Annotated in this window: 106 protein-coding genes (2 of these 106 cut by a window edge); 49 read left to right on the top strand and 57 right to left on the bottom strand. The window is 64.2% G+C overall.

All coding sequences use genetic code 11. The features are described 5' to 3' along the window. On the top strand, positions 1–482 hold the 3' end of the coding sequence (locus tag DZC73_RS26115; RefSeq protein WP_124543315.1) for an AraC family transcriptional regulator. It extends 1,048 nt beyond the left edge of the window; the window shows 482 of its 1,530 coding nt (coding positions 1,049–1,530); the start codon falls outside the window, past its left edge; it ends in the stop codon at positions 480–482. 264 nt (positions 483–746) lie between these two features. Here the strand turns inward: DZC73_RS26115 and DZC73_RS26110 are convergent, their stop codons facing one another. From DZC73_RS26110 to DZC73_RS26040, 15 genes are all read right to left on the bottom strand, one after another. Next, positions 747–2,183 (bottom strand): hypothetical protein, encoded by a 1,437-nt coding sequence (locus tag DZC73_RS26110; RefSeq protein WP_124543314.1) that lies wholly within the window; start codon positions 2,181–2,183, stop codon positions 747–749. A 13-nt stretch (positions 2,184–2,196) separates the two neighbouring features. Then, on the bottom strand, positions 2,197–3,078 hold the full coding sequence (locus DZC73_RS26105; protein WP_124543313.1) for a hypothetical protein: 882 nt from the start codon (positions 3,076–3,078) through the stop codon (positions 2,197–2,199). A 22-nt stretch (positions 3,079–3,100) separates the two neighbouring features. Next, positions 3,101–5,221 carry an alkaline phosphatase family protein gene (locus DZC73_RS26100; RefSeq protein ID WP_124543312.1) on the bottom strand — a complete coding sequence of 707 codons (2,121 nt, stop codon included), beginning with the start codon at positions 5,219–5,221 and terminating at the stop codon, positions 3,101–3,103. A gap of 13 nt (positions 5,222–5,234) precedes the next feature. Further along, positions 5,235–5,957 carry a glycoside hydrolase domain-containing protein gene (locus tag DZC73_RS26095; protein ID WP_124543311.1) on the bottom strand — a complete coding sequence of 241 codons (723 nt, stop codon included), beginning with the start codon at positions 5,955–5,957 and terminating at the stop codon, positions 5,235–5,237. 27 nt (positions 5,958–5,984) lie between these two features. Beyond that, the gene (locus DZC73_RS26090) at positions 5,985–6,308 is read right to left on the bottom strand and encodes a hypothetical protein (protein WP_235835285.1); all 324 of its coding nucleotides are present in this window, start codon (positions 6,306–6,308) and stop codon (positions 5,985–5,987) included. Then, complete coding sequence (locus tag DZC73_RS26085; protein ID WP_124543310.1) at positions 6,305–7,375, bottom strand: hypothetical protein; 1,071 nt, start codon at positions 7,373–7,375, stop codon at positions 6,305–6,307. Before DZC73_RS26085 ends, DZC73_RS26090 begins: the two co-directional genes overlap by 4 nt. A 30-nt stretch (positions 7,376–7,405) precedes the next feature. Beyond that, complete coding sequence (locus tag DZC73_RS26080; protein WP_124543309.1) at positions 7,406–7,753, bottom strand: hypothetical protein; 348 nt, start codon at positions 7,751–7,753, stop codon at positions 7,406–7,408. 43 nt (positions 7,754–7,796) lie between these two features. Beyond that, on the bottom strand, positions 7,797–8,375 hold the full coding sequence (locus DZC73_RS26075; protein ID WP_124543308.1) for a RebB family R body protein: 579 nt from the start codon (positions 8,373–8,375) through the stop codon (positions 7,797–7,799). Continuing rightward, on the bottom strand, positions 8,372–8,608 hold the full coding sequence (locus DZC73_RS30375) for a RebB family R body protein (protein ID WP_124543307.1): 237 nt from the start codon (positions 8,606–8,608) through the stop codon (positions 8,372–8,374). Before DZC73_RS30375 ends, DZC73_RS26075 begins: the two co-directional genes overlap by 4 nt. 60 nt (positions 8,609–8,668) lie before the next feature. Further along, positions 8,669–8,941 carry a RebB family R body protein gene (locus DZC73_RS26065; protein WP_124543306.1) on the bottom strand — a complete coding sequence of 91 codons (273 nt, stop codon included), beginning with the start codon at positions 8,939–8,941 and terminating at the stop codon, positions 8,669–8,671. A 70-nt stretch (positions 8,942–9,011) separates the two neighbouring features. Next, positions 9,012–9,278, bottom strand: a complete 267-nt coding sequence (locus tag DZC73_RS26060) for a RebB family R body protein (protein ID WP_124543305.1) — start codon at positions 9,276–9,278, stop codon at positions 9,012–9,014. A gap of 31 nt (positions 9,279–9,309) precedes the next feature. Next, the gene (locus DZC73_RS26055) at positions 9,310–9,579 is read right to left on the bottom strand and encodes a RebB family R body protein (protein WP_124543304.1); all 270 of its coding nucleotides are present in this window, start codon (positions 9,577–9,579) and stop codon (positions 9,310–9,312) included. A gap of 38 nt (positions 9,580–9,617) precedes the next feature. Continuing rightward, positions 9,618–9,908 (bottom strand): RebB family R body protein, encoded by a 291-nt coding sequence (locus tag DZC73_RS26050; protein WP_124543303.1) that lies wholly within the window; start codon positions 9,906–9,908, stop codon positions 9,618–9,620. Between the two features lie 198 nt (positions 9,909–10,106). Further along, the gene (locus tag DZC73_RS26045) at positions 10,107–12,002 is read right to left on the bottom strand and encodes an AAA family ATPase (protein WP_124543302.1); all 1,896 of its coding nucleotides are present in this window, start codon (positions 12,000–12,002) and stop codon (positions 10,107–10,109) included. Continuing rightward, positions 11,995–12,237 carry a hypothetical protein gene (locus DZC73_RS26040; RefSeq protein WP_124543301.1) on the bottom strand — a complete coding sequence of 81 codons (243 nt, stop codon included), beginning with the start codon at positions 12,235–12,237 and terminating at the stop codon, positions 11,995–11,997. The genes DZC73_RS26045 and DZC73_RS26040 overlap by 8 nt, the downstream gene beginning before the upstream one ends. A gap of 340 nt (positions 12,238–12,577) precedes the next feature. On the opposite strand from DZC73_RS26040, the gene DZC73_RS26035 reads away from it, so the two are divergent. Further along, positions 12,578–13,840, top strand: a complete 1,263-nt coding sequence (locus DZC73_RS26035) for an amidohydrolase family protein (protein ID WP_124543300.1) — start codon at positions 12,578–12,580, stop codon at positions 13,838–13,840. 12 nt (positions 13,841–13,852) lie between these two features. Here the strand turns inward: DZC73_RS26035 and DZC73_RS26030 are convergent, their stop codons facing one another. Beyond that, on the bottom strand, positions 13,853–14,152 hold the full coding sequence (locus tag DZC73_RS26030; RefSeq protein ID WP_124543299.1) for a Dabb family protein: 300 nt from the start codon (positions 14,150–14,152) through the stop codon (positions 13,853–13,855). Between the two features lie 88 nt (positions 14,153–14,240). Then, positions 14,241–14,879, bottom strand: a complete 639-nt coding sequence (locus DZC73_RS26025) for a PEP-CTERM sorting domain-containing protein (RefSeq protein ID WP_124543298.1) — start codon at positions 14,877–14,879, stop codon at positions 14,241–14,243. A gap of 77 nt (positions 14,880–14,956) precedes the next feature. Here DZC73_RS26025 and DZC73_RS26020 point away from each other — a divergent pair, with 77 nt between their 5' ends. The 7 genes from DZC73_RS26020 (at position 14,957) to DZC73_RS25990 (ending at position 22,776) form a co-directional block, all read left to right on the top strand. Continuing rightward, positions 14,957–15,652 carry a TetR/AcrR family transcriptional regulator gene (locus tag DZC73_RS26020; RefSeq protein ID WP_328589538.1) on the top strand — a complete coding sequence of 232 codons (696 nt, stop codon included), beginning with the start codon at positions 14,957–14,959 and terminating at the stop codon, positions 15,650–15,652. Positions 15,653–15,746: 94 nt separating this feature from the next. Then, entirely contained in the window at positions 15,747–16,451 is a 705-nt protein-coding gene (locus DZC73_RS26015; protein WP_124543297.1) for an SDR family oxidoreductase, read from the top strand. 35 nt (positions 16,452–16,486) lie between these two features. Continuing rightward, the gene (locus DZC73_RS26010) at positions 16,487–17,899 is read left to right on the top strand and encodes a DHA2 family efflux MFS transporter permease subunit (RefSeq protein WP_124543296.1); all 1,413 of its coding nucleotides are present in this window, start codon (positions 16,487–16,489) and stop codon (positions 17,897–17,899) included. 406 nt (positions 17,900–18,305) lie between these two features. Then, positions 18,306–19,496 carry an elongation factor Tu gene (tuf, locus tag DZC73_RS26005; RefSeq protein ID WP_124543295.1) on the top strand — a complete coding sequence of 397 codons (1,191 nt, stop codon included), beginning with the start codon at positions 18,306–18,308 and terminating at the stop codon, positions 19,494–19,496. A gap of 96 nt (positions 19,497–19,592) precedes the next feature. Beyond that, positions 19,593–20,840 carry an MFS transporter gene (locus tag DZC73_RS26000; RefSeq protein ID WP_124543294.1) on the top strand — a complete coding sequence of 416 codons (1,248 nt, stop codon included), beginning with the start codon at positions 19,593–19,595 and terminating at the stop codon, positions 20,838–20,840. Positions 20,841–20,939: 99 nt separating this feature from the next. Further along, on the top strand, positions 20,940–22,109 hold the full coding sequence (locus tag DZC73_RS25995) for an epoxide hydrolase family protein (RefSeq protein ID WP_124543293.1): 1,170 nt from the start codon (positions 20,940–20,942) through the stop codon (positions 22,107–22,109). Positions 22,110–22,137: 28 nt separating this feature from the next. Continuing rightward, the gene (locus DZC73_RS25990; RefSeq protein ID WP_161974746.1) at positions 22,138–22,776 is read left to right on the top strand and encodes a helix-turn-helix domain-containing protein; all 639 of its coding nucleotides are present in this window, start codon (positions 22,138–22,140) and stop codon (positions 22,774–22,776) included. Between the two features lie 33 nt (positions 22,777–22,809). Here DZC73_RS25990 and DZC73_RS25985 read toward each other — a convergent pair whose 3' ends face one another. Next, entirely contained in the window at positions 22,810–23,214 is a 405-nt protein-coding gene (locus DZC73_RS25985) for a DUF3224 domain-containing protein (protein WP_235835284.1), read from the bottom strand. A gap of 60 nt (positions 23,215–23,274) precedes the next feature. On the opposite strand from DZC73_RS25985, the gene DZC73_RS25980 reads away from it, so the two are divergent. Then, positions 23,275–24,156 carry a helix-turn-helix transcriptional regulator gene (locus DZC73_RS25980; protein ID WP_124543291.1) on the top strand — a complete coding sequence of 294 codons (882 nt, stop codon included), beginning with the start codon at positions 23,275–23,277 and terminating at the stop codon, positions 24,154–24,156. Here DZC73_RS25980 and DZC73_RS25975 read toward each other — a convergent pair. The 5 genes from DZC73_RS25975 to DZC73_RS25955 form a co-directional block, all read right to left on the bottom strand. After that, positions 24,041–25,492, bottom strand: coding sequence for a sensor histidine kinase (locus DZC73_RS25975; RefSeq protein WP_124543290.1), 1,452 nt, complete (start codon positions 25,490–25,492; stop codon positions 24,041–24,043). The two genes, DZC73_RS25980 and DZC73_RS25975, sit on opposite strands and share 116 nt — an antisense overlap. Further along, positions 25,489–26,187, bottom strand: a complete 699-nt coding sequence (locus tag DZC73_RS25970; RefSeq protein WP_124543289.1) for a response regulator — start codon at positions 26,185–26,187, stop codon at positions 25,489–25,491. The genes DZC73_RS25975 and DZC73_RS25970 overlap by 4 nt, the downstream gene beginning before the upstream one ends. A gap of 2 nt (positions 26,188–26,189) precedes the next feature. Next, on the bottom strand, positions 26,190–27,194 hold the full coding sequence (locus DZC73_RS25965) for an ABC transporter substrate-binding protein (RefSeq protein ID WP_124543288.1): 1,005 nt from the start codon (positions 27,192–27,194) through the stop codon (positions 26,190–26,192). Between the two features lie 61 nt (positions 27,195–27,255). After that, positions 27,256–28,422, bottom strand: coding sequence for a porin (locus DZC73_RS25960; RefSeq protein ID WP_124543287.1), 1,167 nt, complete (start codon positions 28,420–28,422; stop codon positions 27,256–27,258). A 396-nt stretch (positions 28,423–28,818) separates the two neighbouring features. Continuing rightward, complete coding sequence (locus DZC73_RS25955) at positions 28,819–29,148, bottom strand: helix-turn-helix domain-containing protein (protein WP_216629192.1); 330 nt, start codon at positions 29,146–29,148, stop codon at positions 28,819–28,821. A 169-nt stretch (positions 29,149–29,317) separates the two neighbouring features. On the opposite strand from DZC73_RS25955, the gene DZC73_RS25950 reads away from it, so the two are divergent. From DZC73_RS25950 to DZC73_RS25935, 4 genes are all read left to right on the top strand, one after another. After that, positions 29,318–32,440 (top strand): hypothetical protein, encoded by a 3,123-nt coding sequence (locus DZC73_RS25950; protein WP_124543285.1) that lies wholly within the window; start codon positions 29,318–29,320, stop codon positions 32,438–32,440. Next, positions 32,437–36,345 (top strand): helicase, encoded by a 3,909-nt coding sequence (locus DZC73_RS25945; RefSeq protein WP_124543284.1) that lies wholly within the window; start codon positions 32,437–32,439, stop codon positions 36,343–36,345. Before DZC73_RS25950 ends, DZC73_RS25945 begins: the two co-directional genes overlap by 4 nt. 53 nt (positions 36,346–36,398) lie before the next feature. After that, positions 36,399–36,704, top strand: a complete 306-nt coding sequence (locus tag DZC73_RS25940) for a phosphatidylserine/phosphatidylglycerophosphate/cardiolipin synthase (RefSeq protein WP_124543283.1) — start codon at positions 36,399–36,401, stop codon at positions 36,702–36,704. A gap of 62 nt (positions 36,705–36,766) precedes the next feature. Beyond that, complete coding sequence (locus DZC73_RS25935) at positions 36,767–37,183, top strand: hypothetical protein (protein WP_124543282.1); 417 nt, start codon at positions 36,767–36,769, stop codon at positions 37,181–37,183. 308 nt (positions 37,184–37,491) lie between these two features. On the opposite strand, the gene DZC73_RS25930 is transcribed toward DZC73_RS25935, so the two are convergent. The 4 genes from DZC73_RS25930 to DZC73_RS25915 all read right to left on the bottom strand — a co-directional run bounded on the left by DZC73_RS25930 (position 37,492) and on the right by DZC73_RS25915 (position 41,369). Next, the gene (locus tag DZC73_RS25930) at positions 37,492–38,175 is read right to left on the bottom strand and encodes an AlbA family DNA-binding domain-containing protein (RefSeq protein ID WP_124543281.1); all 684 of its coding nucleotides are present in this window, start codon (positions 38,173–38,175) and stop codon (positions 37,492–37,494) included. Between the two features lie 26 nt (positions 38,176–38,201). After that, positions 38,202–39,659: a hypothetical protein gene (locus tag DZC73_RS25925; protein WP_124543280.1), complete on the bottom strand. Its 1,458-nt coding sequence runs from the start codon at positions 39,657–39,659 to the stop codon at positions 38,202–38,204. 8 nt (positions 39,660–39,667) lie between these two features. Then, positions 39,668–40,450: a hypothetical protein gene (locus DZC73_RS25920; protein ID WP_124543279.1), complete on the bottom strand. Its 783-nt coding sequence runs from the start codon at positions 40,448–40,450 to the stop codon at positions 39,668–39,670. Between the two features lie 79 nt (positions 40,451–40,529). Continuing rightward, positions 40,530–41,369: a hypothetical protein gene (locus tag DZC73_RS25915; protein WP_124543278.1), complete on the bottom strand. Its 840-nt coding sequence runs from the start codon at positions 41,367–41,369 to the stop codon at positions 40,530–40,532. Positions 41,370–41,607: 238 nt separating this feature from the next. Between DZC73_RS25915 and DZC73_RS25910 the strand changes: the two genes are divergently transcribed. After that, the gene (locus DZC73_RS25910; protein WP_124543277.1) at positions 41,608–42,561 is read left to right on the top strand and encodes an IS1595 family transposase; all 954 of its coding nucleotides are present in this window, start codon (positions 41,608–41,610) and stop codon (positions 42,559–42,561) included. Between the two features lie 12 nt (positions 42,562–42,573). Next, positions 42,574–43,629: a hypothetical protein gene (locus DZC73_RS25905; RefSeq protein ID WP_124543276.1), complete on the top strand. Its 1,056-nt coding sequence runs from the start codon at positions 42,574–42,576 to the stop codon at positions 43,627–43,629. Positions 43,630–44,159: 530 nt separating this feature from the next. On the opposite strand, the gene DZC73_RS25900 is transcribed toward DZC73_RS25905, so the two are convergent. Beyond that, positions 44,160–45,182, bottom strand: a complete 1,023-nt coding sequence (locus DZC73_RS25900; RefSeq protein ID WP_124543275.1) for a DNA-binding protein — start codon at positions 45,180–45,182, stop codon at positions 44,160–44,162. Positions 45,183–45,295: 113 nt separating this feature from the next. Here DZC73_RS25900 and DZC73_RS25895 point away from each other — a divergent pair, with 113 nt between their 5' ends. Next, positions 45,296–46,465: a tyrosine-type recombinase/integrase gene (locus DZC73_RS25895; protein ID WP_124543274.1), complete on the top strand. Its 1,170-nt coding sequence runs from the start codon at positions 45,296–45,298 to the stop codon at positions 46,463–46,465. Between the two features lie 108 nt (positions 46,466–46,573). Here DZC73_RS25895 and DZC73_RS25890 read toward each other — a convergent pair whose 3' ends face one another. The 6 genes from DZC73_RS25890 to DZC73_RS25865 all read right to left on the bottom strand — a co-directional run bounded on the left by DZC73_RS25890 (position 46,574) and on the right by DZC73_RS25865 (position 54,047). Continuing rightward, positions 46,574–47,329: a hypothetical protein gene (locus tag DZC73_RS25890; protein ID WP_124543273.1), complete on the bottom strand. Its 756-nt coding sequence runs from the start codon at positions 47,327–47,329 to the stop codon at positions 46,574–46,576. A 68-nt stretch (positions 47,330–47,397) separates the two neighbouring features. Further along, the gene (locus DZC73_RS25885; RefSeq protein WP_124543272.1) at positions 47,398–48,405 is read right to left on the bottom strand and encodes a BTB/POZ domain-containing protein; all 1,008 of its coding nucleotides are present in this window, start codon (positions 48,403–48,405) and stop codon (positions 47,398–47,400) included. A 92-nt stretch (positions 48,406–48,497) separates the two neighbouring features. Next, the gene (locus DZC73_RS25880; RefSeq protein ID WP_124543271.1) at positions 48,498–49,214 is read right to left on the bottom strand and encodes a hypothetical protein; all 717 of its coding nucleotides are present in this window, start codon (positions 49,212–49,214) and stop codon (positions 48,498–48,500) included. Further along, a complete protein-coding gene (locus tag DZC73_RS25875) occupies positions 49,211–49,555 on the bottom strand; it encodes a hypothetical protein (protein ID WP_124543270.1) in 345 nt (114 codons plus the stop codon). The genes DZC73_RS25880 and DZC73_RS25875 overlap by 4 nt, the downstream gene beginning before the upstream one ends. A gap of 10 nt (positions 49,556–49,565) precedes the next feature. Continuing rightward, the gene (locus DZC73_RS25870; protein WP_124543269.1) at positions 49,566–52,112 is read right to left on the bottom strand and encodes a heavy metal translocating P-type ATPase; all 2,547 of its coding nucleotides are present in this window, start codon (positions 52,110–52,112) and stop codon (positions 49,566–49,568) included. Positions 52,113–52,127: 15 nt separating this feature from the next. Further along, entirely contained in the window at positions 52,128–54,047 is a 1,920-nt protein-coding gene (locus tag DZC73_RS25865; protein WP_124543268.1) for a cytochrome c/FTR1 family iron permease, read from the bottom strand. A 240-nt stretch (positions 54,048–54,287) separates the two neighbouring features. Here DZC73_RS25865 and DZC73_RS25860 point away from each other — a divergent pair, with 240 nt between their 5' ends. The 12 genes from DZC73_RS25860 to DZC73_RS25805 all read left to right on the top strand — a co-directional run bounded on the left by DZC73_RS25860 (position 54,288) and on the right by DZC73_RS25805 (position 71,013). Next, positions 54,288–55,571 (top strand): TolC family protein, encoded by a 1,284-nt coding sequence (locus DZC73_RS25860; protein ID WP_198414980.1) that lies wholly within the window; start codon positions 54,288–54,290, stop codon positions 55,569–55,571. Further along, positions 55,568–56,857: an efflux RND transporter periplasmic adaptor subunit gene (locus DZC73_RS25855; protein WP_124543266.1), complete on the top strand. Its 1,290-nt coding sequence runs from the start codon at positions 55,568–55,570 to the stop codon at positions 56,855–56,857. Before DZC73_RS25860 ends, DZC73_RS25855 begins: the two co-directional genes overlap by 4 nt. Before the next feature lie 10 nt (positions 56,858–56,867). Beyond that, the gene (locus DZC73_RS25850; RefSeq protein ID WP_124543265.1) at positions 56,868–60,011 is read left to right on the top strand and encodes an efflux RND transporter permease subunit; all 3,144 of its coding nucleotides are present in this window, start codon (positions 56,868–56,870) and stop codon (positions 60,009–60,011) included. Positions 60,012–60,025: 14 nt separating this feature from the next. Continuing rightward, a complete protein-coding gene (locus DZC73_RS25845) occupies positions 60,026–60,406 on the top strand; it encodes a hypothetical protein (protein WP_124543264.1) in 381 nt (126 codons plus the stop codon). A gap of 74 nt (positions 60,407–60,480) precedes the next feature. Further along, positions 60,481–60,945 (top strand): Cd(II)/Pb(II)-responsive transcriptional regulator, encoded by a 465-nt coding sequence (gene cadR, locus DZC73_RS25840; RefSeq protein ID WP_124543395.1) that lies wholly within the window; start codon positions 60,481–60,483, stop codon positions 60,943–60,945. Between the two features lie 47 nt (positions 60,946–60,992). After that, positions 60,993–61,346 carry a cation efflux protein, CzcI family gene (czcI, locus tag DZC73_RS25835; RefSeq protein WP_124543263.1) on the top strand — a complete coding sequence of 118 codons (354 nt, stop codon included), beginning with the start codon at positions 60,993–60,995 and terminating at the stop codon, positions 61,344–61,346. 99 nt (positions 61,347–61,445) lie between these two features. Further along, on the top strand, positions 61,446–62,762 hold the full coding sequence (locus DZC73_RS25830) for a TolC family protein (RefSeq protein WP_124543262.1): 1,317 nt from the start codon (positions 61,446–61,448) through the stop codon (positions 62,760–62,762). An 11-nt stretch (positions 62,763–62,773) separates the two neighbouring features. Further along, complete coding sequence (locus DZC73_RS25825; RefSeq protein ID WP_124543261.1) at positions 62,774–63,988, top strand: efflux RND transporter periplasmic adaptor subunit; 1,215 nt, start codon at positions 62,774–62,776, stop codon at positions 63,986–63,988. 12 nt (positions 63,989–64,000) lie between these two features. Continuing rightward, positions 64,001–67,132, top strand: coding sequence for an efflux RND transporter permease subunit (locus tag DZC73_RS25820; RefSeq protein WP_124543260.1), 3,132 nt, complete (start codon positions 64,001–64,003; stop codon positions 67,130–67,132). Continuing rightward, positions 67,129–67,476: a P-II family nitrogen regulator gene (locus DZC73_RS25815; RefSeq protein WP_124543259.1), complete on the top strand. Its 348-nt coding sequence runs from the start codon at positions 67,129–67,131 to the stop codon at positions 67,474–67,476. Before DZC73_RS25820 ends, DZC73_RS25815 begins: the two co-directional genes overlap by 4 nt. A 75-nt stretch (positions 67,477–67,551) precedes the next feature. Then, positions 67,552–70,206: a heavy metal translocating P-type ATPase gene (locus tag DZC73_RS25810; protein ID WP_124543258.1), complete on the top strand. Its 2,655-nt coding sequence runs from the start codon at positions 67,552–67,554 to the stop codon at positions 70,204–70,206. A gap of 90 nt (positions 70,207–70,296) precedes the next feature. After that, entirely contained in the window at positions 70,297–71,013 is a 717-nt protein-coding gene (locus DZC73_RS25805) for a ZIP family metal transporter (RefSeq protein WP_124543257.1), read from the top strand. 76 nt (positions 71,014–71,089) lie between these two features. On the opposite strand, the gene DZC73_RS25800 is transcribed toward DZC73_RS25805, so the two are convergent. After that, positions 71,090–72,220 (bottom strand): tyrosinase family protein, encoded by a 1,131-nt coding sequence (locus DZC73_RS25800; RefSeq protein ID WP_198414979.1) that lies wholly within the window; start codon positions 72,218–72,220, stop codon positions 71,090–71,092. 53 nt (positions 72,221–72,273) lie between these two features. Here DZC73_RS25800 and DZC73_RS25795 point away from each other — a divergent pair, with 53 nt between their 5' ends. Next, positions 72,274–72,963 carry a hypothetical protein gene (locus DZC73_RS25795; RefSeq protein WP_124543256.1) on the top strand — a complete coding sequence of 230 codons (690 nt, stop codon included), beginning with the start codon at positions 72,274–72,276 and terminating at the stop codon, positions 72,961–72,963. 24 nt (positions 72,964–72,987) lie between these two features. Here the strand turns inward: DZC73_RS25795 and DZC73_RS25790 are convergent, their stop codons facing one another. From DZC73_RS25790 to DZC73_RS25775, 4 genes are all read right to left on the bottom strand, one after another. Beyond that, the gene (locus DZC73_RS25790; RefSeq protein WP_124543255.1) at positions 72,988–74,055 is read right to left on the bottom strand and encodes a DUF3800 domain-containing protein; all 1,068 of its coding nucleotides are present in this window, start codon (positions 74,053–74,055) and stop codon (positions 72,988–72,990) included. 571 nt (positions 74,056–74,626) lie between these two features. Continuing rightward, the gene (locus DZC73_RS25785; RefSeq protein WP_124543254.1) at positions 74,627–75,271 is read right to left on the bottom strand and encodes a hypothetical protein; all 645 of its coding nucleotides are present in this window, start codon (positions 75,269–75,271) and stop codon (positions 74,627–74,629) included. Then, the gene (locus DZC73_RS25780; RefSeq protein ID WP_124543253.1) at positions 75,268–76,263 is read right to left on the bottom strand and encodes a hypothetical protein; all 996 of its coding nucleotides are present in this window, start codon (positions 76,261–76,263) and stop codon (positions 75,268–75,270) included. Before DZC73_RS25780 ends, DZC73_RS25785 begins: the two co-directional genes overlap by 4 nt. A gap of 16 nt (positions 76,264–76,279) precedes the next feature. Next, on the bottom strand, positions 76,280–76,639 hold the full coding sequence (locus DZC73_RS25775) for a hypothetical protein (RefSeq protein WP_124543252.1): 360 nt from the start codon (positions 76,637–76,639) through the stop codon (positions 76,280–76,282). Between the two features lie 90 nt (positions 76,640–76,729). Between DZC73_RS25775 and DZC73_RS25770 the strand changes: the two genes are divergently transcribed. Beyond that, positions 76,730–77,329: a sce7726 family protein gene (locus DZC73_RS25770; protein WP_124543251.1), complete on the top strand. Its 600-nt coding sequence runs from the start codon at positions 76,730–76,732 to the stop codon at positions 77,327–77,329. Here DZC73_RS25770 and DZC73_RS25765 read toward each other — a convergent pair. Continuing rightward, positions 77,271–78,374 carry a beta family protein gene (locus DZC73_RS25765; RefSeq protein WP_161974744.1) on the bottom strand — a complete coding sequence of 368 codons (1,104 nt, stop codon included), beginning with the start codon at positions 78,372–78,374 and terminating at the stop codon, positions 77,271–77,273. The two genes, DZC73_RS25770 and DZC73_RS25765, sit on opposite strands and share 59 nt — an antisense overlap. A gap of 269 nt (positions 78,375–78,643) precedes the next feature. On the opposite strand from DZC73_RS25765, the gene DZC73_RS25760 reads away from it, so the two are divergent. The 7 genes from DZC73_RS25760 (at position 78,644) to DZC73_RS25730 (ending at position 86,502) form a co-directional block, all read left to right on the top strand. Continuing rightward, positions 78,644–79,048: a hypothetical protein gene (locus tag DZC73_RS25760; RefSeq protein ID WP_124543249.1), complete on the top strand. Its 405-nt coding sequence runs from the start codon at positions 78,644–78,646 to the stop codon at positions 79,046–79,048. Positions 79,049–79,239: 191 nt separating this feature from the next. Next, positions 79,240–80,472: a TolC family protein gene (locus DZC73_RS25755; protein WP_235835283.1), complete on the top strand. Its 1,233-nt coding sequence runs from the start codon at positions 79,240–79,242 to the stop codon at positions 80,470–80,472. A 16-nt stretch (positions 80,473–80,488) separates the two neighbouring features. Next, positions 80,489–82,150 (top strand): efflux RND transporter periplasmic adaptor subunit, encoded by a 1,662-nt coding sequence (locus DZC73_RS25750; protein ID WP_124543247.1) that lies wholly within the window; start codon positions 80,489–80,491, stop codon positions 82,148–82,150. Next, entirely contained in the window at positions 82,147–85,317 is a 3,171-nt protein-coding gene (locus DZC73_RS25745) for an efflux RND transporter permease subunit (protein WP_124543246.1), read from the top strand. Before DZC73_RS25750 ends, DZC73_RS25745 begins: the two co-directional genes overlap by 4 nt. A gap of 118 nt (positions 85,318–85,435) precedes the next feature. Next, positions 85,436–85,687, top strand: coding sequence for a hypothetical protein (locus DZC73_RS25740; RefSeq protein WP_124543245.1), 252 nt, complete (start codon positions 85,436–85,438; stop codon positions 85,685–85,687). Between the two features lie 54 nt (positions 85,688–85,741). Beyond that, on the top strand, positions 85,742–86,047 hold the full coding sequence (locus DZC73_RS25735; protein WP_124543244.1) for a hypothetical protein: 306 nt from the start codon (positions 85,742–85,744) through the stop codon (positions 86,045–86,047). Continuing rightward, positions 86,026–86,502 (top strand): DUF411 domain-containing protein, encoded by a 477-nt coding sequence (locus DZC73_RS25730; protein WP_124543243.1) that lies wholly within the window; start codon positions 86,026–86,028, stop codon positions 86,500–86,502. Before DZC73_RS25735 ends, DZC73_RS25730 begins: the two co-directional genes overlap by 22 nt. A gap of 109 nt (positions 86,503–86,611) precedes the next feature. Here DZC73_RS25730 and DZC73_RS25725 read toward each other — a convergent pair whose 3' ends face one another. Genes DZC73_RS25725 through DZC73_RS25715 form a run of 3 tightly spaced genes read right to left on the bottom strand, consistent with a single transcriptional unit; the run spans position 86,612 to position 90,334 of the window. Then, the gene (locus DZC73_RS25725) at positions 86,612–87,298 is read right to left on the bottom strand and encodes a thiol:disulfide interchange protein DsbA/DsbL (protein ID WP_124543242.1); all 687 of its coding nucleotides are present in this window, start codon (positions 87,296–87,298) and stop codon (positions 86,612–86,614) included. Positions 87,299–87,345: 47 nt separating this feature from the next. After that, positions 87,346–87,834, bottom strand: coding sequence for a hypothetical protein (locus DZC73_RS25720; RefSeq protein WP_124543241.1), 489 nt, complete (start codon positions 87,832–87,834; stop codon positions 87,346–87,348). Between the two features lie 40 nt (positions 87,835–87,874). Further along, positions 87,875–90,334: a heavy metal translocating P-type ATPase gene (locus tag DZC73_RS25715; RefSeq protein ID WP_124543240.1), complete on the bottom strand. Its 2,460-nt coding sequence runs from the start codon at positions 90,332–90,334 to the stop codon at positions 87,875–87,877. A 915-nt stretch (positions 90,335–91,249) separates the two neighbouring features. Here DZC73_RS25715 and DZC73_RS25710 point away from each other — a divergent pair. Next, positions 91,250–91,684, top strand: coding sequence for a response regulator (locus DZC73_RS25710; protein ID WP_124543239.1), 435 nt, complete (start codon positions 91,250–91,252; stop codon positions 91,682–91,684). A 100-nt stretch (positions 91,685–91,784) separates the two neighbouring features. Here the strand turns inward: DZC73_RS25710 and DZC73_RS25705 are convergent, their stop codons facing one another. Continuing rightward, positions 91,785–92,321: a hypothetical protein gene (locus DZC73_RS25705; protein ID WP_124543238.1), complete on the bottom strand. Its 537-nt coding sequence runs from the start codon at positions 92,319–92,321 to the stop codon at positions 91,785–91,787. Between the two features lie 32 nt (positions 92,322–92,353). Then, complete coding sequence (locus tag DZC73_RS25700; RefSeq protein ID WP_124543237.1) at positions 92,354–93,040, bottom strand: hypothetical protein; 687 nt, start codon at positions 93,038–93,040, stop codon at positions 92,354–92,356. A gap of 715 nt (positions 93,041–93,755) precedes the next feature. Between DZC73_RS25700 and DZC73_RS25695 the strand changes: the two genes are divergently transcribed. Beyond that, positions 93,756–94,115 carry a hypothetical protein gene (locus tag DZC73_RS25695; protein ID WP_124543236.1) on the top strand — a complete coding sequence of 120 codons (360 nt, stop codon included), beginning with the start codon at positions 93,756–93,758 and terminating at the stop codon, positions 94,113–94,115. A 44-nt stretch (positions 94,116–94,159) separates the two neighbouring features. Here DZC73_RS25695 and DZC73_RS25690 read toward each other — a convergent pair whose 3' ends face one another. The 4 genes from DZC73_RS25690 to DZC73_RS25675 all read right to left on the bottom strand — a co-directional run bounded on the left by DZC73_RS25690 (position 94,160) and on the right by DZC73_RS25675 (position 96,475). Further along, positions 94,160–95,422 (bottom strand): type II restriction endonuclease, encoded by a 1,263-nt coding sequence (locus tag DZC73_RS25690; protein ID WP_124543235.1) that lies wholly within the window; start codon positions 95,420–95,422, stop codon positions 94,160–94,162. Positions 95,423–95,620: 198 nt separating this feature from the next. Continuing rightward, entirely contained in the window at positions 95,621–95,830 is a 210-nt protein-coding gene (locus DZC73_RS30630) for a GDCCVxC domain-containing (seleno)protein (protein WP_124543393.1), read from the bottom strand. 8 nt (positions 95,831–95,838) lie between these two features. After that, a complete protein-coding gene (gene merP / locus DZC73_RS25680) occupies positions 95,839–96,117 on the bottom strand; it encodes a mercury resistance system periplasmic binding protein MerP (RefSeq protein WP_124543234.1) in 279 nt (92 codons plus the stop codon). Positions 96,118–96,127: 10 nt separating this feature from the next. After that, positions 96,128–96,475, bottom strand: coding sequence for a mercuric transporter MerT family protein (locus tag DZC73_RS25675; RefSeq protein WP_124543233.1), 348 nt, complete (start codon positions 96,473–96,475; stop codon positions 96,128–96,130). A 71-nt stretch (positions 96,476–96,546) separates the two neighbouring features. On the opposite strand from DZC73_RS25675, the gene merR reads away from it, so the two are divergent. Then, complete coding sequence (gene merR / locus DZC73_RS25670) at positions 96,547–96,942, top strand: Hg(II)-responsive transcriptional regulator (RefSeq protein ID WP_124543232.1); 396 nt, start codon at positions 96,547–96,549, stop codon at positions 96,940–96,942. A 142-nt stretch (positions 96,943–97,084) separates the two neighbouring features. Here merR and DZC73_RS25665 read toward each other — a convergent pair whose 3' ends face one another. From DZC73_RS25665 to DZC73_RS25650, 4 genes are all read right to left on the bottom strand, one after another. Then, complete coding sequence (locus DZC73_RS25665; protein ID WP_124543231.1) at positions 97,085–97,372, bottom strand: DUF4148 domain-containing protein; 288 nt, start codon at positions 97,370–97,372, stop codon at positions 97,085–97,087. A 282-nt stretch (positions 97,373–97,654) separates the two neighbouring features. Beyond that, positions 97,655–97,993 (bottom strand): ISC system 2Fe-2S type ferredoxin, encoded by a 339-nt coding sequence (gene fdx, locus DZC73_RS25660; RefSeq protein WP_124543230.1) that lies wholly within the window; start codon positions 97,991–97,993, stop codon positions 97,655–97,657. A gap of 19 nt (positions 97,994–98,012) precedes the next feature. Further along, positions 98,013–98,423 (bottom strand): Cu(I)-responsive transcriptional regulator, encoded by a 411-nt coding sequence (cueR, locus tag DZC73_RS25655; RefSeq protein ID WP_124543229.1) that lies wholly within the window; start codon positions 98,421–98,423, stop codon positions 98,013–98,015. Next, entirely contained in the window at positions 98,420–100,852 is a 2,433-nt protein-coding gene (locus DZC73_RS25650; protein WP_124543228.1) for a heavy metal translocating P-type ATPase, read from the bottom strand. Before DZC73_RS25650 ends, cueR begins: the two co-directional genes overlap by 4 nt. A 182-nt stretch (positions 100,853–101,034) precedes the next feature. On the opposite strand from DZC73_RS25650, the gene DZC73_RS25645 reads away from it, so the two are divergent. From DZC73_RS25645 to DZC73_RS25635, 3 genes are all read left to right on the top strand, one after another. Then, positions 101,035–101,226, top strand: coding sequence for a heavy-metal-associated domain-containing protein (locus tag DZC73_RS25645; RefSeq protein ID WP_124543227.1), 192 nt, complete (start codon positions 101,035–101,037; stop codon positions 101,224–101,226). Positions 101,227–101,346: 120 nt separating this feature from the next. Then, entirely contained in the window at positions 101,347–101,844 is a 498-nt protein-coding gene (locus DZC73_RS25640) for a DUF2231 domain-containing protein (protein ID WP_124543226.1), read from the top strand. A 75-nt stretch (positions 101,845–101,919) separates the two neighbouring features. After that, positions 101,920–103,944, top strand: a complete 2,025-nt coding sequence (locus DZC73_RS25635) for a DUF4396 domain-containing protein (protein ID WP_124543225.1) — start codon at positions 101,920–101,922, stop codon at positions 103,942–103,944. Positions 103,945–103,994: 50 nt separating this feature from the next. Here DZC73_RS25635 and DZC73_RS25630 read toward each other — a convergent pair whose 3' ends face one another. Then, a complete protein-coding gene (locus tag DZC73_RS25630) occupies positions 103,995–104,561 on the bottom strand; it encodes a TetR/AcrR family transcriptional regulator (RefSeq protein WP_124543224.1) in 567 nt (188 codons plus the stop codon). A gap of 307 nt (positions 104,562–104,868) precedes the next feature. On the opposite strand from DZC73_RS25630, the gene DZC73_RS25625 reads away from it, so the two are divergent. Continuing rightward, complete coding sequence (locus DZC73_RS25625; protein ID WP_124543223.1) at positions 104,869–105,381, top strand: hypothetical protein; 513 nt, start codon at positions 104,869–104,871, stop codon at positions 105,379–105,381. Between the two features lie 71 nt (positions 105,382–105,452). Continuing rightward, complete coding sequence (locus DZC73_RS25620) at positions 105,453–105,857, top strand: DUF305 domain-containing protein (RefSeq protein ID WP_235835282.1); 405 nt, start codon at positions 105,453–105,455, stop codon at positions 105,855–105,857. Positions 105,858–106,101: 244 nt separating this feature from the next. Here DZC73_RS25620 and DZC73_RS25615 read toward each other — a convergent pair whose 3' ends face one another. Both DZC73_RS25615 and DZC73_RS25610 read right to left on the bottom strand, forming a co-directional pair. Further along, positions 106,102–106,629 (bottom strand): cupredoxin domain-containing protein, encoded by a 528-nt coding sequence (locus DZC73_RS25615; RefSeq protein WP_124543222.1) that lies wholly within the window; start codon positions 106,627–106,629, stop codon positions 106,102–106,104. 72 nt (positions 106,630–106,701) lie between these two features. Then, a complete protein-coding gene (locus DZC73_RS25610; protein ID WP_124543221.1) occupies positions 106,702–107,073 on the bottom strand; it encodes a copper-binding protein in 372 nt (123 codons plus the stop codon). Positions 107,074–107,211: 138 nt separating this feature from the next. On the opposite strand from DZC73_RS25610, the gene DZC73_RS25605 reads away from it, so the two are divergent. Genes DZC73_RS25605 through DZC73_RS25595 form a run of 3 tightly spaced genes read left to right on the top strand, consistent with a single transcriptional unit; the run spans position 107,212 to position 110,986 of the window. Continuing rightward, the gene (locus tag DZC73_RS25605; RefSeq protein ID WP_124543220.1) at positions 107,212–107,892 is read left to right on the top strand and encodes a heavy metal response regulator transcription factor; all 681 of its coding nucleotides are present in this window, start codon (positions 107,212–107,214) and stop codon (positions 107,890–107,892) included. Then, on the top strand, positions 107,889–109,304 hold the full coding sequence (locus tag DZC73_RS25600; RefSeq protein ID WP_124543219.1) for a heavy metal sensor histidine kinase: 1,416 nt from the start codon (positions 107,889–107,891) through the stop codon (positions 109,302–109,304). The genes DZC73_RS25605 and DZC73_RS25600 overlap by 4 nt, the downstream gene beginning before the upstream one ends. Then, a complete protein-coding gene (locus tag DZC73_RS25595) occupies positions 109,301–110,986 on the top strand; it encodes a hypothetical protein (RefSeq protein WP_124543218.1) in 1,686 nt (561 codons plus the stop codon). The genes DZC73_RS25600 and DZC73_RS25595 overlap by 4 nt, the downstream gene beginning before the upstream one ends. A gap of 45 nt (positions 110,987–111,031) precedes the next feature. On the opposite strand, the gene DZC73_RS25590 is transcribed toward DZC73_RS25595, so the two are convergent. Further along, positions 111,032–112,700, bottom strand: the 3' portion of a protein-coding gene (locus tag DZC73_RS25590; RefSeq protein ID WP_124543217.1) for a prenyltransferase/squalene oxidase repeat-containing protein. It continues 107 nt past the right edge of the window; only the last 1,669 of its 1,776 coding nucleotides appear in the window; its start codon lies off the right edge, out of view; its stop codon occupies positions 111,032–111,034.

Raw genomic sequence — 112,700 nt, 5'->3', positions numbered from 1 at the left:
GGCTGCTGTCAGCCGCAACCGCGGACATCGGTCTGCAGGCCGTTGAATCGCCGCCGCCACAGGCCTCCAACCGGGCGACACGCCTTCCTTCACCCATCCCGACCGGGCATTGGGTGCGCTGCGCCGTCACTCGCGACGCCGGCGAACTCGGCCGGTTGCACGCCGCGCTGCGCAAGGCACTGCTGTACCTGGGCGAGCACTATGCGGAGCCGATCTCCCTGGAGCAACTCGCCGGCCAGGCGCATGTGAGCCCCTCGCACCTGGGCTTCCTGTTCCGCAGTGTCCTGAGCACGACCTTCAAGCCGCTGCTGCAGCACATCCGCATCGAGAAAGCCAAGGAAATCCTCAGCAACGATGCCGGCCGCCGCATCACCGAGGTGGCACTGATCGTGGGCTTCGGCGACCTGAGCCATTTCGAGAAGAGCTTCCGGCGCATCGTCGGTCACAGCCCGCGGGAGTTCAGGCGCGTGGCCGGCGTCTAGGGCCTGTTAACACTAAATGCATGCCCGCGTGACTCATGAAAAGCCCGCTGCGAAGGCGCAAAGCACAGCCATAGCGGTGGCTATGGCGAGCATTTGCAACGCGCGCAGCGGGCTTTTCATGAGATCACCCGAAGGGCCGGTGTCTGGCAAGGCACAGGGCGTCGTTACGTCCTCGTTGTGTGCCAAAGGCACACCGCCTCGGCCGCGCCTAGCCCTGTGCCTTGCCAGACACCGGCGCGGGCATGCATTTAGTATTAACAGGCCCTAGCGCAGCAAGGTCCCGATCGTCAGCCGCAGTTCCGCGGTGGCGGCCGTGTGAGGCACGTCCCTGGGCACGACCGACACCCCCAGGCGCACGTCGCCGGCCGTGTCGCTGGCACGAAGCGTGACCACGTCGACCTGGCGCTCGGTGGTCGGACCCGTCAGGGCGGCCTTGTCCGGGACGACCTGCCAGGCGAACGTGCAGTCCCACAGGGCAGGTTCGGTGACCACGGAGAACCGCTGGCGGCCATGCACCGGCAGCACGGTCGGCGCCGGACCGCCGTCCGCAGCGCAGATGGTGCTGGAGTAGATGGTGAGCGGCATGAGCGCACGCGTGCTGGCCTCGCCGATCCTCACGTCGGCCAGCAGGCCGTCGGCCCCGGCCGCATCGCTCGCCTGCACGCCCCGGACCTGGACCCGGTGGCCTTCTTCCCTCAAGGTCATCCGGTCGCTGCCGGTCCACAGCACCTCCGCCTCGGGAGCCGGCGGGTCGATCACGACCTTGTAGGTGCCGGCGGCGCCGACGGCCAGCGCATCGGGCGCAGCGCGGTCATCTTCGGCGGTGATGGTGGCGCCATACACGGTGAGCGCCTGGGTGGAGGTGGTGGAACTGCGTCCGAATGAGAGCGTCACCTGCACCTGTGCTTGAGCCTGCGGCGCATTGGCCACGAAGCTGACCGTGCCTTCGTTGACGGCGCCCAGCGCCTGCAGCGTATCGCTGACGGACCACTGCCACGCGAGCAGCGACGCAGGCGCCAGGTCCGCCGGCAGCACCTCGGCCTGCGCGATCCGCGTCTGCCCGACGCCCATCAGGCTGCCGGTGGGGCTCAGGTCATCCAGTGCCTGCGCCATCAGGTGGATGCGCACCGCAAACACGCCGATGGGCAGCGTGGCCTTCGCTTCCTGCTCGCCCACCCGCGCCGACAGGCTCAGCCTGCCGTCGCGCCCCACGGCGCTGGCCGCCAGGCCGGCGACCTCGGCCACGCCGCCGGGTCCGACGCTCACGAGGCCGATGACGCCGTTGCTTCCCGGGTCCCAGCTGCCGTCGAATGCGCCGATGTCCGGCAGCACGACCGGCAGGTACCGAGCACGGCTGCCCACGCCCAGGTCCAGCAGGGGCGTGTCGGCCTGGCCCGCGTCATGGATCTCCGCGGAGAACACCGTCAACGCGATGCTGGCCGTGACTGGAGTACCGCCATCTGCAGGCGAGAAGGTGGCGGTCAGCGTGGTGCCGCCCAGTTGCTCCGAGCGGTGGCCGCTGGCCAGCGCCACCTGCTCCTGGTTGTCGGGGCCCGCGATGCGAAGCGGCGAGGTGTCTCCACCGAGCGACCAGCGCAACGAGCCGGACACCTGGGGCCGGTTGGCGACGCGGTAGTACGCCCGCGATACGACAGCAATCGCTTGGGCGGCGGCGAGGCCGGAGGGATCGACGATGTCCATGCCTGCTCCTGTGTCACCACTGCACTTCGGCCGTGATGATGCTGTGGGGTGGATAGGGCGTGACGTGGTGCCAGCCCTGCGCGATGGCGAGCGCCCCGCTCGGGCTGAAGGCCAGCACGTGGCTGAGATTGTTCGACGTCGCGACGAAGTTCGGGAATATCGCCGGGTGGCCGAGGTCCGCGCCGGTGATGTTGAGGTCTCCGGCAATGATGATCACGTCGTTCACGGTGAGGGCGGCCATGTCGGCCATGAACTGGTTGGAGTTCTGGAAGAACTGGAAGGCAGGGAACATGCCCGGTCCGTTGAAGGGGTTGGCCAGCAGCCCGACGGTGGCCCAGGTCGCGCCCAGCCAGTTGGCCTGCAGTTCGGCATGCCAGGTGTAGAAGAAGATGTTGCACGCCACGCCGCCTGCGGCCAGCGTGAAGGGCTTGCGCACTGGCGCGCGGATGTTCCTGGCGGCCAGGCGCAGCGCGTTCTTGCTGGGCACACCGATGGGCAGGCCATTGATGTACGTCTCCACGCCATTGGCCGGCGGCCCGGCATTGGGCACGAGCGAGATGCGCGCCGCCGCGGCGGCAGACACCGGCCCCGGACCGACCGGGTCCCAGCCGATGAGGTAAGACTTGTTCTTGCCGACGGCCAGCGGCTGCGTCGGCGGATTCAGTTCGCGCGGATGGTCCGGCGGAACGACGAAGTTGACGAAGGGGCCGGCCCCGCTGGTCAACTGCGCCCGGATGCTGCCGGCAGGGACCAGGCTGACCTTGGCCTCCTGGATCGCCACCAGCTTCACTGGTGGTGCCGTTCCGTTTGCAAAGTTGACGGCACCGAGCAACTGGGCGCCGCGACCACCGGCTTCTCCGCCGGAATTCCATGTGGCGATCCGTAGGCTGGGCATGAAAGCTCCCGTGGATGTGTTGTCAGGCGGCTGGAATGGCCCGCCAGAGGGCCCAATGGCCGGCCCTGGTTGTGAGCCGGTCCGGCCGGCCGGGCATGGGCAGCAGGCGATGGAAGCGGTCCGGAGTGAAGCGGCGGGACAGCTCCTGCACGAAGTTGGGCTCGAGGCGACTGACGAGCACGAAGTCGTCGTCCATGCAGACCGGCTCCTGCGGGTCCCTGCTGCCCAGCAGCCGGATCTGCCAGCGGGCGCCGGTGCTGGATTCATCGTTGGTCATGAACGCGTCGTCGCGCGTGTGGCTCACGCCGAGCCCATAGCCGCCGGGCAACGTCGAGGAAACGACGAACAGGACCGACATGTTCATGACAAGGCCGGCATCGGTACCGCCGGCGGCTTGCACGAACTTGAAGGCATGTGCCCTCTGGGCGTCGGAGGTCAAGGTCCACGGGTTGGCCGTCACGCTCAACGAACTGTCGGGCCGGCCGATGTAGAGGGGAGGGCCCGAGGTCGTGGGCCAGCGGCTGCCGATGTACTGCAGCAGGTAAGGCACCTGCGTCCACAGTCGCTTGCGGGCGTCGCGTGAGCGCGGCGACGGAGCGCTCAGGGCGCGGTTGGGTCTCTCCAGCGCTTCCGCGCGCACGGGGCGGTTCAGCCGGTCCAGGAAGGTCGGGGCTGCGGCCACGCGCTGGCCGAGGCCCCACTTCTGGCGCGGAATCTGCGCCATGTCCAGGATGGAGGCGATGATTGAGGTGTGGTCGAACGGCGTCTGGCTGCCCGAGCGGAAGATGGTCTGTGGGCCGACGCAGGGTGACACCAGCAAGGTGGGCACGCGCACGCCGAAGCGGCGGAAGTCGAACCCGAACTGCGTGCGAGTCTGCGGGTCCATGCCTGCGTCGATGTAGCGCTGGCCCGCGAGGTCGCAGGCGTCGTTGCCCGATGGCTGCGCGGGCGGCGGAGGCAGGTGGTCGTAGGTGCCGCCGTTCTCGTCGAACGTGATGATGAACAGCGTCTGCGCCCAGCTGTCGGGGTTGGACGACAGGGCGTTGTAGATGTTCATCACGAATTCCTCGGCCTGCGTCGTGTCCGACACCGGGTGCATGTCGTTGCCGACCTGCCGCTTGAACTCGTCCCATCGACCGCCACCGCCCCAGGCGGGTTCGATCCAGCTCACAGCAGGAAGGGTTCCGCTTCGCGCTGCCTTGAAGAAGGCGTTGTCCGGTTCGGAGGGATTGAACTTGACGAAATTGGCGTTGTAGCCGGGGTCGGCGAGCTTGGGGAACATGGTCCGTACGTACTGGCGCGTCACGCCGGTCTCAGACGGCGGCCACCAGTCCTGCCAATAGACCTTCCAGCTGTAGTTCTCGCCTTGCAGCACTTCGAACAAGGTGCGGGCCTGGGGCAGCTGATCGCAGTTCGAGATGCCTCCCGAGGCTTTCATGAATCCCCACAGGAGAGGCATTTTCTTGAAGTCGACGCCGTAGAACGGGTCGTAGAAGCTGTTGTTGACCATGCCGCACGAAGTGCCGGCCATCGAGAAGGCGCGGTTCGTGTTCGTCTGGCTCGGCACCGAGCAGAACCATTCGTCCGACACGGCATAGAAGCGGGCCAGTCCGCTGAGGACCGGTACCTGCTCGGGCGTGTAGGTGTCGAGGATCTCGCTCAGCGTGCTGTCGTCCAGCGGCTTGTCGTTGTTGTTGTGATGCTGAACTTCCCGGTTGTAGTCGAGGACGTAGCCGGTCATCGGCGGCGGCGTGTCTCCACCGGGGTCCAGGTCATGCAGCAGGTCCCGGGCCGCGTGCGGGCGCAGCCAGTCCGCGGCGGGCCTGTTCTGGGCCCACATCTGGTTCATGATGTGCCCGAAGCTCTCGCCAGGGTTGTACGAGGGCGTCATCGGCGAGCGTGCGCCCTTGTTCGGGCTGAGCTTCTTTCCGGAGGGCGACGGGTTCTCGAGCCGCTGCTTGTGGAGTTCGTCCACGGACGACAGGCCGAGGAATGTTTGCTTGGCGCTCTCTTGCGGAGTCGGAAGTATTTCGGGCGTCTCCGTGGGCGAATAGAGCCAGCCCATCAGGTGATCGAACCCACGGTTTTCCAGCATCAGCACCACGACGTGCTTGATGGTTGGATGCGGCAGCTGGTCGCTCATCTGCTGGCCCTGCCTACTGGCGCTGCTGCACCGCTGAATCGATCGCACTGGCCGGATCGGCCGCGGCGGACCAGCTCAAGTCGACTTCCATCCCGTCGCACGGCGACCCCGGCAGCGACAGCTCGCAGTCCTGTTCGAACTGCCAGAGCACGGCCGACGGGTAGCCCGACTCCGCCGGGTCGGCAGGCGCGAGCTGGCGAATGTCTCCAGCGTAGACATGGGGCGTGCTCGTGCTGACCCTCCACACCCAGATGCGCAGCTGCGGCGCGGGGTCGAGCGTGGCGGCGTAGGCGGCCATTTCCGCGGCGCGGGCGTGCGAGCAGTACAGGCCGGGCTGGAAGCCGCCCTCGATCACCGCCTGGACCCACGCGCCGATGTAGGCCAGCGAACCAGGTTGCGGGCTGCTGCCGTCCTCCCAGTCGAGGAAGATCGCCGACCGAGGCGGAAACTGCTCGGCCTGCGCGAGTGACGCGGCCTGGGCACCATCCGCCTGGCCGTGCGACGCGTCGACTTCGTGGGAGCCGGGTCCGGTCGTCTGCTGGCCGACGTACACCGGCACCAGGTTCCAGCCCTGGCCGCACAGTGCCGGGCGCCGGCCCATCCAGCTCGTGTCGGCATGGCTGGGTGCGGGTGCGAGGTAGTAGGCGCACCAGCTCAGGTTGGTGTTCGCCTTCAGCCAGTCCAGCCGCTCGTCGCCGGGAAAGATGTCGGTGTCGACGCCTGCGTAGTAGGTCATGGAATCCTCCGTGATGAAGCCCAGGCGTCAGGAGCCGTTGCCCTGGCCTTCGAGTCCCGGCGGCACGCCGGCGACGGCTGCGGCCATGGCCTGCTCGGCCTGCTGCTGGGCCGCGGCCACGGCCTCGTCCTGGGCTTTCGCGGCCTGCTGCATCGCGGACTCACCGTCGCTCAACTGCTGATCGGCCTGTGCCGTGGCATCGAGCGCCGAGCGCAGCGCATCGTTGGTGGCGGCAAGCGCCGCCTCGACCTGTTGCTGCGTCGTCTTCAGCACCTCTTGCTGGATGGCCGACACGATGTCCATGGGTGAACCGGCGGGCGAAGGTGCGGGCGGGACGGGGGGCATGCTCATGACGGGTCCTCCTCTGGTGTCGTCGTTGAAGATGGAGTGCGCGGGCCGAAGTCGCGCAGCGAGATCACGCCGCCCGGGCCGACGTGAAGCTCAGCACGCAGGCTGCCGGCTTCCAGCGCGAACAGGCAGGTGGCGCCGTCCTGTCCCAGCCGGCCCTGGACGGGCCGGTTGGCTGCGAGGAAGGCCTGGGCCGACTGCAAGTACAGGCGCACCGCCTTTTGTGCCGCGTCGCCGGACTGGCCCTGGAAGCTGGTGTGCCGCACGATCTGCTGCACCGCCTGCGACAGCCTGGCGAATCCGATCTGCCTGCCGCGCGCCAGCCAGTTGCTCACGGCCTGGTCCACCTCGGAAGGCGAGGGCAGGCCGTCGATCTGCGGGCAGTCGAGCACGCCGAACATGAGCGGCAACAGCGTCTGCAGCGCGCCGGTGGCGGCCTGCGAGCGCTGCGCCGGCGACGCATCGGCCAGTGGCGTGCCGAGGTCGAGGTACACGTTGCAGTAGTCGCAGAACTCCAGCGGCGTGCGGGCCTGCGCGGCGGCGAAGTCCGCCGCTTCCTGGCGCAGCGCGGGCGCCGTCTCTTCAGGCGGTGGCGCCATGCGGGCCAGCTGCCACAGCGCGAGATGGTCCTCGAAGTCCATCGCCTGGAAGAGCGGCGATGCGGCCAGGCCCAGCTCGGACAGCAGCGCCTGGCCGGCTGCGAGGTCGCCGCGGGTGGCGAGTTGATGGTCCGACAGCACACGCGTTACCTGCGCCGCGGCCACCGCGCTGTCGTCACCGCCTTCGGCCTTCGCGAGCATCCGCAGGTCCGCCAGGCCCAGCGTCATCAGCTTGATGGGGCTGACCATCAGCTCCAGGCGTGGCAGCAAGGCGAAGCGCGAGGCATGCAGTCCCGACTGCACCTGGCCCACGAGCGTCGTCTCGTCGGGAAACTCGTAGCGTGCGGTGAGGTCCGCGATGGCCCAGCTCAGCCATTCGGGTCCGCCGTCGATGAAGGCCAGCGCCAGCCGGCCCAGCGGCGACATCGCATTGGCATCCTGGATCGGCCTGCCGGCCACTGACACGGTCATGGTGATGGCTCCTGTGGCGGTGGAGGCGGATCAGCCCGCCGGAAAGCCCTTGAGCACCGTGGCGGCAGCCGAGCCGACCTTGGCGAAGTCGTCGGTCGCGCCTTGCATGAGCGCCTGTGCCTGGGCCATGACCTTGGCGTACTTCTCCTCGCCGGTGGCGAGGTACTGGGCCATCGCCACACCGGCCGCGGTGGTGGCGATGGTGGAGATGTTGCGCAGCGCATCGGTCGCGTCCTGCACCGCGATGGCGGTGGACTGCGCGACCGACTGGTAGGCCTTGCCCGCGCCGCTGGTCAGCACGACCTGCGGACTCATGGTCGCGAGCTGGACCTGGTTGATGACGTCGATGACCTGGGCGTTGACCTTGGTCGGGTCCATGGCGGCTCCTTGTGTTCAGACCGTCTCTTGAATCGATGGCTCGTCAGTCCTGCGCGGGCGAAGGTGCCGGTGCGGGCTCGGGTGCCGGCGTGGGAGCCGGTGAAGGAGCCGGTGAGGGCGATGGCGCTGGGGTGGGTGCAGGAGCGGGTGCGGGTGCCGGCGGCGCGGGCGGCGCCGTCATCGTGTGCAGCTCCTGCAGGTCGCTTTGCGCCGTGGCCGCGTCGGTGGACGTGCCCAGTGCCTGCGCCTTGAGCACGTCCACCGCGGTCTTGCCTTCGGCCATCGCGGCGGCGATCACCGCGGCGGATGGTGCCGGCTGCGGCGGCGGGCCGGGCAGTGGCCACACCACAGGCGGAGGACCCGGCGGCGGTGGCGGCGGCACGATGGGGAAGGGCGCGGCCAGCATCTTCGCGCAGGCCGCGGTGATGGCGGCCGAGCTGATCATGCCGGCGCTTTGCTGCCGGTTGACCGCGTTGTACATCGCCATGCCCAGGGTCTCGAGCAGCACGGCATCGAGCATGCCCAGCGCCTGCGAGGCGGCCTGGCCGGTGGACAGCGTCACGACGCTGCTCACCGAGTCGACGATCTGGCTGTTGACGGTGCCGTCGTCTGTGATTGTCATGGCTTGCTAGCTCCCTTGATGATGATCAGTGCAAGAATCTGGTTGACGGCCGCGCCGGCGATGACTTGCCCGCGCTGCTGGTTGGCCACCGCGTTCTCCATCGCGAGCCCGATGCTGTCGGCCATCGCGAGGTAGGTCATGCCCATCGCGAAGGCCGGCGCCTGCCCCAGCGCCAGTGCCGAATCCGTGCTCGCGCTGGCCGCGAAGCTGGCGACGGCACCGGGGCGGGGCAAGCGTCGGCTCCCGTGGGCTGCGGCGTGCGGTCAGCACACGGGAGCGGGCTCTGGCGGCCCTTACTTCAGCCCCAGGATTTCCTTGGTGGCGACGCCGTCGGAGGCCGTGTCGATCGAGTAGAGCGTGGACACGCCCTGCGTGGTCGAGGCCTGCATCGTCACGTAGGACTGCTGCTGGTTGTTGGTCGCGTTGTGGGCCGCGTTGGACAGCGCCTGGCTGGTGGCGACGAACAGGTTGCCCATCGCGATGGCCGGCGAATCGCCGAGCACCTTGGTGTTGACCTGCGACACCGAGTCGGTGATCTGGCTGTTGACGGCAGTGGGAAATGCCATGGTGTTTGCTCCTTGAACAATGTGATGACAGAGGTTTGGGGCCGGGGGCTAGGAAAACGCAGTGCTGCCGTCAGCCGAGAATCTTCTTGGTGGCGGCGCCGGTGGCCCCGGTGTCCAGCGAATACAGCAGCGAGACGCCCATCGTGGTCGCGGCCTGCGCCGTGACGTACATCTGCTGCTGCGCCAGCGTGGCGTTGTGCGCCGCGTTGGCCAGCGCCTGCGCGGTTGCCTGGTACAGGTTGCCCATGGCGATCGCCGGCGAGCTTCCTAGCACCTGAACGTTGGCCTGCGTGACCGAGTCGGTGATCTGGTTGTTGACGGCAGTGGGGAATGCCATGTGCTCAGCTCCTTGGCGTTAGTGATGCGGATCAGCTGCCCAGGATCGTCTTGGTGGCGACGCCTGTGGAAGCGGTATCCAGCGAGTACAGCGTCGCCACGCCCATCGTCGTGGCCGCTTGCGCGGTCACGAAGCTCTGCTGCTGGGCGTTGGTGGCGTTGTGGGCGGCGTTGGCCAGGGCCTGGGCAGTGGCCTGGAAGAGGTTGCCCATGGCAATCGCCGGCGCGTCGCCCAGGACCTTGGTGTTGGCCTGGGTGACGCTGTCGGTGATCTGGCTGTTGACGGCGGTAGGGAAAGCCATGTCGTGCTCCTTGACGGTGAGGGTCTAGGCGACAGCGATCAGCCGCCGAGGCCTCGGACACCGGAACTCAGGATTTCCTTGGTGGCCACGCCCGTCGTCGCGGTGTCGATGGAGTAGAGCGTCGCCACGCCCATCGTGGTGGCCGACTGCGCCGTCACGTAGCTCTGCTGCTGGGCGTTGGTCGCGTTGTGGGCCGCGTTGGCCAGGGCCTGCGCGGTCGCCTGGAACAGGTTGCCCATCGCGATGGCGGGGGCGTCGCCCAGCACCTTGGTGTTGGCCTGGGTGACCGAGTCCGTGATCTGGTCGTTGACGGAAGTGGGGAATGCCATGTTCTCTCCTTGAGTGGTGAAAGGGCCTGCCAGGCCGTTGTTGCCGGAGCTTGGACCGACGGTCTTTGCACCGTGAGGGAATGCTAGGCAGGCAGGGGTTCAGCCACTTGGGGCGGATCAGGAGAAACGCGGCGTGGTCGCGCAACGGAAATGCGGCGTGGATGACGGAATGCGGCGGATTTGCCGATTGCGGGCGAACTACGCCCGCAGCCGCTCCTGTCCCTGCACCCGAAACACCAGCAGCTTTTCCGCATACGGGTCCAGGGCGTCTTCTGGTCTTTCCAGCGGCAGACCTGACACTGCCGCAAACCGTGTTGGCGTGACCTGTCCCTGATCCATCAGTTCGTCCACCAGCGCCAGCAGCGCGCCGCGATGCGTTTCGAGCAGCCTGATGGCGCGTGCGTGCTCAGCCTGCAGCAGTGCCTCGATGGGCGCGTTGCTCGCTTCCACGTCAGTGCAGAAGTTGTCGTCGCTGTCCGTGGAGACGTCGGTGCGGCCGATGCGCGAGCCGTGGCCGAAGTGGCGCAGCATGCGGGCTGCCGATTCGGTGGCCTTGCGCAGATCGCTCTCGGCACCGCTGGAACTCATCTCGTGCCCGAAGACGAGCAACTCCGCGGCACGTCCGGCGAGGCTGGTGCAGATGGAGTCGAGCAGGTTGCGGCGCGACCAGACCTTTCGGGAGGTGTAGGCGTTGTAGCCGCCCTCGAAGCTCGCCACGTGGATCTTGATCTCTTGTGGTGCGCGGCCGAAGAGCAGCGCGTGGACCAGGCCGTGGCCGGCCTCGTGCACAGCCAGCAGGGCCCGGAAGTCTGGATTGTTGCGCTGGCGCAGGCGGTTGATCTCGAAAGGCGCGGCAATGGCATGCGACTGGCCGCGCCAGTGCGCGACCAGGCTGCGGCCATCAGCCGCAAGGCCCACGCTGTCGCCGGCGGATGCTCCGCGTTCGAGCGCCCACAGGGCGGCCTTGGCCAGACCCGCGCCGAGGATGGCGTGCAATGACGAGAACAGCGGCCGGGTGCCTTGGGCAGGGAAGACCGCGTTGGCGTAGATTTGCTCGCGCACGCTGGCATCCAGCTCGAAGAGCAGGCCGCAGCGCCCCGCAGTCTCACGGGCATAGCGGGCACAGCTCTGCTCGATCAATTGCTCGTACGCGCGGCGCGAGAGCGATGGGTAGATCACGTGCTCGTTGCCCAGGCGCGCCACCTGCTCGGGCTTGAAGCGCTTGTTGAGTGCCTGCTTCACGTCGATGACGCTCAGCTTGGCCGTCACCGCATGGAAGGTGTCGGCATCGCTGTCGCAGTCGTCCACGCTGGTGGCGAGGTCTTCGTACATCTCGTCGAGGTTGCCGCACACGAAAACGAGCAGGCGGCTGTAGTCGGTCTCCCATTGCTGCTGGCCGCTTTCTCGGAAGGCACGCAGGCGTTCCTGGATCTGCTCGGGCGTCCAGGCCATGATCTCCATCAGCGGCTCGTCGAGCTTGAGGTTGCGCTGCAGCTCCTGGGCCTCCCAGCTGCGCAGCTTGAATCGCAGCTTGGCATCGCTGGCCTCGGCGCGTTCTGCGTCGAAAGCCGCCTCGGCGATGGACGATTCGATGTCGCCCAGGAGTGAGAGGGCGGGCGGCAGGCGGCCGTCGGAGAGCAGGGCCCAGACGTCCTGGTAGCGCTCGACGCGCAGCTCGCTGCGCTTGTTGTCGATGGTGCGAAAGCGTTGGAACTCGTCGAGCGCCAGGATGCCCGGCTCGCCTTCGCGCACGCCGGACTGCGCGAGCATGCCCGAGATGCTCTGCGCGCCGCGCCAGCCTGCGCCGTTGGAGAAACCGTCCATCTGCACTTCGACGAATCGGTCGTAAAAGCCCAGCAACTGCGCCAGGCGGCGCACGAGCTGGGTCTTGCCGGTGCCGGTCAGGCCCCAGAGGCAGACGATGACGGGCCGCGAGACCAGCTCGGGCAGCACGTACCAGGCGCGCACCGAATCGATGACGCGGTCGATGATGGTGTCGATGCCGAACAGCTCGGTCTTGAGCTGGGCGGCGATCTCCTGCAGCTGCCGGTTTCTCTGCGCCAGTTGTTCGCGCAGATCCTTGGAATCATTCATCCCAATCCTTTCGTCGCAGCAGCGCCTGCAGCGCCACGCGGTCGGCGCGGCGCTGGGCGCCGCGACTTTGGATGTGTTGGCCTGCGCCACGCAAGCCGCGCTGGCCCAGGGCATGGGCCACAGGGTCGCGCGCGCTGGTGCTCGTCTCAAGCACCAGCGCCATCGGCTGTTTCAGGCGTTGCAGGGCCTTGACCCGCCCCTCCTGGAGGGCGCGGGAACGCAGTTGTGCACTCATTCGGTTCCGAAAAGCAAAAGCCCCGGCTCGGTGGCAGCGGGGCTTTGCATGCCGCGCGGTCTGAGGCCGTATCTGTGAACAGACACGGTTCAGCCGGGGCTCGGGAACCGTGTTCAGTCGAACGTCGAAATGAACAGGGAGGACATAAGAGGGATCTCCGTCATGCGGGCGCTGTCGTGGACGGCGCCTTCAGCAAGGGCGCGAATGATGCAGGCATTGGCGGGAGTGCGCAAGCGCAGTGGCTGGTCGCGTTGTGGCGCGCCAACGTGATGCTCGACCCTTGGGGTGCGTGTTCGTCCCAGCCTCCGATGTATAACTCACCCCCACCAGGAGTCGCTCGATGATTCATCAAACCGCATTGCGCTGGCTGGCATGTCTGTCGATGTGGACGCTGGCCATGTCGCCCGCCCATGCGGCGGGGCCAGCCGCCCAGGCCTTGCGCGGAACCACGATCTACCCGGCGCCGGACGCCACGCCGATCGAGAACGGCATGGTGCTCATCCGCGAGGGCAAGATCGCCTCCGTCGGCATGGCCGACAAGGACACTGAAGCGAACCCGCCTTTGGCCGCGGCATGCGACGGCGGCGTGATCCTCGCGGGCTTCCAGAACAGCCACGTCCACCTTCTCGGCAGTGCTTTCGCCAACGCCCGCACGCGGCCCGCGGCAGAGTTGGAGCAGGGCCTCACCGGATTGTTGACGCGCTGGGGCTTCACCACAGCCTTCGACATTGCCTCCGACCGCGACAACACGCTGGCACTTCGGGCACGTGTCGACAAGGGAGAGATCAAGGGCCCACGCATCCTCACGGTCGGCTGGGCGCTCTTTCCTCACGACGGCCTGCCCATCTACATCGAGCACCTCGATCCGGCGTTTCGCGACAAGCTGCCGCAGCCCGACTCGGTGGACGCGGCGCTGGCCACCGTGCGACAAAACCTCGATGCCGGCACCGATGCGACCAAGCTGTTCCTCGTCACGCCGCAAGGACCGCGCCCTGCCAAGCGCATGAAGCCCGACATCGCCGCCGCGGCCGCTGAAGAAACGCACCGGCGAGGCAAGCTGGTGTTCGCGCATCCCACCGACCTCGACGGCGTGCGGGCCGCATTGCAGGCACGCGTGGACATCCTCGCGCACCCGCCACTTGGCACGCCCGCGCCGTGGCCCAAGCCGCTGATGGACCAGCTACGTGCCGAGGGCGTGTCGATGGTTCCGACGCTCAAGCTGCTGCGCCACGAACTGGCCAAGGAGCAGGTGCCCAAGGAGATCGCCGCGCGCATCGTGAACGAGAGCGTGCAGGAGTTCGGCAAGTTTGCCGCCGCCGGCGGTAAGGTACTCTTCGGTACCGATGTTGACTACATGACCGACCTGGACCCCACCGAGGAATACGAGCTGATGGGGCAGGCGGGCATGAATCCCATGCAGATCCTGGCGTCGCTCACCACTGCGCCTGCCGCGCGGTGGAATGAATCTGGACGGCGTGGCCGCATCGCGCCGGGTATGGATGCTGACCTGGTGGTGCTGGAGGCTGACCCTCGCGAGGATGTGAAACGGTTCGCAGCGGTGAAGTGCGTGGTACGAGGCGGGAAAGTGATCTATGCGAAGTGAGGGCGGCGAGCCTCACGTCGCCGCATAGTCGAGCACCAGCACATCCAACAGCCACGGCTTCAGCTCGCTCACGAAGGCCTGATGCGCAGGGTGGGGCAGGTAGGCATCTCGGGCCGCTTCGTCGTCGAAGGTGACGAGGAAGCAATGGGTGAATCCCTTGTCCAGCCCCTCCGGGCTGGCGTTGAGGCCCCATTCCAGCGAGCGGATTTCCGGGATCTGGTCGGCCAAGCTGCCGAAAGCCGCGGACATCTGATCGCGCCGTTCGGCCGTGGCTTCTTTGGTGAACTTCAACAACACAAGGTGGCGGATCATGGTGACGCTGGTATCCCGGGGGCCTGGAGACCGCACAGGGTAGCAGTTGCGATGATCGCCCCGGTGGCGATCAGCTCACGCGCGATCTTCAGCGTGCCTTGGCGACTTTGCGGCGCGTCCCTGCACCCACTGCGGCCAGACCGCCCAACATCAACGCGACAGAGGACGGTTCTGGAACGGGCATGGCTTGGCCAACCGCCAGTGAGTCTCCATACGCCACCATGTAGCTGATGTTGTACGGGCGGGTTGTCACGCCATCGGAATACCCGTTGATTTTGAAGTCGAAGCTCACCCCGGTGAAGGAGATGTCACCGGAGCCGGTGCCATCCATGAAGTCGGCCGGGAAGAAGGCGTCCGTCAACCCCATGCCGCCGGTGTCGCCACTCTGGGCCCCCACATTGTGCGCAGGACCGTGAAGGTTGCGGAACCACATGCTCCTTGTAAAGGTGGCCAAGTGATCTTCCGAGTCACCTGTGAAAATCGCCCCCCACAAGCCGCCCGGATTGAACATCTCAAGCGTCTGTCCGGGAAGGAAATCGAAGTTCATGATCAGCTCATCGCCAATCGCGAGGTCCCTCGTCGGCGCCAACCAGTCAATCTCGCTGTAGCCATTGGCTGCCACAAAATTGGCGTCCACGAGTTGGTCGATCACTACCACGTTGGCATGCGCCGACGCGACACTCGCAAGTGCCGCGACCGCGATGACGGTCGCCCGACTGAAAGACATTGGAATCCCCCCTTTGGATGCAGGCCGGCGCGCGCCGGGCTGACGGTTGCAAAGCTTCGCAGGCTCCACGAAATGCCATGACGTGGCAACCACCTGTTCAGGTGGTGATTGCCACGATCAGTTTGACGATTCGCGATCCATGGAATATGATAATCGTAATATTCCACCGATCTGACACCATGAGCCGCACCCCCAACAGCCGCAAGGAAGAGACCCACGAGCGCATCGTCGGTGTCGCCGCTCGTGCCATCCGCAGGCATGGCTATGCGGGTGTCGGCGTGGCCGATGTGATGAAGGAGGCCGGCCTGACGCACGGCGGCTTCTACGCCCATTTCGATTCGCGCGATGCGCTGCTCGTCGAGGCCCTGGAGCGCGCCGGCCGCGACAGCTTTGAAGCCGTGTCACGCGCGGCCGAACAGCGGGCCGGCAAGGGCGTGAGCGCATTCCGTTCGCTGGTCGAAAGCTATCTTGCGGATGCTCACCTCGCATCGCTGGAAACGGGCTGTCCGGTGGCCGCGCTTGCCTGTGACATGCCGCGCCAATCGGAGGCCGTGCGCGAAGCGTCGGCCATGCGTGTGCACCGCCTCATCGCTGCCGTGCATGCCGCCTTGCCGGACGTGCCGCGCGCGGCGGCCAGCGTGGTGGCCGGAACGCTCGTCGGCTCGTTGCAACTCGCGCGGGCGCTGGGCGACACCGCCGAAGGACGTGCGGTGCTTACAGCCGCCCGCAAGGCGTTGATCCAGCAGTACGACTTTCCCGCGGCCAGCCGCTGACATCTCACCCTGGAAGGCATCGACTTCCGATTTGTTCACCCTGAAATATGACGTCAATCATATTTTGTATCGCCCTCACTCCAAGGAGCCCCTCATGAAGATCGAAAACGCCGTCGCCCTCGTCACTGGTGCCAACCGCGGCATCGGCCTGGCTTTCACGCAGGAACTGCTGGCCCGCGGTGCCCGCAAGGTCTACGCCGGTGCGCGAGATCCCTCGACCGTCAAGCAATCCGGCGTCCAGGCCATCCGTCTCGATGTCACCAAGCCCGAAGAGGTGGCCGCTGCCGCGGCGCGGGCCGGCGACGTGACGCTGGTCATCAACAACGCCGGCGTTGGCCATCAGGGTGGTTTCCTGGCGTCCGACAGCGAAGAGGTCGCACGGCGCCAGTTCGAAACCAACTTCTTCGGCATGCTGCGCATGAGCAAGGCCTTCGCGCCGGTGCTGGCGGTCAACGGCGGCGGCGCATTGATCAATGTGCTGTCGATCGTCTCGTGGATCAATGGGGGCCAGCTCGCGGCCTATGCGGCCAGCAAGTCGGCGGCGTGGTCGCTGACCAACTCGCTTCGGCATGAGCTCGCGGTGCAGAAGACGCATGTGCTGGCGCTGCACATGGCCTTTGTCGACACCGACCTCGTGCGTGCCATCGACGGACCGAAGACGAGTCCGCAGGAGATCGTCAAGCGCGCTCTCGACGGACTCGAATCCGGCCTCGACGAAGTGCTGGCCGACGAGCGCACGGTGCTCGTCAAGCAAGGACTCGCGGCACCGACGCCGAGCTACCTGCCGCAGCGCGCCTGAAGCCGTCAACGCCGCCCCTTCGCCGGAGAAAAATCATGACCCTTGCCACATTGCCAACCGCAGCGGCTGATGCACCGCCGCACCACACATCGCCCTGGCCGGTGTTCTGGGTCGCCAGCGTCGCAGCCTTCCTGGTCTCCCTCGACAGCACGATGCTGTACTCCGCCTTCGGTGCACTGCGTGCCGGCTTTCCCGAAGCCACAGCGGCCGACATGTCGTGGGTGCTCAACGCCTACACGGTGGTCTATGCGGCGATGCTGATCCCCGCAGGCGGATTGGCCGACGCGCACGGCCGCAAGCGCGTGTTCCTGTTCGGCGTGACGCTGTTCATCGCCGCGTCGGCCGCCTGCGGGCTGGCCGGCAGCGTGGGCTGGCTCATCGCCGCACGCGTGGCTCAGGCGGTGGGGGCGGCGCTGCTGACGCCAGCGTCGCTGGCGATCGTGCTGGCTGCTTTCCCGCAGAACAAGCGGGCGGTGACGGTGAGCTTGTGGGGAGCGGTTGCCGGTTTCGCGGCAGCCGTCGGGCCAAGCCTCGGCTCGTTCGTCGTGCAAAGCGTCGGCTGGCCGTGGGCCTTCTTCATCAACCTGCCGATTGGTGCTCTGTCACTGTGGCGCGGTGCATCCTTGCTGAGTGAATCGGCACGCGCCACGGCTCGCCGCAAGGTCGACGTTGTCGGCATGGCGCTGCTCATCGTCGCTGTCGGAGCCATCGCGCTGGCGATCGTCGAATCGGAATCGGCGGCATGGACGCGTGCCCAGTTGGCGGCTGCCGCAGGCACCGGCGTGATTGCATTCGTCGCGTTCATCGCCTGGGCAAAGGGCGTGCGCGATCCGCTTGTCGACCTGGGTCTCTTCAGCCATCGCACCTATAGCGCCGTGAACGCCGCCACGTTCACTTTCGGAATTGCGTTCGCGATGATGTTCTTCGCCTTCTTCTTCTACATGAGCAACGTGTGGCACTACAGCCAGGCACGTGCCGGCCTGGCCATTGCGCCTGGCCCGTTGATGGTCATTCCGGTGGCCATCGTCACCGGTCGCATGGCCGGGCGCTACGGGCATCGACCCTTTCTCGTGGGGGGCGCGCTGCTCTATGCGGCGGCCGGCTTGTGGTTCATGCTCGTGCCCGGCGGCGAACCTTCGTATGCGTTGCACTGGTTGCCGGGTCTCTTTCTCAGCGGGGCGAGCGTGGGGCTGGTGATGCCATCGCTTTCTGGCGCAGCGGTCAGCAAGCTGCCGGCGCAGCACTACGCGGTCGGCAGTGCCGTCAACCAGGCGACGCGTCAAATCGGCGCGGTGATAGGCGTTGCGATCACGGTAATGTTGCTCGGCCACGGCGTCGTGCAGCGAAGCGACTTCAATGCGGTCTATGGCCTGCACATCGGGCTGGCGCTGTTGACTGCGTTGTTGTGCACCGTTGTGAACACACGTCCGGCGTCCAGGTCGGCATGACGTTTCGCATCGACCCGGCAACTGGTTGCTGTGTGCCTGCAACGCCTCGGTTGCCGGATCGCGATGGCGGTGTTAGCCTTCGGCCTCCAAATTTTCGACCCTCGCACTGCGACCCAACGCAGGAGCATGTGATGAAGCAATTCCTGATCTCGCAAGACGCATCGATGACCCGCACTGCTGCGGCAGCTTCGCTGCGCCCTTATTGCGCCGAATTGCTTTTCTAGAGCCTTTCACATCCGGAGGCTCGGCCTCCTGAGTTTGACAAGACCCGGTAGGCCGCAAGCCACCGGGTTTTTTGTTTTTGCCCGCCTGGCGGGCATCCCAAGTCTGGCGCGCGCCGACAACCCGCCGACCGTTTCGCCTGGCCAGCGAGACGAATCGGCCTTTCACTCAAACTGGAGAAATCATGATCAACAAGATTCATGTGAACGTCGGAACCATCGGCCACGTCGATCACGGCAAGACGACGCTGACGGCCGCTCTCACTTTCGTGCAGGCTGCGCGCATCGGCGGCCGTGCGCTGTCCTATGGGCAGATCGACAACGCCAAGGAAGAGCGTGAGCGCGGCATCACGATCAACACCTCGCATGTCGAGTACGAGTCGGACCGCCGTCACTACGCCCACATTGACTGCCCGGGACACGCCGACTACATCAAGAACATGATCACCGGCGCCTCGCAGATGGACGGCGCGATCCTGCTGGTGGACGGCACCGAAGGTGCTGCCAGGCAGACCATCGAGCACGTGCTGCTGGCACGGCAGGTGAACGTCGGGCACATGGTGGTGTTCGTGAACAAGATGGACCTCGTTCGCGACGGTGACCGGGCCGAGATCGAGCAGCTCATCGAAATGGAAATCGGTGCGCTGCTGGCCACGCACGGCTACCACGATGTGCCGTTCGTTTTCGGCAGTGCGCTGAAGGCGCTGGCCGCTGCCGAGCGTGGTGACCTCGAAGGCGCCGAGGTGCAATGCGTGATCGAGCTCGTGAACGCATTGGACTCGCGCATTCCTGACCCGGTGCGCGACTACGACGGCCCATTCATGATGCCGGTCGAAGGCGTGCACACCATCGCGGGCCGCGGCACCGTGGTGAGCGGCCGCGTCGAGCGCGGCGTGATCCGCGTCGGCGACGGCCTGGAGATCGTCGGCCTCAACTCGGCCGACGGCCAGGTGGTCGTCACGGGCGTCCAGTCGTTCCACAAGGACGTGGCCGAGGCGAGGGCGGGCATGAACGTCGGCCTGCTGCTGCGCGGCGTCAAGCGTGACGACGTCGTGCGAGGGCAGGTCGTCGTGAAGCCGGGCGCGGTGAAGCCGTACCGGACTGGGCGGGCACAGATATTCATCCTCAGCAAGGACGAAGGCGGGCGCCACACCCCGTTCGGCTCCGGCTACCAGCCGCAGTTCTTCTTCGGCCCCACCGACGTCACGGGTGTCATTCACGTGGACACCGAGACCGGCATGGTCGAGCCGGGCGCGCAGGCGCAGATCCGTTTTGATCTGAACAAGCCTGTGGCCATCGAGAACGGCATGCGGTTCGCGATGCGCGAAGGCGGCAAGACCGTCGGCGCAGGCATCGTGACCGAAGTGCTCGGCTGAAAGGCTGATGCCGCACTGGCCCCTGGCGCTTGCTTGTCAAGCGGCAGGGGTTCTTTTTTGACCTTAGAGTTCCCGGTTCCTTCAAGGCTCGCCAGAATGTTTCTCGACACAGGCCCGCTGCGCCACAACACGTCCTTCCGCCGGCTGTTTGCCAGCCAGTTCATTTCAGGCCTGGGCACGATGGTCAGCTACGTCGCTGTTCCCTGGCAGCTCTACCAGTTGACGCATTCCAACGCCCAGGTCGGCCTGCTCGGCCTCGTGCAACTGCTGCCGGTGGTCATCTGCGGCTTGCTGGGTGGTGCGGTTGCCGACCGCGTGGACCGCAAGCGGCTGCTCATCGTATCGGAAGCGCTGATGGCGATGTGCCTGGCAGGCTTGCTGGCCAACGCCTGGGCCGCTGCGCCCAGCGTCCTCGCGATCTATGCGCTCGTGGCTGTGCTGCAGGGCGCCAGCGGCTTCCACCGCCCGGCGTTGGAAGCCTTGACGCAGAAGCTCGCGCGGCCCGAGGAGTTCGCCGCTGTCGCTGCGCTGTCTTCGGTGCGGGGTACCGTGGGCATGGTGGCTGGTCCGGCCTTGGCTGGCCTGCTGTTGGCACGCTGGGGTGCGGTAGGCGCCTACCTGTTCGACTTCTGCACCTTCCTTGCGGCGCTGTTCTTCATCTATCGCATCCCCGGCGAGGCCATGGAAACGGCCAACACGCCAAAGGAGCGTCCCCATCTCCTGGCGGACCTGGCCGAAGGCCTGCGCTTCGCTTGGGCACGCCCCGAGCTTATGGGAACCTACATCGTGGACATCGTCGCGATGGCCTTCGCCTTTCCGGTCGCGCTGTTCCCGGCCATGGCGGCGGCGGACGGGCGCACCGAGTCGGTGGGCTGGCTGCTGTCGGCCATGTCGGTCGGGGCATTGGCCATCGGCTTGTTCAGTGGCTGGACCGGCAAGGTCACGCGCCATGGCCGTGCGGTCATCATCGCGGCGGCCGTGTGGGCGCTGGGCATCGTGGCGTTGGGCTTCGCGCCCAGCCTGTCGCTCGGCCTCGCGTGCCTGGCCGTGGCCGGCGCGGCCGACATGGTCAGTGGCGTGTTCCGCGGCACGATCTGGAACCAGACCATCCCCAACAGCTTGCGCGGGCGCCTGGCCGGCATCGAGATGATCAGCTACCTGACCGGCCCGCTTGTGGGCAATGCGCGGGCGGGCTTCATGGCCGACGCATGGGGCGTCTCTGCTTCCGTGTGGATCGGCGGTGCGATCTGCCTGGTAGGCGTCGTCATGACGGGCTTTGTGCTGCCGCGGTTCTGGGCCTACCGCAGCACACCAGCCCAGGCGCGGGAGGCTGTCATGGCCTGACGATGGGCGTGCCCACCGCCGTGTCGGTTTTCTACAAGACCGGGAAGCTCCTTTGCCCGACAGTGCAGTCATCGCCACTGACCATTGCAAGGAGCCCTCATGAACCCCACGATTCGCCCCTTCCGCATCGAGATCTCACAAGCGCAGATCGACGACCTGCGCAGCCGCCTGGCCGCCACCCGTTGGCCGAAGCCGGTGGTCCAGGACTTCAGTCACGGCCAGGCCGTGTCGTTGGTGCGCGAACTGGCCGCCTACTGGGCGGATGGCTTCGACTGGCGCGCCCAGGAAGCACGGCTGAACCGCCATCCGCAGTTCGTGACCGAGATCGACGGCCAGACCATCCACTTCATCCACGTGAAGTCGAAGGAACGCAACGCCTTCCCCTTGATCCTCACGCACGGCTGGCCCAGCTCGCCGGCGGAGTACCTGGACATGATCGGCCCCCTGACCGACCCTCGCAGCCATGGCCTGGATGCTTCGCTGGCCTTCGACCTGGTAATTCCTTCCGTGCCGGGCATGGGGCTGTCGTCTCCACTCGCCGCTGCCGGCTGGGACGCAGCCCGCACTGCCGCGGCCTGGGACACGCTGATGAAGCGGTTGGGCTACATCCGCTACGGTGCTCAAGGCGGTGACGTGGGCGCGCTGATCGGACGCGAGCTGGGCATCCTTGCGCCCGAGGGCCTGGCGGGCGTCCACGTACAGCAGATCTTTGCCTTTCCCACCGGTGCCGCCGGCGAGATGGACGGACTGTCCCCCTTCGAGATGGAGGGTTTCAAGGGACTTGAGTACTTCCGAAAGTACGCGGGCTACGTCGACATCCAGTCCAAGCGTCCCGGCACGCTGGCCTATGGCCTGGTCGACTCGCCCGCTGCGCTGCTGTCGTGGAATGCCGAGCTGTTCTTCGGCTTCGAAGGGGAGCGCGCCGCGCAGGTCGACCGCGACCGCTTCCTGACGCACGTGTCACTGTACTGGTTCAGCGGCACCGGCGGGCAGGCCGCGGAGTTCTACCTGGCCAATGCCACCACTGGCGCGGGCTACCGCGACCTACCCAACCACACGCCGACGGCGGTGGCAGTGTTCCCGGAGGACTTCCGCTCGGTGCGCAAGTTCGCGGCCCGGTCACATACCCGGGTGGTACAGTGGTCCGAGATGCCGCGCGGCGGCCACTTCGCCAACGAAACGGAACCACAGCTCGTCGTCGATGACCTGCGCCGCTTCTTCGGCCGACTGCGGGAGCAAGATGCCTCCAACGGAAGGAACGATCACTGAGCAAGAGCGCACGGCGGACTCGCCCTTGGTGGCGAAGGTTCGCCAGGTCCGCTTCACGGCGGATGCGCGCGAGATGGCACTGCCCGATGGTTCCTGGGACTTGCTGTTCGTGCGCCGCAGAGGCAGTCCGCTGATGGTCATCCAAACGGGACAGATCGCAGCGCCCCTGGCCGTGGACAGCCAGGCCGGCGACGAGATGCTGACCATCGCCTTCAAGCCGGAGGTCTACATGCCCCGCCTGCCGGGGCGCTTGACGTTCAGCCAGGGCACGGTGTGTCCGGTGGAGGCCGACCGCAGTTTCTGGATCGGGCCGGAACGCTTCGAGGTGCCCCGCTTCGACAACGTCGAGCACCTCGTGGCTGCGCTGGCGCGCAGGGGCGTGCTGGAGCGGGATCCGGTGGTGTCGCGAGCATTGCAGGGAGCGCACCAACGGCTCGACGAGCGCAGCATCCAGCGTCACTTTGCCGAAGTCACGGGCCTCGGCTTGAAGGCTTTCCAGCAGATTGCACGAGCCCATGAAGCGGCGCGATTGCTCCGCGATGGGAAGACGGCGTCGCAGGTCGCGGCCGAGCTGGAGTTCTCGGACCAGGCGCACCTGACGCATTCGCTCAGGCGGTTCCTCGGGCAGACGCCGAGGCAGATCACCAGGCATGGCGGAGGTTCATAGGCTGGCCCTCAAGGCAACGATCGCACTGCTGAATCACGCCGGCGGCAATTCGTAGTCGAGGCGATAGAAATGATGTCCGTCACGGATATCGATGTTCATCGTGCCGATCAATCCGGCCAACCCATCGGTCCCTGAGTCGGGCACGACGCGAATGGTGAGCGACGATTGCCCGCGGTCCATCACCCCGAAGTGCATCAGCACGAAGCTTCCGCTGCGTCCGGCCAGGCTGCCTTCAACGCGCTCCATCGCCACGTAGCCCGCCGAGCCCGGCACTGTGCTTCCGGCGGCCAGCATCTCGCCCAGGCTGCTTCCTTGCAGGTCACCTCGAAATTCCTTGAGGATGGCACGGCGGCCGAGCTGGGCGGCCTCGGTGCCTTCCGCGGGCGGCTGGTTGGGAAGCTTGACGTCGAACTCGCCGAGGGCTTGTTGCATGGGCATGCGGATTCCTTGTTTCTGGGATGATCGTGAGCACCCCATTGCAGCGCGAAGCGCGGACCGATGATTGCAAAAACGCGACATGCCGCCAAGCTGCCCGACCCTTCTCCAGGGCCTGCGCGTGGCGTGCTCAAGCAGCGTCTGCCCGCGGGGGAGTTCGACCACCAGCGTGTGTTGCCTTCGGCGGAGTTGGCGCCCTGGGTGGCCCACTACTGGCACGTCGGCTGGAACCTCGAAGGGCATCCTGCGCAGCAGCAGGAAACGCTGCCGCATCCGAATGTCCATCTGGTGGTGGAGGGCGGGCAGGCCAGGCTGTGGGGCGTGCATCGCGGACGCTTCATCAAGACCCTGGCGGGCCGGGGATGGGCGTTCGGCGTCAAGTTCAAGCCGGCAGCGTTCCAGCCGTTCTGGCAAAGGCCGGTCAGTGATCTGGCCGACCGGTCCGTCGCAGCCACCGAAGTATTCGGGCCACAGGCTGATGCGCTGGCAGCGTTCGATGAGTGGCCAGGCATGGAGACGATGTGCCAACGCGCCGAAGCCTTGCTGATGACGCGCATGCCATCGACCCTTGATGGCACCGTGGCAGCGCTTGCCGAACTCGTGGCCCGCATCGAGCGCGAGCCCGGCATCGTGAGCGTCGATCAATTGCATGCGCAGACGGGCTGGAGCGTGCGCCAGTTGCAGAGGCTGTTCAGGCAGTACGTCGGCATCAGCCCCAAGTGGGTCATCGCCCGGTATCGGCTGCACGAGGCCGTGGCGCTGCTGCAAGGCGGCACGCTGCCCGATGCACAGCTTGCACTGCGCCTGGGCTACTTCGACCAGGCGCATTTCATTCGCGACTTCCGCCGGATTGTGGGGCAGCCACCGTCGGCGTATGCGAAGGCACAGGCCAGCACACCCGGACCACCAAGCCTGGCCCACCGTCGGGTCGATCCTCCAGGGTGATCGACGCGTCGCAGGCAATGGCGATCTCGCGCACGATGGCCAGGCCCAGGCCGCTGCCGTCGTGCGAGCCGGCATCGGGCAGCCGGTAGAAGCGCTCGAACACGTGCTGCCGCTCGGCCGGCGGTATGCCGGGGCCGTTGTCTTCAACGGTGAGCACGACCCCAGCACTTGTGGCCCGAACCGAGACCGACACCGTGCCCCCTTCGGGCGCATAGCGGATGGCGTTGTCCACCAGGTTGGCCACCATCTCGCGCAGCAGCAGCGGCACGCCGCGCACCGACACCTGCGAGGCCGGCCAGTCGCCGGCGCCCAGGTCGATGTTCTTGCCGTGCGCGGGCTCGGCCAGGTCTTCCAGCACTTCGCGCACCACGTCGCGCAAGTCCACCTCCGATGCCTGCGGCGGAGACTGCATGCGGTGGTCGGAGGCCGACAAGGTCAGCAACTGGTGGATCAGCCGGATGCAGCGCTGCGCCGTGTCGTAGATGGCCGACAAGGCCTGTTGCTTGGCGCCCGGCTCATCGGCGCGAAGGCCCACGGTGACCTGCGTGTTGAGCACGGTGAGCGGCGTCTTCAACTGGTGCGCCGCGTTGGCGATGAATCGGCCGCGCTCCGCGACGAAGGCGGCGATGCGATCGGTCAGGCCATCGATGGCCCGCACCAAAGGCCGCAACTCACCCGGTACGTCGCCGCCATCGAAGCGGCCGGTCGACTCGACCGCGTGCGCCTGCAACTGCTCGCTGATGCGCGTGACGGGCGCAAGCGCCACCTTGACCCAGACCCAGCCGAGCACGGCCACGGCCACCAGCAGCAAGCCCGGCGGCCACAGCGAGCGCAGCCACAGCTGCGACACCAGCGCCCGCTCCGCGCGCTGCGTGGTGGCCACCTGCACGATCACTGCGCTGCCACGCTCGAAGGGGTACACCGGCTGCGCGAAGGCGACCACGTGCACAGGCTCGCCCTGCAGGCTGGTCTCGAACCCGTGCCATTGCTCGGCGGGGAGGGCGGCGTTGTAGCGAGGAAAGTCCGCGAAGCCCAGCAGCAGCCCGCGCTGCGGATGATCGGCGCGGTAGTAGACGCGATCGCCCACGGCGGTTTCCAGGTTCTCCAGCGCCGCGGGCGGGAGTTCGGCACGCAGGTCTTCCTCGGCCGCGATGGCTTCACCGATCATGCGGGCCGAGCCCAGCAGCGTGCGCTCCGCGGCGGCGCGGGCCATGTCGCGTGCACTGGCGTGCGACAGCCAGGCCCCTGCCAGCGTGAGCAGGAGCATCGGTCCGAGCAGCCAGAGGTACAGCTGCGTGCGCAAGCGCATGGGGCCGCGTGGCCGCCACGCCTTCATGGGCCGTCGTCCTTCAGGTCCGCAGCCGCGCTGGACTGCTTCAGGAGGTAGCCCAGGCCGCGCAGCGTGAAGATGCGCGCATCGGAGGAAGTCAGCTTCTTGCGCAGCCGGGACATGTAGACCTCCACGGTGGTGGGGCCACTTTCGTCTCCCAGCGAAAACACGCCGTCCGCCAGCGACGTCTTGCTCACGGTCTTGCCGATGTTGTGGATGAGTATTTCGAGCACCGCATGCTCGCGCGGCGTGAGCTTCAGCTCTTGCGCGCCGATGCAGAACAACCGCGTGTTGCTGTTGTAGCTCAGCGTGCCGCAGGCGATCTCCGGGTTCTTCTGGTCCGACTTGCGGCGGATGATGGCGCGCAGCCGCGCCTCCAGCTCGCCCACGTCGAAGGGCTTGGGCAGGTAGTCGTCGGCGCCCGCGTCCAGGCCCGCGATGCGCGCCTGCAGCCCGCCCTCGGCCGTGAGCACGAGGATGGGCACGTTGATGCCGCGGGCGCGCACGCGGCGCAGCACCTCGGGGCCTGGCATGCGCGGCAGCCCCATGTCGAGGATGGCCGCATCGAATTGCTGGCCCAGCAGCAGGTGAGTGGCGGTCTCGCCATCGCTGGCGCAGTCCACGGTGTAGCCGCCGCGGCGCAGGGCTTGCGACAGCCAGCTGGACAGTGGCAGGTTGTCCTCGATCAGCAGGATGCGCATGGCTAGGGAGGAGGGCGTGTGAAGTCCTCGGTGTAGGTGCGGCCGAGGTCGATCTTGCGCTGGCCGACATGCCGGTCGGCCACCCGCATCACCTGCAGGACGGTCTCCGGGCCGCCGGGCGGCATCCGGCCGTCCGTGGTGAACATCTCCTTGCCGCGATCAAGCGCCGCCACGTACATCGCCCGGTTGCCCGCGAAGAAACTCTCCGGTACCAGCGACGCGATCTCCTGCGCATCATGGGTCTGGAGGTATTGCAGGGCCCGCACCAGGGCCGCCGCCAAGGCGCGCACCTGGCTGCGGTGCGTCGAGATCCAGTCCTCGCGCATGTAGAGGCAGGCGGCCGGGTACAGACCGCCCAGCGCCTGGCGCGTGCCTTCGACGATGCGAAGGTCCACCAGCACCTGAGCTTCGCCGGTCGTGAGCAGCCGCGAGGCCGTGGGCTCGGTGGTCATGCCGGCGTGGATGCGGCCGGCGCGCATGGCATCGATGAAGCTGTCGCCCGCGCCGACGGCCAGCGGGTGCACGTCGCTCGTCTTCAGGCCGCCGGTGGTGGCCAGGTACTTGACGAGGAAGCCGGTCGACGACCCCAGACCCGTCACGCCCACCGGCCGTTCCTTCAGGTCGGCCGGCGTGCGGATGACACTGCCGTGGCGCGCAGCCACCAGCACCACCTCGCCGGGGATGCGGCTGAACTGCACCACCGAGCGAACCAGCTTGCCCTTGGCCTGCAGGTCGATGGTGTGGTCGTAGAAGCCGATCACGCCCTGGACAGCACCGGCGAGAAGCTGGTCTTCCGCGTTCACGCCCGAGGGCTCGGTGAGCACCTCCACGTCCACGCCCTGGGCTTCGAAATAGCCCAGGCGGCTCGCCAGGATCACTGGCAGGTAGATCTGCTTCTCGATGCCGCCCACCATGAGGCTGATGCGCCCAGGGCGGCCTTGCGCCTGCGCGCAAGTGACGGCGCACACGAGAAGCAGGGCGACGAAAGGCCAACGCCAGGCAGTCATCGGTCGGATTGTCCCCAAGTCACTGCGCCGCGCAGAGCGCACGGCGCAGTGACGATACACCTCAGAAGCGCAGGCGGATGCCCAGGCCAAGCTCGGTCTGGTTGGCAAAGCCGTTGGTCGAAGCCTGGTGATAGCCGCCTGACAGCTTGAGGTGGTCGGCTGCGACGTACACCTCGGTGCTCGTGTCGAGGTGGTAGAAGACCGAGCCGTAGAAGGTGCTTCGGTTGCCCGTGGCCGTGGCAGTGGCAGCGCTGCCGTCTGCGAAGGCGTTGATCACATTGCCGCCGCCGTTGACAGCCGCGTTGTTCGCCTTCATCAACTGGTAGCCCAACTCGTAGTCGAGCTTGCCGGGGGGCGCGAACTTGGCCGACAGCGTGTAGGCCTTGTCGCTGCGGTCACCCAGCGCGCCCTGGTCGGCCTTGTAGTGGAAGTAGCCGCCGTTCAAGCGAACGATACCGAACTTCACGTTGCCGCCGAGCGAGTACGAGTCATGGTTGTGGCTGTTCACGTTGGCGTGGTTCACGAAACCCGACACGTTGAACGTGTCGGTGCCATAGGCCAGCGCCACCGTCTGCGTGCTGCCCTTGGACAGCGACCCGGCCTGTTCGCCGAACTGGTAGCCCAGGCCCGCGGTGAGGCCGCCATTGAAAGCCTTCTTCCACACCACGCCGTTGTTGTAGCGCGTGCCGCTGGCGCTGCCTGCGTAGAAGATGAGCTGCTTGAAGTTGTTGCTGTTGGTCCAGCCGCCTTCTTCCAGCGTGACGTTGGCCGAACCATAGGGGTCGCCGTAGTTCTGCGCAAAATCGCGCGCCACCGTGTTCTGGCGCCCGAAGGTGAGCTTGCCGATGGTGTCGTTCTGCACGCCGATCCATGCATCGCGGCCAAACGCGGCCTCCGGGTCATCGGCCGAGCCGTCCTTCAGCAGGTATTCGTTCTCCAGCTTGAAGATGATGTTCAGGCCTTCGTCGCTGAAGGTGCGGCGGCCGGTGATGCCCCAGCGCGCGCCGCTGAACCACGGCGCGCTGCTGGGCGTGGCATCGAAGCCGGTCTTGCGGTCTCCGGCAGCGTTGGCGTGGTCGATGGTGCCGATCGTGGCATCGATCAGGCCGTACAGGCGGATGCCGAAGTTGGGGGATTCATAGGCGATGCCGCTGGGCTGCGCCTGGGCGCTGCAGGCAGCGAAGAGAACGGCGATGGCAAGGGCAATGCGAGTCGATTGACGCGACATGGTTTGTCTCCTCTGTGGCCGGGTGATCCGGCCTGGGCTGTGGGTGCCGTGCACGACATGTGTTCGGCATCCACAGGCTAAGAAGACGAGCCTTGCGATCGGCTTGCAGTCGCAGCGGATGGCAGGTGGAAGCTTTCAGGTGGCTTTCGTCTGCACAGTGAAAGCACGACAATCTATATTATGTTAACTATACGGCGCAGCGAAAGCGACTCACTGGCAGGTTGTGCTCGACAAGACCAAGGTACAGCAACCTTCCAACATTCCGCTCCCGATACTCCAACATCCTCTTAATTGTTCGGCGCACAGGAATTGTTGGAAGTTTGGCTAGCCACACCGCTTCAGTATTGGTCCTGCGCATATCACATGCAAGCGAGGCCACGTAGAGCCGCCCCTAGATCACCGCGGGGACATCGAGCGGAGTCTGAGCCGCTTCAATTTTTCATCGAGTGATGCGCTCACGGTGGTCGTCGGCGCCGACGGAAACAGCATAAAGAGATATTGCGTTCGACCGAGTGCTCGCAGCACCTGCACGAACGTCGCCAACGTGGCCTGCCCGTTCGCCTCGAATCGTTTGTAGGTTCGAAGCGGGACACAGGCGCGCGCGGCGAATCCGGCCTGCGTCTCGCCGGCCTCTTGCCTGGCGCGCCGCACCTTGGCACAGAGGTAGCGGCAGACCTGCGGCTCCGGCCAGTCGCGCAGCAGTTCCACTTCTTGGTCGGTGTTCATCCACAGATCGTAGGCCATTTTAGGCACCAAATCTGTTGATAACTTTATTCACCATTGCACGCCATTCGATACGTTCATAGACTTGGCGCGCCGATAGCCGAAATCCATCGCTCGGGCTTTGGTCAGCCTGGTCGATGAAGTGGCCCACCTGCCATCGAAAGGACCGACCATGCCTACCCTGCCTACGCGCGTCGGGTCGATCGTCGACGCCCGGACCGTCACTCCTTCGCTGGATCTGGCCGAACTGGCTGGCCAGCTTGCCAAGGCGATTCCGCCAAACGGCGAGGCGCAGGCCGCGCTGCCACTTGTGTCGACCGCAGCGCGGCGCGTGCACATCAACGTTCGTGGCGTCATGCATCGCCTGTTCCACAACGGTGACCACGCGTTCGAGAAAGCGTTCACGCCCGGTGAGGACGCAGGCTTCCTGCGGGACTTGTCCGCGCCACCGCGTGCGACCACGGCCCGGGTGGGTGGCCGGCTCCTGAGCGGCACCGAGAGTGTCACCTCCAAGAGCATCGGTCGTCTGCACGAGGCCATCAATGAGGTGCTGGACGGCGCGCTCGCCGATGTCGAGTTGAAGGACCTCACCCTGCCCTCGCTGGACGCGGCCATGGCTGCGTTTGCCACCTCCATCACTGAGCGCAAACCAGAACTCGCTGCGCACGCGAGCATGGTGCCCATCGTCTTCGCGTCAACCGAACGGCGCGCCGAAGAGCGCGGCAAGGACATTGGCCGTGTCCTCACTGCGATTGAAACTGTCGACGGGAACGATTGGCTGGAATCGCTGCTGGCGGGCATTGCGAATGTGATGCGCAAGGAAGGCCTGGATGACGAGATCGACGGCGCGCTCACGGAAATTCGGAACCAGCGCAGTCGGCCCGACAGCCTGATCAGGGCCTTTCTGGACTTTTTGGACGATCAGGCCCTTGCTCGTGTGCGCTTGCGCGTCACCATGCGGCTTATGGACGCGCTCGCGCTGCAAAGCAACCGAGCCGGCTTCAAGGCCTATGTCTCCAGAGTGCGCGAGTGCCACGAACAGATTGCAGGCATCGACGGTGAAGCCGTGGTGCTGGACGCGAGCACGGTCTACGGCGGCAACAACACTTCCGACCTCGCCGAGCACCTGCGCAAGGCGCTGTTCTATACCTGTCTGCCGGCGTGGGCGCAAGGATCGAGCCAGCTCTTCGAAACCCGCGCCGAGCAATCGCGAGGCTTTGCGACGGTTCGTGAAGTCTCCTACCGCTTCAGGGTGAACGGCGACAACCCGCAGACTCAGAAATCGGCGTTCGACTCCCGCATGGACCGCCTGCACGATCACCTCTTCACGGCGCCGGACCCAAACGCGTTCGTGCGTCGGGACATTGCGGAGTTGGTGTTCCTGCACCTCGCGGTGCCCGATTCGATCGAAGACCCCACCCCGCTGAATGTGCTCGAGGAGGCTCGGCGCGTGGCCGCTGAACTCAAGGCCGATCCTTTGCGCACGCTCAAAGCGCTCCATTCGTCCTTGATGTCACGCTCGCGCACGATGCAAGCGGTGGCCGACGAACTGATCGAGTTGCTCAAAAGCAAGGTCAACCGGGTGGTTCCCATCGCCAACGGCAGCGTCGACCGCTTTACGGTGACGGTCCACCGGGACATCCTCAACCGTGAAAATCTCGACTCGATCGGGCCCAACTCCGACGTGCTCAAGCGCGCGGAAAGCGGCGACGACGATGTCGAATGGTTCAAGCACCTGACGGTTTCCGAGGAACCCGTCGTGCTGGGCGGGATCGCGTCCTATGTTGTCAAGACAGAGTTGAAGGAGCGATCTCTGGCCGCTGCCGGTCCGGCGCGCTCGATGACGATGGAGCGCGACGTGGATCACCCGGTCCTGCCCATCCGCTTCGTGCCGCACCGCTGGTTGAAGGACGAACAGCGGGCGATCGTGGATGTGGCGCAGCCCGGGCTCTTCGATGCCGGCGCCGGCATCGATGTCGCCTACCCGCTCGACATGCTGACCATGCGTCGCAAGAAGGACGAAAAGGAAAAGGCGCAGTCCGAGCAGTTTCGGGCAGCCTCCTGTGTGGCAGTCACGCTGCTCGTGTACGTGACGCTGTGGGAACTGCAGCGCCGAGTGCGCTCCGAACTGCCCGACACTGCCTTGACGATGATCCGCCTGGCTCACACCCCCGCCCAGGCCGGCAAGGAAGAAGACGCCAACGATCCCAATACCGCCGTGTATGCGATCAGCCAGGCGCTGGAGAAGGCGCTGGCTCGCGAAGGCGCTGTCAAGCTGCAAGGCGTCACGACCAAGGCAGTCGGCAATCGCGACAACATGCAATACAAGCGCAAGGGAGCACTGAACGCGATGCTCGGTGGTCAGCCGCTGCGTTTCGAGTTCGAGGGTAGCCTCGACAAGGTCGCGCTCGTCACCTATGTCACCCGGCCGTGTGACGAACATGCCGCGCATGCCGACGCGGACGGCTACTTGTTCATGAGCCGCACCTACGTGGCGCAACGCGGAGAAAAGGGGGCAGTCCTGCGCACCTTGAACATGCGCACCCGCGTGGTCGACAGCCAAAAGGACTTCAAGAACCCGCAGCCGATCCTGGAGGAACTCGCGCGACTTCGCGAGGACGGTTTCGCGCACGTCATGCTCTTGTCCCACCATTTCGGAAATCGCCACATCGGACGCGCTGCTGAACGACATGCCCCCCACGGTACGGTCGAATTCTTGGATGAGGCGGTCAAGCGCTATCCCGAGATGAGCCTGTACCCCTTGCGACGGGACGTTTTTCCGGCGACTCGGCTGCGAAAGCGCGATACCGCGGAGAGTGGTTTTGAGGTGATGACGTTCAAGGACCACCAGGAGATGTACGAGGCCCTGTCAACGGACGCGCTGCGCAGTATCCTGCCCGTGTACACCTTCGCCACGCTCGCGGTGGTCGGCGAAGAGAAGCATCGGCCGCAATCGGGCTTTTGCACCTACTTCTTCGACGCCGAACAGCGCATCACTGACATCGAGGCCGCCAAACTCGCGGAGCAGAACATGCTCGGCCTGGGTGGCCAGGACGGCATTCGCCGCTCGCTGGTCAGTGTGCTGCGTGCGGTGCACTTCATGGAAAGCGAGAAGCCCGCGTCGCGCTCGGTCTTGCTGCCGGTGCTCGATCCGTTCGGCTGGGTGGACCCACAAAAGCGTGCGGCGGCGGGCGAGGTGCAGGTGATGAGCCGGCGTCGCGCGGGCACGGTGCTGCTGTCCTTGCCGGCCGTTCTCGCCCACGTGACGAAGGTGCTGCACAAGGAAGCGCCATGAGTGCCCTCTTAGGCGATCCGGCGGACGCACTGAGTTTCCATGCTCAATCGGTGCTGTGGGGCCAGGCCTACGAGTTGCTCGTCAAACGTGGAGTGATGGCCTGCCTGTTGGAGCAAGGTCTTCTTCAGAGGGACCGTCCGGGCCTTGAAGGCTGGCGCGAGACCCGCCTCATGGTCGTGGCCACTCGCTTGTCGGACCAGCTGGATTTGGTTGACGAAGCGGCGCGAGACGTGGTCAAGGCCGCCGTCGAGCACATGGCGCTCACCGCCTACGGCGTCGGCTACACGGCCACGCGCGCCTATCTCGACAGCATCCGGACCAAGTTGCGTGGCCGCGGGGAATTGACCGTTCGCGCGCTGTGGTGCCCGCTGATGTTGCCAGGTAACGTGCCCGAGGATCGAGCAGCCTCCCAACTTGCTTTGCGTGAGGTCTTCCAGACCGAGTTCGGTCTCACCGGTGCAATCGATCCGCAGTGGTCACTCAAGGGCTATCCCGCCAACGCCGATTTCTTGCTCTGGTTGTCTGCCAGCAGTGCTGAAGACTTCCTGCTCGTGCAGGAGTACTCCTTCGACATGCCGGCCTCTCTGGGCGACTTTCGCGAACAAGGGACACACCTCGATGAACTGATGCGCCATCGACGGATCGTGGACTCGCGAAGTGTCTTTGCCCGAGTGGCCAGCGAGGTCGACCGCGAACGTTTCGAACTCTCCGAGGACATCAAGAACCACCTGGGCGCCCTGACCGGCGAGAACAAGCCGCTCTACAAGCTGTGCCAGGCGGCCTCCTACGTCGAACGCATGGTCGAATTGATGCGTGCACGCGGCGTGCTGACCACGACGTGCTCGGCACGTGCACTGGCCATCACCCCCAATGGACTGGAGAGCCTTGCTGCCACGTACTCGATCGACGGGCCCGTCGACGCCCGTGTCGAGTTGATGGCGCAAATGGGGGCCGCATATCGCCAGGCGCAGAAGACTTCCGATGGCGACGACGCGGCGCTGACCGAGCGTATCGCGAGCCTCTTTCGCAGCATGCTCAACAAGCTGCCCAAGCCGCTGCGCGATGGCATGGCCGGCCTTCGCGCCGTGCCCAAGCCGGGCGAGGACTACTTGTTCGAGTTCGATGAGGAGTTGAAGGACTTCGCCAACCCCGTGGACACGTTCCCGCTCGCCGACGCCATCGATCTCGTGGAGGACACACCGGCCTTGCGGTCGTACTTCGGGGAACCGCCAAAACTGGCTGTCGAACGCTCCATGCGCGACTTCGCCCGCGGGGCGCATGCGCTGAGCCTGCGCGACATGCACGCGGCAGCCGTCGTTGCAGGACTGAACTGCTCCACCCCGGGCAAGCTCAACGTCATTGCCCTGGAAGGCAACCCCGGCATCGGCAAGACCACGGCGATTCGCCGCCATCTGTCGAAGAAGGAAGACGGCTACCTGTTTCTCTACGTCAGCCCGCGCGTGGTCATCAACCGCGACGTAACGCAGAACATGGCGCGCACCAGTGAAGGCGAGACCACGGGAATCCTGACGATCACCACCAATGCGCAACTGATCGCCGCGGCGGAACGCTGGCACGCCAAGCAGGTGGAGTCCGGAATCGACACAAAGCGCCACATCGCGGGCGCTGTGGTGGCCGACGGGGTGCCGGGACTGCGCATCCCGGATGGAGCGATGCTGGTGCTCAGCCCGGAAGAGGAGCAGGAGATCGATGCGGACCATGCGGGTTCCACCATCCGCAAGAACACCCTGTCCGAGCATGAGGACCTCGTCAAAGAACGCCCATTGACCGGAGTGCTCAAGGGCATGGCGTCCACGGCCCGGGAGTTGCTGGACCTCAATCCCGCTGTGAATCGACTCGTGCTGACCGCGGCGCTGCAGGGCTTTCGTGAACGAGCGAACCAGCAGACCACGATCGATGCCCTGTCCAGCCTGTTCAAGAACAAGGCCTCCACCGCGGCGGGTCGGGAGGACCGGCACCGCTTCGCACGGGGAATGCCCACCATCGTGGTGATGGTGGATGAACTCGCCGGCGACGGTGCCGGCGCTCGGTTCGTGCACACGGTGGCGATGTGGCTCAACAAGGAGTTCATCCTTGCGTTCGAAGACACGCCCTCGCCTTTCACGGTCACCCTGGTGGTTTCGGATGCCTCCCTTGGCAACGAGCTGGTGCTGAACCGCTACCTCAACGCAGGTGAACGAGCGCCCGACAAGGTTCTGGTGTCACGGTCCGCGGGGCGGCTGCCGTTTCGGTTGGCGGCGGACAAGGTGAAGATCGGCGGCGGTATGCGCGAAACCTTGCACGTCATGACCAACAGCTTTCCGGCGAGTGAGCTGCACATGAAGTACCGCGTGAAGCTGAGCGCGGTCCAGATCGAGGAGACCAAGCTCGGCGAGAAGGAAACGCCCCGACAGGCGATCCGCCGGGTTGCCGATGAAACCGTCCTTGCCAATGCCGAAGCAGAGGTGCTGAAGGCACTGGATGCCGGAGCCCGCCAAGTCATCTATTTTGCGCAGGACAAGGTGTTTCTGAGCAGCCTGAAGGCCCGACTCACCGTCGGGTCGGGCCGCGGGCTGTCGGAGAAGACCGTGCAGGTGCTGGACTCCTCGGTACCGGGCCACAAACGCCGGCTGCTTGTCGAGCCGCGCGTTCGCGACAAAGTGCGCGTTTTCCTCATGACTTCCTCGGGCGCGCGCGGGGTGTCCTTCCCCCTCACCGACTGGATCATCGCCAGCGTGCCGCGGTTCAACGTCGAAGCCTCGCTCATGGAGATCGCTCAGTTGATCTATCGCGGGCGTGGGACCTACAAGAACGAGGCGGGCGAAGAGCGATCCGGTGACAGCGTGCCTCGGCACCTTGTGATGCTGGTGGACGACTACATCGTGTCCGAAGGCGGCATCGACGAGCGGCAATGGTTGCGGCAGTCGCTCGATCTGATGACCTTGCTCGTGATGCTGCGCGCGACCGTCTTCACCCGCATCACCGGCGACGCGGGCCTGCGGCAGAACCTCGCCCTTGTGCCGGTGGGCGCCGTCGGCACCTCCGAACTCGTGAGCCTGATGTCGCAGTACGTCGGACAGTTCGTAAAGGAAGCCGAAGTCTTCAAGCTCCGCAGCAGTAACAAGGAATTGATCGCGTTGGCCGAACGTGCACGCGCGAACGTGGTCGACATCTTCTCGCGCACGAAGCTTCATGGCGTGGCCAAAAGGGGCGAGGATGGTCGGTCGATGGTCAAGGCGTCCTGCCTGCAGGCACTTTGTGACGTGGCCGCCAGCCCGATGGGACCCCTGCTCACCGCCGCGGTGGGCGACCCCAGCCTTCCCGATCACGTCTTCTTCAGCGGACCGGTGATCGTTGAGACCTGGCAAGGCTTCGAGAAGCAGGAGGTGTTTGCGTTCGAGGGGCATGAGACGCAGATGAATCTCGGCATCCGGCGACTCGTCGCTCAGCTGTATGAAATCGACCGCCAGCGGGACTTTCCACCAGCACTGCGCATTCCGGCGACCAATCTGCTTCGGCTGCTCATGCGCGACCAGCACGATGCCGCCAATGAGTTTCGAACGTTGAAGGAACTGCGCTCACCCAACACCTGGGTGGCAGTCCCCGCCGGACACCAGCAGTTCCGCTTCTCCAGCGATGTCGACGAAAGCCAGCCGTTCAGGCTTGACGATCCGCCACTTTGGCACGAAGCGCTTGGGCGGTCATTGAACGCAGGATCTTCCATGATGCCGCCACTGCCCACCTACGAATCGTTTCCATGGGCGGCAGTGGTGGGCGAAGTCAGCCCACTCAAGCTCGATCTCGTCTTCGACGATCGCTACTTCATGGCATCCAACGAGTTGAACCTGCTCAACACCCTTCTGCTTGCGCGCGACGAGGACGCCAGTGCATCCGGTTCGAACTGACCGGCCGCCTGACGGGTTTCAACTACGCTCTACCTTTGACCTAAGGAGGACCCATGACTGTGCATGCCGTGACGAAAGTTCGCCTGGACGACGATGGCAGAGTGACCGGGGTCGAGTGGGGACGCGTCGACACCATCAACAACCAATGGGAAACCGGACCCGCTGTGGCGGACGTGATCGATGTAGTTGACGCGATCCACGCGGGCGACGCGGTGTTCGCGCTCTTCTCGACCGCGGCCGGCATGGTGCCAGGTCAACGCTTCATCACTGTCGCCTATGCCACCGGGTGGGAGACCATCACCTTGGACGGAGCGCCTGTGCATGAACGGGAAATCCACAACATGGCGCGGATCGCCTGAATTGAAAGAACTCCCATGGTGAAGTTTGGGCTCTGCGGGAGTCACGTATGGAAAGCACAACCATGAATGACACCCAAAAAACCGACGTTTGTGTGGAAGCCGGTAGAGCCAGTCTCGACAGGGAGGCATGGGAGGCGCTTGCCTTCTTGAGCGGACTGTGCCCGAGCCTGACGTGTGACTTGGACCAGCCGATGGTGGCGGCGCAGGGCATCTTCGACGCGGTGCAAGCAGATCGCGCCGAGTGGATGCGCCGAGCGACGGAAGCCGATGCCTCTGTTGTCACAATGAACCGTCTGTATGCCAAGACATGCGATGCGCAGTCTGAACTGGCAATGATGCTCAAGCTTTGTGCGCATAAGCTGCGCCGTAGCGGGGACGCTGACCTGGGCGACAAGGCAGTGGAACTGCTGCGAAAGCACGACCTGATCGGCTCGCCGCTGCGAGTTGATTCCACACCAGTTCTTCCAGAAGGATGTTGATGATGTCCGGCAGTGCCTGCTTGGTGGCCGCGGCTTTCAGTGCCTGGGTTTCCGGCCAACCGGTTCCGTCGTCATCGAGTAGCCGCAGCCCGACGTATTCGCACACGCGCCGCTGGTGTCGTTCGGGCCACTCATGCGCTGCGTGTTCTTGTTTGCGCGCAACTGGGGAAACTGCTGGCGAATTGCGGCAGTGTGCAACGGCGCGCTCACGGCACCTGCCCCTTTTCAATGGCCGCGGGCAAATGCGACCACGGAAGTGGCCGTCGCGGTACGGGAGAGAGCGTTTCAGCGCAATTGCCGGCGACCCATCATTTCGGAAAGCTCACGAGCACCATCGTTCTCCACTTCTCGTGGTCGTAGGTGATCGTGGTGTGCGCAAGAGGCTCGGAGAACCGAACGCCGCTGTTGATGTCCTCGAAGGTGACCAAGTGCGCGGTACACCCAAGCAGCCGGCATTCGCGCGATTCCTTGTAGGTGGCGTCTTGCAGTGGACGGTTGCTGCCCAGTTTGTAGCCGATGCCCTGCACCGTGAAGAGTTGATCACGATGCTGCACGATCTCGCGCGCCTTGTCCACGCGGCTGAGAATCAGCTCCTCGTACTGCTCTGCGGTGGCCTTGGGACTCTCCGAGCCGCGACGCACGTAGGCCGGACCGCTGAAATGTGGGCGGCGGGCGCTTGACGGAAACACGGCGGCAACGACCTTCTTGCCAGCAACGTCGAGAATCTGCATTGAGCACGCGATAGGCGGGTAGCAGTCGTTGTCACAGGCGTCGCGGATACGCTTTTGCAGAGCATCGGTATTGCCTACCCCCAGCACTTGACCTTTGTCGTGAATGCCGACAAGCAGGACTGCTTCGCGGCCTTCTGGCACCGAGTTGGCAAACGCGCACGCAGTCTGGCGAAGCTCCGAGGCGGATACGCCTTCGACCTTTCGTTCGACGAAGTTGTCCTCATGATCAGAGACCTTTTGCAGCAATTGCTCCGGCGTCATCGTGTCCTCCCGATCTACGAATTTGATCAACCGCCACCATTTTGTGAGGTCCCCGAAGATTCCCGCGGAGGTGCGCCCGTGCCTGAAGTCGCAGCATGCAGAGCGATGACCTTGTCGTGAAAGGCCACAGAGCTGCGCATGTTCTGTGCGATCAGTTGAGCTGGCCGATGCTGGTCAAACAGTATCCGGTCTCTAAACCCACCGCCAAGGAACATGGATACGCCGCCACCTTCATTGGTCTTGATCAACAGCCCACGGAGCGTGAAGTCACCCATGGCCCGTTCCTGCCGCATTCGCGACGACTCCTTCTTCGTTGCCAAGCTCATGTAGCCTGGCTGAATTCGGTTTGCCAGCTCGATCATCTTGGCGATGTCGAGGCACATGACTACGAGGATGTCACCACGAAGAATCTTTTCCCTCAGTTCTCTGGGCAGCAACGTCGCGCCAAGGGGACGAGTGCCGGGATCGAAGAATGAGTCGGTCAGGTTGTGGATCGGCGACTCGCACTTCTCGCGATCCATCCATGCTTGAAAGCCGATGAACGCCATTTTTTGGCTGGAATAGACGCCGAGGTACAAGCACTCGTCGATCACGCCGATCGCCCACTGTTTCGTGTCATTCAGCTGCTGGTAGCAAGCCGTGATGGTGTCCGTCCAGAATTCGCTGGGCTCCTCGGTCGGGTGAATGAAAACCTGAGCACCGGTGCTTGGGTCTGTACCGCCTTCGTCTCGGATTGTGTTGAGGATTGTCTCGTTGCGCTGAGACTGGCGCTTCACTCGCTCGTAGTGTTTCTGGTCGGCCTTGTCATAGCCAGCCGTCGCCAACTTCTCGAAACGCTCGCACCCGGACCGGATTGCAAACTCTGCAGCCGCAGTGATGGCCAAATTCTTCTCGCCTGTCTTTAACTCCGAGAAGACAAGTTCTCCCGTTCCTCTGTTCGCAATCAGCAGGTCGCCGACGTGGACGATTGACAGGATGTCGGTGCACACGACCATGACCTGTGGATCGCGATTGAAGAACTCGGCCGCGGGCATCGCATCATCAATGTTCTTCGCGGACAGGTTGTGCTGCCCACCTTGAACGAAAAGCCGTCGCAGAGTGGAATGCTCACCTGCAAAGATGGTCCAAAGAATGACGTCCAGCGTTCTGCGAAGGACAAGCATCTCGACGCCGATTGCTTGCAGTCTCCGCTTCGCAGCGGTCTGACCTTCTTTGCTGCGAAGGCGACGTTGCTCCGCTTCATCGGCCTGCGCTTCGGAGCGCCGTACGAGCCGTTCCTTCAAGAGAACAGCGATGCGGCGCTGGGCTTCCTTCCAGCCATCATGGACCCTCGCAAAGTAGGCAAGCCATTCTTCTCTTGTCTGCGGTTCGACAGGTGTGTTCTCGATACCGTGGTCGCTGACCAAGTAGTGCAGTTCGAGCACTACCTCAAGGAACTCTTTCGGGAGGTGTTTACCCAGTGGCACGAAGGCACGGACATTCATCGCACACCTCACTTCAGGTGATTGCTCGGCTCCGCAAGCCAGCCAAGTAGCGCATGGACAACGTCCACATCGTCCGGGTATGGCGTGAAGCGCAGTGCAGCACGTGGAATGAGTGTGCCCAATAGACCGCGTTCTTCCGACATGACAACTTCTGCGGGGTTGGTTTTCTGGCTTACCGCGTTCAGGGCATGCCACTGTGTACCGAGGCCAAACGTTCCAGTGGCCTTCGCGGTCTTCAGGTTGACTGTCCTCGTCCCAGCTACGATGACACCGTCCTTCCTCAGGACCACCGTGTCCTCACCGCCGAATGGTGGCTTGTAGATGTCAAGGTGCCCGATGTCCGACAACCTTGAAACCAGGTTTGTCAGCCTCGGTTTGAAGGTGAGCTGACGCACAGCGTCGTAGAAGTGGATCAAGGCGTTGTGGCGCTTGCCGCCGAACACAAGGCGGTCTTCTACCGCCGAAGCTTGCTCTCCCGACAAGAACGTGATCGAGAAACTGGACCTGTTTTGAGAAGGTACGAAATTGAACGACTTGTAGGACTGCCCACCTTTGACGCTCACAACCTGCGACATTGGATGGAACTGCTGCCCGACCTGCACACCGTATTCGAATAGTCGAAACTGCTCGAATTCGCCCAACAGCGTTCCAGTTTCATACTGCGGCGCCTCGGTGGACGGAGGCGAGGAGCGGTCCTCGCCGATCTCGGCGAGGAGACTGCGGTACTCGGCAATCGAGATTTCGCCCGCCGCAAGGCGAGCCTTCAGAACGTTGACGAGCTGGTCACTCACTCCGCCTTCCCCCTCATGCGTTCGAATCCGCGGCGTCACGTTACGGTCTAGCTATCCGAAGAAACCCACATCGGTCGCGTCAGTGCCCACCATGCACGTCTGGCGGCGTCCATATGCTCGATGGCTCGATCAGGGTATCGGGTATCCCGAGTTCAACCAACATCGACTCAACCTCCGAGTAGCGCGATTCGTCCTTCGTGGGGCCAATCATCACTTGGTCGAACAGCGCTGTAGGGTCGAAAGGTATCCCGTGCCCGTCGCGCTTTGGCTTCCGATCAATCCACAGCAGTCGAACTTCATCTTCAAACTTGTACGCCCGCCGCTTCATGTGCAGCCCAGTGGCCGCGGTAGGCGCTGGGTTGTCGTCGGCCTTTCGCATCTTGCTTGCCGTATCTACCAGTTGCTCAATTGGGCAGTAGCGCACACGGCCCATGAATGCCTTGCACTGTTCTTGTCGCGCCGCCTCACGCAGCCACTCGAAGAGTGTTCCAACCTTGGAGCGAAAGCGAACCGCTGGCAGCACGCGAACAGGGTGTTGGGGCTTTTTGGCTGCCGCTCCGGTCTCTTCTTCAGCGCACCTGCATGCGTACATCCGCCAAAACGGTTCATCGAGCCATCGCCGCGTCCAACATGAGCCGTATGCAAAGGCAGTCGCCAAGTGGCTGCCTTTGCGGAAGAGTTGATCGCACCACCACGCTTCGTGCGGATCCTCCCAACGATCTGGAGCGCTGAACCAGAGCTTCCGATCGCGAAGCATCCGGACCGCCTGGTCGGCTCTCATGTATCGGTAGAGCCATTCATTTCGATTCAGGTCAGGGTGGTCATAGATCCCGTGGCCTTTGGCCCATTTCTCCACGAGTCGCCACTTCGGGATCACCTGTGATGCGTTGTCGTCATCCGCGTACACTCCGCCGCCCATTGTTGCCTCCGTGATGTTGTTGGTCTTCCCTCTGTACGTACGGTAGCAGGGCACCCCGCGCCTCGTCGAGCGAGAATTCGCGAAGCGCCTTCTTGCCGCCCCGTCCACGATGCATTGCGGGTCACGGGTAAAGTCAACGTCTCACCTGATCAGCAAGATGATTCAGCCCTCATAGGAGGTAGCTCACGTCATGAGCCAGTGGCCCGCGAGCATGGACGCATCCGATAGGAGATGCGTCATGGCAATGAACCGGGTCCAGTATCAAGCGGGGCTGCCGATGCTCGAATTCTTCGAGGACTACGGGACGCAGGAGCAGTGTGAAGAGCTCGTGAGGGCTTGGCGCTGGCCCCAGGGGTTCGCCTGCCCCCGTTGCGGGCAGACCTGGCACAGCGAGTTCCGCCGCGGCCAGCGGCTGTACTTCCAGTGCAGCGCCTGCCGCTACCAGTGCAGCTTGGTCAGCGGAACCGTGTTCGAGTCCAGCAAGCTGGCGCTGCCCAAGTGGTTCCTGGCCATGCACCTGATGACACAGGCCAAGAACGGGGTGTCGGCGCTGGAGCTCATGCGCCACCTGGGCGTGTCGTACCCGACCGCCTGGCTGCTCAAGCACAAGCTGATGGAGGTGATGCACCTGCGCGAGCAGGGGCGCCAGCTCACCGGGCGCGTGGAGATCGACGACGCCTACCTCGGCGGCGAGATCCAGGGCGGCAAGGCCGGCCGCGGCTCGCCCAACAAGGTCGAGTTCGTCGCCGCCGTGCAGACCACCGAGTCGGGCGAGTCCGTACTGCTGTGCCTGTCCAAGCGACCCTTCACCAAGGAGTCGATCAAGGAGTTCGCGGCGAAGTCCCTGGCTGCTCCGGCCACGCTCGTCTCCGACGGCCTGGGCTGCTTCACCGCCGTGCGCGGCACCGGCATCCTGCACGAGCCCCACGTCACCGGCGGCGGCGCTGCCAGCTCCAAGCATCCGTCGTTTCTGGCCGTCAACACCGTGCTGGGCAACCTGAAGACCGCGCTGGCCGGCACCTACCACGCCTTCGGGTTCGACAAGTACGCCCATCGCTATCTCGCCCAAGTGCAGTACCTATTCAACCGGCGGTACGACTTGCGAGCCATCCTTGTGCGCCTGGCAAGGGCGGCCTGCCAGACCAACCCGTGCCCACTCTTGGCCATCCGTGCGGCTGAATCATCTTGCTGATCAGGACGTCTCATGCTGATTCCCTCGGATATCACAGCCAACTGGGATCAATTCGTCGCGGAGTGCTGCGCGGGTTCTCGGCCACTCGAGTCGCCTGACGAAGTGCAGCGTGCGATCTCCACGCTTCGCCGCATGTGGCCCGAGCGCCTCGATGAAATCCAGGCCAAAGGGGACGGTCCGGCGGTAACGGGACCTGCCATTGCGCTGGGTCAGGATCTCGGGCGGTGTGAGTTTCTGGCCGGCTTCCCTGCAATTCTCGCCAGGTTGCGGGGCGGGGAGAAGGCGGCGATGGCCGAGATTGAAGTCGCCAGCGCATTCGTCGCTCATGGCCTTGTCTTCGAGTTGGAACCCCCCTTGGCAGGCAAGACGCTGGACAGCGTGGTGCGGATCGAGAACGAGGCCGTGTACGTGGAGGTCATCGCACCAGAAACGTCCGAGGCGATGATCGAGGCCTATCGTGACCTGAAGGACGTTGCGGTCGCCATCGTGCAACGTCGTGCGGGCGTGCACGTCGACGTTCTCCTGGGGGTGGATCCGCGGGCAAACAAGCAACGAATCCTCGCAGCGACGGATTCGCTGCCGGCCGACGGGTGGATCAGGCGACTGCCAGATGTCGGTCTGGCGTCCGCGACACCGATAGCTTCTGGCCCGATGACGATTCCGCCCCGCATCAAGTCCCCTGAAACGGCGCCAACGCTCTACAACTTTCATGCTCGGATCGAGCAGAAGACTTGCACCTCAGCGACCGTCGCCAGTCCGATGCAAGACGAGAGAGCCACACGACTATTGACGGCCGAACTGCATCACTTCTCGAAGACCGAGTGCAACGCTCTCATCGTTTGCGTGACCAATGTCCCCGGTGGCCTGACGTGGTGGGAGCCGCTGGTGCGGCGCTGGTTTCAGCCGCAACGCAACACGCGGGTGGGAGCGGTAGTTCTCTACGACGCAGCCGTTGTCGGCTCGCCAATGTACGTGAGCAGACGATGGCGCGTCATCGAGAACGCTCATGCGCTGCGGCCGATCCCACAGGCCTTCTTAGATGCCCTCCGTGGGATGGGTGACTCATGAAGTTCTTTCGGCGCTGATCCTGGGCAGGTGGGCTCAGACGGTGTCAAGCTTCGACGCCATCGCGACATTCCAACCTAGCCGGTGACTCGCTCACGGCGGCATGTCGCTTGTCATCTTCATCGTGGAGATAGATGCTGGTGGTGCTGATCGATGCGTGGCCCAGGGTGTCGCGAACGATACGGTGCAGCGTGGGCACGGACTCGTTGGTCCTTGGGTTGGTTTGCGGATTGCTTGGGCTTGGTTCGACTCGCGCACGGCGACCGCTTTGCTGGCCCTTTGGTATTTTCCAGACATAGATTCGGTGGAATCACAAAATCAACGCACAATGTGAGGTGGGAGAAGAATTATTGGAAATTATTCTCCAGCTATAAAGTCGCTAATGGGCTGCGAGAACCCGCCTGAAGACGGCCTTCGCCACGCCGGCGAGCCCGACTCCCAGTGCGAAGCCATCGTGTCGATTGGGAGATCGGTCGGGAGTCCTAAACCTCTGCAGGAGGCTGCGGGCAAGGAAGTCGACGAGGCGGTCTCTCTTAGGTCGACGCCCTCTTCTTGGTCGGCCTCGATGGTGCTCGCGTCGATACCGTCAGCTTCTCCAGAACGGCCTGGACAGTCTGCGCCTCGGTCCTGTAGTGCGCGGCTTCCTGTTGGCTGGTTTGCAGTTGTTCACGTGCACCGCGCAACTCCTGCTCCAGTGTGCGGTTGGCCTGTTGCATGGCTTTGTGGTCGGCCGACGCGGCGTCGCACTGCGACTGCAGCCGCGCGACCGCCTCCGCGTGCTCCAACGCGGCCTGACGCTCGCGAGCCTCGCGTTGGGAATTCTGCGTGCGTAGCGCTTCCACTTGCTTGTCGGCCTTGGCGCGGGCTTGGCGCTCCTGCTCGATCTCCAGCAGCGCCCGCTTGTCAGCGGCTGCCGCTCGCCGATCCGCTGCGTCGACCGCCTCGCGCGCCTTAGCCAGGTCGCCGCTGAAGCTTTCCTGCGTTCGTTGCTGCTGGGCACGCACCTGTTCGAGCTGGGCCTGCAGTTCCTGGAGCCGCGCCGCGGTGCCGGCATGCGCGCGCGCCTCGGCCTCCCGCTCAATGCGGATGCCCTTAATCGCTTCACCAGCGCTAGTCAACTCGCCACGCAACCGCTCTGCCGTGGCAAGCGCCTGCGTTGCGGTCTGCTCGGCCTGGAGCTGCTCATAGCGCACCCGCTCCTGGTCCGCTTGCAGCTCCACGCGGATGGCAGCGAGTTCACCGCGGGCTGCGGCGGTCGCTTGGCGCCAGATCGACGCAATCGCCTCCGCCGCAGTGACCTTGATCTCCGGCGGCAGATCGGGATGGTCGATCTCCACGCGTGCCTTGGTGCGCAGGTCATCCCAGAACTTGGCCAGCACCTCCGCCGGCGTGCTCATCGTCCCCTTGTGCACGTACTGGTAGAGCTTGTTCGCCGTCGGCGTGACCCCGAATCGGAAGAACAACAGCGCGCAGACCTCGCGGTAGAGCGCTTTCGTGTCGCTGAAACGGCCCTTCAGCGCCTCGACTTCGGCCAGGATCTCGGTTTCGGTGCTCATTGATTGATACTACAACGTAATACGATAATTATCTAACTATCTGAAAAGTTCTATGGACATAATTCATCTAATGTCCACACAATACGAGCCTTCGCGTTTTGGGCTCACGTTCAGTGCCTGATCTCGTACCGATCGATCAGTTGGTCGTGCCCACGGACCTGTCTGGCCGCGACGGGCGCAATCGTGCGACCGGCCTCGCCCAAATCCAGGCCAACGACGATCGTTCCGCGGTGTTGGCCTGGTTGGCCCGCTACGCCAACTCGCCGGCGACGCTGGCGAGCTACAGAAAAGAAGCCGAACGGCTGCTGCTGTGGTGCGTGTTCCAACAGCGCAAGGCACTGTCCGACCTAACGCACGAGGACCTGCTGGTCTACGAGCGATTCCTGGCCAACCCTCAACCTGTTGGGCGTTGGGTGATGAGCGTCGCGCAAAAGGCTGCCCGCTCCTCTCCCGACTGGCGGCCCTTTGCAAGGCCGCTTGAGCCCGTCAGTCAGCGCCAGGCGATGTCGATCCTCAACAGCTTGTTCAACTGGCTGGTTCAAGCCGGCTATCTCGCTGGAAACCCGTTGGCATTGCGCCGGCGGCCACGCACGGGCCGCGCCCCGCGCGTGAGCCGCTTCCTCCCACTGGAGCACTGGGCGGAAGTGCGCACGACGATCGAACTCATGCCCGCGGAAACAGCCCGCGACGCCAAGCACGCTGCACGCAGCCGGTGGCTGTTCTCGCTGCTGTACATCGGCGGCCTGCGCGTGTCCGAGGTCTGCATCAACACGATGGGTGGCATCTTCTGCCGCCGCAGTGCGGACGGCAAGGAGCGCTGGTGGCTCGAACTGACCGGCAAGGGCGACAAGATGCGGCTGGTCCCGGCCACCGACGAGTTGATGGCCGAACTGATCCGCTACCGCAAGGCCAACGATTTGCCACCACTCCCGCGCGAAGGTGACGCCACCCCACTGTTGATGCCGATCATCGGACCCGTCCAGCCGATGGCGCGCACCGCTGTGCACGAACTGGTGAAGGACGTGGTCCGGCGCACAGCGCAGCGTCTGCGCGCCAAGGGGCCGGACTACGAAGCGGCCGCCGCTCACATCGAGAAGGCGTCCACGCACTGGATGCGCCACACGGCCGGCACCCACCAAAGCGATCGGATCGACCTGAAGGCCGTGCGCGACAACCTCGGTCACGCCAACATCGCCACCACAAGCGTGTATGTGCACACCCAGGACGATCAACGACATGACCTGACGACCGGTTCCCACCGCGTCGGCTGGAGCGCGCCATGAGCCAAGTCGACGGACAAATGAGAGGCTGCCTCCTGGATATCACCTTCATCCTGGCCAGTCTTCATGCCCTGACCTGGCACGCCGTACCGCATCACTTCCGCTGTCGCCCTACACGTGCAACGCGATGTTCATATGGCCTAGATCAAATGGCATGAGCGGAGCGGTCCGGTACTTGTCCTGCAGGTAGCTCAGGAGTGCCGGCTCATCCCTCCGATCAATGTCAGCGTCCAGCACATAGGCGCCGCGAGTCTCAGCCTCGATAGGGTCTTCGAGTGCGTTCGGAAAGCGCGCGGCGATTGGTGAACGACGCAAATCGTCGACGCGAGGCGACAACGGGTTCAGGCAAAGCTTCATGGACAGCTTACCGTTCTCCTCGCGGGCAACGATGGCCCCGTCAAGACTTTGCGCGCAGTTGAAGAAGTCGCTGTTCCGGAAAAAGTAGCAGGTGCGAAAGCCGTTGCTCCCCATCTCGATGATCTTCGTCGTCCCGTACAGCGTGGCGATGAACTGGTCAAACTTGGGCCGCGCCTGCAAGCCAGTCGCCGTGAACCACAGGAGAAGGAAATCGTGGGGCCGATCGGCAGAGGACGAATCGAGTTGGCTCGCGGCCTTCTTGATCAGCCCAGACAGTCGATTGTCCCGCGTCAGCGGTGTTGTCGTGTTATGGACTTCACCGCGAGCAAGCACATCACGTCGCTCGCCCAGCCAAGCGACGCTGTCAACCTTGGTTTTTTCCTCGACAAGCATCGCACATCCGTCCATGTGAACCAGGAGATCGGACTCTTCCTTTTCGGAGGTCGGTATGTCAATGACGCTGGCGCCCCAGTGATTCAAGACTGCGCGCGCATAGCAAGGGGGCTTCATGGAAAGTAGTCTAGGGCCGCAGCCGTTGGGCGTCCTGGGCTTCTGGGCGCGACTGTCATGGATGCGTTTCAACCCACCTGTGCGAACCGTACGTGCAGGCCGCCGTCTGGGTTGTCTTGCAGTTGCACGCCACCTTCGGCCATGACTTCCTCAAGCAGTTCTCCGATCAGCTCGAAGGACGAAGGACTCGGCCACTTGCCGTAGTTTGCAAGGATGCGTTCGCAGGCGTCAGACAGACGTTTCCAATAGGGGGCGAACCAATGTTTGGCAAGGGCTTCAGTGGTTTCGGGGAAATCGGCCAGGGTCAATTCACATCCACGCATGTTGCCGAGGTGGTACGCGGCGAATTTCAACAGATTGCTGTATACGTCGTGCACCGCATCCAGCGCCTGCCTGACATTACCGTGGCGCGCGAAAGAAACAATATGGGCATCGGCTTTCTGCCGACTCTCAGAGAGCGCGCGGAGGAAGTTTGTCTCGTAACCCCGAGTTGCTGGATCCCCGAACCCAGCACTGAGAAGTGTTGCTGCAAATTCATCCCAGCAGGACAGTATGGTCTGCCAACGCAGGTGCGCTCGCAGTGTCGGAAATCGTTCGCGACCCACCATCCCAGGGAATGCATCGTCGAAGCGGTGATTGACCTCCACGTGTGCACACTCGTGCGCAACCGTATGAATGGCGGCGGAAAAGAACTCGTTCTTCGGATCGGTCAACTGCTCGACATAGGCGGCGTGGAGCACGATGTGGCTTTTCGCAATGCCGTCGCGCAACACAGAGGTCGTTATCGCAATCCCGACCACTTCGTTGTCCGAGGCCTTAAGTTCCCCGGTGTTTCCGGTGAAGCCGCGATCAAGGTCCCTCAGGGCCTCGGCGTAGTCATAGGCGACGGTGACACCATCGAGGCGGCTCAAATCGAGCACGCGGCTCACTTCTCGAATCACAAACGCAATGGTGTCGCCGACGCTGCGTGCTCGTTCCTCGCTGTCAAATGCCCGCAAGCAGATGTTGTACCCCTCGGGGGCAGTCGGGAGTCTGTCAATCGATTTCTCAGCCTGCGACGTTGCTTGTTCTTCCACGAAGGCCTCCGCATGAAGGCTCCAGTATCGCGCCGCTTCTACCGGTCAACCTAGGCGAACTGCAGTCTTGCAGTCCGGGCGCAAAGCCTCGCTCAGAATCGAAGACCTGCCGCCAATCGAGTCGCATCTAGAGCGGAAAAGTTTTGCTTCGGATCGTGTGCCACACGCACGAACCAGGACGGAAAGTCCAAGGTGGCGATCAAGCCCCAAGCGTGGACGGAGCCACCGTCACCTTGGCCCGTCTTGCGCATGAGGTCCAACGTCATGCGCAAGTCCGCGGCGACTGGCCAGCGGCCGTACAGGTGCCAATCCTTCTGGCCTGTATGAAGGCGATCGTCTGCGATCACTGAAAGCGCGATGCTGCGGCCTCCCTCGCCGTGCCAACCGGCACCCAAGGTGATTGCGTCGTTGGGATCGAAATTTAGATTGAAATACGGCTTGAGGTTCGTGCGGCCCCATCCGACCAGCACGTACCACGGGTCGCCAACTTGCAAGTTGAGGCTTCCGCCGAAGAACCCGCGCGAGGCGGCCTGCAACGAAGGCTGCAGCGTGGCGCTGCCGCCGAGCGCGATGGAGGTGTCGAACCCAGTGCGCGCTTGGCTTCCGAACGTCTGGTCGTGATAGGTGCCGACCCAAACGTTTGTGTCCTCACGGCGCCATCGAAGGTTCACGTCCTGACCGTCGGAGCCATCGCTGTAGCGATAGTCGGCTACGGTCAATTTCCAGGGTTTGCTCTCGCCCGCGTCGGCGGTCGCAATGGCCGGCAACGCGAGCAACGACAGCAGGAAGCAGGACGATCGACTAATCACTTGGTTGGCACTTTGAGTTTGCAAAGCACGGAGTTGACCGTCACCGTGTCGCCCACGTGCACGGCATCGGCTGATGGGATGGGGAATGCCTGGCGGTAGGGTGATCGTCCGATGCGATAGAACACGATTGCGACGTACGTGGGCGCGGACGCAGCCGACGCCTCGATGCAATCGGTGTGAACGTCTGATTTGACATCGGACGCCGGCACGATCTGCTTGATCTCGGCACTGCGCCACCAGTTTTCCGGAGAGGGATCCAGCAGGCTCGCGCAACCCGACATGAGCAATGAGGAACCAGCGGCAAGCAACGCCGCTGGACAAGCGCGTGCAGATGATTTCATCCGTCGTTCCTCATGAGTTCTGCGAAGTGCCGGGTTTCGCCGAGCCGGCGATCCTGGGACCATTGCTCAGCAGGCGCAGGCCGTTGGCCACCACCAGCAGGCTGGCACCCATGTCGGCGAAGACGGCCATCCACATCGTCGCACTGCCGAAGATCGCAAGCACGAAGAACACCGCTTTGATGCCCAGCGCAATCGAGATGTTTTGCCACAGCACTCCGTGCGTACGGCGCGACAGGCGAATGATCTCGGGAATGCGGCGCAGGTCGTCATTCATCACGACGACATCAGCGGCTTCCATCGCCGTGTCGGTGCCTGCGGCGCCCATGGCGATGCCGATGTCCGCCTTGGCCAGTGCGGGGGCGTCGTTGATACCGTCGCCCGCCATCGCCGTCGGGCCGTGGCGGCCTTGCAGCCCTTCCACCGCGGACAGCTTGTCTTCCGGCAGCAGGTTGCCCTGCGCTTCGTCAATGCCCGCCTCCTTGGCGATGCTCGCGGCCGTGGCCGCGTTGTCGCCGGTGAGCAGAACCGGCCTGACGCCCAGGGACTTGAGTTCCTCGATGGCTTGTCGAGAGCTCGGCTTGATCGTGTCGGCCACAGCGAACACCGCCAGGACACCGGCGTCGGACATCAAGAGCGTCACGGTGTGGCCTTGCTGCTCGTGCTCCTGGAGTTTCTGTTCAAGCTCGGCGCTGCATTGGCCGCGCTCCTCGACCAGCCGGTGGTTGCCCAACGCGTAGCACCCACCGTCGACCACGGCTTCCACGCCGCGCCCAGCCAGCGCCTTGAAGTTGCTTACTGAAGCGCTCGCGGCAGACAAGCCGGCGGCGATGGCCTTGGACACGGGATGGTCGGAGCGGCCGGCCAGGCCGGCTGCAAGACGAGCGTTGGCCGCCTGGTCGCCGCTGACGCTTTCCCAGTGCACGAGCTTCGGCTTGCCTTCGGTGACGGTGCCGGTCTTGTCGAGCGCAATCACCCTCAGCTCGCGAGCCTGCTCCAGGTAGGTTCCGCCCTTGATTAACACGCCCCGTCGTGCGGCCGCAGCCAGTGCGCTGACGACGGTCACCGGCGTCGAGATCACAAGGGCACAAGGGCAGCCGATCACCAGCAGCACCAGTGCCTTGTACAGAGACTGCTGCCAGGTCCAGTCTGCGACCCATGGCGCCAACACAGCCACGGCGATGGCCAGTAGAAACACCGCCGGCGTGTAGATGGCTGCAAATCGATCGACGAAGCGCTGGGTGGGTGCGCGTGAGCCTTGCGCTTGTTCGACCGCATGGATGATCCGGGCCAGCGTCGAGTTCGACGCTTCCGAGGTTACCCGTACCTCGATCTCACCGGTCTCGTTGATCGTGCCCGCAAACACGGCGTCGCCGACGGCCTTGTCCACTGGAATCGACTCGCCGGTGACCGGCGCCTGGTTCACCGCGCTCGTGCCGGCGCTCACCGCGCCGTCGAGCGGAATGCGCTCGCCTGGTCGGATGCGGACGACCTGGTCGATCGCAACCTCCGAGGCAGGCGCGGAGCGCCAGGAGCCATCCGCTTGCCGAACCTGCGCGTCGTCAGGTGCCAGCGCCATCAAGCTCTGGATGGCATTTCGTGCGCGATCCACCGACCGGGCTTCGATCAGTTCGGCGATCGCGTACAGCGCCATCACCATGGCCGCTTCCGGCCATTGACCGATCAGGAAGGCGCCGGTGGCGGCGACGCTCATCAGCGTGTTGATGGTGAGGCGGCGTTGGCGAAGCGCGGCAAAGCCCTTGCGGTAGGTGCTCCAGCCGCTGAAGTAGATCGCGAAGGCGGCCAACGCCAGCTCCAGCGCCTTGGCGACCGGTGAGTCTGCGAAGGCGAACGCCAGGACTTCGGCCAGGGTCGCTAGCGCCAACGCCACCAGCAAGCGCGGCAGGTTGGACTTGATTTCACCGTGCTCATCCGCATCGGTGCTGTCGTCGGCGTCCTTTCCCGGTGAGCTGAGCGGCATGGGTTCGAAGCCCGCTCCTCGGATCGCCTGTAATGCTTCGGCCAGCGCTTGCTCGGGTGCCGCGATCGTCACGGTGCGCGCGCCGAGCTGGAACGACAGGCCCTCGATGCATTTGACGGGTTCCAACGCCCGACGGATATCAGCCTCCTCAGATGCGCAGTCCATGTCCGCGATCCGGAACACCGCTCCGCGCGAGCGGTACACCGGTTGCGATGGGCGTGAAGCGAGTGGCACGGCACAGGCGTCCCCGTCGCAAGAGGAAGTGTCGCGACCATCGACTGCAGGCTCCAGCGGCCCCGGCTCAAAACCCGCGCTGCGGATTTCTCGTACCGCGAGGTCCAGCGCGTTCGAAGTGCCTTCGAGGGTCAGCTGCCTCGCGGGAAGATCGAATTGAAGCGACGCCAAGCCGCCAATCCCGGCGACGGCCTGTCGGATCTGACGCTCCTCGGTCGGGCAGTCCATGTTCGAGATGCGCAGCGTCAACGACGAGGCCGGCACGGCGGCGCCGCTGCCGCATGCGCCGCAGCTGCCACTGGCGCACGATGTCGAAGACGACGGGACTTGCACGGGACGATCCATTGCCGATCTCTCAGGTCAAGCCGCGGCCGCGCGGCGGGATTGCAAGGCATTGAGACTGAAGCCACCGACCGCGATCAGCAATACGACGATCTGTGCGATGGCGGTTTCAGCGGACGGGTACATGCCCAGTACCTGCACGTGCGGCCACGGGATCGGGTTCGCTGACAACCAGCCCGCCTCCTGCAGGCCGGCCACGCCCTTGCCGGCGAGCACAACGGCGAGGACGGCCACCAGCAGCGAGCTGGCCGAGAAGAACTTGCCGATCGGCATGCGGGCGCTGGTGCGCAGCAGCAGCCAGGCAATCAACGCCAGGATCGCGACACCGCAGGCCAGGCCACCAAGCAGTGCGCCGCTGTGGCCGTCAACCGCCAGCGCCGAATAGAACAGCACCGTCTCGAAGACCTCGCGATACACGGCGATGAACGAGAGTCCGAACAGCGCCCACGCCGAGCGCCGCGACATTGCGGAGGACAGCTTGTCTTTCAGGTAGGCCTGCCATCGGCCGGCGCTGCTCTTCTGGTGCATCCAGAGACCAACACCCAGCAGCACCACCGCCGCGAACAAAGAGGACAGGCCTTCGGTCACCTCGCGGCTGGCGCCGCTGATGCCGACAACGTAGGTCGCCACGGCCCACGTCACTCCGCCGGCAGCCAGCGCCGCCACCCAGCCGGCGTGCACATGTGGCAGCAGGTCGGTGCGATCGGCCTTGCGCAGGAAGGCGATCATGCCGACCACGATGAGCAGCGCTTCGACGCCCTCGCGCAGCAGGATTGTTAACGCACCGGCGAACGTGGTTGCGGCGTCCGAGGCACCAGCGCGCAGCTCGGTTTCGGCCTGGGCAAAAAGTCCGTCGAGCCGCGAGGCCATTGCTTCGGCGTCGCTCACCTTGCCGGCAGCCAGCGCAGCGCGGTAAGACAGCATCGTGGACTCGATCTGGGTCATCAGCGGCTTGTTGCGTGCTGCCAGTGTCGGCTCAACCGGCTCGAAACCATCGAGGTAGGCGGACAGGCCGAGCCGGGTCGCATCGGCGGACTTCCCCGCGCGAGCCGCAGCCAGGCTTTCCTGCAGGCGATTCCGTGCCAACGACAAACCGCCACCGGCGGTCGAAGCCAGCGCCGCCGGATCGCTGCGCAGGTAGGCCATCAGATCTCGCGCGCCATCGGCTCCCAACGCTGATGTGAGGCCTGCCTCGGTCTGCGTGGTGAGCGCGTTCAGATTGGCGACGGCCGCCTTGGCCCGATCGTCTTTCTGCCACAGCTTTGCCCCGCGCTGCCGCATGGCGTCGTCGTGCGACAGGGTGCCGGCGTACCACGCAAGTGCCCAACGATCCTCGTCGGCTAAGGAACCAAAGGCTGGCATCGGGGTCCCCGCCACGCCCTGGCTGATCACCTGGTACAAGGCCATCAGGCTGCGCGAGGCGGCGCGATCGCGATCGGTGAAGGCGATCGGCTTGGTGGCCAGTTGAGCCGCCAGCGGCCCGTCGCCTCGTCCTGCCGACCCGTGGCAACCGGCGCACTGCGTTTGGTAAAGCGCCTGGCCGCGTTGCAGTTCGGGCACCTTCTGCGGGGCGACTGGTACCGGATACGCCGCCAGCAGCCGCGAGGAAGCCTGCCTGGCCAGTTCGCCAACGTTCTTCGCGTCGGCCTTGCGGCCCACGGCCTCATGCAGCGCCTGCGTGGCTGCGAGCAAGTCCGCCTTGCCGGTGGCCTCGGGCAGAGCCTTCGCCTGCTGCATCGCTCGCTCCGCGAACTCCTGCATTTCGGCGTATTCGGAACTGCTGACGACGTTGCCCTTTTGGACGGCGCCGCCGTAGTCCACGCCGACGTAGTCGATCAGCTGCCACAGCTGGCGCACTGAGGCGTCGGGCGTCTGGGCTTGCGCGATAACGCTGCCCAACAGGAGACAGACGGCAAGAATGCGAAGTATGACTTTCATTGACAATGATTCTCGTTTAGCCTCATTAGAAATCCTGTAGTGGGTGCAGAGTCAAGGCGGATCGAACAGCCCCACGGCTGCCAAGGTCACAGGCCAACATCACGGCGTTGCCGTCGCAAGCGAGCCGGTTGTTGCGCACCCCGCACAAGAGGCTTGACTCTGTAGTCACTTCATATTGTTCAATCGAGGATTGGCCGCAAAGGGCCGCAGAACAACAAGCGAGGAGACATGCACCTGCGAATGATCCTGGCCCTTGCGATCGCGGTGCCGGGTGTTGCGGCGCTGGCCCAACCCCAGCCGCCACTCAGCGCCCCGGCACAGGACCCCCGGCGCCTGACGCTGCAGCAGGCGCTGCGCCTCGCCGAAGATGCCGAGCCGACACTTCGGCGCAAGCGCGCTGAACTGTTGGCCGCAGAAGGCGCACGGGCTGAGGCGTCTGCCTTGTTGTTCAACAACCCACAGGCCTCCGTGGAAACGACGCGCCGGCAGGTGCCACAGAGCGGATTGCCGACGGAGCGACGCCGCGAATGGGGCGCGGGGCTGTCACAGACGCTGGAGATCGCCGGTCAGCAAGGTCATCGACGCCGTGCCGCGCAGTCTGTCCTGGAGGCAGGCCAAGCGGAAGTCGCGGATGTTCGGCGCCGCGTGCTCACCGACACAGCGGTGCAGTTCTACCGGCTCGTTTACCAACAACGTCGTCTGCGCATCGATGAACAGGCGGTGGCACTCCTGGACACGGCTTCGTCCGCTGTGCAGAAGCGAAAAGCCGCCGGCGAAGACACCCGTCTCGATGCAAACGTAGCCGCAGTCGAAGCGGAGCGTGCGCGCAACCAGGCGGCGGTCACCCGAGAGCAGTTGGCTGACCTGCAAGCCGATCTCGCTGCCAAGCTGCAACTGCCCCCGCCAGCAATCATCGTCGCTGAAGAGCCGTCCGAAAGAGCCCCTTTGAGAGTCAGCCAGGACGAGCTGTCAGGTGCGGCCGCCAACGCCCCGCGCCTGCGCGCCGTGGCCACCCGCGAGGAAGCGGCCGCCGCAAGACTGAAACTGGAGCAGGCAAGCACCTATCCCGACGTGACGGTCGGGGTCCAGGTTGGACGCGAAGGTGCCCCGGACGCGCGCGAGCGGCTGACGACGTTCTCAGTCTCCATCCCTCTGCCTTTGTTCAAGCGCAACGATGCAGGCATCGGGCAGGCGCGCAGCGAACTTGAACAGGCGCGCATCGAGCACCAGTCTGCGATGAATGAGCAGCGGTCGCAGGTCTACAGCCTGTGGACCAAGCTTCAAAGCCTGAGCGCACGCGTGGAACGGTTGCGGACAACGGTTCTCCCCGCGCTGCAGAACAACGAGGCGCTGTCGGCAAAGTCGCAGAAGGCCGGACAGATCAGCGTTCTGGACCTCATGGTGGTGAACCGACAGAGCCTGGATGCACGACGCGATCTGCTGGAGGCAGAGTTGGACTATCAATTGACCCGGCTCGCGCTCGAAGCAGCCATCGGGCAACCCATTGGAGGGATCGCGCCATGATGAACGCTCAACGAGCCCGATATCGCCGCAGCTTGACCATCCAGGCAGACCGCGTGGTGCGCTTGGGCGCCAAGTCCGCGGGCCTGCTCGCACTGCTGAGTCTGTGCCTTGTGGTGGCGTGCAGCCGCACCGATCAATCCGGCGCCAGTCCCGCTGCTGCGAAGGACGGCAAGTCCGAGTCCAGCGAAAAGAAGGGCGAGAAGAACGAGAAAGGCGGCAAGGAGGAAAAGGAGGCCAAGCTCGAAAAAGGGCACGTCAAGCTCTCGGACGCCGAGGTCCGCGAAGCCGGCGTGGAAGCGCAGGAGCTGAAGCCTCAAACCTTGGCGGACCAGCTCGTCCTCAACGCGATGGTCGCGGCGAACCAGGATCGCTTGGCTCACCTCTCGCCTCGCATTCCAGCGCGGGTGGTGGCCGTCCTGGTGAGTGATGGCGATCACGTCAAAGCCGGCCAAGTGCTGGCGTCACTCGACAGTCTTGAACTGGGCGAAGCGCAAGCGGCTTGGCATCATGCCGAGAGCGACCAAGCGCTCGCGCGCTCTGAGTTCGAGCGAGCCGAATCGCTGCACAAGGACGAGGTGATCGCGGACAAGGACTATTTGCGCGCACGCACCGAATACGAGAAAGCGAAGGCACAAACGCGCGCTACGCTGGAGCGCTTGAAGTTGCTTGGGGCGGACCCGTCGCATGGCAGCGACAAGGTCGGCTCCGTTTTCGCGTTGACGGCACCATTCGCCGGTGTGGTCGTCGCCAAGAAGGCGGTGCTCGGCGAACTGGCGCAACCCGACAAGCCGCTCTTCGAGATCGCCGACCTGTCGACCGTCTGGGTCGAAGCCAGCCTCTTTGAAAAGGATCTGGCCAGGGTGCGTGTCGGTGCGCCGGCCGTTGTGACGGTGTCTGCCTATCCGGACGCCGAGTTCAAGGGAAGCGTGATGCGGATCGGCAGCATGCTGGACAAGGACACCCGCACGGTGCCCGTGCGAATCAACGTGGCCAACGCGGATGGCCGACTCAAGCCCGAGATGTTTGGCAGCGCCAGGATCGAAGGCGCCGGCAAGGCGGAAGCCTTTGTGCTGCCGGAGGCCGCAGTGATTCTGCTCAACGGCGAACCGACTGTGTTCATCGATCAGGACGGCGACTACGAGGCCCGCCACGTGCAGGTTGCCGGCCGCCGAGGCGGCAACGTCGTCATTGCCAATGGGTTGAAGGCGGGCGATTGGGTGGTTCGCAAAGGCGCCTTTGCGGTCAAGTCCAAGCTGCTGAAATCGCAGATTGGCGACTCGGACTGACGGCGGCCGCATGCTCAACACCATCATTGCCGCGTCGCTGCGCTACAAGGTCCTGGTCCTGGTTGCCTTTGCCGCGATCGTCGGCTGGGGCATCCACGCCTTCCTCGTCGTGCCGGTGGACGCCTTCCCGGACGTGACGCCCGTGCAGGTGAACATCTACACCGAGTCGCCCGGCATTGCCGCCGAGGAGGTGGAGAAGCTGGTCACCTTCCCGGTCGAGACTGCGATGGCCGGGCTGCCGGGCGTCCAGCAGATCCGCTCGATCTCGTTGTTTGGCCTCTCCTACGTCAGCGTGTATTTCAAGGACGATGTCGACATCTACTTTGCGCGCCGGCTTGCGGGAGAACGGTTGGCAGAGGCGCGAGAACGCATTCCGGAGGGATATGGCAAGCCGGAACTCGGTCCCAACACCTCCGGCCTCGGGCAGGTCTACTGGTACACGATCGAGGCGGCCGACAAGAAGCTCAGTGCGATGGACCTGCGGGCCCTGCAGGATTGGAACGTGCGGCTGTTGCTGAGGACTGCGCCAGGCGTCGACGACGTGACCAGTTGGGGCGGCGACGAAAAGCAGTTCCAGGTGCTGATTCGTCCGGACCGGTTGCTCAAGTACGGACTGACGTTCAAGTCGGTGATGGAAGCACTGTCGGCCAACAACCGGCAGGTCGGTGGCCAGTACGTGAACGTCGGGCGCGAGCAGTACCTGGTGCGAGGCCTCGGCATGGCGAGTTCGGCCGCCGACCTGGGCAACATCATGGTGGTCTCGCGCGCCGGGGTGCCGGTCTACGTGCGCGACGTGGCGGAAGTGCGGGAGGGACCCGCCGTGCGCTTTGGTGCGGTCACCAAGGACGGACGCGAAGTGGTGTTGGGCCAGGCACTGGCGCGCATCAACGAAAACGCGAAGGACGTGGTTGCTGCAGTCAAGGCCAAACTGGAAATCGCCAAGAAGGCGCTCCCGCCAGGCGCGGTGCTCAAGCCGGTGTATGACCGCACGGACCTCGTCGACCGCGCGATGTCGACGGCCGAGCGCTCGCTCGTCGAAGGCAGTGTCCTCGTCGTCATCGTGCTGTTCCTGTTCCTTGGTGAACTGAGGTCCGCCCTGGTCGTCGCCGTGACGCTGCCGCTGGCGATGCTGATGGCCTTCATCATGATGGAACGCTTCGGGTTGTCCGCGAACCTGATGTCGCTGGCCGGGCTGTCGATCGGCATCGGGATCATGATCGACGGCGCCGTCGTGCTGGTAGAAAACGCGTTCCGCTTGCTGTCGCATGCGGACAAGGACGTGAACCGCACGCAGGTGATCCTGCGCGCAGCCACCGAAATCGCCAACCCGGTGTTCTTCGCCATCCTGATCATCATCGTCGTCTTCCTGCCACTGTTCTCGCTCACCGGCCTGGAAGGCAAGCTGTTCAAACCCATGGCGCTGACGATCTCGTTCGCGATGCTCGGATCGCTGGCGTTGACACTGACCATCGTGCCGGTGTTCGCGTCCTTGATCCTGCGCCCATCGGTCGAGCGCGACACGTTCGTCGTGCGTCACTCCAAGCGGCTGTACCTGCCGTTGCTTGCGCGCGCGCTTGAGCGCAAGAAGACCGTCCTCGGCATCGCGCTGGCGGCGCTCGTCGCGGCGCTCGCGCTGTTTCCTTTCCTCGGCAAGGAGTTCATGCCGCAGCTTCAGGAAGGGGCGACGATCTTCCGGGTGACCGGCATTCCATCCACTTCCCTGGAGGAAACCATACACGTCGCGCAGCGGCTGGACGCCGTCCTCAAGAAGCAGTTTCCGCAGGTGAACTCCTCCCTGGCCACGATCGGGCGTTCGGAACTCGGCGACACGACGGATGCGAACTACATGGAAGTCCTGGTCGAGACCAAGCCGCCGCAGGACTGGCCCCAGAAGATGCCCATGCCCGAGCTGACCCGCAAGATGCAGGAAGCGCTGGAGCAGGCCATCCCCACCGTGGTGTTTGGTGCCACCCAGCCGATCCAGATGCGCGTGGAGGAACTGATCTCGGGCGTGCGGGCCACACTGGCGCTGAAGGTCTACGGGGACGACCTTGCGACGCTCGATTCGCTCGCTGCCGACATGAAGGGAGTGCTGTCGGGCATCAAGGGTGCTTCTGACCTTTCATTGGAGGCGAACAAGGGCAAGCCTCACCTCGTCATCAAAGTGAATCGCGACGAGGCTGCACGCTATGGCGTCACGACTGATGAAGTCCTTGAGGTCGTACAGACCGGCATCGGCGGAAAGACTGTCGGCACGGTCATCGATGGCGTGAAGCGCTTCGACGTGGCGGTGCGACTGGATGAGGCGTCTCGCAACAGCATCGAAGCCATCAGCAACATCCCGATCCGCACCCAAAGCGGCGCTCTGGTGCCGCTGGAACGCGTAGCCAGCATCGAGACCGCGGAAGGCTACTCGTTTGTGCGACGCGAGCAGTTGCAGCGCTACGCCGTGATCCAGCTCGACGTGAAAGGTCGGGACGTGAACAGCTTCGTTCAGGAGGCGGAGGCGAGGATTCGGCAACAAGTGAAGATGCCGACCGGGTATTGGATCGAATGGGGTGGTGCTTTCGAGAACCAGCGGCGGGCGCTGACGCGGCTCGCCATCATCGTTCCCTTGACCATCGGCCTGATCTTCATCCTGCTCTACACCGCCTTCGGCACCGTGCGCCACGCCGCGATGATCATCTCGAACGTCCCGTTCGCCGTGATTGGGGGCGTGTTCGGTCTCGCGCTCACCGGGCAGTATGTGTCCGTGCCATCCACGATCGGATTCATTGCGGTGTTTGGCGTCGCCATGCTCAACGGCATCGTGCTGGTGTCGTTCATGAACAAGCTGCGCGAAGAAGGTTGCACGCTGCGCGAGGCCGTCACCCGGGGAGCGGAGTTGCGCCTGCGGCCAGTGTTGATGACCGCGACGGTGGCTATCTTGGGCCTGATTCCCATGCTGCTCTCCACCGGCGTCGGCGCCGAGACGCAGAGACCGTTGGCTGTCGTGGTGGTGGGCGGGCTGCTCACCGCCACGGCGCTGACGTTCTTGCTGCTGCCGCTGATCTACGAATGGGTGGAACTGCGTGTCGAAAAGCGCAGTGCGTCGCCCCTCGAAGCTCAGCACCCGAATGTTTCCTCGGATGCGCCCGCATCCACCTCAACGTGAATGAAAGGATCTCCATGAACAAGCTTGCTCGCCACAGTGCGGCCCTCATTGCCGCAGCCGCTCTTGCCCTTCCGGTCATCTCCAGCGCCGAAGAGCAAGGCGAAGTGCGCAATGGAGGCATCACCACGATGCTGAAGAACCGCGACTACGAACTGGTGCTCAAACCCACGGTCGTGACCGTCTTCGTCTACCAGGACGAGAAGCCCGCGGCGACCCAGGGCGCAACCGGCACAATCACCATCACCCAGGGCGACAAGAAAACGACTTTGCCACTCACGCCCACCGGTGCCAACGCATTGGAGGCCAAGGGCACCTTTGCGAAAGGCGGCAAGGCTTCCGCGACCATCACCCTGGCTGGCCGCAAGCCCCAGGATGTCACGTGGGCTCTGAAGTGAGCAGGTGATTCGAACTCTGTAGCCGGTGTAGAGTCTTGATCAGCCAATTCGGCTGGTCTGTGGTGGGGGTGGCGATGAAGATCGGCGAGTTGTCGCGCGAGACAGGGACGGCGATCGAGACCATCCGGTTCTACGAGCGAGAGGCCCTGCTGCCGGCGCCGCAGCGCACCGGCGGCAACTTTCGGGTCTACGAGAAGGGGCATGCCGAGCGCCTGGCGTTCATCCGACACTGTCGTTCGCTGGACATGACGCTCGACGAAGTGCGGGTGCTGCTCGACTACAAGGACGCACCCGAGCGCAGCTGCGGCGAGGTGAATGAATTGCTGGACGCTCACATCGGCCATGTCGCAGCTCGGATCAAGGAACTGCGCACGCTGGAGAAACACTTGAAGGCGCTGCGTCAGCAATGCGGTGACGCGCGCAGCGGCGTCGACTGCGGAATTTTGGATGGCATTTCCGCAGCGGCGCGCTCTCCTGCAACGAAGCCAAGTACCCATGTGAGAGGCACTCACCGGGAAACCAGAGCGTTGCGGGGGTAACAAGCCTGATGCTGGACCAGGCACATTCGCCTCATATACTGCCGCCCATGCGCCGATGGCTCGTTGTCCTTCTGCTGGTTGTCCTGCCGTTCCAGTTCGCCTGGACCGCGGCGGCGGCGTACTGCGGTCACGAGACCTCGGCCTCGGTAAAGCACTTCGGGCACCACGTCCACGTGCACAAGGCGGCGACCGGATCGGTCGATGCCAAGCACGCGGGCGGTACTGCCGCGCCGGACCTCGACTGTCCGGTGTGCCACCTGGGTGCCCCTGCCCTGCCCGCGGAGTTCGCCGTCGTCGACGTATCGATCCCGCCCGCGGAGTTCGCAGCCCCTGACGCTGCGGCACCGCCCTCGGCCATCGCCGAGGCGCCTGAACGCCCCAACTGGCTGCTCGCCGTCTGATCCGGCGAGCCCCACGTCCAACTCCCTTTCGAGGTTTTCGACCGCTGAGCACTCGCCGGATCCATCCCGTTCCTGGTTCATTCCTGACTGGAGGATTCGATGCGATACCACACGCTGGCGCTGGCCGCCGCGTTCTGTCTGCTGCCGGGCCTGACGCCCGCACAAGTCATCCCACCGGCTCGGTCGCCGGTCGGGTCCGCGCCCACAGCCGATCCAACGACGACAACCAACCGCGCGTTGACCCTTGAGCAGGCCTGGGCGCGGGCGCACAGCGCGAGCACCACACTGCACGCCAAGCAAGCCCAGCTGGTTGCCGCCGAAGGCTTGGCCACTGACGCCGCATCCTGGCTCGCCAACAACCCGCAGGTGTCCGCGGAGCGAACCCGCCGGTCTGTGCCCAGCTCAAGCGCTACCGAGCGTCGCAATGAATGGAGTGCCGGGGTTTCTCAGGCGGTAGAAATCGCTGGCCAACCCGGCCATCGGCGTGAGGCAGCGAATGCCGCCCTGCAAGCGCTGCGGCTGGAGATCGATGACATGGTGCGCCAGCAGCGAGCCGAAGTGTCCGAGCGCTTCTACCGCGTGCTGGCGTTGCAGCAACGCGTGGAGATCGAGGCACAGGCGATGCGCCTCTTTGAAGATTCCGCACGCGCCGTCGAAAAGCGCCGGGGCGCCGGCGAAGACACCCGACTGGACGCGAATGTCGCGGTGGTGGAGGCGGAACGCGCTCGCAACCAGCTCGCGACGGTGCAAGAGCAACTGCTTGACGCTCGTGCCGCGCTTGCCACGGCGCTGCAATTGCCGCCGTCCGAGTCCATCGAAGCTTCAGGCAGCCTGTCCCCGAGTCCGCTCGGGTACTCGCTCGAAGTGCTGCTGCAGTCTGTTCCCGCCCTGCCACGCCTGCAGGCCCTCAACGCACGGGAGCAAAGCGCACAGGCGAAGCTGCGACTCGAACGCGCTGCACGCTACCCCGACGTGACGGTCGGCATGAATGTCGGGCGCGAGGGACCTGGGGACGCACGGGAGCGGCTGACGACGTTCACTGTTTCGGTCCCACTTCCCCTGTTCAAGCACAACGCGGCGGGCATCGGCCAGGCCTCGACCGAACTCGCGCAGGCTCAGATCGAGCGGCGCGCCGCCGAGCGTGACCTCCCCGCACAGGTCCACGCCTTGTGGACCAAGTTGCAGAGCCTGCAGAACCGCATCGAGCGCCTGCAGCGATCGGTGCTGCCAGCCCTGGCCGACAACGAGCGACTGTCCGTGAAGTCGCGCCAGGCCGGGCAGATCGGCCTGCTGGAGCTGATCGTCACCACTCGCCAGACCTTGGACGCCCGACGCGACCTGGTCGACGCGCTGCTCGACTACCAAACCACGCGCACGGCGCTGGAAGCTGCCGCCGGCTGGCCTGCGCAGCTCTGAGAAAGACATCCATGCACAACAACTTGAACAACCCCGACCGCATCCCCGCCCGACTTGCAGCGGCGATCGTCGTTGCCATCCTCCTGACAGCGTGCGGTGGCGGCGAGAAGAAGCCCCCGGAGCCCAAGCCCGGCGCCGAACAGAAGGCCGAAGCCGGCAAGCACGAAGAGGGCAAACACGACGAGGGCACCGTCATCAAGCTGTCCGAGGCGGAGGCCAAGCGCGCTGGCATCCAGTTGCAGGCACTGCAGCCTCAGTCGCAAGCCGATGTCGTGACCGTCACCGCCACCATTCGTGCCAATCAGGACAAGATCGCCCGCGTAGCGTCCCGCGTCGAGGGCCGCATCACGCGTGTGCTCGTCAATCTGGGCGACACCGTGCGCGCCGGCCAGCCGCTGGCGTCGTTGGACAGCGTAGCCTTGGGTGAAGCCCAGTCGGCCTTCCTGCAGTCCCAAGCCTCACATCGCGTGGCGCAAACGGACTTCGACCGCGCCAAGGCGCTTGCAGCCGAGGAGATCATCCCGCAGCGCGAGTTCTTGCGGGCGAAAGCCGAACTGGACAAGTCCAGTGCCGAGCTGCGTGCGGCCGAAGACAAGCTGCGCCTGCTCGGGGCATCGCCGCAGCGCAGCGGGCGTGCGGCAGCCGGCTTCGAGGTGCATGCACCGTTTGCCGGCACCGTGATCGAGAAGAAGGCCACGACAGGCGAACTCGCCACGCCGAGCGATGCGCTCTTCACCGTGGCCGACCTGTCGCGTGTGTGGATCGAGGCGAACCTGAGCGAGGACCTGCTGTCCAAGGTGCGCCCCGGCGCCAATGCCACCGTGCGCGTGGCCGCCTATCCCGGCGAGCGGTTCGCCGGCAAGGTGACCTACATCGCGGGCATCCTCAACAAGGACACCCGGACCATTGGCGCCCGCATCGAGGTCGACAACAAAGACCGCCGGCTCAAGCCCGAGATGTTCGCCACCGCCGTCATCGAGACCGGCACATCAAAGGACAAGGTGCTCAGCGTGCCTGACGCCGCCATCGTGCTGCTGCAAGGCCAGCCGACGGTGTTCGTGCAGGAGCGCGGCGGATTCGAGCCGCGTCCGGTGGAGCTTGGCGACAAGCTCGGTGGCCGCACAGTTCTCAAGTCCGGCGTCGATGCCGGCGAGCAGGTCGTCGCTGCAGGCGCCTACGCCCTCAAGGCGCGCTTGCTCAAGTCGCAAATCAGCGACGAGCATTGAGAAGGACGCACCATGCTCAATGCCATCGTTGATGCTTCCTTGCGCTACAAGGTCCTGGTCCTCGTCGCCTTCGCGGTGATCGTCGGCCTGGGCATTCGCGCCTTCCGCCAGGTGCCGGTCGACGCCTTCCCGGACGTGACGCCGATTCAGGTCAACATCTACACCGAGTCCGCCGGACTTGCGGCCGAGGATGTCGAGAAACTGCTGACCACGCCGATCGAAGGCGCCATGGCTGGGCTGCCCGGCGTCGAGGAAGTGCGATCTGTCTCGCTCTTCGGCTTGTCCTACGTCGGCGTCTACTTCAAGGACGACGTGGACATCTACTTCGCGCGGCGCCTTGTCGGCGAGAAGCTGCAAGAGGCCAAGGAGCGGCTGCCCAAGGGTTACGGCGAGCCCTCGCTCGGGCCAAACAGCTCCGGCCTCGGCCAAGTGTTCTGGTACACGATCGATTCGGCCGACAAGAAGTTGTCGGCCATGGACCTGCGCACCTTGCACGACTGGACCGTGCGAATGATCGTGCGTACCGCGCCTGGTGTGGACGACGTGATCTCCTGGGGTGGTCATGAGAAGCAGTTTCAGGTGCAGGTCGATCCTCAGCGTCTCATCAAGTACGGGCTGTCGTTCAAAGAGGTGATGGAGCGGCTGACCGCCAACAACAAGCAGGTCGGTGGCCAGTATCTCAACATTGGCGCAGAGCAGTACCTGGTGCGCGGGCTGGGCCTGGTCGGCAACGTCGCGGACATCGGCGGCATCGTCGTCGCCGAGCGCAACGGCTCGCCGATCTACGTGCGCGATGTGGCCGCGGTGAAGGAGGCGCCGGCCATGCGCTTCGGCGCGGTGACACGCAACGGCCAGGAGACCGTGCTTGGCATGGCGCTGTCGCGCGTCAATGAGAACGCCAAGAACGTTGTCGATGGAGTGAAGGCCAAGCTCGCGACCGCACAGGCCGCGCTGCCCAAGGGAGTGACGCTCACCCCCATCTACGATCGCACCGAGCTGGTCGAGAAGGCGCTCAAGACCGCCGAAAGCTCGCTCGTCGAGGGCTCGATCCTCGTCGCGGTCATCCTGTTCCTCTTCCTCGGGGAGATCCGCTCGGCCATCGTCGTCATCGTCACCTTGCCGCTCGCGATGCTGATTGCCTTCGTGTTCATGCAGCAATTCGGCCTATCGGCCAACCTGATGTCGCTCGCTGGCCTCGCGATTGGGACCGGGATGATGGTCGACGGCGCGGTGGTGCTGGTGGAAAACGCCTTTCGTCTGCTGTCGCATGCGCGCGAGTCGGGACGGCCGATTCACAAGACGCAGCTCATCCTGCAGGCAGCGCGCGAAGTGGTGAACCCGATCGCCTTCGCGATTCTGATCATCATCGTGGTGTTCTTGCCGTTGTTCTCGTTGCAGGGGCTGGAGGGCAAGCTCTTCAAGCCGATGGCGCTGACCATCACCTTCGCCATGGCCGGCTCGCTGCTGCTGTCACTGACCCTAGTGCCGGTGCTGGCCTCGCTCATCCTCAAGCCAAAGGAAGAGCGAGACACCTTCCTCGTGGCACGCGCCAAACGCCTGTACCTGCCGCTGCTCGATTGGGCGCTTGAGCGCAAGAAGCTCGTGGTCGGGAGTGCCGTTGCACTTCTGCTCGTCTCGCTGGCGATTTTTCCCTTCCTCGGCAAGGAGTTCATGCCGCAGTTGCAGGAGGGCAGCATCATGTTCCGCATCACCGGCATTCCATCCACGTCGCTGGACGAATCGATTCGGGTGTCCAACGTCGTCGACGCCGAATTGCGCCGGCAGTTTCCTCAGGTGAAGACAGTGCTTGCCACCATCGGCCGCGCCGAGAAAGGCGAGACGGCCGATGTGAACTACATGGAGGTGTTGCTCGACCTGAAGCCGCAAAGCGATTGGCCGCAGAAGATGTCGTACACCGCGCTCGGCCACGACATGCAGGAAGCGCTGGAGAAGACCGTCCCCACGGCCGTCTTCGGTGCCACGCAGCCCATCCAGATGCGCGTGGAGGAGCTGATCTCCGGCGTGCGTGCGACCTTGGCGCTCAAGCTTTACGGGGAGGACCTGGAAACGCTCGATCGACTCACCGGCCAGATCAAGGGCGTGCTGCAGAAGGTGTCGGGTGTGGCAGACCTCTCGGCCGAGGCCAACAAAGGCAAGCCGCAGCTCGTGATCCGCGTGGACCGCGCCGCGGCGTCGCGCTACGGCATCAACGCCGACGAGATCCTGGAGGTGGTGCAGTCCGGCATCGGTGGCAGCTCGGTGTCGACGCTGATCGACGGCACGAAGCGCTTCGACATCGCAGTGCGCCTGTCAGACGAGTTCCGCGGGTCGCCCGCCGCGATCGCGGCTATCCCGATTCGCACCGGAGAAGGCGCCCTCGTGCCGTTCTCGCAGGTGGCCAAGATCGAGCTGGACGAAGGCTACTCGTTCGTGCGCCGCGAGGCGTTGCAGCGCTACGCAGTGCTGCAGATGGATGTCAAAGGCCGCGATGTGGACAGCTTCGTGAAGGAAGCGGACGCCAAGCTGAAGCAGGAGGTCAAGCTGCCGCCGGGGTACTGGACCGAATGGGGCGGCGCCTTCGAGAACCAGCAGCGTGCGATGGCACGTCTCGCACTGATCGTGCCTTTGACGATCGGCCTGATCTTCTTGCTGCTGTACACCGCGTTCAATTCGGTGAGGCATGCTACGCTGATCATTGCCAACGTGCCATTCGCCGTCATCGGCGGCATCTTTGGCTTGTTCATCACTGGCCAGTATGTGTCGGTGCCCTCGGCGATCGGCTTCATCGCGGTGTTCGGTGTTGCCATGCTCAACGGCATCGTGCTCGTCTCGTTCCTCAACGGTCTGCGGCAGCAAGGCCTGTCCGTGCGTGATGCCGTGCGCCAGGGAGCGAGCTTGCGGCTGCGGCCGGTGTTGATGACCGCCTCGGTAGCCATCCTCGGGCTCGTGCCGATGCTGCTGTCCACTGGCGTCGGTGCCGAAACTCAGCGCCCGTTGGCCACCGTCGTCGTGGGGGGCCTCTTCACCTCCACCGCGCTGACGCTGCTCCTGCTACCCCTCATGTACGAATGGGCGGAAGGCCGCGCCGAGCGACGCGCAGCCGCCCTCGCCGCCTCTTCCGCAGCACAAGGAGAACCCGCATGAAAGAGATCAAAGCCTATGTTCACGCCAACCGCATCGGCGCGGTGATTGCTGCTCTAAAAGGCTCGTCCGCCTGGGACGGCGCGGTGGGTGGAGGTGGTACGGACACCCACAACCTCACCGTCTACGTCGTCAAGGGCTCGTTGCTGCCGGTGGACGAGCGTGAGCGCCACTACTCGGTTGAGCTCGGTGACGAGGTCGTGAACGAATACAAGTTGGAGCTGACCTGCGCCGATGAACACGCGGACGAGCTGGTGGAGGTCATCCGCACGTCCGCACGCACCGGCCAACCCAACGCCGGGTGGGTCTTCGTCACCGAGGTGGCACGCACCGTGCCCATTTCTTGAACGCGGTCCGGGGGGGGGCAGCTGACTTAACCCTGACCTGATGAACAACCAACCAGCATCAACGGAGAACCTCGCATGGCCCACACGAACACCCAGAAGTTGCGCCTGGACATACCCCTGCTGCTCCCCGAGGTGCCTGATGTCCATGACAGGTGCGTCGTTAAGTTGCTCGCCGCGCTCAATGGACGGCCCGGCGTCGAACAGGCACATGTGGTTGAACCCAAGGATGGCAAAGCCGCGCAGTTGTGCGTTCACTACGACCCGGGCGTGATCTCTCTCGGCCGCGTGCGCGAAATTGCGCACGCGGCGGGGACAACACTGACCGACCGGTTCGGCCACCTGATGGTCCGTGCGGCCGGGACACTGCATGCGCGCGAGGCGAGGACCTTGGCGGCGCGGCTGCAAGCTTTGCCGGGAGTGGTCGAGGCAGAAGCGGCAACGAGCGGCGCTGTCCGAATTGAGTACGACCGGGAGAAGTTGTCAGACCACGCGTTGCTGGCGCGGCTGCGCGGCATGGGTGTGCCGGTGCCAAACGTCGGCGCTTCGGCGGCGCGGCCGAAAGACTCAGCTGTACCAGCTGGAGGCGATGAGCATGCAGGCCACGATCACAGGCCCGGCGAAGGCCACGAGCAACCAGCGGCGAGTCATGACGAGCATGAAGAGCACGAAGGCCACGAGCACGCGCATGCCGAGGGGGACGACCACGCTGATCACGGCCATGCAGGCCACGACCACGAGCACGGCGGTCCATTCGGTGAAAAGTCGGAGCTTGTCTTCGCACTGATCGCCGGTGCCTTCCTGCTGGTCGGCTGGCTGATCGCCTGGAGACAGTGGGGGCCGTCCTGGGCATCCGTCGGCTGCTTCATCGGCGCCTACCTCGTCGGTGGCTTCTTTACCGTTCGAGAAGCGCTTGAAAACCTCAAGGCCAAGCGCTTCGAAATCGACACCCTGATGCTGGTGGCGGCGGCTGGTGCAGCCGCGCTCGGCCGATGGGCGGAAGGCGCATTGCTGCTGTTCCTGTTCAGCCTGGGCCATTCGCTCGAACACTACGCGATGGGACGGGCTCGGCGTGCTATCGAGGCCTTGGCCAAGCTCGCCCCGGACCGCGCGGTCGTGCGTCGTGGCGACAGCACCGAGGAGGTGGATGTCGCCACTTTGCAGGTAGGTGAGGTGGTGGTCGTCAAGCCCAACGAACGAATGCCGGCGGATGGTTTTGTGACGCGGGGCCAGAGCAGCGTGAACCAGGCACCGGTGACCGGAGAGAGCGTGCCGGTGGACAAGCGCCCGGTGGACGACGCCAAGGCCGCGCTGGCTGCATTCGACAAGCTACCCGCGGCACATCGGGTGTTCGCCGGAACGATCAATGGTGCGGGCGCGTTGGACGTGACTGTCGCTCGCAAGTCGACGGAATCGACGATGGCACGGGTTGTGAAGCTCGTCACCGAGGCCGAGGCCCAGCGTTCTCCGACGCAGAACTTCACCGAGAAATTCGAGCGCTTCTTCGTCCCGGCGGTGCTCGCGCTGGTTGGCGTGCTGATGTTCGCCTGGGTGGTGATCGACGAACCATTCGCCGACAGCTTCTACCGTGCGATGGCAGTGCTGGTGGCGGCAAGCCCTTGCGCGCTGGCGATTTCGGTGCCGAGCGCGGTGCTGAGCGGCGTGGCGCGAGCGGGGCGCAGCGGGGTTCTCGTCAAAGGCGGTGGTCCACTTGAGAATCTCGGCTCGCTCACGTCCATCGCCTTCGACAAGACCGGCACGCTCACCGAAGGCAAGCCGCGGCTGACGGACGTGGTGGCCGCAGAGGGCGCGAGCGAGACGGAACTGCTTGGCGTGGCACTGGCGGTCGAAGAGCACAGCGACCATCCCTTGGCTTCGGCGGTGGTGGCCGGCGCCCGGGAGAAGCTGGGGAACCAACACCAACCGCTCAAGGCAGACGCCCTCGAAAGCATCACGGGGCGTGGCGTCAAGGCGACCGTCGATGGCAAAACCGTGCATGTCGGCAAGCCCGCGCTGTTTGCCGAGGTGGAGGGCACGCGGATGCCTCAAGCGTTGACCGACGCCAACGAACGGCTCGTGGCTGACGGGCGCACAACCATGGTCGTTCGGCAAGGCGAGCGATACCTCGGCGTGCTCGGCGTGATGGACACACCCCGCCCCGTGGCGGCCCAGGTGATGAAGCAACTTCAGGGACTTGGCATCCGGCAGCTCATCATGATCTCGGGCGACAACCAGAAGGTGGCCGACTCGGTGGCCAAAAGTGTGGGACTGACCGAAGCGCGCGGCGACCTGATGCCCGAAGACAAGGTGACCGCCATCAAGGAGTTGCGCGCCAAGGTCGGCAAGGTTGCGATGGTGGGCGATGGCGTCAACGATGCGCCAGCCATGGCGAACGCCACGGTGGGCATCGCCATGGGCGCCGCCGGTTCGGACGTAGCGCTCGAAACCGCCGACGTGGCCCTGATGGCCGATGACCTCGCGCAGTTGCCCTTCGCAGTGGGGCTGTCGCGCAAGACCAGCGGCATCATCAAGCAGAACCTGTGGGTCAGCCTGGGCGTGGTGGCCGTGCTCATTCCGGCAACCATCTTGGGGTTGAACATTGGCACCGCCGTGATATTCCACGAGGGATCGACTTTGCTGGTGGTCCTGAATGCGCTGCGCCTGCTCGCGTTCAAACTTCCCGGCGGCGTGCAGCCATCCCAGCCCGAAGTGAAGGAAGCGGCGGTGAGCTGAACATTCTCTCGACCACGCTCAGAACTGCCTCTGGGCACGCCTGCAGGGAAGCCTTTGACAACCCAAGGCCCCGAACGTTGGACCATTGGCATGACGAATGTCCTCTTGTTTGCGCTCATACCTGCGATGTCCGTCGTCGTAGGCGGCATCGCCGCCGCCTTCAAGACACCCAGCGCCGCTATACGCAGCGGGACGCAACACATCGCGGCGGGCGTTCTCTTCGCAGCACTTGCCACCGAGTTGCTCCCGGATGTCATGCATCGGCGGCTTCCACTGGTGACCGCTGCGGGGTTCGCGCTCGGCGTGGTGGCGATGCTCTTGCTCAAGGCACTCACCCGCAAGCTGGAATCTGGCGCACAGAGCAACGATCCGACGATTCCCTTGAGCATGCTCCTGACGATGGCCATCGACATCGCGCTCGACGGGCTGCTGATCGGCATCGGCTTCGCGGGCAGTTCTCGTCAGGGCGTCTTGCTCACGATCGCTCTGACGCTCGAAGTACTCTTCCTGGGCGTGTCTGCGGCCGCGGCGCTGACGACGGTTAAGGCTGGGCGGGCAACCATCGTTGGCGTTACCTCTGGCTTCGCGGCATTGTTGTTGATCGGAGCGGGAGCCGGTTCCTACTTTCTTGCCGACGTGTCTCCGGTGACACTCGATGTGGTGATGTCCTTCGGTGTCGCGGCGCTTCTGTACTTGGTCACCGAAGAGTTGCTGGTCGAGGCGCACGAAGTGGACGAGACGCCGGTGCTGACCTCGATGTTTTTCCTTGGCTTCCTTGCGCTGATGCTCATCGAAATGGTCATCTAACCGCTCGGTGCGGATGTCCATCACGCCGGAATCGACCACGGGTCTGTCGCTCTGCGTGTTCGGTGAGCAGGCTTCGTCAATCAGCCCAGAACGGTGTCCGAATGCGACGGCGGATTGCGGAACGGGCGAAGGTCTCCAGCATGACCTGATTGTGGGCCGGCTCGTACTCGTAGCCGAGACCGGAAATGCTCAGTACATCCCTCACCGTGCGCGTTGATGGTTTGAGTTGATCGTCGAGATTGTGCCCCGTGGGACCGCTTCGCTCCGGCGCATAGTGCGGTGCGGCGTCTGGGTTTTCCGCCATCTGCACTGCTTGCCAATCTGCCCACACCTTGTCGATGAAGCAGTGATGGAGAAAGAACACCGGGTCGTTGGGCGATGTCATGGGTGCCATGTTGCCGCCGATCCAGAGGTGAACCCGGTTGTGCAGCTGCGAGCCCGGTGTCTTGACCCTGGCATCACCTCGCTGCGTGACCCATCCTTCGATGCGGTTGCGAAAGCCGATCGTGAAGGGACTGCGCTCGTAGTTCGGTGTGTCGTAGAACACCTCTGCCATTGCAAGCGCAAGATCCTCCTCCGTCGGTAGCGACGGCAGCATCCGGCCGAACTGTCTCTTCAGCCCCGTCCCGGGCAAGCCATCGTCCGGCAAGGATGGCACTGGCCACTTGCCCGAACTCTCGGCGAAGGGTCCGCGCTGAACGCGCCACTGGTCGCCCTCTTCGCCGTTGCCTCCCATGAACGTGTCCGCCCAGAGGGGCGATGTGCTCGGGTCGGGCAGCTTGGCGTCTTGTGTCCAGTCCCAATACGGGAGCGAAACGCTCGCGTCAATGGTCCGCAGGTCTTGCTCCAACTGCATCAGAAAATCCCGGTGCCAGGGCAAGAACGACGGCCCTCGGTGCGCACCGTTGCGATAGTTCGCATCGCGAGGTTCCTGGGGCAGAACGGTCGGGTACATGACCTGGTGGTGCCAGTGCACGTACTTGTCATACTCGCCGCGCCCCTTGAGTTCGATCAGGGCGTGAACCAGTGCATCGATTTCCGACTGGCTCAACGAATGGACGCTCTTCCTCGTGATCATTTCTTCTCCCTTTGCGGACAAAGCACGGCGACTGGCGAAAGGCATGCAGCTTACGCGTGCCTCGGGGCAATGATCAATCTCGCTCTGGCTTGCGAAAACTGCATCCACAACTCTGATGACGAAGGTCATCGCCGGCCATCGCTCCCGCATCGGTCGTTCGTTTGACCATAGACTTTGCCGCCATGGCAAACAAGCAATTCAATCTCGATGGGCTCACGCCGCTGTTCCGGGACGCGGTTCTGCACAAGGAACCGACGCTCGGCTTTGAGGTGGCCCAGGGGCGCGGACGCTTTGTCTTCATGATGTTCTTTTCCGAAGAAGACAAAGAATCCAGAGACCTGCTCTTCGTGTACTTGCGGCACACGCGCGTGATGCTCGACTTCAAGCTGTACGGCAACCACTTCAAAGGCGACTTCCGAATCTTCATCGATCCGGTCAAGGAGCGCGCCATGGTGGAGGAGTTGCAGCTCGGGCACGGTGATGTCGCCTTCGAATTCGAGGGCTTCTTGCGCCAACTGAATGGCGCTTTCCCGGCGCAGCTTCCGTTGCAGGCAACGCTGGATACGCTTCGGGCCGTCTGGCCGCAGGTGGGCGAGCGGCTGCGCAGCGTGGTCGATGAAGCCGCCAGGACCATCCTCATCGGCATTCGCCGACTCGGCCACAAGAAGCCTCGTGAAAAGACTCTGCGCAAGCTCTATCTGCACACCAACGGCGATGCCAGGACCATTCGCGCTCTGGTCACCGCGCTGAAGGCCGCGCACATCACCCTGGCCTGGACGGACGATCCGACGGCGGTGGCCAAGAGCTTCGTGGACCTCATGGGCGATGTCCGCCGAGCGGGAGGTCGACCCTCGCCGCTGGGCACGACCTGAATTGGTCGGGTCGCTTCGAACGCCTCATCCAAAGTAGCCCACGTCTTTCAGGAATTCGGTGGAGCCGTCCACCAGGCTTTTCTGCCCTGCTCCCGGTTCGTTCTTGCGTTCGATCTCAATCGACGGAAGCAGCCCGCCGGCAAACAACTCCTGAAGCCGCGTCCCCTTCATGGCTTCGTGATAGTCGTTGGACGGGCGGCGACCCGACCACGCCAGCAGGCAATCGATAGCCGCGCCCGCGATCAGATCAGCCACTTGCAACTGCGGATGGGCGGACGATTCGGCGAAGTCGAGATCTGAAATCCGCAGCGGCAATTCCGCTTGGCGCGTGCCGTAGCCGATGGTGCGCGGATCGATGGGGGTCATCATGGCGCGCAGAAAGCGCTCATTGCGTTTGAGCGGCTTGGACCGGTCGTGAGTCACTGTCAGCCGCCCTGACTCGATCTTCATCCATTGATTGATCATGTCGATGAAGATGTCGACGGCCGGGTCGAAGACCTCAGTGTCAGTAAAGACGCCGATGAACTCATCCAACCGTCCACGCGCCAGCAAGAGCCCGGTGGCGAAGTCGCGATAGTCGTAGGGCGTCGCCAGCGCCGCCTGGCTCAGGGTTTCGTCAAAATATGCGAAGGCGCTGGCGGTCCGCTCCCGCATCGCTCGCACGACGGCATGCATCACCTTGTCCCAATGCCCGTCAGGGAAGATGATTCTGCCTGCGTGGTACCAGACGTTCACCAGGCCGACATGGGCATCGCCTGCATACAGATCCTCGCCCACTTCGTGAAGCGGCGGCTCGATCAACTTGTCGACGATGTGCGTGATCAGGTAGTAGCGCTTGTCGGCCAGCAGGAACTTGGCGGTCGACGGCGTGAGTTCCGGTGACGAGAAGAACTGCAATAGCGCTTGCTGGCCGCTTCGGTTGCCTTTGAGGCGCGAGTACTTGGCTTCCCGCTGCCCCTGACGCAGAAGCGGTCCGAGCAAGTCGGCGGAGCGTTGAGCGTCGAGGTTCGTGCATGCCAACGCAAAGACGGGCTGGTCCTCGCTGAGCAAGTCAACGCCAGTGTTGCCAGATTCGTCGCAAAAAAGGTGCATCCATCTTCCCGAAAACGGCCCTTGTGGATCGGAGCGGACTTTCTCCGGAGACCGGGGCGTGATCCCAGGGCTGCCGCACCCCACACCTTACGCCGATGCGCCACAAGCGACGCATGGTGTGGTCCGGCACGTGCGCAGGCGGCGTGCCCGCTTCTCTAAGCCACTACAGGGGCGGCACCCCCAGCGAGCGACAAGGCGAAGGCGCGTAGCGTCTCACTACACGGCACAAAGCCAACATGGCTGGACCATTCCAGAAACGCGCCGGGCGCAACCTTGACGAACACCACTTGGACGCCGAGTTTTCTGGGGGCTTCTTCGTAGGCTCTGTTCGATGCCGTGAACTCGGCGTATGTCGTTGGGAAGCGTGGGTCGTCAGCCATGGCCACTGCGAATGCCGGATAGTCACGACGCGAAATCTGAGCGATCACCGCCTTTGGCATGCACTTCCCCTTCCGATCTCAGCATTTTCTCAGCGCCATTCAGATCCTGCCTTGTTGCAAGACCTCGACATCGTCTTGTGACATGCCGGCCTGACCAACGGGGCACTCGTCAAGCGATCCGTGCCGGGTGTTCAGGAGATCCAGACAAACGGCTTCATTGCGAGCAGTGCGCCGCAGTCTGCGGTCAGTTCGCCAATCTTGTGTTCGAGTGCCATACAAACTGCTGCTGCTTGGCCAGAAGAAAAGCACCCACGAACCGCGGCATCTGCGGTTGAGTCCGTGGCGATTGCCGCGGCCACGATGTCAAAAGTCCATCGCCCACACAGGTAGTGCACCGTCTGCTCCAAGCAAGCGAGCTTTCCAGCCAAAGCCGCGAGGACGGGCTCCGTTTTGGACAGCGCAGCGAGCGCCCGAAGCGCCTTCTTGTCGCCGGTGTCCACCAGCGCGGCATCGAAGTTGCCGGCAGCGGCAAAGAGTGTTGCCTCGCCGGCGTCGATTTGCGGCTTCCCCGCGAGTGCACTTGCCACCTGCTGGTTGTGCCCCTTCACCGGCGGGCACGCGTTCACGAAGTTCAGAAGCTGCTTGGCGCCAACGCTGGAACCCACTGCCTGCACGGCGGCGGCCGGGTCATCGAGGTGAAGCTTGAACCGATAGCGCAACGACGTGAGAACAAAGACATCGGCCTTGCCCTGCTTCGTGAGGTGCGCGTGAAACCGATCGAGCATTCCCCAGCGGGCGAGCTTGACTGCCACATCGTTGTCGACAAACACCTTCATGCGGGCGGCAACTCCATCGCCGTCAGCTTGAGCAAGTGGTCCATTCCATCAGTGGAAAGCACGTCGAAGTCGATTTCGTCGCGCGCCACGTCGTTGATGACGCGCGGTGCTGCCTGCATCGTCTGCAAGTACTTCAACGCTGCATTGGCGGTCTTCCACTCCTGCGTGAGGCGCCCCCACGCGAGGATCACCTGGCCCGCGTCCAGCGGCTTGTCCTTGAGCGAGCTGAGGACCTCCGCGGCCAACGACAGCTCGCTGTATGGACGGCCCAACAGCCGCTTGGCGGCAGCATCCAGTTCGGCACCGCCGAGAACCTCGATCGCGTACGCATCCGCCTCTTTCTCGTCGTCGTCGAAAAAACTCTTCTGCGCATCGACGGGAAGGGTTTCGTCAACCAGGACGGCATTCGTACCGGCCGCGAGGTGTCCGCACATGATGTGGCCGAGTTCGTGAGCAACCAGGTACGCGAGCTTTGCCGGCGCGGTCTCCTTGCGGACCACCATGACGATGGGACGCTGGTCTACTCGCATGCACATCGCATCCGGGCGACGCAGGCCGCTGGGCCATCCGGTCACGTGGACGATCGGGATGCCCTGCTTCCAGCTCCAACCGACCAGGCGATCGAGCGTGGCGGCACCACCATCCTTCATCAATTGCGCCCGAAGCGACTGCGGGGACAGGGGCTGCAAAATGGGGCGACCTTCGGCCGCCGCTGACAGCAGGTGCGCGAGCCCGTTGCCAATGCCCGCGGCAACCGCCAGCTGCGACGAACCATCAGGGTGGACTGTCTTGAAGCGCGGTGCTGTTGCCTGAAACTTCGGCGAAGGGTCGCGCTCCTGCAGGCTTCCAAGCGACACGTTGAATCGGCGCGCCAGAAGGATCTGCAATTCGAGCAGACCGTCTTCGCTTTGCGCGACCTCGTCGACCCACCAGCTCGGGATCAGCGAGCGCACTTGAGCCGCGGTCAAACCGAGTTCCTTGAAGGAACTCATCAGCTTGCGTGCGGGATTAGGTGCGGGCATGGGGTGTCTTGCGGATGCGTCGATCGGTTCCCCGATGGGCCCCAACGTGGGCGCCGGCCTTCAGCAGTCTAGCAATTGCCTGCGCGTGCTCGGGCGTGCCGTCCCACACATCGCGCACGGCACGCCATAGCACCTCTTGGGCGCGGGCGTCGGGCGGCATCTCATCAATCTCGATTCCAGCGAATTTGCATAGCTTGTGATGAGTCTTCGTCAAGCGCTTCGGTGAACGCAGTGCGCGATGCAGCGTCGATTGCGGCACGCCAGATTCAATGGCGAATCGGGCCTCGCTATACCCTGCAGTGAGCATGAAGGCGCGCAATCGCTCAACGACTTCGTGAAGTGTCATGCATCCATTTTCGCATAATGCATAGACCGAGGTACACTGGCCCGCCTCCAGCCGCGCTTCGCGGCGACCCAGCCCTCACCTGCCACAGACATGCTCGACGTATCGCACGACCATCAAGTGCGGGCGGCCCTGAAAGCCCACCTGCAACCCAAGTTGGGTAGCGATGACCTGCTGGTCGACGAATTCGGGCTCGCCTATGGCGCCGCTCGCGCGGACCTCGCGCTCGTCAACGGGCACTTGGAGGGTTTCGAGATCAAGGCGGCACGCGACACCTTGACGCGACTGCCCTCGCAAGTCGAGGCCTACGGCCACGTGTTCGAGATGGCATCCATCGTCACCACGCGCAGCCACCTGGCCGAAGTTCGGCCGCTGCTGCCGAAGTGGTGGGGCATCATGCTGGCCGTTCCACGCTCACACGGCATCGACCTGCTCGTTCAGCGCCAACCTCGCTCGAACCCTCGCCGCAGCGCGCAGCACCTGGCGCGGCTGCTGTGGCGTGATGAGACGCTGGCCGCGTTGAGCGTGCTCGGGCTCGATCGCGGCCTGAGATCCAAACCCAAGCTCGTACTCTTCGATGCGCTCGCGGCGGCGATGCCGGTCGACGAACTGGCAGACTACGTTCGAACCTGCCTCAAGGCGCGGGGAGACTGGCGATCTGCCAAAGCGCAAAGTGGATGTGATGGTTCGTAGCGTCACGGCGCCAGTGCGTGGCATTTCCGGGCCCCACGCCTGAACTCGCAACCTTGTCGTAGTTCGTGTCGCCCTTGCTGAAGGCTGCACCCATGTAGGGCGGCTTCAACGCGACGAGGACCTTGCAGAGATCGCGGTACTGCTCGAAGCCGAAGTCCTTCACGCTGCGGGCCTTGAACACGAACCACCGGTCGTCGTGGGTGTAGCGCAGGTTCGCACTCATCTTCATCATGCGCGGGTCTGAATCAAACGCGAGGATGTGGCTCACCCCGTAGTCGCTGTAGATCACACCGGCGGGCGCACCAGGCTGCAGCCGCACGGCCTTGAACAGCGCCCAGTCCGTTCGTTGGATCTGGTGAGCACCGGGCATGATGCCGGCGAGGTTCGCAGGAAAGGCGCCGCTCGACAGCACGAGAGAACGCCACGACGCGGCCGAGGCGATGGCGGCAAGGCAAGCCGCGATCTCCGCCGCCCGCTTCGGAACCTCCCAATCGGCCACGTATTCCAGATCCAAGACGGCATCGACATTGGCCGCGGTCGCACCCAACATGCCCAGTGTGGTTTGGAACCAGCTCGCAACAACCGCCGGCGTGACTGCTTCCTGGCGAACGTAGCGCAGCGTCCAGCGCGTCTTCTGCCCTTTGGACACCGCCTTCTTCATCGCTGTAATTTCCATCGGCTGCGCGAGGGAAGACACCACCGGCACAGCACGCACGCCCTTTGACCAGAGAACATGGAACAGATGCTCCCAGACGGTCTCGGCGCCGACTGACAGCTTGTCCGACTCGGTGATGCCCTGGTCAAACGCGATCTCATGCGTTGTGCCCCAGTACTTTGCGGTCGCCACGGCAATGGCCTCGATGTGCTGATCCCAGCTCTTTGTGTACTTCTCCTTGTCCCAGTCGTACGGACGCTCTTGTAGTTCCGCAATCGGCATGACTGCGTCCTTTTGAACGCTGGTCAGCGTCTCGACCGCTGTCTGCTCGCCCCGTTTCCACTTGAGAACTGGCACATACGCGAGTGCGTTGCCTTGGTTGTTGTTCATCTTGGCTCCCTCCCCTGCCGCTCGCCGACATTGCTTCGGAAGCGACCCGATCCATTGTGCAGCCCCGCCGCGCCCTCGATCAACCATGTCCACAAGGGATTTCCGCGCTACCCTTGTCGCGGCATCCTCGGGAATTGACGGCGCGCAAACGTGTCGCAGTCCACGTGGACTGCAGTGGCATGCGACGCCGATGCCGGCGTACACTTGTATCTGAACCGGCCAACCGTGTTGTAAGAACACGGCGCAGTGAACCGACTCATCCGTTGACCATGAAATTGCCTCGCAAGTACCGCCTGCTGACAGCGCTCGTCGCGCTGTTTGGCATGCTGTTCATGCAATTGGCGGTGGCCGCGTATGCCTGCCCTGGACTTGCCAGCGGCAACGGTTCGGACGCCATGGCCAGCAATGGTTCTGCGATGCCGTCGATGCCGGACTGTGATCAACCCGACCCGGTGAATCCGGCCTTGTGCCACGCACATTGCCAGGATGGCAAGTCATCCCTGGACAAGGCCGACGTACCTGTCGTGTCCCCTGCGGCCGTGATGGTCTCCACCATCCTCACGCCGTTCGAGCCGCTGATCCCGGCTCCCATAACGGGCGCTCAGCCGCCCTCGTTCTTGCACCGGACCACGGCGCCACCCATCGCCATTCGGAACTGCTGCTTCCGCATTTGATTTCCAGACGCTGCGCGCGCTGAAGACCTGACACGGGTCAGGTTCCGCACGCCCGGGTGCTCGCCATCGCGAGCCGACCCTCGACCTCATGTCGTTCGTCTGGAGATTTCATGGTTCTTCACTCATCGCAACGCGCGCCATCGAGACAGCGCCACCACATCGGCCTGGCCGCACTGACGCTGGGCTTGGCCGTGACCGCATTCACCGCCCATGCCGCGGGCTCACTGACACTGGACGAGGCGCTGCGCCTGGCGCAGGAGCGCTCGCGCCAACTGTCGGCGCAAGATGCTGCCGCCAACGCGTCGCGCCAGATGGCCGTGGCGGCGGGGCAGCGGCCCGATCCCACCTTGAAGGTGGGCGTCAACAACCTGCCGGTGGATGGTCCCGACCGGTTGAGTCTGACCCGCGACTTCATGACGATGCGATCCATCGGCGTGATGCAAGAGATCACCCGCGGCAGCAAACTCAAGGCCCGCTCCGAACGCTTTGAGCGCGAAGCCGAAGTCGCCGTGGCCGGCCGAGCGCTCGCCTTGGCCAACCTGCAGCGCGACGCGGCCATCGCCTGGTTGGACCGGTCCTACCAGGAACGCATGCGCGAGGTCCTTGTCGGCCAGCGTGACGAAGCGAAGCTGCAGATCGACGCTGCCGACGCCGCCTATCGCGGTGGACGCGGGTCGCAAGGCGACGTGTTCGCGGCCCGGTCCGCTGTCGCGCTGATCGAAGACCGCATTGCCCAGACCGAGCGGCAGATTGCCAGCGCGAAGACGCAACTGGCGCGCTGGGTCGGCACTCCCGCGAACGACGCGTTGGCCGAGCCCCCCGCCCTCGCGACGATCGGCTGGCGCCTCGACGATCTGGAAAGCCGCCTCGCGCATCACCCTGAGATCGCCGTGATGCTCAAGCGCGAGGAACTCGCGCAGGCGGAGGTCGAGGTGGCCCGCAGCAGCAAGAAGTCGGATGTGAGCGTCGAGGTCATGTACAGCCAGCGAGGCTCGGCCTACTCGAACATGGTGTCGGTCAATGTGGCCATCCCCTTGCAGTGGGACCCCAAGAATCGTCAGGACCGCGAGGTCGCCGCCAAGCTGGCCATGCTGGACCAGATGCGCGCCGAACGCGAGGAAGCTACGCGCGCGCATCTGGCCGAAGTGATGGCGATGTGGCAGGAGTGGCAAAGCAACCGCGACCGGCTCGCGCGCTACGACGCCTCCCTCATTCCCTTGGCCACTGAGCGCACCCGCGCCTCGGTTGCGGCGTATCGAGGCGCGAGCGGCACGCTGACCGCAGTCCTCGAAGCGCGCCGCAACGAAATCGACACGCGCGTGGAGCGGCTGCGCCTGGACATGGACACCGCGCGCTTGTGGGCGCAATTGAACTATCTCCTCCCTGCGGGCCATGAGGCGACGCCCTCCTCTTCACCTCGCTGACGCAGAGAACAACGCCATGAATCGAAAAACCGTTTTGATTTCCGTCTTGCTCGCCGGTGTTGTCGTCGCTGGCGGCTACGGCATGTACATGGTCGGCATGCAGCGCGGCATGGGCATGGCCTCCGGCCCCTCCGCGAACTCACCGGCTGGAGGCAACGCCACCCAGCCCGCGGGTGGGCCACAAAGCGCGCTGGAAGGCGAAGACGCGACTCGCCGGCACATGCAGGCAGGCCTCAAAGCCGGCGACATCGATCCGATGACGGGCAAGAAAATCCTCTACTACCACGACCCCATGGTGCCCGCGAGCAAGTTCGACAAGCCGGGCAAGTCGCCGTTCATGGACATGATGATGTCCCCGGTCTACGCCGACGGGGACAGCGACCAGGGCAAGGTCACCGTCAGTCCACGGGTCCAGCAGAACCTGGGCGTGCGCACCGCGCTCGTCACCGAGGGCAAGCTGTCTCCCCAGGTGTCTGCCGTGGGCAGCATCGCGTTCAACGAACGCGATCAGGTCGTCGTGCAGGCCCGTGCCACGGGCTACGTCGAGCGCCTGCACGTGCGCGCGACGCTTGACCGTGTGGCCAAAGGCCAGGCGCTTGTCGACCTGTACGTGCCCGACTGGATTGCCGCACAGGAAGAGTTCTTGTCGGTGCGGCGCATGCAAGGCACGGACCTCGCTGTGCTGGTCGATGGCGCGCGCCAGCGCATGCGCCAGGTGGGCATGAACGACGACCAGATTCGCCTCGTCGAGAAGACCGGCAAGACGCAGCCGCGGATCACCCTGGCTGCGCCGACCGGCGGCGTCGTGGTTGAACTCATGGTGCGTGAGGGCATGACGGTCATGTCGGGCGCGACACTCTTCCGAATCAACGGCTTGTCCACCGTGTGGGCGAATGCCGAGGTGCCGGAGAGCCAAGCGGCGCTGCTGCGCCCGGGTGCGAAGGTCAGTGCCAGGAGTCCGGCCGCACCGGGCGAAACCTTCGAGGGCAAGGTCCAGGCTCTCCTTCCGGAGGTGAATGCCTCTACTCGCACCCTGAAGGCCCGCATGGAGTTGTCCAACCCGGGAGGGCGACTCGTGCCCGGCATGTTCGTGCAGATGCAGTTCATGGACATGCGCGCCGAGAAGGCGCTTCTGATCCCCACCGAGGCCGTGATTCAGACCGGCCGTCGCACAGTGGTCATGCTGGCCGAAGAAGACGGCCGCTTCCGTCCCGTGGATGTCGAAGCCGGCATCGAGAGTGGTGGGCAGACGGAAATCAAGCGCGGTCTTCAGTCCGGCCAGCGCGTGGTCGTGTCGTCCCAGTTCCTCATCGATTCGGAAGCCAGTTTGCGCGGCATCGAAGCGCGTCTGAACGGCGTGCCGGCCACGCCCGCGGCGAGTGCTGCCGCCGCCGCGGCCAGCGCGCCGCGACACGTCGGGGAAGCGAAGGTGGAAACCATCACCAAGGAGGCGATGACACTGTCCCATGGGCCGATCCAGACAATGAAGTGGGGCCCGATGACCATGGACTTCAAGCTTCCGCCAAGCGGCGTTCCGCGCAACGTGAAGACGGGCGACCGGGTCACGTTCGAGTTCTACATCGACCAGGAGAATCTTCCGCAACTGACCACGGTGACGCCCTTGCCGCCTGAACCGAAGGCGGCGAATTCTGCCGCAACGGCTGGGAGCAAGCCATGATCGCGCGGCTCATCCGCTGGTCGATCGGCAACCGGTTCCTGGTGCTCCTGGCCACCCTCATGGTCAGCGCCTGGGGCGTGTATTCGGTGATGCGTACCCCGTTGGACGCCCTGCCCGATCTGTCGGACGTGCAGGTGATCATCCGGACCACCTACCCCGGACAGGCGCCTCGCATCGTCGAGAACCAGATCACCTACCCGCTCACCACCACCATGCTCTCGGTGCCGGGCGCCAAGACGGTCCGGGGCTACTCCTTCTTTGGAGACTCGTTCGTCTACGTGCTCTTCGAAGACGGGACTGACCTGTACTGGGCGCGCTCTCGCGTTCTTGAGTACCTGAACCAGGTACAAGGCCGGCTGCCTCCGGCGGCCAAGGCGTCGCTCGGCCCAGATGCGACCGGCGTGGGCTGGATTTACCAGTACTCGCTCGTCGACCGCAGCGGCACGCAGGACGCGGGCCAACTGCGTGCGATTCAGGACTGGTTCCTGAAGTACGAACTGAAGACGGTGCCCAACGTCGCCGAAGTGGCGTCGGTCGGCGGCATGGTGCGCCAGTACCAGATCGTGCTCGATCCGGACAAGCTCGCGGCCTACAACATCCCGCACACGAAGATCGTCGATGCAATCCAGAAGGCGAATCAGGAGACTGGCGGCTCCGTGCTCGAACTCGGCGAGGCCGAGTACATGGTGCGTGCGTCGGGCTATCTGCAAAACCTCGACGACTTCCGAAAGATCCCGCTCACGACCAACGACGCGGGCGTGTCGGTGCGGTTGGGCGACGTGGCGCGCATCCAGATCGGCCCCGAGATGCGCCGTGGCATCGGCGAACTCGACGGCGTGGGTGAAGCCGCGGGCGGCGTGATCGTGATGCGCTCGGGCAAGAACGCGCTGGAGACCATTGCCGCGGTCAAGGAAAAGCTGAAAACGCTGCAGGCCAGTCTGCCCAAGGGCGTGGAGATCGTGCCGACCTACGACCGGTCGAGCCTCATCGAGCGCGCCGTCGAGAACCTGAGCCACAAGCTGCTCGAAGAGTTCATCGTCGTCGCGGTCGTGTGTTTCATCTTCTTGTTCCACTTGCGATCTGCGTTCGTGGCCATCGTCTCGTTGCCGCTGGGCATCCTCATCGCCTTCATCGTGATGCACTACCAGGGCGTCAACGCCAACATCATGTCCTTGGGAGGCATCGCGATCGCCATCGGCGCGATGGTCGATGCTGCCGTCGTGATGATCGAGAACGCCCACAAGCACCTGGAGCAGTGGAAACACGAGCACCCGGAACAGACGCTGCACGGCGACACCCATTGGCGCGTGATCGCCGACTCGGCGGCCGAGGTGGGCCCGGCGCTCTTCTTCTCGCTGTTGATCATCACCCTGTCGTTCATTCCGGTGTTCACGCTGGAGGCGCAAGAAGGCCGGCTGTTCTCGCCGCTCGCCTTCACGAAGACGTACGCCATGGCGGCGGCAGCGGGACTGTCGGTGACCTTGATCCCTGTGCTGATGGGCTACCTGATCCGCGGCAAGATTCCCGATGAGAAATCCAACCCGCTGAATCGGGTGTTGATCGCCGGCTACCAGCCACTGCTCGACGCGGTGCTGCGTTGGCCGAAGCTGACGCTCGCCGGCGCCGCTGTCATCCTGGTGCTGAGCCTGTGGCCACTGCAGCACATCGGCGGCGAGTTCATGCCTCGGCTTGACGAAGGCGACTTGCTCTACATGCCCTCGGCGTTGCCGGGCTTGTCGGCCGGCAAGGCGGCCGAGCTGCTGCAGCAGACCGATCGCCTCATCAAGACCGTGCCCGAAGTGGTGAGCGTGTACGGCAAGGCAGGCCGTGCGGAGACCGCGACCGATCCAGCGCCGCTGGAGATGTTCGAGACGACCATCCAGTTCAAGCCGCGCGACCAGTGGCGCCCCGGCATGACCCAGGACAAGCTGGTCGAGGAACTCGACCGCATCGTGAAGGTGCCGGGCCTGGCCAACATCTGGGTGCCGCCGATCCGAAACCGCATCGACATGCTGGCCACGGGCATCAAGAGTCCCGTGGGGGTGAAGGTCGCCGGCACCGACCTCGCCACCATCGACCGCGTTACCGGCGAGATCGAGCGCGTCCTGAAGGACGTGCCTGGCGTGTCCAGCGCCTTGGCTGAACGCCTGACGGGCGGCCGTTATGTCGACGTGAACATCAAACGCGACGAGGCGGCGCGCTTCGGCATGAACATCGCCGACGTTCAATCGGTCATCACCTCCGCGGTAGGTGGCGAGAACATCGGGGAGACCGTCGAAGGACTGCAGCGCTTTCCGATCAACATGCGCTACCCGCGCGAGGTTCGAGATTCGCTGGAGAAGCTGCGCAGCCTGCCCATCGTCACCGAACGCGGTGCGCGGATCGTGCTCTCCGACGTGGCCGACATCCGCATCACCGATGGGCCGCCGATGCTGCGCAGCGAAAACGCGCGCCTGTCGGGCTGGGTCTACGTGGACATCCGCGGGCGGGACCTGCGCTCCGCTGTGCAGGACATGCAGCGCGCCGTCACCAAGGAAGTGAAGCTCCCGCCGGGCTATTCCATCTCATGGTCCGGCCAGTTCGAGTTCCTGGAGCGCGCCACGGCCAAGCTGAAGATCGTCGTGCCCTTCACGCTGATGATCATCTTCGTGTTGCTGTACCTGACCTTCAAGCGCTTCGACGAGGCGCTGCTGATCATGGCCACCCTGCCCTTTGCGCTCGTGGGCGGCATCTGGCTGCTGTACCTGCTGAGCTACAACCTGTCTGTGGCGGGCGCCGTGGGTTTCATCGCACTCGCCGGCGTCTCGGCCGAGTTCGGCGTGATCATGCTGCTGTACCTCAAGCACGCCTGGCAAGACCGCATCGACGACGCGCGCACCGAGAATGCCGACCTGCTCGATGCTATTCGCGAAGGCGCCGTCCTTCGGGTGCGCCCCAAGGCGATGACGGTGGCGGTCATTCTGGCCGGCCTGTTCCCGATCATGTGGGGCACCGGCACGGGGTCCGAAGTCATGCAGCGCATCGCCGCTCCGATGGTGGGCGGGATGATCACTGCACCACTGCTGTCGATGTTCGTGATCCCGGCCGCATACCTGCTCATCCGCCGGCGACGCGAACGACCGGCGACGACGCATGCGTTCTGGTGGAGGCGCCGTGGAACGGTCTGAGTTCACCTGGTGCGGCCGGATCGTCCCGGCCCTGGTTGTGCTCCTGGCATTGACGGGAGCGGCTGTCTGCGTTGGCGCGAGGGCCGAGATGCCGGCGCCGCGGCCGGCGCATGCCGTCATGGCCCAAACCGAAATGCCCATGGCGGGCTCGCACACGGGATCGGTCCTCACCGACTGCATGCCCTGCGCGCTGTGCTACGCGGCGCCGGGGATCGCCGTGCAAGGCTTCAGCGGCGAGTCCAAGGAGCCCGTGACACCGACGTGGATGGACATGGCCGAACGGCCAGAGGCAAGAGCCACGGTCGACATGTACCGAAGGCGGCAGTCGTTGCTGCCGCTGCGCATCGCGTATTGCCGGTGGAGCAAGTAGCCGCAAGTCGAGGGTCCCGAGACAAGGCCATTTACCTCAGACAAGGAGTTCGTCATGAACAAGCTACTCATCACCCTCATGGGTGCCGTGACACTGGGCATCACCTTGCCCTCATGGGCCGGGCCCGACTGGCAGATCATCGAAAAGGCACGCAAGGACAAGCAGGCAACGCAAGTTGAACGCCACAAGGATCCCTACGAGGCCCAAGGACCGACGGCTGCGGTCAACAAGGGTTGCCCGCCCCCGCTGGTCCTGCCTCTCGACCACGGTCCGCGTGCCCAGACCACCCCCTGGCAGAACCGACAGATCAAGGAGCGCCATGAGGCGCAGCTCAAGGCATGCCAGGAGGCGGCGAAGTGAACCCCAGGCGGCGCAAACTGACTGTCTCGATGGCGCTGGTGCCGCTCGCAATCTCCTCGCGGGCGGCACCAGCGAAGGAAAAGGTCGAAGTCTGGACCGGGCCGTCGTGCGCTTGCTGCCGCGACTGGGTCAAGCACATGGAGGCCAACGGCTTCCAGGTCACGCTGCACGACACGGGCAACAGCGAGGCACGTTCGCGTCTTCGCATGCCCATTCGGTACGGCGCCTGCCACACGGCCGAGATCGGCTGGTACGCGATCGAGGGCCATGTGCCGGCGCGCGAGATCAAGCGGCTTCTGCTTGAACGTCCCCAGGCGGTGGGCTTATCTGTCCCAGCGATGCCGCGGGGTTCGCCCGGGATGGACGGGCCGACGTTCGGCGGCCAACGCGACCCGTTTGACGTGCTGCTCATCAAACGTGACGGCTCGGCGACGGTCTATCAGTCCTATAGCTGAGCTGCACGACCGTGTGCGCTTCCTGCCGTCGGCTCTGCGCCATGCAGATGCCGGCGGCCAGCGAGCACACGGCAGACTCAGGTCGCCCATGCACCGGCTGTTCGCCGCGTCACTTCCGCGCGGCAGCTCGTTCCTGGGCGATCAACTGGTCGACGAGCCGCAACATCTGCGGCGCACCGCCTGCCTGAAACGGCGAGGTGGCGTACTTTCCGTTCACCACGAAGGTCGGCACGTTGGTGACGGGGTAGTCGTGTGTCATCTGCTTGCGTTTGGCAAGCTCCGTCGCGATCGCCGGCGACTTGAACACCGCCTCAAACTTGGCGCGGTCGATGCCGCGCCGCTCCGCCCAGTCGAACACCTCGGTGTCCTCGCGAAACTCCAAGTGCGCCCAGTGGATGACTTTGAAGACGACCTGATGGTGCTCGCGCAGGAGATTCATCGCACGCAAGGTCAGGAAAATCTTGGCGTGCAACGCGGTACTGGCACGCGTGTCCCACACCACCGGTTCGCGACGAAAGGCGACATCCGCCGGCAACGTCTTCTCCCAGTCATCGACGAAGGGCTCCAGCTGATTGCATGTCGGGCAGCCATACCAGAAGAACTCGATGACTTCGATCTTGCCGGCTGCCACGGTGGGTTGAGCCACCTGCAGCGTGACGAATGGCTTCTTCTCCTCGGCCTGCGCCGGTGATGCGAGCGTGGCGGCAATCAACATGGTAGCCACAACGCGCATCAGCGGACCGAGGATGTTGGTGGTGAACCCGGTCGTGCCGCCGACAAGCGTTCGTAGCCTCATCCTATGCCCTCCGTTGCGCCCGCTGGGTCGAGTGGAACATGGTCCGGCTATCGAGGTCTGCCGGCAACCTGACGTGCCGTGAAATGCACAACCAGGACAGGCAGCACCAGCCACTGCAACAGCGGGACGACACCCACACCAAGGCCGGGCACGACGGGCATCGAGGCGGCGTAGGTCCAAGAAGCCATCCAGTGTCCGCGCACGGCAAGGGCTTCGATCATCGTAGTGATGCCAAGGCCAACGACCAGGTAGACCGTGATTGCACGGCGAGTCGGCGCCGCGATCCACTCGCGGCCATGCGCGGCCAGGGTCGCGCACCAAAACGCGATCAGAGCAATCAGCGCGTCGCCAAGTGCAGCACGGATGCACCCCTTGACAGCCTCCCAATGCGGCGCGGTGTCCATGCCCTCAAACAATGGGGCTTGCATGAATTCCCACGGGAAATTGATCAGGAAGGCAAAGACCACCACATTGAACTCCGGCGTCCATGTCAAAGCGCCAATGCGCTGCAGGAGACGAGGTGGTTGGTCATTCATCCGATTGCTGCTGTGATCTCGCAAGTGCAGGTTCGCTCCATCAGCCTTGCTTGCGCAAGCGAAGCGCGTTGGCGATCACGGACGCCGAACTGAGGCTCATGGCGAGCGCTGCGATCATCGGCGACAGGAGCCAGCCCGTGAAGGGATACAGGACGCCGGCAGCAAGCGGCACTCCGAGGGCGTTGTAGACAAACGCAAAGGCGAGGTTCTGCTTCATGTTGTGGATGGTCGCCTGAGAAATCAGCCGCGCTTGCGCGATCCCTCGCAGGTCTCCCTTGACCAAGGTGATTTGCGCGCTGTTCATCGCGACATCGGTGCCGGTGCCCATCGCCACTCCCACATCCGCCTTGGCGAGCGCGGGCGCGTCGTTGATGCCGTCTCCCGCCATGGCGACCACGCGCCCCTCGCCTTGCAGCTTGTCGACCAGCGCCAGCTTGTCGGCGGGCTTGACTTCGCCGTGAACCTCCTCGATGCCCAGCCGCGCCGCCACGGCCTTCGCCGTGGTCAGGCCGTCGCCGGTGGCCATCACCACACGCATGCCCGCCGCGCGCAGGGTGGCCAGGGCGTCCTGCGTGCTCGACTTGATCGGGTCGGACACGGCGAGCAAGCCCGCCAATCGCGCATCCACGGCCAGGTACATCACGCTCGCCCCTTGGGCGCGCAACGATTCCGCTTGCGCCTTGACAGCGTCGACCACGACACCGAGTTGCTCCATCAAGGCCGTGTTACCCAGTGCGATGACCTTGCCTTCCACCCTCCCCTGGACGCCGATGCCTGTGCTGGAGTTGAAGCCCTCGGCCTTTGCCAGGGCCAGTTGGCGTTCTTTCGCTGCGCGCACGATGGCATCGGCCAACGGATGCTCACTGCCTTGGTCGAGGCTCGCCGCAAGTCGAAGCACCTCGTCCTCGTTCATGCCTTCGACGCCGACCGCGCGTTCGAACGCGGGCCTGCCTTCGGTGAGAGTGCCGGTCTTGTCGACGATCAAGGTGTCGACCCGGCGCAGGTTCTCAATTGCCGCAGCGTCACGAAACAAGACCCCCGTCGTTGCTGCGCGCCCTGTCGCCACCATGATGGACATGGGCGTGGCAAGTCCCAGAGCGCACGGACACGCGATGATCAGGACTGCTACCGCATTGATCAGTCCATAGACCCAGCTTGGCTGTGGACCGAGCAGCCCCCAGGCGAAGAAGGTGACGATCGCAATGGCGATCACCGTGACGACGAAGTCGCCGGCCACCTTGTCTGCCATCCGTTGCATGGGGGCCTTGGAGCGCTGGGCTTGTGCGACCATCTGGACGATTTGCGACAGGACGGTCTGCGAACCGACACGTTCTGAGCGCATCGAAAGCGCACCGCTGGTGTTCATGGTGGCGCCGATCAGCTTGTCTCCCGCTCGTTTCGTCACGGGTAGCGGTTCGCCGGTCAACATCGACTCGTCGACGGCACTCTCTCCTTCGACAACGACGCCGTCGACCGGTACCTTCTCGCCGGGGCGCACTCGCAAGGTGTCTCCGACATGAACGTGGGCGAGAGGCACATCCTCCTCGCTGCCGTCCGCGTTGATACGTCGCGCCGTCTTGGGCGCCAGGCGCAGGAGCGATTTGATGGCCGCCGAGGTCTGGGAGCGAGCCTTCAGTTCAAGGATCTGCCCCAAGAGGGTCAACGAGATGATGACGGCAGCCGCTTCGAAGTACACCGAGACGCGGCCCATCGAGACAAATGATGGTGGGAAAACGGCCGGTGCGATGGTTGCGACGACGCTGTAGATGAATGCCGCCGCCGTCCCCAGTCCGATCAAGGTCCACATGTTGGGACTGCGATGAACGATGGACTGTGCGCCTCGAACAAAGAACGGCCACCCCGCCCAGAGCACGATCGGCAGCGAAAGGACCAACTCGATCCAGCTCTGCGTGCCCATCTCGAACCATTGCACGCGATGTCCGAGCATGGCGAGTGCAGTGACCGCCGCCGTGAGCGGCAAGGTGATCCAGAAGCGCCTGCGGAAGCTGATGAGTTCGCTGTCGTCTTCTTCCTCCAGTGTCGGCAGAACCGGTTCGAGCGTCATGCCGCACTTCGGGCAGTTGCCCGGGCGATCCTGACGAATCTCCGGATGCATCGGGCAGGTGTAGATGGTCGCTACCGCTGGCACCTGAGCGGGCTGCGCATCCGCACCACCCTGGTGAGGGCGAACTGGATCGGGGCCAGTCGCCTTCACATACTGTGTGGGCGAGCGTGTGAACTTGCCTTGGCAGCCAGGGCTGCAGAAGTAATAGCGTCGACCCTCGAAGTCCGCCTGATGCTGGGTCGTTTTTGGCACCGTCATTCCGCAAACGGGATCGGTGGCTTGTTCAGCCGTGACGACGCTCTCGCCTTGTGCCGGGCCCTCGCCTTGTGCCGGCGCACCGGATGCATGTGCGTGATGGCCGCCAACCGCGCTTGAGGGAACCAGCACCGCCGTTGCTTCTTGGACCCGGGATGAGTTGTGCCGCTGAGTGTTCATGTGAGGCATTCCGATCAGTGACTAGGAGCGCGCCGCGCTCGGCCCTGTTGAAGGTGGATGAAGTGTTGGCCCTGCTCTTTCGGTGTTTTGAACGATGCGCCCGCCGAGCATCGAAGCGTTCATGGAGTTTGAGCCCGAGCGCACCTTGCTCGATTGAGCATACGCAAATGATCGATGACTTCGTGACGACCCGGGTATCCAACTGGACGCGCTCGCCTTTCTGCCAAGCTGAACATTACCGGCGTCGAACAGCAAGCTTACGGATTGGTCAGAATGGAAAATTGGTCACACCGACCGGTGCACGCCTATGGCACATTGGTAAGGTGAACGTTCGTTCACTCCCCCTCCCTGTTGAAGCCGTTGACCGCTCGTCGCGGCTTCTTTTTTTCGCCCAGCGATGACGGTTCCCCGAAAGCCGCGCTGCGGGAAACCCAGGGCGAGTGACGCGATTGGATGGCTGTCAGTGACCGTTCCTGTCACTTGACCATCGGAGCGATTACGGTTTGGTCAGGATCAACGACAAATCGGTGCCGCACCATTCGTTTGATGGCACATTGTTCAGCGGTGATGTTGACTCTTCACCTTCTGTCTTTGAAGCCGCACAACCAAAATTGACGCGGCTTCTTTTTTGAGTTTCGAGGGCGTGTTCAAACGGCCAGAGCGGAGATCGTGACTGTTGCCTGAGAAATGAGCTGACTGACAGCGAGTTGTCGCTCAGTCTTGCGCAGCGTGATCGGTGAGCCGCATAGGGGTTCGCGTTGTTGCCAGTACCTTCTCTGAATTTTCCGCACGCTGCCCCTATGAAGGGGTTACACCACCCCCCAGGTCCGTGCGTTTTTGGGTAGCATTTCGACATAGGTAAGCGGTGCGTGGCGAAGCGATTTCGCGCATGCGCAGTCACCTACGAGTCATGGGATGAATCAACAGCGGTCAAGCAAGGACTTCGTCCCCGACCTGCCGGCGGGATGTCGGGTTTTGCTTGCCGAAGACGATGAATCGAATGCGCTCTGGGCTGAGGGTGCCCTGCGGCATCTGCGATGCCAAATCGTTTCTGTTCGTGATGGCGCTGCGGCTGTTGAAGCTGCTAAGGCCATGCCCTTTGACGTGATCCTCATGGACTATCACATGCCGGTGATGGATGGACAGACCGCCACCAGAGTCATTCGTGCGCTGCAGACAGCGACGCACTCACCCCGTGTGCCAATCATCGGCGTCACTGCGAGCGCCATGCCAGCCGAGTGCCAGGGGTGTCTGGATGCCGGCATGGATGAAGTGCTCGTGAAGCCGTTCTACGTGGCCGACCTCCAGAAGGTCCTGTTTCGATGGATGCCGTTCACCACGGCGTCGTGAACGCGGTGCATTGCCGCGCCACGGGTGATCGGCCCTACGCGAGGTGAATCCGTGTCGGTGGCGCCTCCGCCTGGTGAGCGTGTGTTCGAGTTGATAAGACTCACGCCTGACGGCCGCGGACGAGATTCAGTTCTTCCAGGACGCCATCGCCAACCAGCCGGGCGTGGTATTCGAGGTTCAATCGCGTCGCAATGCGCGCAGTGATGAACGTAATCGCAGCGGGAACCCATCCTGGTTTGGCGTGGTTAAGCGTTGCGGCCAGCGTGAGGTCGATTACTTCGTTGCCCAAATGGGGCAGTGACAACCAAGCATGAAGTCCATATCGAGGCCGTGTGTGGCCGCTGCGCCAACTGAGGAGTTCCTCCTCGGTGAAGTCGTAGTACGTGGTGCCGTCCAGGGTGATCGACCCGATGCTCAGCTGTACGGGTGCGCCGAAGATCTGTCGGGCGGTATCGAGCATTCCGAAGTGCACAGTGGTGCAATTTCCGGCCAGCGTGCCGCCGATCTGGGGGGTCTTGTGCGTAATTTCCCGCGCCGTGTGGTACAGCGCAGAGACCAGGGACAAGTCGAGCATGGTGGTTTCTGTTTTGACGCGATGTTCAACGGTCGTCGCGTTTTGCCGACGTTCTCCGTCCATGGCGTTCACTGCGCAAGGCGCGGTCGCGAGGGTCACTCCTGGTCGTCGCTCTGCGGCTCGGGTTCGTCGTGGCTATGGAAAAGATAGCGGTAGTACAGCTCGATTTCGCCATCGACCAACGTGAAACCAAGCTTGCCCGCGGACAGGAGGGCGCGGGCATTGCGCACGGTCTCAATGGCCAGGTCCGTGAAGGCACGCTGGTTGATCCGAGTGCGGTGGGAAAAGGTGAGGTTTTGCAGGTTGCCATCCCATGGGGTGGCCGGCAGTTCGACAATCTTGACGCTTTGTGAGCCGAGAATGAAATGATGGAACGGGCCCTTCCAGGTCCCTCCTTCATAGCGTCCGCGATACAGGATGCTGCCATCGTGCATCAACGAGTTTCTCAACCCGTACAGCGCCTTCATTTCGTCGCTGTCGTAGGACATGCCGCCAAAGTAGTACAGGGCCTTCTTGATTCCCGAAGCATTGGCGTTGGGGCACGGCGGCATGGACAGATTCGTGTAGCACGAACCGATCTGATCGAGCAAAGCGAAGCTGCCGTACAAGGGGCTAAAAATGCGCGTATTCACCTGCCCCCTTGACTGAAGGATCTCCGTGACGAGGCCCCCCATGCCGGAGACGATCCAACCGCTCGCGAGGGTCGTCGGCAGGCCGTGGATGTCGAGATGAATATGTGCAAGTTCCTCGACCGTAAGTTGTTGGAGTGTCTTCGTTTGCATGGTTGCTGATCGGCATTCGGGTCGTGAAGCACGACTTCACCATGTCCTCGTGGCCGAAGTCAATCGGCAACGCTGATTCACGCACCGTGTGCGCTTGGATCATGCGAGGTGCACCGCTGGTATCGCCAGCATCAGACCGATTCGAGCGCTCGCTCGGGGCCGGGCTGGCGACGAAGGGCACGGCGGACGCGATGACGCCCGCTCCGCCAACGAAGCATGTCGGCAACTTGACGGATTTGTAATCTCAAGGTCCGGGGTTTGACGGACAGCGACGCCTACGCTCACTCAGAGGTTGCGCCGGGTTGTGCCGCTCGCCTTGCCTGTCGTCTGACGCCACACAGCGGCGAACCTTGATTCAAGGAATCGCCATGAACCACACGGGTCGATGTTTCGCGCTTGCTGCACTTGTCGCAGCATTCCTGCCTCTCGCCTTCGCTTCCGGAGCATCCGGACACGGTCATGGGGGCCGCGGATCGGACGGGCATGACATGAGCCACCCGAGTCACCCAGGCGGCCAGCACAGACACACGTCGGGCGCACGCGGACCGGCCAGCTCTGCAAGTGCCCCGATTGCAACGCTCGATCCAGCGAATGACCCGAAAGCTCAGGAGGGACCGTCCGGGTCCGTGGCATCCGTCGCGCGCAGCCCACGGCCGCCCAACTGATGCAGTGGACCGGACGCACTTCGACCACGCCGCGCAGCGCTGACCTTGATATGAAACCCGGCCTGACCGTCGTGCTTGTCGCAGCAGTGACAGCATGGCTTGCCGCATGTGAGACCACGTACGAAGGAAAGTACGACATGGCCAGTGGATGGCGGCAGGCGAAAGTTGCAGCGCTTGAGGTCGACGAACAGGCATCTCGACACGCGTTCAAGGACTGCCGATCACAGTGGGATGCGGACAAGGCCCGAGCGTCAAGCCGGTTCATCGTGCTGTCGGTGCGTGAGATGAATCGTCGCAGGTCGTACATCGTTGCCGTGCCCCTCACCTCCAGCCTTGCAGTGGGCGACCGGGTCTACATGAACGCGCGTGACTGCAGCGCCCAGGTGATGCCGCGTGCCGAAGGCCCTTGAGGGTGCCCTTCCGGGAGAGGAGCAAGCTGCGCGGCTTGGTCGCGCTAGAGCCGGTGCGAGATCTCCAGTACCGGCTTAAGTCCCGTGCCGAATCGGGCGATGGCCTCCCGGTGGTTTTTCAGTTCGCTGTATGGCAGATAGCGAATCCCCAACTCCCACACCCTGGAAAACGCCGGTCGGCGCAACTGCAACTGAACGTCGTCGCGGCGGTTGTCGGGCGCCACCAGGAACATCGCGCTGCTCGCCCCGACTTCGGTCCCGAGCGCAAGATCGAGCATTCGAACAATGCCCGAGTAGATCGAGGTCGAGTGCTCGACCTCAAAGGCGGCAGCCACCTTCGAGCCGTCCGCTTCCACCCAAACCACGTCGATCAGACGCACGGCGTCGAGGCCGGCGTGAATCCCATCGGGCAGGCGAGCCAGGCATCCGTCGGCCAACTGCCCTCCTCCATAAGCGCGGCCCCGGTCGTTCGTCGCAATCCACACACCAAATCCAAGGGATTTCCCGAGATCGCGCAACCAGCCCTGAATCTCGGTGTGTGTCGCATCGCTCTCGCGTTCAGCCAGCCACTGCTTGTGCGCGGCTGCGGATTCCTCGCGAACCTTCTGAAGGTCGGCCTCCCAGGCCCGTGTGGCCTGTGCGTCATCCTCCCGCGGCGGCGCCGCGAAGCGGCCGCTTCCAACGTCGAACAGCAGCCCCGCCAACGCACCCATGTCGTTCGAGAGGGCTTGCCGATGCTGCGTGTTCAGGCGGATCGCCCCATCGCGCATCGACAGGTAGTGATCCCAGCGTCCGAGCTTGACGTTGCCGCCGGTGACGGCGTTGTAGCCCTTCACGATGGCCGTGTTGAACGGCATCACCAGGGTCGGATGGATGAAGTACAGGAGATTGGCGACCGCGGGCCCCAGCCCCTTGATCTGGTGGGTGTCGATGCGGCGGATGGCCTCGACGACCGCCTCCGCGGTATCGCAACAGTCGCAGGTGTGCAGCAAGCGTGCAAACGCGCGCTGGTTATCGGCATGCTCGTAGATGTCGGGGATGCGCAGCTTGGGTTTCCACAGAAAAGCGTGGTCGGCCCCCTTGAAGATCTGGCGTTGCTCGGCCACAGATCCGACGACGGTCTCCAGCGCGGAACCGCGGTAGGCATTGCCGAAGGTGCCGGCGTCGATTTCTTTGACCACTTGGCCGATACCGCGTCGAATTGAACGGAAGTTCTTGAGGCGCTCTTCCCACAGGAACCACGTGTTGTACGTGCTGAGCGGATCAGCTTTCCAGTGGTCGATCAGGACACCCAGGTTGTCGTGCATGGCTTCGTCTTGGTCTGTGTCGCGCCTTCCTCTGCGCCCGCGGATTATCCGGTGTCAGCCCAGCGTCCTGTGGGAGGACAAACAATCGGAGAACGGCGCGCGGGCAAGAAGGCAGCGACAGTCGTGAGCCAAGTGCGCTCCCTAGCAGCCGGCAAGGCGCATCCAGTAACTGCTGCCCAGCGGGCGGTATCACACAGGTCAGTTGGAGCAGCCTCGCTGCATCTGCACCGGCGGGCATTTGACCGAGCCATACGAGCAGAACACGCAGCAGTCCCCGGCCTTCGGTCGCAGCAATGTCTTGCACTGCCCGCACTCGTGGAAGAACTGGCAGGCATCGGTGGGCATGGATTCACGCTTGGCGTACCCGCACTCGGGGCACGTCAAGACGGATTCCAGCACGGGAGCGATTGAGGCGGTCACTTGCGCACCGTTGAGGGGTAGCCGGCGTCGGTCGTCGCCTTGACCAGTGTCGCGGCAGTGACCTTGTCGGCGTCAAACGTGACCGTGGCCGTTTTCTTCTCGAAGTCGATCCGCGCCTGGCTCACGCCCGGCACATGCTCCAGCGACTTCTTGACAGTAACGGGGCACAGGTTGCAGGTCATGTTCTGCACGTCAAGCACAGTGGTCTTCGGCGTGGCCGCGAGCGCGGCGAACGGCGCCAAGGCGACCATCAGGGTGGCAAGCGAGTTACGCATGGGAGATCCTTCAGAAGAAGAACGGGGCCAGCCAGGGCACCGACAACAACGCGATGAGGGCCAGCGCGACGACCCAGAAGATCCATCGCTGACGCCTGAGCACGATCGGCTCTGCACAGGCAGCGCCGGGCTCGCAGGCCTGCGGCTGCAGATAGAGACGCCGGAATGCCAGGCCGAGGAACAATAGTGTCGCCCCGATGAACCAGGGGCGCAGCGGCTCCAGCGCCGTGAGACTGGCGACCCTCGCGCCGCCGATGCCCAGCATCAGCAGGACCAACGGACCGACGCAACACACGGATGCGCCAATCGCGGCCAGCACACTGGCGAAGAGAGAACTCTTGACGTTGAATGTTGCCATCAGCGGGTGAACTTGTTCGGTACCCGACAGTCTAGAGTCCGTACCACGGTACGGAGTCAAGGGGATCTGGGATGGTTGAGCTGACGATAGGGCGTCTGGCCGCCGAGGCCGGAGTGAACGTGGAGACGATCCGCTACTACCAGCGACGCGGACTGATGTCCGAGCCGAACAAGCCGATCAACGGGCAACGGCGCTACGCCGCCGATGCGGTCAGGCGCGTGCGCTTCATCAAGCGGGCACAGGTGCTGGGGTTCACGCTGGAAGAGATCGGCAGCTTGCTGGAACTCGACGAGGCGCACGCGTGTGCCGAGACACGAGGCCTCGCCGCCCGCAAGCTGGAGGTCATCGAGAGCAAACTCGCGGACCTGAAAGCGATGCGCAAGGCATTGACATCGCTACTGCACGAGTGCGATTCAGGGTCGACAAAGAGCGCTTGCCCGATCATCCACGCACTGGCAGCGGACTGACGCCGCATGTAGGTTCGATTGCTCGACCCATGCGTATGAACGCCGTTTTTCCATGGCCTTGTCACGACTGCAAGTCCACGCCCAGAAGAATGCCGCCCGAAAGCGGATCGACCGATGGCGCCGCAGCGCCCGCGCAGGCAACTCAGGAGCCGACGTACAAGTCGTTGAACGACCGATGGGCCACGGCATGGTGAGCTTCGGCGTGCACTTCTCGGCGCGTCCTGGTGCTCGCGACCTGTTGGTCCGCCTCGCCGTACGACTCGCCGCGGTTGGCCAGTTCGCCCTCGCGGATCGCAGTGCGCAGTTCCGCCTTGACCTCGGTGCGAGTCAAGGTCGATGGCGTGTTCGTGAACTGCGTCGCCTCGGCGGCGAACGCAGAGGTACCGATGAGCGCGGTGGCAAGGGCGATGAAAAGATGCTGGGGCTTCATGTGACGACTTCCTTTCGAGGTGTTGAGTCCGATCAGCCGAGGGATCCTCGACTGCACGCAACCTGAGGTTCGCGTTGGAAGTCAGTGTGGGTTTCAGGCGCCGACACCACGCTGGCGTTCGGATTACAAGATCGACGCCTCGTGGTGGTTGACGCAAAGGGATTGGGGCGACGGGCAGGCGACTGGAAGGAATACGTCGGCAAGGATCCGTCGACGCGAACCTGACCGGCGTCCTCGCATCGCGCCCACGCCGCCACGCATGCCAATGCCGGCGAGGGCATGTCAGAGGGTTTCCTTGGCGTGATTGATCGAATAGCGTGGAATCTCCACCGTGAGATCGGCCTGCGACACGATCGCCTGGCAGGACAGGCGCGAGTTCGGCTCCAGACCCCAGGCACGGTCCAGCAGGTCCTCTTCGCATTCGTCCATCGGATTCAAGCTGTCGAACCCCTCGCGCACGACCAAGTGGCAGGTCGTGCAAGCGCAGACGAGGCCGCAGGCGTGTTCGATGCCGATCCCGTGTTCGAGCATGGCTTCGGCGATGGAGGTTCCGGCCGGTGCTGTGATCCGAGTTCCCTCGGGACAGTATTCGGCGTGGGGCAAGACATTGATGATGGGCATGGCGTGCAGCGAGCTTTGCCTAGTGGGCCAGTTCGTCCAGAATGGGACAGTCCGGGCGGTGATCCCCTGCGCAGCAATCGGCCAGATGCTCCAGGGTCGTTTTCATAGCGGCCATCTCCTGCATGCGGCGATCCAGGTCAGCCACATGCTTGAGTGCAATGCGCTTCACGTCGGAACTGGCGCGCCTGCGGTTCTGCCACAGCTTGAGCAGCTCAGCGATTTCCGCCATGTCAAATCCCAGGTCGCGTGCGCGGCGAATGAAGCGCAACGTGTGGACCTCCTTGTCGCCGTAGAGTCGATAGCCGGCGTCGGTGCGATCCACGCTGGGCAGTAGGCCCAGCGTTTCGTAATACCGGATCATCTTTGCCGTCACCCCCGAGCGCTCGGCGGCCTGGCCGATGTTGAATCGCTCTGTCGATGTGATCGTCATGGTTGCGTTCCTTTCCAGCGTCGAAGCATCAAGGCATTGGTGACCACACTCACGCTGCTGAACGCCATGGCCGCCCCGGCCACGACTGGGCTCAGCAGGCCGAACGCCGCGAGCGGGATGCCCACCACGTTGTAGGCGAATGCCCAAAACAGGTTCTGTCGAATCTTGGCGTAGGTGCGCCGCGAGATGTCGATCGCATCGGCCACGAGCGACGGATCGCCGCGCATCAGGGTGATCCCGGCCGCGTGCATCGCCACATCGGTTCCCGTGGACATCGCGATGCCCACATCCGCGGCAGCCAGCGCTGGAGCGTCGTTGATGCCGTCCCCCACCATCGCCACGCGCGCCCCATCCGATTTAAGTTCGTTCACGATCGCCGCCTTGTCCTGCGGCAGCACCTCGGCGCGGATGTCGTCGATGCCGAGTGGCCGACCGACGGCCTCGGCGCTGCCGCGGTTGTCTCCCGTGACAAGCACCGCCCTGATTCCCTGGGCTTTGAGTGCCAGGATCGCAGACGCCGCTGACGCCTTGGCCGCATCGCCGAACGCAAGCAACCCGAGGAGCGTTGCGACACCGCTCACGGTGCCGACCTCGGCCAGCCACGACACCGTTCGTCCGTTTTGCTGCAGTTCCACAGCCAGCGATTGGAGCGCGCTCAGGTCGACCCCCAGCTCTTGCATGAACCGCGGACTGCCCAGGCGCAATTGCCGAGCGCCGACGGTGCCCGCCACGCCTCGGCCTGGAACTGCCCTCACCTCCGCGGCGGGCGCCACGGCAACGCCTGTGCGGCTTGCCGCCTCCAGCACCGCACGGGCCAAAGGATGCTCGCTGCCAGCCTGGATCGCGGCGGTGAGAGAGAGCAGCGCATCCTCGTTGCCGTCGACGGCGCACGAGGCCACCAGCTCGGGCCTTCCTTCAGTCAGGGTGCCAGTCTTGTCGAACGCCACCACGCGCACAGCATGAGCGACTTCCAGCGCCTCGGCGTCCTTGATGAGGATGCCATGGCGCGCGGCCACGCCAGTGCCCGCCATGATGGCCGTGGGCGTGGCGAGCCCCAATGCGCAAGGGCAGGCGATGACGAGGACGGCCACCGCGTTGAGGATGGCGGCTTCCCAGTTGCCTGTGGCGAGTCCCCAGCCCATGAGCGTCACGAAGGCGACGGCGATGACCACCGGCACGAAGACAGCGCTCACGCGGTCGACGAGACGCTGGATCGGCGCCTTCTTGGCCTGCGCCGACTCCACCATCCGCACGATGCGCGACAGCGTTGACTCTGCCCCCACCGCGGTCGTTCGGACCAGCAACAGCCCTTCGGCGTTCATCGACCCACCGGTCACGTGCTCGCCCGGGTGCTTGGCGACGGGCAGGCTTTCTCCGGTGATGAGCGATTCGTCGACCTGGCTTGCACCGTCGACCACCTGTGCGTCGACCGGCACCCGTTCACCGGGCCGCACGACCACGATGTCGCCAATCGTCACCCGCTCGATCGGCACATCCTCGTCTCGACCGTCCCGGCGCACGCGGGCTGTCTCCGGTCGCAAGGCGTTGAGTGCACGAATCGCTTCCGTGGTCTGCCGCTTGGCGCGGCCTTCGAGCCACTTGCCCAGAAGAACGAGGGTGATCACTACCGCCGACGCTTCGAAGTACAGGTGCGGCATGCCACCCTGCCCGCGGGCGAGCAGCTCATACAGACTCAATCCATACCCCGCCGTGGTACCCAGCGCCACCAGCAGGTCCATGTTCCCGGCACGAGCACGCAACGCCTTCCATCCCGCGCGATAAAAGCGCGCGCCCAGCCAGAACTGAACCGGCGTCGCCAACGCGAGCTGCAGCCAGCCGTCAATCATCCAGTGCTGGCTGAACAGCAGGCCCAGCATCGGCAGCGCCAGCGGCGCGGACAGGACCGCGGCCACCGCGACCGGCCACCAATCAGGTCCTGTTGGCTTTGGTTGAGCACTGCCGCGCCGCCCTGCCTCGGCCACATGCGCGGTGTATCCCGCGCGCTCGACCGCTGCCAATAGCGCCTGCGGCTCGCCGTCCGTGGTGGCCCACCTCACCTGCGCCGTTTCGGTCGCGAGATTGACCTCGGCAGTAATCACACCCGGGACCTTCAGCAGCGCCTTCTCGACTCTCGACACGCAGGAGGCACAGGTCATTCCCTCGATGCGCAGCGAGAACGTCCGCTCGCCCACCGAATAGCCGGCTTTCTCGACAGCCGCGCGCAAGGCGCGAAGATCGACCGACTCCTCGGCCTGCACCGTCGCCGCTTCGGTGGCCAGGTTGACACTGGCTTGACCGACGCCGGGAATCGCCGCCAGTGCGCGCTCCACCCGGCCGGCGCACGACGCGCAGGTCATACCCTGGACCGCAAAGGTCCATTCCCGGCTCTTTGCCATCGATCGGTTTACCAAGCTAGCCGTGCCATTCATGTCGGGTCACTTCTGTCGGATTCGGATGGACCGAAGCATCGACCTTCCCATCATGGCAATGTCAAGCGGGTGACGCATAACCCTGCCGCAGAAGAGGATGCCACACGAACCACTTGACCTTCCCACGATAGCAAGCTTCAGAGTCAGGCGTTGTCGATAAGCGCTATCAACAGGAGCAAGCAATGGAATTCAAGGTCGATGCAATGAGCTGTGGGCATTGTGTGAAGGCGGTGACGCGGGCGGTCCAGACCGTCGATCCGCAGGCGAAGGTGGACGTGGATCTGGGCTCGCACACAGTCCGCGTCGAGACCACTCGCGACGAGAAGGCGGTTGCCGCGGCGCTCACCGAGGCCGGCTATCCGCCATCACGCTGAGTTGCAGGCACGCCGCCTGCCTGATGTGCACTCACTGAACCTCGAAGATCCGCCGGACCTGGCGATCCTCGGGGCTCTTTCGTTTCCGCTGGCACGGTACCTCCATGAGGAAGAGTTTCAATGGCAAAGCCCATTCACCCGATCCTGGTGCACTTCCCGATTGCCCTTCTGGTGACCTCGTTCGTCGCGGATGCCACGTATTTCTTCACCTCGATGGGGACCTTGCGTGACGCGGGCTGGTGGATGCTCGCGGCGGCTGCCGCGTCGAGCATTCCCACCGTTCTGGCTGGCCTGTTCGACATGCGCCGGACCTCGCTGAAAGAGGATGTCCACGAGCGAGTGCATCGCCACATGTGGGTCGGCATCACGCTGCTGGGCGTCATCGTCGCCTTGGCCGTGTGGCGCTGGACCTTCTATGCCTCTACTGGCCGGGCGCTTCCCATGCTGTACCTCGATGCCTCCTTCCTGGCCGTTGCACTGGCTGCATTTCAAGGCTGGCTGGGAGGCGAGCTGGTTTATACGCACGCCGTCTTCGTGGGCCCTCAAGAGCAGGCCCCCGAGTCCGGCGCGGCTCATACCGGCCACGAGCACGGCGACGCGCATACGCACTCGCACTGATCCCGGCGTCCGTGGTCGTCCACCAGACAACGGTCCCGGCCGCAAGAATGAACAAGCACTCTCAAGGAGGCCTCCATGCTCGTCCAGCCCATCGACATCTTCCTGAACGTGTGGCTCATCCTGGCGGTGATGTCCGCCGCCTACGTGGCCTGGGACCAGTTCAGCGGGAACCCGGAGCCCACCGTCATGAAGTGGGGCTTCGTGCTGGTGACGCTCTACATGGGACCGATCGGGCTGCTGCTGTACGTGATGGCCGACAAGGAACCTCACCCGGGCGAACACGAAGAGTTCGTCAAGCCGCTGTGGAAGCAAGGTGTCGGCTCGACCATTCATTGCGTGGCCGGTGACGCCACTGGCATCATCCTCGCCGCCGTGATCACTGCGACCCTCGGGTTGCCGATGTGGATCGACCTCATCGTCGAGTACCTGGCCGGGTTCGGATTCGGACTGTTCATCTTCCAGTCTCTCTTCATGAAGAACATGATGGGCGGCACATACTGGGAGAACGTCAAGAAGTCATTCATGCCGGAATTCATCAGCATGAACGCGATGATGGCGGGAATGGCGCCCGTCATGACACTCCTGATGATGGGACGCGACATGCGTGCGATGGAGCCGACCGAGCTGCTCTTTTGGGGCGTGATGGCTCTCGGTGTCGTCGCCGGCTTTGCGCTCACCTACCCGGTCAACGTGTGGATGGTGTCGCGCCAGATGAAGCACGGACTGATGACGCAACGTGAGAACGCCGACGAGCATGAGGAGCCGCATGAACATGACGCAGCTCAATCGGCCGAGCCGAAGTCCAAGCGGGGCTCTGCCTCCACTGCTGCGGCTGGAATGAAGCCCGGCATGGCGGCCATGACGATGCACAGCAAGGCGAAGAAGCCTGCTCAGCACGCGCATGGGACGGATGAACCAGACAAGGGGGCGCAAAGTGGACACGCCGGACACCGTGGCGGGGCTGCGGGAACGCAGGCCGGGCACCAGATGCAGCCCAATGTGACCCGTCCGCAGTTAGCGGCCGTGACCATGGTCACCGGATTGATGCTGCTTGCCGGGATGACCTTCCCCGCCCTGTCGGTCAACATGCGACTGTCCGCCCGCGACGTGGGCGGCGCGATCATGCCGCCGGGAATGATCATGGGCTGGGACACACCGGGTCGGGCCATGCGCGACATGTCGGCCATCCATCCCAAGTACGTCGAATACACGGCCGCAGAAGACGCCCGAGGGGATGCGACGCTCGCGCCGACCATCGAGAACGGCGTCAAGGTGTTCAACCTCGAAACCAGCGTCGTGCGCTGGAACATCCTTCCCGACGTACAGGTGGAAGGCTATGCGTTCAACCACCAGATTCCGGGTCCGCGTCTGCGGGTCACCGAAGGCGACCGCGTGCGCATTCGAGTGACGAACCGGTTGCCGGAGTCGACCACGGTGCACTGGCACGGCCTCATCGTCCCCAACGAGATGGACGGGCCGGCCAACATCACGCAAAAGCCGATCGAGCCTGGTGGAAGCTACGTCTATGAATTCACCACCGAGCAGGCGGGGACGTTTTTCTATCACACCCATGACCATGCCGATCGCCAGCAGGCGCTGGGCTTGTACGGGGCGCTCATCATCGATCCCAAAGACGGCACGAAGGACGCCAAGGTCGACCACGAATACGTGATCCAACTCCAGGAGTGGCTCAAGCGGCAGGCGCTTACCTACCCCGCGATGCTGATGGAAGGCGGCCTGCCGAACTACTTCACCATCAATGGCAAGGCCTACCCCTCCACCGACACCGTGAAGATGAAGGTCGGAGAGACGATCAAGCTGCGTTTCATCGGAACGAACAACAACTTCATCCACCCCATGCACGTGCACGGCGGGCCGTTCACGGTGGTCGCGCGTGACGGCTACACCCTCAGCGACGCCGCACGATTCGAGGCCGACACCGTCAACGTCGGTCCGGGGCAGCGCTACGACGTGATCTGGAAGGCGCGTCGCCCAGGCAAGTGGATCGTGCACTGCCACATCCCGCACCACACCACCAACAACAACGTCGAGCACCATGGTGGGGGCGGGCTGACCATGATCCTCGATGTCCAGGCGTAAGACCCTTCGCAAAGCCCATCGGCCTCAAGTGAGTTTCGGCTCGGATGCGGCTACGTCTGACGCAATCCCGCCAAGGTGACCATGACAAGTCGACGCACCGCGGCCTTGGAAGGGAGGCTGCTGGCAGCTGCCAGGGCGTGCAGGCAATAGTTCGCCAGTTCCTGCGCCGGGACATCCTCGCGGAGTTCGCCCGCCTGGGCACCCTCCGTCACGAGGTCTCGCACGAAGTTGCTCAAGTGCTGGCGGGCTCGGGCCATGTGCGTGCCGCGATGCAGAAGTGCGGCCAGCGGCGTACCGTGGTGCTCGTGAGCCATGAGGGCATAGGCTTCTAGCACGGCGGCGAGGCGTTGCGTTGCGTCGCCGGCTCGTTCGCGAACTTCAGCGAGTTGTTCGAGATGCGCGGTGACCTGGCGTTCGTGCCAAGCGAGCAGGATCGCCTCAACGTCCGGAAAATACTTGTACAGCGTCGCCCGCCCGATGCCGGTCTGGGTTGCGATCTGCGACATCGTCACCGACGCCAAGCCATGCTCGTCCACCAGGGACGCCGCAGCGTCCAGGATGGCGTCGCGCACCGCGTGGCGATGCGCCTCGATCGTGTCGTTCCATAGTTTTGGCACGCGCCCAGTATACGAATCGGTTTTCGAGTCACTTTGATTTGACAGAGACACTGTGTATCGTAAACTGCGGGACACACGCGGACGCATGGCAGCGCTCACCGCGGCCGGCCGCCCTTCGTGACCAAGGACACCCCATGGCTGAACCGTCCCGAGACTCCGAATCCACCCGTCGCAATGGGCCCGCCTCAAGCGCCGGCACTCCTCGTTGGGTAAAGGTGTTCGGTCTCATCGCCATCGTGCTCATCGCAGCCTTCGTGGTCTTGCATCTCACCGGCCATGGTTTGGGCGGGCACATGGGATGAGGACCATGAACCCCTACCTGCGCAAGGCCGCCGTCATTGCGCACCTCACCTGTTCGGTGGGCTGGCTGGGCGCCGTCGCGTGTTTTCTGGCGCTCGCCGTCGCGGGGCTCACCAGCTCGGATGTCTCGACGGTCCGCGCCGCCTACCTCGCGATGGGTTTGATCAGCTGGTTCGTCATCGTCCCGCTGAGCATTGCGTCACCCCTCACCGGAGTGATCCAGTCATTGGGAACGGCGTGGGGCCTGTTTCGACACTGGTGGGTCGTGGTCAAGCTCCTGATCACCCTGCCCTCCACGGCCTTCCTGCTCCTGCACATGCGGGCCATCGACCGGCTGGCTCGCGTCGCGGCTGAGACGACACTCGCGAGCAATGACCTGCGTGCCTTGCGAATCCAACTCGCAACCGATGCTGGCGCCGCCGTGGTGGTTCTGCTCGTGGTCGTGGTGCTGGCGATCTACAAGCCCCGCGGAGTGACAAGATACGGGCAACGCCACCAAACAGTGCAGCCAACGACCTGAGAGGCGGACGCAGCCGAAGCGGGGAACGCCATTTGCCCTTCATTGGAAGGTGTGGCGCGCCGCGCCCCTTCATGGAGATCACGATGATGAAAACTTCCTTTGGCGGACAGAAGCTGTCCCTCTCGCTGGCATCTGCTGTGTTGTCCTTGTTCGCCATCACGGCGCAAGCCCAGGGCACCGCGGCATCGCAGCCCGGCATGAAGCAAGGTCAAGGCATGTCCAACCATGGCTCGGACGCCATGCATCAGACCATGATGAAAGGCATGGGGAAGATGAACGACATGAAGCCCTCCGGAGATACCGACAAGGACTTCGCCATGATGATGAAGATGCATCACGAGCAAGCGCTGGAGATGGCTCAGGCCGAACTCGATCATGGCAAGTCGGCGGAGATGAAGGCCATGGCCAAGAAGATCATCGCTGCCCAGAAGAAGGAAATTGCGGAGTTCGACGGCTGGATGAAGAAGCATCCGTAGAACCCGGACATGGAGTGGCGCGCATCGTCTGGTTAAGAGCCCTTCGGTTGCGCCGCTGACATGCGGCCCGCGCCGCTTGCATTACGAAACCGTAATCTTCCACTCGGAGTTTGCGCGAAGCTCGTGTTGGCCTTGCAGCAAAGATGAGCGTCGCGCCGGAAAGTCACCGGTCGCCCGGCGCGAAACGATACCCACCATTCAGGACGACAGACTGCATGACTCGGCAAGAAGCTGTGGTCATCGGCTAGTGCTTGTGGGTGGTGTGGCCGTCGGCCGCGCCTGGCTGGGCAACCGGCACCACGTTTACTAGGCCCTTCATGCCGGCATCAAGGTGTCCAGGCTGCAAGCAGGCGAAGTCGACCTTACCCGGTTGGGTGAAGCGCCAGATCACGTCGCCGGTTTTTCCGGGCGCGACCGTGATCTGATTGGCATCGGCATGTTCCATCTCGGGGTTCTTCAGCATCAGGGCATAGTGCTCCTTGAGTTGCTGGCCCGTCCCGAGCACGAGTTCATGCTTGACCTGACCGGAGTTCTTGACGACAAACCGTATCGTTTCGCCTTGCTTGACGGAGATGCTCGACGGCGTGAACCGCATCGCGTCTACCATGTCGACGTTGATCGTGCGCGAAACGCGCGCGCTCTGGCCTGCTTCACCGATGCGCGCTTCGTCGTGGCCGCCTTCGTGGGAGCCCGAGGCCACGGCCAAGGCCATGGCGCTGGAAAGTGCCAGCGCAAGGGCGGCAAGCGAGGCGGTTCGAAAAGCATGTGGCATGGCGGCGTCCTTCCTTGATTCTTCCAATGGTTGGGGGGCGGCACCCCAAGGTCCAGGGCGCCGCTGTCGGGTTCACAGGGGTTGCAAACGGGTCACGACCAATGCCCCATTGAGGCGCTCGGCGCGAAAGGCAATGGCCTGGCCAGCCTGGGCCCCTTGAAGCAGCTTCGCGTCCGCGGCGCGGAAGACCATCGTCATCGCCGGCATGCCGAGGTTGTCGAGTGCTTCGTGCGCAATGGTGATCTTGCTCTGTTCGGTGTCGATCTTCTTGATGACACCACGGGTGAGGGCTTCGTCAGCGTTTGTGGCGGCCACTGTCGTGGACGCCTGCGCGACGGGAGTCGGCACGGTAGCGGCTGCTTCGGCTGTGTCCGCCGCAGCGAACGTGGAGCCTGCGGCGACCGACAGGATGACGAGGGCGATGGTGTGCTTGAAGACTTTCATGTGTTCCTTCGGGCCAATCTGGCCAAGTAGAGGATGCGTCGTGAGATGGACTGTAGTAACCAGATCGCGACTCCACGCTGGCCCGTTCATTACGATCTTGTTATCTGTGCCATGGCGTGATCGCGCAGAATCGAGCGCATGAAGATTCTTGTGGTTGACGACGAATCCAGGGCCGCCGAATACCTGAGACAGGGGCTTGCAGAAAGCGGGTACACGGTGGAAGTGGCACTCAGCGGCAGCGACGGCCTGCACGCCGCCATGACCGGCGACCACGATCTCGTGGTGCTCGATGTGATGCTGCCCGGCATCGACGGCTTTGCCGTGCTGTCCGCCCTGCGAACCGCCAAGCAGATCCCCGTGCTCATGCTCACCGCACGTGGTCAGATGAACGACAAGGTGCGCGGCTTTGACCTTGGCGCGGACGATTATTTGGTCAAGCCGTTCCAGTTCCCGGAGTTGCTCGCGCGCGTGCGCGCCCTGCTCAAACGTGGCCGTCCGGCATCCAACGAGTCCATGTTGCGCGTGGGCGAGCTGGAGATCGACCCGGTCCGCCACAGGGCTACGCGCTCCGGCAAGCGCATCGACTTGAGCGCCAAGGAATTTGCCTTGCTCTCACTGCTGGTGCAGCGGGCCGGCGACGTGCTCTCCAGAACCGAGATCGCCTCGCTGGTCTGGGACATTCATTTTGATTCCGACACCAACGTGGTCGAGGTCGCGATCCGCCGACTGCGATCAAAGCTCGACGAACCGTTCGACACGAAACTGATCCACACCGTTCGTGGCGTCGGCTATGTGCTGGAAGAACGCGCGGCTCCATGACAGCGGCCGGTGCCCCCGCCCGATTCGATCAGATATCGCTGGCGCTTCGAATTGCGGCAGCCAGTGCGCTGTTCGGCCTTGTCGCCGTGGCCTTGGCCTCCGCCCTGAGCCATTGGGCCCTGTCGCGCCAACTCGACGCGCGCGTGCTGGCGGAACTGGAAGGCAAACGCACTCTGCTTCAGCACGTCCTCTCGGAAGTCACAAGTACGCAAGACCTTCCGGCAAATTCGCATCGCTTCGCCGACCTCCTGATCGGTCACGACGACCTTCACTTGGCGATCATGGACCCAAGCACCGGACGTGTCCTCGCAAGTTCATCACCCATTGGATTGGAGTCGTCGTCGACAGTCACTGAGACGGCCGCCGGTGTGAACCGTTGGCGGAGCAAGACCAAGAAGAAGTTCGCATCCCTTGCCGGAGCCTTGCCGCTGCACGACGGCCAATCCGTGCGCTATGTGCTCTCGCTCGACTTGGAAGCCGACCGCCGGCTGCTCGCCGGCGTTCGGCGTGCTGCGCTGGTCGGTCTGCCGCTCGTTCTAGCCTTGGTGATGCTTGGTGCCTGGCTCGTGGCACGAACCGGTCTGCGACCGCTGCGGCGCTTCACGCGACTCGCCGCTTCGGTGAACTTCACAAGCCTTGGGCAACGCCTCGACACGGCAGGCCTTCCGCCTGAGCTGCGCGAACTCGCTACTGACTTCAACGCCATGCTCGAACGCATTGATCAAGCGGTGACGCGGCTGTCGGAGTTCTCTGGCGATCTCGCCCATGAGATGCGCACGCCGGTCGCCACTCTGCTGGGACAAACCCAGGTGGCCTTGTCCAAGGAGCGCTCGGTCGAGGCGTTGCGGCGCGTGCTCGAAGGCAATGTCGACGAACTCGATCGGCTCACCCGTTTGATTGCCGACATGCTCCTGCTTGCGCGTGCCGAGCAGGGCGCGTCTGCATTGCAGAAGACGCCCATCAAGCTTGGTGAGGAGGCCCTGCGGGTGGCCGATTTCCTGTCCATGGTGGCGGAAGACCGTGAATTGAAGGTGGTGGTGACGGGCGATGCCACCGTCACGGCCGACCGCCTGCTGGTACAACGCGCGATCACGAACCTGTTGAGCAACGCCATCCGGCATGCAATCGCGGCGAGCGCAATCGAGATCGACATCAACGAAGAGCTTGGCACCTCCACTTTGACGGTGAGAAATCGAGGGCAGGTCATTCCCCCAGATCAACTTGATCGCATCTTCGAGCGTTTTGTTCGCTTGGATTCGGCGCGCACACGTTCCGAAGGAGGCACCGGTCTGGGCCTGGCGATCGTCAAGACCATCATGGCCGCCCATGAAGGCCGCGTTCAGGCGAAAAGCGGCGCTGACGGCGTGACGACATTCACCCTCACCTTTCCGAAGGTTCAGACGAGCACATGACACCCCAGTCCGGGGAACCCGGTGACCTGTGCAGAGCCGCCGAAGAGATCGCATCCGTGTTGATCCTTGCGGCCGATCAAGTCGTCTCGGACTCCGCGATCTTGAATGCGCAAATCAACAAGATCGAGCGGCTCGCTCCGCTGAGCGAATCAGATGAACGCGCGCGAACGCTGGCCGCGAGCCTGGACGGCCTTGACCTGGCCCAACGCGCCTTCGACCAATTCAAAGCTGCCACGGGATTGGCCGGGTGGCGAGAGCCCGTGCGTCGTTGGAAGCTTCGGCAAGCGCTGCGCCTCGCGCAGAACGAACACGATCGGGTCGAGGCGATCTTCGATTCGCCTGAGGAACGATCGGCGCGCACGGCCCGCATCAATGCGCACAACGAGGCGGTGCGGCGCGAGGTCGATCGGCTTCCCACGCTGCGAACGTCGTTGGAAGCGGTGCAGAGACTCAACGGGTCACTGAGCGAATTTCGGGCTCAATCCGAACATGCACTGCGAGCCGCTCGGGGAGACGGCTGGCTTGCGCCGTCTTTTGAGAAGAACTTTCTGCTCATGGCGCAGGCGGCGCGCGCCCGGGATTTCCAACAAGCCCTGGCCCACTTGGGCGCCTTGACCTTTCAGCGGCAACCTTCGCATCAGGTCTACGAAACGCTGCAACAAGAGGCTGCGACTGCCGTGGAGATGGCCTACCGGACCTACAACGGCTTTGCTGCCGCCGGCGCTTACGGGCAGGTTGCGCAGCGCTCGATTGCCATGGTGCGTCCGGCGCTGCGGGTTCCGGCGTGGGGCCGGCTCGAACGGCTCGCCCATCCCGCCGATCAATGGCAACTGCTCGCGGAGGTGCTCGGTGACCCTCGGACGTACAAGACCGACACCCTGTGGGCGGTCTACTGGGCCATGTTCCAGTGTGGCCAGGCGCTGTCGCAGTCGCTGGCTGCGGCCGATGCGCACGAGGACATCTTCACGGGCGAACTGGCCGGCTACTTGAAGTCGGTGGTGGCCCGCTTCACGGCAGAACGAATCCATCGATTCGGCTATCCGGCGCAGCGTTCCTACCTCGGGCTGCTGCAAAACGCGTCGATGAATGAAGAGGCACGCCTTGGGGCCGACATCGGGGTGATCGTGGACATCGACGTAGGCGGCCTGACGTGCAGAAAGGTTGCCCTGCTGCAGGCCAAGAAGGCCATGGATGGCGTTGCCGATGTCGGCAGCAGCGGGTCACAACTTGCCAAGCTGAGCACACAACCACAGATCGGCTTCTACATGTTCTACCACCAGGCCAATCCGCCGTTGCGTTCACCGGGCCCCACCGTCTGCAGTGCCGCAGAGTTGGCCGCCTGGGCGAACGACTCGGGCCGCAGCCCGGATGCCGAACATCTTCGAATCAACGTTCGCGAGCGGGGCTGGGACTGGGCAGCCTTCATGAGCTTTGGACTGTGCCAACCCGAATCGACAGTGGGGGCGCCATTTCGCGACGCGGAAGACGCACTTCGCGTGCTCGGCGGGGGCGACCCCGCCCACCTGCCGCGATTCCTTCACGTCATTGCGATCGCCGACGAGGCCAGCGTTCAAGCGCTGGACGTTGCGATCAAGAGCCACTATCGCGCGATGCAGCAGCAAAGGTCCCCAGAGCCGCAGGCCCGCTCGACCCCGTCCCCCGGTCGTGGTGCCAGTCGATGAGGACATTCGCCACGCGGCCGAGTGTGCGGTTCCTGCGGCCCCGAGCTACTGAAGCAAGTCCAGCTTGAGCAGGTCGTAGCTGTATTTGTCGATGAAGCTCTTGGCGGCCTTCATCCCTTCGGCCAGCTGGGACGCGCTGATCTCGTCGGCGCCGTGGATGATTCCGTTGCGGCGACCGACCAGCGAAGAAAGCTGGTCCCGAAACTTCAAGGAAGCGCCAGGCTGGGAGATTCGCAGCGCGTCCTGCAAGGCTCTCATGGCGTCTCGCAGGCCGATCGTTTCCGTGCCCGAACTGCGGAACGCCGACAAGTTGAGGTCCTCGCGGTGCTGGAAAACGCCGTACAAGAACATCTCGACGGCATGCACCGTGGCGATGGCCGCAAGGCGCCGATTGTTGGGGCCGTCCTCCCAGGCGAGGTCCTCGGCACGCTGGAAGAAACCCCGAGCCATCAGCAAGAAGCCGTCAACTTGCGACAACATCGTGGGCGCGTCGTGCAGGTACTGCAGCACGACCCGTGTCACGTGCGGCGTGTCCCAACCACTCGCCTCCCACTGGCCGATGTCGGACTGCGCCGCCTGAAGATAGCGCTCGCCGCGTTCGAGCACATGAGAAATATCCGGTGCCAGAGCGGAACGCCGAAGCGCTTCGAGGGCGAACGTCGTCGCAACCACGTCAGGCACGGCTTCCCCCGCCTCACCGAGGTGACCGAACGCGCCATCGGGGCGTTGCTGACCCAGAATCCATTCGACGATCCGAGCGACTTCGGTGTGGTACTTGTCGCCGCCTAGGCGTTGCAATGCAACCGCGACCATGGCGGTCGCACGCATGTCATCGTGGTATTGCCCGTCCTTGGACCACATGGGCCACGGGGTTGCTTCACTGCGCAGATCGAGCAGCCGGCGCAGAACAATCGTCACTTCTTGCCGCAGGCTGGTTTGAACGAGCCGGCTGGTCGCGCACAGGGTCAAGAGGCCCGCAATGGTTTGGACCGTCCCGTCGTCGACGCTCAGTTGACCCGCGGCATAGCCTGCCAGAACCGTGCGGCAATGATTCAGTTCGCGCAGAAGGACCGGACCTTCCGTGGGGCTGCCGTACCGATCCAGAAACGCCACCAGGGCAAACCTCCACGACGGGTCTGCTTGATGGTCACCTTTCGCATGCGTGGCTAAGATCTTCTCGACCGCACTTCTGGCCGCAGGGGTCTTGGCCGCTGTGCGCAACAGGACATGGTGCTCCGGTCTCGCCACTTGGTGCGCGAGCCAGGGGAGCATGGCCCAGGGCTTGTTGAAACCCTCCGTGGGCAGTTGCGCCATTTCACGCAGCAGGACCTTTGCGCGGCTGTCGACGATCCGGTGCATTGCACTGCGGAGTTCGACCGCTACAACCTCGACGGTTCGCAGCGGAGGCGCGGCTGTGGCCAGTTCGAGCAGCTCCGGCGGCAGGTCTCCGTCCTTGATCGCCCAATGAGTGCGGCTGGACTCGAACCGATCGATGTCCAGTTCCTGCCGAAGGCGCAGGATGTCGTCACGCCGCAAGTAGCACCGTTCACTTTGGGGAACGAATTCGAACGTCAGTTCGCTGCCTGCGAGTGCAATGTTGGCAAGGCGTCCCAGACGGACAACAGCCGACGAGGCTCCACTGACTCCGACCTCGTACATCAGCAGCGTGGGCACGTCGGCGAGTTCTGCCAAAGACGCAGGATCAGTGGCGAGG

Source organism: Rhizobacter terrae, from assembly GCF_003852895.1.
GTDB lineage: Bacteria > Pseudomonadota > Gammaproteobacteria > Burkholderiales > Burkholderiaceae_C > Albitalea > Albitalea terrae.
This window is presented reverse-complemented; position numbering and strand designations above follow the sequence as displayed.

Bases quoted from the DNA above. Each gene is read 5' to 3' on its own strand.
- DZC73_RS26075 (WP_124543308.1), bottom strand. From the start codon at position 8,375: ATGACAATCACAGACGACGGCACCGTCAACAGCCAGATCGTCGACTCG.
- DZC73_RS26090 (WP_235835285.1), bottom strand. From the start codon at position 6,308: ATGAGCATGCCCCCCGTCCCGCCCGCACCTTCGCCCGCCGGTTCACCC.
- DZC73_RS26080 (WP_124543309.1), bottom strand. From the start codon at position 7,753: ATGGACCCGACCAAGGTCAACGCCCAGGTCATCGACGTCATCAACCAG.
- DZC73_RS25940 (WP_124543283.1), top strand. From the start codon at position 36,399: ATGACTGTGCATGCCGTGACGAAAGTTCGCCTGGACGACGATGGCAGA.
- DZC73_RS25915 (WP_124543278.1), bottom strand. From the start codon at position 41,369: ATGGGCGGCGGAGTGTACGCGGATGACGACAACGCATCACAGGTGATC.
- DZC73_RS25995 (WP_124543293.1), top strand. From the start codon at position 20,940: ATGAACCCCACGATTCGCCCCTTCCGCATCGAGATCTCACAAGCGCAG.
- DZC73_RS25735 (WP_124543244.1), top strand. From the start codon at position 85,742: ATGAACAAGCTACTCATCACCCTCATGGGTGCCGTGACACTGGGCATC.
- DZC73_RS25645 (WP_124543227.1), top strand. From the start codon at position 101,035: ATGGAATTCAAGGTCGATGCAATGAGCTGTGGGCATTGTGTGAAGGCG.
- DZC73_RS26000 (WP_124543294.1), top strand. From the start codon at position 19,593: ATGTTTCTCGACACAGGCCCGCTGCGCCACAACACGTCCTTCCGCCGG.
- DZC73_RS25750 (WP_124543247.1), top strand. From the start codon at position 80,489: ATGAATCGAAAAACCGTTTTGATTTCCGTCTTGCTCGCCGGTGTTGTC.
- DZC73_RS26030 (WP_124543299.1), bottom strand. From the start codon at position 14,152: ATGATCCGCCACCTTGTGTTGTTGAAGTTCACCAAAGAAGCCACGGCC.
- DZC73_RS25715 (WP_124543240.1), bottom strand. From the start codon at position 90,334: ATGAACACTCAGCGGCACAACTCATCCCGGGTCCAAGAAGCAACGGCG.
- DZC73_RS25910 (WP_124543277.1), top strand. From the start codon at position 41,608: ATGGCAATGAACCGGGTCCAGTATCAAGCGGGGCTGCCGATGCTCGAA.
- DZC73_RS25870 (WP_124543269.1), bottom strand. From the start codon at position 52,112: ATGGATCGTCCCGTGCAAGTCCCGTCGTCTTCGACATCGTGCGCCAGT.
- DZC73_RS26085 (WP_124543310.1), bottom strand. From the start codon at position 7,375: ATGACCGTGTCAGTGGCCGGCAGGCCGATCCAGGATGCCAATGCGATG.
- DZC73_RS26035 (WP_124543300.1), top strand. From the start codon at position 12,578: ATGATTCATCAAACCGCATTGCGCTGGCTGGCATGTCTGTCGATGTGG.
- DZC73_RS25665 (WP_124543231.1), bottom strand. From the start codon at position 97,372: ATGAAGCCCCAGCATCTTTTCATCGCCCTTGCCACCGCGCTCATCGGT.
- DZC73_RS25745 (WP_124543246.1), top strand. From the start codon at position 82,147: ATGATCGCGCGGCTCATCCGCTGGTCGATCGGCAACCGGTTCCTGGTG.
- DZC73_RS25945 (WP_124543284.1), top strand. From the start codon at position 32,437: ATGAGTGCCCTCTTAGGCGATCCGGCGGACGCACTGAGTTTCCATGCT.
- cadR (WP_124543395.1), top strand. From the start codon at position 60,481: ATGAAGATCGGCGAGTTGTCGCGCGAGACAGGGACGGCGATCGAGACC.
- DZC73_RS26040 (WP_124543301.1), bottom strand. From the start codon at position 12,237: ATGAGTGCACAACTGCGTTCCCGCGCCCTCCAGGAGGGGCGGGTCAAG.
- DZC73_RS26065 (WP_124543306.1), bottom strand. From the start codon at position 8,941: ATGGCATTTCCCACTGCCGTCAACAGCCAGATCACCGACTCGGTGTCG.
- DZC73_RS25770 (WP_124543251.1), top strand. From the start codon at position 76,730: ATGCTCGACGTATCGCACGACCATCAAGTGCGGGCGGCCCTGAAAGCC.
- DZC73_RS25820 (WP_124543260.1), top strand. From the start codon at position 64,001: ATGCTCAATGCCATCGTTGATGCTTCCTTGCGCTACAAGGTCCTGGTC.
- DZC73_RS25890 (WP_124543273.1), bottom strand. From the start codon at position 47,329: ATGAAGCCCCCTTGCTATGCGCGCGCAGTCTTGAATCACTGGGGCGCC.
- fdx (WP_124543230.1), bottom strand. From the start codon at position 97,993: ATGCCCATCATCAATGTCTTGCCCCACGCCGAATACTGTCCCGAGGGA.
- DZC73_RS25810 (WP_124543258.1), top strand. From the start codon at position 67,552: ATGGCCCACACGAACACCCAGAAGTTGCGCCTGGACATACCCCTGCTG.
- DZC73_RS25695 (WP_124543236.1), top strand. From the start codon at position 93,756: ATGAAACCCGGCCTGACCGTCGTGCTTGTCGCAGCAGTGACAGCATGG.
- DZC73_RS26045 (WP_124543302.1), bottom strand. From the start codon at position 12,002: ATGAATGATTCCAAGGATCTGCGCGAACAACTGGCGCAGAGAAACCGG.
- DZC73_RS25985 (WP_235835284.1), bottom strand. From the start codon at position 23,214: ATGCCCATGCAACAAGCCCTCGGCGAGTTCGACGTCAAGCTTCCCAAC.
- DZC73_RS25740 (WP_124543245.1), top strand. From the start codon at position 85,436: ATGGCCCAAACCGAAATGCCCATGGCGGGCTCGCACACGGGATCGGTC.
- DZC73_RS25925 (WP_124543280.1), bottom strand. From the start codon at position 39,659: ATGAATGTCCGTGCCTTCGTGCCACTGGGTAAACACCTCCCGAAAGAG.
- DZC73_RS25830 (WP_124543262.1), top strand. From the start codon at position 61,446: ATGCGATACCACACGCTGGCGCTGGCCGCCGCGTTCTGTCTGCTGCCG.
- DZC73_RS25615 (WP_124543222.1), bottom strand. From the start codon at position 106,629: ATGCCACATGCTTTTCGAACCGCCTCGCTTGCCGCCCTTGCGCTGGCA.
- DZC73_RS25970 (WP_124543289.1), bottom strand. From the start codon at position 26,187: ATGCGCATCCTGCTGATCGAGGACAACCTGCCACTGTCCAGCTGGCTG.
- DZC73_RS25955 (WP_216629192.1), bottom strand. From the start codon at position 29,148: ATGAACACCGACCAAGAAGTGGAACTGCTGCGCGACTGGCCGGAGCCG.
- DZC73_RS25760 (WP_124543249.1), top strand. From the start codon at position 78,644: ATGAAATTGCCTCGCAAGTACCGCCTGCTGACAGCGCTCGTCGCGCTG.
- DZC73_RS25720 (WP_124543241.1), bottom strand. From the start codon at position 87,834: ATGAATGACCAACCACCTCGTCTCCTGCAGCGCATTGGCGCTTTGACA.
- DZC73_RS25790 (WP_124543255.1), bottom strand. From the start codon at position 74,055: ATGCACCTTTTTTGCGACGAATCTGGCAACACTGGCGTTGACTTGCTC.
- DZC73_RS25605 (WP_124543220.1), top strand. From the start codon at position 107,212: ATGAAGATTCTTGTGGTTGACGACGAATCCAGGGCCGCCGAATACCTG.
- DZC73_RS25675 (WP_124543233.1), bottom strand. From the start codon at position 96,475: ATGGCAACATTCAACGTCAAGAGTTCTCTCTTCGCCAGTGTGCTGGCC.
- DZC73_RS25785 (WP_124543254.1), bottom strand. From the start codon at position 75,271: ATGAAGGTGTTTGTCGACAACGATGTGGCAGTCAAGCTCGCCCGCTGG.
- DZC73_RS25960 (WP_124543287.1), bottom strand. From the start codon at position 28,422: ATGTCGCGTCAATCGACTCGCATTGCCCTTGCCATCGCCGTTCTCTTC.
- DZC73_RS26055 (WP_124543304.1), bottom strand. From the start codon at position 9,579: ATGGCTTTCCCTACCGCCGTCAACAGCCAGATCACCGACAGCGTCACC.
- DZC73_RS25690 (WP_124543235.1), bottom strand. From the start codon at position 95,422: ATGCACGACAACCTGGGTGTCCTGATCGACCACTGGAAAGCTGATCCG.
- DZC73_RS25705 (WP_124543238.1), bottom strand. From the start codon at position 92,321: ATGGACGGAGAACGTCGGCAAAACGCGACGACCGTTGAACATCGCGTC.
- DZC73_RS25980 (WP_124543291.1), top strand. From the start codon at position 23,275: ATGATTGCAAAAACGCGACATGCCGCCAAGCTGCCCGACCCTTCTCCA.
- DZC73_RS25950 (WP_124543285.1), top strand. From the start codon at position 29,318: ATGCCTACCCTGCCTACGCGCGTCGGGTCGATCGTCGACGCCCGGACC.
- DZC73_RS25620 (WP_235835282.1), top strand. From the start codon at position 105,453: ATGGAGATCACGATGATGAAAACTTCCTTTGGCGGACAGAAGCTGTCC.
- merR (WP_124543232.1), top strand. From the start codon at position 96,547: ATGGTTGAGCTGACGATAGGGCGTCTGGCCGCCGAGGCCGGAGTGAAC.
- DZC73_RS26100 (WP_124543312.1), bottom strand. From the start codon at position 5,221: ATGAGCGACCAGCTGCCGCATCCAACCATCAAGCACGTCGTGGTGCTG.
- DZC73_RS25930 (WP_124543281.1), bottom strand. From the start codon at position 38,175: ATGACGCCGGAGCAATTGCTGCAAAAGGTCTCTGATCATGAGGACAAC.
- DZC73_RS25935 (WP_124543282.1), top strand. From the start codon at position 36,767: ATGAATGACACCCAAAAAACCGACGTTTGTGTGGAAGCCGGTAGAGCC.
- DZC73_RS25600 (WP_124543219.1), top strand. From the start codon at position 107,889: ATGACAGCGGCCGGTGCCCCCGCCCGATTCGATCAGATATCGCTGGCG.
- DZC73_RS25640 (WP_124543226.1), top strand. From the start codon at position 101,347: ATGGCAAAGCCCATTCACCCGATCCTGGTGCACTTCCCGATTGCCCTT.
- DZC73_RS25650 (WP_124543228.1), bottom strand. From the start codon at position 100,852: ATGAATGGCACGGCTAGCTTGGTAAACCGATCGATGGCAAAGAGCCGG.
- DZC73_RS25795 (WP_124543256.1), top strand. From the start codon at position 72,274: ATGGCAAACAAGCAATTCAATCTCGATGGGCTCACGCCGCTGTTCCGG.
- DZC73_RS25725 (WP_124543242.1), bottom strand. From the start codon at position 87,298: ATGAGGCTACGAACGCTTGTCGGCGGCACGACCGGGTTCACCACCAAC.
- cueR (WP_124543229.1), bottom strand. From the start codon at position 98,423: ATGACGATCACATCGACAGAGCGATTCAACATCGGCCAGGCCGCCGAG.
- DZC73_RS25900 (WP_124543275.1), bottom strand. From the start codon at position 45,182: ATGAGCACCGAAACCGAGATCCTGGCCGAAGTCGAGGCGCTGAAGGGC.
- DZC73_RS26025 (WP_124543298.1), bottom strand. From the start codon at position 14,879: ATGTCTTTCAGTCGGGCGACCGTCATCGCGGTCGCGGCACTTGCGAGT.
- DZC73_RS25730 (WP_124543243.1), top strand. From the start codon at position 86,026: ATGCCAGGAGGCGGCGAAGTGAACCCCAGGCGGCGCAAACTGACTGTC.
- DZC73_RS25975 (WP_124543290.1), bottom strand. From the start codon at position 25,492: ATGAAGGCGTGGCGGCCACGCGGCCCCATGCGCTTGCGCACGCAGCTG.
- DZC73_RS26050 (WP_124543303.1), bottom strand. From the start codon at position 9,908: ATGGCATTCCCCACTTCCGTCAACGACCAGATCACGGACTCGGTCACC.
- DZC73_RS25805 (WP_124543257.1), top strand. From the start codon at position 70,297: ATGACGAATGTCCTCTTGTTTGCGCTCATACCTGCGATGTCCGTCGTC.
- DZC73_RS25635 (WP_124543225.1), top strand. From the start codon at position 101,920: ATGCTCGTCCAGCCCATCGACATCTTCCTGAACGTGTGGCTCATCCTG.
- merP (WP_124543234.1), bottom strand. From the start codon at position 96,117: ATGCGTAACTCGCTTGCCACCCTGATGGTCGCCTTGGCGCCGTTCGCC.
- DZC73_RS25815 (WP_124543259.1), top strand. From the start codon at position 67,129: ATGAAAGAGATCAAAGCCTATGTTCACGCCAACCGCATCGGCGCGGTG.
- DZC73_RS25775 (WP_124543252.1), bottom strand. From the start codon at position 76,639: ATGACACTTCACGAAGTCGTTGAGCGATTGCGCGCCTTCATGCTCACT.
- DZC73_RS25845 (WP_124543264.1), top strand. From the start codon at position 60,026: ATGAACAAGCTTGCTCGCCACAGTGCGGCCCTCATTGCCGCAGCCGCT.
- DZC73_RS26095 (WP_124543311.1), bottom strand. From the start codon at position 5,957: ATGACCTACTACGCAGGCGTCGACACCGACATCTTTCCCGGCGACGAG.
- DZC73_RS25965 (WP_124543288.1), bottom strand. From the start codon at position 27,194: ATGACTGCCTGGCGTTGGCCTTTCGTCGCCCTGCTTCTCGTGTGCGCC.
- DZC73_RS25700 (WP_124543237.1), bottom strand. From the start codon at position 93,040: ATGCAAACGAAGACACTCCAACAACTTACGGTCGAGGAACTTGCACAT.
- DZC73_RS25825 (WP_124543261.1), top strand. From the start codon at position 62,774: ATGCACAACAACTTGAACAACCCCGACCGCATCCCCGCCCGACTTGCA.
- DZC73_RS25875 (WP_124543270.1), bottom strand. From the start codon at position 49,555: ATGAAATCATCTGCACGCGCTTGTCCAGCGGCGTTGCTTGCCGCTGGT.
- tuf (WP_124543295.1), top strand. From the start codon at position 18,306: ATGATCAACAAGATTCATGTGAACGTCGGAACCATCGGCCACGTCGAT.
- DZC73_RS26020 (WP_328589538.1), top strand. From the start codon at position 14,957: ATGACGTGGCAACCACCTGTTCAGGTGGTGATTGCCACGATCAGTTTG.
- DZC73_RS26105 (WP_124543313.1), bottom strand. From the start codon at position 3,078: ATGCCCAGCCTACGGATCGCCACATGGAATTCCGGCGGAGAAGCCGGT.
- DZC73_RS26010 (WP_124543296.1), top strand. From the start codon at position 16,487: ATGACCCTTGCCACATTGCCAACCGCAGCGGCTGATGCACCGCCGCAC.
- czcI (WP_124543263.1), top strand. From the start codon at position 60,993: ATGCGCCGATGGCTCGTTGTCCTTCTGCTGGTTGTCCTGCCGTTCCAG.
- DZC73_RS25905 (WP_124543276.1), top strand. From the start codon at position 42,574: ATGCTGATTCCCTCGGATATCACAGCCAACTGGGATCAATTCGTCGCG.
- DZC73_RS26060 (WP_124543305.1), bottom strand. From the start codon at position 9,278: ATGGCATTCCCCACTGCCGTCAACAACCAGATCACCGACTCGGTCACG.
- DZC73_RS25710 (WP_124543239.1), top strand. From the start codon at position 91,250: ATGAATCAACAGCGGTCAAGCAAGGACTTCGTCCCCGACCTGCCGGCG.
- DZC73_RS25595 (WP_124543218.1), top strand. From the start codon at position 109,301: ATGACACCCCAGTCCGGGGAACCCGGTGACCTGTGCAGAGCCGCCGAA.
- DZC73_RS26015 (WP_124543297.1), top strand. From the start codon at position 15,747: ATGAAGATCGAAAACGCCGTCGCCCTCGTCACTGGTGCCAACCGCGGC.
- DZC73_RS26110 (WP_124543314.1), bottom strand. From the start codon at position 2,183: ATGGACATCGTCGATCCCTCCGGCCTCGCCGCCGCCCAAGCGATTGCT.
- DZC73_RS25850 (WP_124543265.1), top strand. From the start codon at position 56,868: ATGCTCAACACCATCATTGCCGCGTCGCTGCGCTACAAGGTCCTGGTC.
- DZC73_RS25855 (WP_124543266.1), top strand. From the start codon at position 55,568: ATGATGAACGCTCAACGAGCCCGATATCGCCGCAGCTTGACCATCCAG.
- DZC73_RS25765 (WP_161974744.1), bottom strand. From the start codon at position 78,374: ATGAACAACAACCAAGGCAACGCACTCGCGTATGTGCCAGTTCTCAAG.
- DZC73_RS25800 (WP_198414979.1), bottom strand. From the start codon at position 72,220: ATGACCTTCGTCATCAGAGTTGTGGATGCAGTTTTCGCAAGCCAGAGC.
- DZC73_RS25860 (WP_198414980.1), top strand. From the start codon at position 54,288: ATGATCCTGGCCCTTGCGATCGCGGTGCCGGGTGTTGCGGCGCTGGCC.
- DZC73_RS25780 (WP_124543253.1), bottom strand. From the start codon at position 76,263: ATGAGTTCCTTCAAGGAACTCGGTTTGACCGCGGCTCAAGTGCGCTCG.
- DZC73_RS25865 (WP_124543268.1), bottom strand. From the start codon at position 54,047: ATGAAAGTCATACTTCGCATTCTTGCCGTCTGTCTCCTGTTGGGCAGC.
- DZC73_RS25610 (WP_124543221.1), bottom strand. From the start codon at position 107,073: ATGAAAGTCTTCAAGCACACCATCGCCCTCGTCATCCTGTCGGTCGCC.
- DZC73_RS25625 (WP_124543223.1), top strand. From the start codon at position 104,869: ATGAACCCCTACCTGCGCAAGGCCGCCGTCATTGCGCACCTCACCTGT.